120 protein-coding genes (2 of these 120 cut by a window edge) are annotated in these 114,857 nt (G+C 40.9%); 43 read left to right on the top strand and 77 right to left on the bottom strand.

Annotated elements, in window-relative coordinates; translation table 11 throughout:
• The 4 genes in view from DX873_RS00845 to DX873_RS00830 are tightly spaced (at most 24 nt apart) and all read right to left on the bottom strand, a layout consistent with a single transcriptional unit that may run on beyond the window.
• Nucleotides 1–1,053: the 5' portion of an APC family permease gene (locus tag DX873_RS00845; RefSeq protein ID WP_116182644.1), read on the bottom strand. The gene continues 318 nt to the left of window position 1, outside the view; 1,053 of the gene's 1,371 nt are visible here — the first part of the coding sequence; its start codon is at nt 1,051–1,053; the stop codon falls past the left edge of the window.
• A 24-nt stretch (nt 1,054–1,077) separates the two neighbouring features.
• Entirely contained in the window at nt 1,078–1,953 is an 876-nt protein-coding gene (locus tag DX873_RS00840; RefSeq protein ID WP_116182643.1) for an alpha/beta hydrolase family protein, read from the bottom strand.
• Nucleotides 1,940–2,584, bottom strand: a complete 645-nt coding sequence (locus DX873_RS00835; protein ID WP_116182642.1) for a class I SAM-dependent methyltransferase — start codon at nt 2,582–2,584, stop codon at nt 1,940–1,942. The genes DX873_RS00840 and DX873_RS00835 overlap by 14 nt, the downstream gene beginning before the upstream one ends.
• A gap of 8 nt (nt 2,585–2,592) precedes the next feature.
• The gene (locus DX873_RS00830) at nt 2,593–3,504 is read right to left on the bottom strand and encodes an alpha/beta fold hydrolase (protein ID WP_116182641.1); all 912 of its coding nucleotides are present in this window, start codon (nt 3,502–3,504) and stop codon (nt 2,593–2,595) included.
• A gap of 119 nt (nt 3,505–3,623) precedes the next feature.
• Here DX873_RS00830 and DX873_RS00825 point away from each other — a divergent pair, with 119 nt between their 5' ends.
• Complete coding sequence (locus tag DX873_RS00825) at nt 3,624–4,817, top strand: alpha/beta fold hydrolase (protein ID WP_116182640.1); 1,194 nt, start codon at nt 3,624–3,626, stop codon at nt 4,815–4,817.
• A gap of 408 nt (nt 4,818–5,225) precedes the next feature.
• Here the strand turns inward: DX873_RS00825 and DX873_RS00820 are convergent, their stop codons facing one another.
• Entirely contained in the window at nt 5,226–8,252 is a 3,027-nt protein-coding gene (locus tag DX873_RS00820; protein WP_116183762.1) for an aminotransferase class III-fold pyridoxal phosphate-dependent enzyme, read from the bottom strand.
• A gap of 100 nt (nt 8,253–8,352) precedes the next feature.
• Here DX873_RS00820 and DX873_RS00815 point away from each other — a divergent pair, with 100 nt between their 5' ends.
• Entirely contained in the window at nt 8,353–9,714 is a 1,362-nt protein-coding gene (locus tag DX873_RS00815) for an exonuclease domain-containing protein (RefSeq protein WP_116182639.1), read from the top strand.
• A gap of 431 nt (nt 9,715–10,145) precedes the next feature.
• On the opposite strand, the gene aceA is transcribed toward DX873_RS00815, so the two are convergent.
• Together aceA and aceB are read right to left on the bottom strand one after the other, a co-directional pair.
• Nucleotides 10,146–11,423 (bottom strand): isocitrate lyase, encoded by a 1,278-nt coding sequence (gene aceA / locus DX873_RS00805; RefSeq protein WP_417935319.1) that lies wholly within the window; start codon nt 11,421–11,423, stop codon nt 10,146–10,148.
• A gap of 85 nt (nt 11,424–11,508) precedes the next feature.
• Nucleotides 11,509–13,110, bottom strand: coding sequence for a malate synthase A (gene aceB, locus DX873_RS00800; RefSeq protein WP_116182636.1), 1,602 nt, complete (start codon nt 13,108–13,110; stop codon nt 11,509–11,511).
• Nucleotides 13,111–13,236: 126 nt separating this feature from the next.
• Between aceB and DX873_RS00795 the strand changes: the two genes are divergently transcribed.
• Nucleotides 13,237–14,712 (top strand): helix-turn-helix domain-containing protein, encoded by a 1,476-nt coding sequence (locus tag DX873_RS00795; RefSeq protein ID WP_116182635.1) that lies wholly within the window; start codon nt 13,237–13,239, stop codon nt 14,710–14,712.
• Here the strand turns inward: DX873_RS00795 and DX873_RS00790 are convergent.
• The 3 genes from DX873_RS00790 to DX873_RS00780 form a co-directional block, all read right to left on the bottom strand.
• A complete protein-coding gene (locus DX873_RS00790) occupies nt 14,709–15,485 on the bottom strand; it encodes an aldose 1-epimerase (RefSeq protein WP_116182634.1) in 777 nt (258 codons plus the stop codon). The two genes, DX873_RS00795 and DX873_RS00790, sit on opposite strands and share 4 nt — an antisense overlap.
• 106 nt (nt 15,486–15,591) lie before the next feature.
• Complete coding sequence (locus DX873_RS00785; protein WP_116182633.1) at nt 15,592–16,572, bottom strand: PLP-dependent cysteine synthase family protein; 981 nt, start codon at nt 16,570–16,572, stop codon at nt 15,592–15,594.
• 79 nt (nt 16,573–16,651) lie between these two features.
• A complete protein-coding gene (locus DX873_RS00780; protein ID WP_116182632.1) occupies nt 16,652–17,893 on the bottom strand; it encodes an ABC transporter permease in 1,242 nt (413 codons plus the stop codon).
• 3 nt (nt 17,894–17,896) lie between these two features.
• On the opposite strand from DX873_RS00780, the gene DX873_RS00775 reads away from it, so the two are divergent.
• On the top strand, nt 17,897–19,120 hold the full coding sequence (locus DX873_RS00775) for an exo-beta-N-acetylmuramidase NamZ family protein (RefSeq protein ID WP_116182631.1): 1,224 nt from the start codon (nt 17,897–17,899) through the stop codon (nt 19,118–19,120).
• On the opposite strand, the gene DX873_RS00770 is transcribed toward DX873_RS00775, so the two are convergent.
• Nucleotides 19,111–19,947 (bottom strand): sterol desaturase family protein, encoded by an 837-nt coding sequence (locus tag DX873_RS00770; RefSeq protein WP_116182630.1) that lies wholly within the window; start codon nt 19,945–19,947, stop codon nt 19,111–19,113. The two genes, DX873_RS00775 and DX873_RS00770, sit on opposite strands and share 10 nt — an antisense overlap.
• A gap of 21 nt (nt 19,948–19,968) precedes the next feature.
• Nucleotides 19,969–20,463: a YkgJ family cysteine cluster protein gene (locus DX873_RS00765; RefSeq protein WP_116182629.1), complete on the bottom strand. Its 495-nt coding sequence runs from the start codon at nt 20,461–20,463 to the stop codon at nt 19,969–19,971.
• A gap of 83 nt (nt 20,464–20,546) precedes the next feature.
• Between DX873_RS00765 and DX873_RS00760 the strand changes: the two genes are divergently transcribed.
• Both DX873_RS00760 and DX873_RS00755 read left to right on the top strand, forming a co-directional pair.
• A complete protein-coding gene (locus tag DX873_RS00760) occupies nt 20,547–21,254 on the top strand; it encodes a class I SAM-dependent methyltransferase (protein WP_116182628.1) in 708 nt (235 codons plus the stop codon).
• Nucleotides 21,255–21,298: 44 nt separating this feature from the next.
• Nucleotides 21,299–22,120 carry a hypothetical protein gene (locus DX873_RS00755; protein ID WP_116182627.1) on the top strand — a complete coding sequence of 274 codons (822 nt, stop codon included), beginning with the start codon at nt 21,299–21,301 and terminating at the stop codon, nt 22,118–22,120.
• Between the two features lie 3 nt (nt 22,121–22,123).
• On the opposite strand, the gene DX873_RS00750 is transcribed toward DX873_RS00755, so the two are convergent.
• Nucleotides 22,124–22,756, bottom strand: a complete 633-nt coding sequence (locus tag DX873_RS00750) for a 7-carboxy-7-deazaguanine synthase QueE (RefSeq protein WP_116182626.1) — start codon at nt 22,754–22,756, stop codon at nt 22,124–22,126.
• A 36-nt stretch (nt 22,757–22,792) separates the two neighbouring features.
• Nucleotides 22,793–23,245 (bottom strand): Rid family detoxifying hydrolase, encoded by a 453-nt coding sequence (locus tag DX873_RS00745; protein ID WP_232520825.1) that lies wholly within the window; start codon nt 23,243–23,245, stop codon nt 22,793–22,795.
• Between the two features lie 56 nt (nt 23,246–23,301).
• On the opposite strand from DX873_RS00745, the gene DX873_RS00740 reads away from it, so the two are divergent.
• Both DX873_RS00740 and DX873_RS00735 read left to right on the top strand, forming a co-directional pair.
• Nucleotides 23,302–24,813: a helicase HerA-like domain-containing protein gene (locus DX873_RS00740; RefSeq protein ID WP_116182625.1), complete on the top strand. Its 1,512-nt coding sequence runs from the start codon at nt 23,302–23,304 to the stop codon at nt 24,811–24,813.
• Between the two features lie 4 nt (nt 24,814–24,817).
• Nucleotides 24,818–25,366 (top strand): hypothetical protein, encoded by a 549-nt coding sequence (locus DX873_RS00735; protein ID WP_116182624.1) that lies wholly within the window; start codon nt 24,818–24,820, stop codon nt 25,364–25,366.
• Between the two features lie 4 nt (nt 25,367–25,370).
• Here DX873_RS00735 and DX873_RS00730 read toward each other — a convergent pair whose 3' ends face one another.
• Entirely contained in the window at nt 25,371–25,793 is a 423-nt protein-coding gene (locus tag DX873_RS00730; RefSeq protein WP_116182623.1) for a winged helix-turn-helix transcriptional regulator, read from the bottom strand.
• A gap of 97 nt (nt 25,794–25,890) precedes the next feature.
• On the opposite strand from DX873_RS00730, the gene DX873_RS00725 reads away from it, so the two are divergent.
• On the top strand, nt 25,891–26,730 hold the full coding sequence (locus DX873_RS00725) for an alpha/beta hydrolase (RefSeq protein ID WP_116182622.1): 840 nt from the start codon (nt 25,891–25,893) through the stop codon (nt 26,728–26,730).
• 34 nt (nt 26,731–26,764) lie between these two features.
• A complete protein-coding gene (locus DX873_RS00720; protein ID WP_116182621.1) occupies nt 26,765–27,187 on the top strand; it encodes a VOC family protein in 423 nt (140 codons plus the stop codon).
• A gap of 3 nt (nt 27,188–27,190) precedes the next feature.
• Here DX873_RS00720 and DX873_RS00715 read toward each other — a convergent pair whose 3' ends face one another.
• Nucleotides 27,191–27,817: a DUF2306 domain-containing protein gene (locus DX873_RS00715; RefSeq protein ID WP_116182620.1), complete on the bottom strand. Its 627-nt coding sequence runs from the start codon at nt 27,815–27,817 to the stop codon at nt 27,191–27,193.
• Nucleotides 27,818–27,936: 119 nt separating this feature from the next.
• On the opposite strand from DX873_RS00715, the gene DX873_RS18785 reads away from it, so the two are divergent.
• On the top strand, nt 27,937–28,083 hold the full coding sequence (locus tag DX873_RS18785) for a hypothetical protein (protein ID WP_181899409.1): 147 nt from the start codon (nt 27,937–27,939) through the stop codon (nt 28,081–28,083).
• Nucleotides 28,084–28,093: 10 nt separating this feature from the next.
• Here DX873_RS18785 and folD read toward each other — a convergent pair whose 3' ends face one another.
• The 3 genes from folD to DX873_RS00700 all read right to left on the bottom strand — a co-directional run bounded on the left by folD (nt 28,094) and on the right by DX873_RS00700 (nt 32,195).
• A complete protein-coding gene (gene folD / locus DX873_RS00710) occupies nt 28,094–28,972 on the bottom strand; it encodes a bifunctional methylenetetrahydrofolate dehydrogenase/methenyltetrahydrofolate cyclohydrolase FolD (RefSeq protein ID WP_116182619.1) in 879 nt (292 codons plus the stop codon).
• 31 nt (nt 28,973–29,003) lie between these two features.
• Nucleotides 29,004–30,332 (bottom strand): signal recognition particle protein, encoded by a 1,329-nt coding sequence (gene ffh, locus DX873_RS00705; RefSeq protein ID WP_116182618.1) that lies wholly within the window; start codon nt 30,330–30,332, stop codon nt 29,004–29,006.
• 102 nt (nt 30,333–30,434) lie between these two features.
• Complete coding sequence (locus DX873_RS00700; protein ID WP_116182617.1) at nt 30,435–32,195, bottom strand: hypothetical protein; 1,761 nt, start codon at nt 32,193–32,195, stop codon at nt 30,435–30,437.
• Nucleotides 32,196–32,309: 114 nt separating this feature from the next.
• Here DX873_RS00700 and DX873_RS00695 point away from each other — a divergent pair, with 114 nt between their 5' ends.
• The 3 genes from DX873_RS00695 to DX873_RS00685 all read left to right on the top strand — a co-directional run bounded on the left by DX873_RS00695 (nt 32,310) and on the right by DX873_RS00685 (nt 36,411).
• Nucleotides 32,310–32,807: an RNA polymerase sigma factor gene (locus DX873_RS00695; RefSeq protein WP_116182616.1), complete on the top strand. Its 498-nt coding sequence runs from the start codon at nt 32,310–32,312 to the stop codon at nt 32,805–32,807.
• A 144-nt stretch (nt 32,808–32,951) separates the two neighbouring features.
• Nucleotides 32,952–33,866: a FecR family protein gene (locus DX873_RS00690; RefSeq protein ID WP_116182615.1), complete on the top strand. Its 915-nt coding sequence runs from the start codon at nt 32,952–32,954 to the stop codon at nt 33,864–33,866.
• Nucleotides 33,844–36,411 (top strand): TonB-dependent receptor, encoded by a 2,568-nt coding sequence (locus DX873_RS00685; protein WP_116182614.1) that lies wholly within the window; start codon nt 33,844–33,846, stop codon nt 36,409–36,411. Before DX873_RS00690 ends, DX873_RS00685 begins: the two co-directional genes overlap by 23 nt.
• Here DX873_RS00685 and DX873_RS00680 read toward each other — a convergent pair.
• Both DX873_RS00680 and argS read right to left on the bottom strand, forming a co-directional pair.
• Nucleotides 36,395–37,153 carry a PI-PLC domain-containing protein gene (locus tag DX873_RS00680; RefSeq protein WP_181899408.1) on the bottom strand — a complete coding sequence of 253 codons (759 nt, stop codon included), beginning with the start codon at nt 37,151–37,153 and terminating at the stop codon, nt 36,395–36,397. The two genes, DX873_RS00685 and DX873_RS00680, sit on opposite strands and share 17 nt — an antisense overlap.
• 83 nt (nt 37,154–37,236) lie before the next feature.
• On the bottom strand, nt 37,237–39,015 hold the full coding sequence (gene argS / locus DX873_RS00675) for an arginine--tRNA ligase (RefSeq protein ID WP_116182612.1): 1,779 nt from the start codon (nt 39,013–39,015) through the stop codon (nt 37,237–37,239).
• A gap of 104 nt (nt 39,016–39,119) precedes the next feature.
• Between argS and DX873_RS00670 the strand changes: the two genes are divergently transcribed.
• The 7 genes from DX873_RS00670 (at nt 39,120) to DX873_RS00635 (ending at nt 45,798) form a co-directional block, all read left to right on the top strand.
• The gene (locus DX873_RS00670; protein ID WP_116182611.1) at nt 39,120–39,545 is read left to right on the top strand and encodes a hypothetical protein; all 426 of its coding nucleotides are present in this window, start codon (nt 39,120–39,122) and stop codon (nt 39,543–39,545) included.
• The gene (locus tag DX873_RS00665) at nt 39,542–40,060 is read left to right on the top strand and encodes a DUF1648 domain-containing protein (RefSeq protein ID WP_116182610.1); all 519 of its coding nucleotides are present in this window, start codon (nt 39,542–39,544) and stop codon (nt 40,058–40,060) included. Before DX873_RS00670 ends, DX873_RS00665 begins: the two co-directional genes overlap by 4 nt.
• Nucleotides 40,057–41,481 carry an SDR family oxidoreductase gene (locus tag DX873_RS00660; RefSeq protein WP_116182609.1) on the top strand — a complete coding sequence of 475 codons (1,425 nt, stop codon included), beginning with the start codon at nt 40,057–40,059 and terminating at the stop codon, nt 41,479–41,481. Before DX873_RS00665 ends, DX873_RS00660 begins: the two co-directional genes overlap by 4 nt.
• A gap of 394 nt (nt 41,482–41,875) precedes the next feature.
• The gene (locus tag DX873_RS00650) at nt 41,876–43,378 is read left to right on the top strand and encodes a carboxypeptidase-like regulatory domain-containing protein (RefSeq protein WP_232520824.1); all 1,503 of its coding nucleotides are present in this window, start codon (nt 41,876–41,878) and stop codon (nt 43,376–43,378) included.
• Nucleotides 43,379–43,480: 102 nt separating this feature from the next.
• Nucleotides 43,481–43,753, top strand: a complete 273-nt coding sequence (locus tag DX873_RS00645; protein ID WP_232520823.1) for a hypothetical protein — start codon at nt 43,481–43,483, stop codon at nt 43,751–43,753.
• A 524-nt stretch (nt 43,754–44,277) separates the two neighbouring features.
• A complete protein-coding gene (locus DX873_RS18750; RefSeq protein ID WP_147296580.1) occupies nt 44,278–44,505 on the top strand; it encodes a hypothetical protein in 228 nt (75 codons plus the stop codon).
• A gap of 54 nt (nt 44,506–44,559) precedes the next feature.
• Entirely contained in the window at nt 44,560–45,798 is a 1,239-nt protein-coding gene (locus DX873_RS00635) for a Kelch repeat-containing protein (RefSeq protein WP_116182605.1), read from the top strand.
• Between the two features lie 53 nt (nt 45,799–45,851).
• Here DX873_RS00635 and ctlX read toward each other — a convergent pair whose 3' ends face one another.
• The 38 genes from ctlX to rpsL all read right to left on the bottom strand — a co-directional run bounded on the left by ctlX (nt 45,852) and on the right by rpsL (nt 70,762).
• Nucleotides 45,852–46,757: a citrulline utilization hydrolase CtlX gene (gene ctlX / locus DX873_RS00630; RefSeq protein ID WP_116182604.1), complete on the bottom strand. Its 906-nt coding sequence runs from the start codon at nt 46,755–46,757 to the stop codon at nt 45,852–45,854.
• An 83-nt stretch (nt 46,758–46,840) separates the two neighbouring features.
• On the bottom strand, nt 46,841–47,755 hold the full coding sequence (locus DX873_RS00625; protein WP_116182603.1) for a dimethylarginine dimethylaminohydrolase family protein: 915 nt from the start codon (nt 47,753–47,755) through the stop codon (nt 46,841–46,843).
• Nucleotides 47,756–47,942: 187 nt separating this feature from the next.
• Complete coding sequence (locus tag DX873_RS00620; RefSeq protein WP_116182602.1) at nt 47,943–49,229, bottom strand: citrate synthase; 1,287 nt, start codon at nt 49,227–49,229, stop codon at nt 47,943–47,945.
• A gap of 124 nt (nt 49,230–49,353) precedes the next feature.
• Entirely contained in the window at nt 49,354–50,898 is a 1,545-nt protein-coding gene (locus tag DX873_RS00615; protein WP_116182601.1) for a glycogen synthase, read from the bottom strand.
• Nucleotides 50,899–51,020: 122 nt separating this feature from the next.
• Nucleotides 51,021–52,310 (bottom strand): phosphopyruvate hydratase, encoded by a 1,290-nt coding sequence (gene eno, locus DX873_RS00610; RefSeq protein ID WP_116182600.1) that lies wholly within the window; start codon nt 52,308–52,310, stop codon nt 51,021–51,023.
• A gap of 117 nt (nt 52,311–52,427) precedes the next feature.
• Nucleotides 52,428–53,540 carry a glutamine-hydrolyzing carbamoyl-phosphate synthase small subunit gene (carA, locus tag DX873_RS00605; RefSeq protein ID WP_116182599.1) on the bottom strand — a complete coding sequence of 371 codons (1,113 nt, stop codon included), beginning with the start codon at nt 53,538–53,540 and terminating at the stop codon, nt 52,428–52,430.
• Between the two features lie 94 nt (nt 53,541–53,634).
• Entirely contained in the window at nt 53,635–54,135 is a 501-nt protein-coding gene (gene rplQ, locus DX873_RS00600) for a 50S ribosomal protein L17 (RefSeq protein WP_116182598.1), read from the bottom strand.
• Between the two features lie 59 nt (nt 54,136–54,194).
• Nucleotides 54,195–55,187 carry a DNA-directed RNA polymerase subunit alpha gene (locus tag DX873_RS00595; RefSeq protein ID WP_116182597.1) on the bottom strand — a complete coding sequence of 331 codons (993 nt, stop codon included), beginning with the start codon at nt 55,185–55,187 and terminating at the stop codon, nt 54,195–54,197.
• Between the two features lie 20 nt (nt 55,188–55,207).
• A complete protein-coding gene (gene rpsD / locus DX873_RS00590; RefSeq protein ID WP_116182596.1) occupies nt 55,208–55,813 on the bottom strand; it encodes a 30S ribosomal protein S4 in 606 nt (201 codons plus the stop codon).
• A gap of 103 nt (nt 55,814–55,916) precedes the next feature.
• Nucleotides 55,917–56,309 (bottom strand): 30S ribosomal protein S11, encoded by a 393-nt coding sequence (rpsK, locus tag DX873_RS00585; RefSeq protein ID WP_116182595.1) that lies wholly within the window; start codon nt 56,307–56,309, stop codon nt 55,917–55,919.
• A 105-nt stretch (nt 56,310–56,414) separates the two neighbouring features.
• Nucleotides 56,415–56,789 (bottom strand): 30S ribosomal protein S13, encoded by a 375-nt coding sequence (rpsM, locus tag DX873_RS00580; RefSeq protein WP_116182594.1) that lies wholly within the window; start codon nt 56,787–56,789, stop codon nt 56,415–56,417.
• Nucleotides 56,790–56,791: 2 nt separating this feature from the next.
• Nucleotides 56,792–56,908 (bottom strand): type B 50S ribosomal protein L36, encoded by a 117-nt coding sequence (ykgO, locus tag DX873_RS00575; protein ID WP_013621733.1) that lies wholly within the window; start codon nt 56,906–56,908, stop codon nt 56,792–56,794.
• Between the two features lie 3 nt (nt 56,909–56,911).
• Nucleotides 56,912–57,127, bottom strand: a complete 216-nt coding sequence (gene infA, locus DX873_RS00570; protein WP_014031991.1) for a translation initiation factor IF-1 — start codon at nt 57,125–57,127, stop codon at nt 56,912–56,914.
• A gap of 3 nt (nt 57,128–57,130) precedes the next feature.
• Entirely contained in the window at nt 57,131–58,474 is a 1,344-nt protein-coding gene (gene secY / locus DX873_RS00565; protein WP_116182593.1) for a preprotein translocase subunit SecY, read from the bottom strand.
• A gap of 11 nt (nt 58,475–58,485) precedes the next feature.
• The gene (rplO, locus tag DX873_RS00560) at nt 58,486–58,938 is read right to left on the bottom strand and encodes a 50S ribosomal protein L15 (RefSeq protein WP_116182592.1); all 453 of its coding nucleotides are present in this window, start codon (nt 58,936–58,938) and stop codon (nt 58,486–58,488) included.
• 15 nt (nt 58,939–58,953) lie between these two features.
• The gene (gene rpmD, locus DX873_RS00555; RefSeq protein WP_116182591.1) at nt 58,954–59,133 is read right to left on the bottom strand and encodes a 50S ribosomal protein L30; all 180 of its coding nucleotides are present in this window, start codon (nt 59,131–59,133) and stop codon (nt 58,954–58,956) included.
• Between the two features lie 12 nt (nt 59,134–59,145).
• A complete protein-coding gene (gene rpsE / locus DX873_RS00550) occupies nt 59,146–59,670 on the bottom strand; it encodes a 30S ribosomal protein S5 (protein ID WP_116182590.1) in 525 nt (174 codons plus the stop codon).
• A 6-nt stretch (nt 59,671–59,676) separates the two neighbouring features.
• The gene (rplR, locus tag DX873_RS00545) at nt 59,677–60,030 is read right to left on the bottom strand and encodes a 50S ribosomal protein L18 (RefSeq protein WP_116182589.1); all 354 of its coding nucleotides are present in this window, start codon (nt 60,028–60,030) and stop codon (nt 59,677–59,679) included.
• Nucleotides 60,031–60,041: 11 nt separating this feature from the next.
• Nucleotides 60,042–60,584 (bottom strand): 50S ribosomal protein L6, encoded by a 543-nt coding sequence (gene rplF, locus DX873_RS00540; RefSeq protein ID WP_116182588.1) that lies wholly within the window; start codon nt 60,582–60,584, stop codon nt 60,042–60,044.
• Between the two features lie 19 nt (nt 60,585–60,603).
• Nucleotides 60,604–61,002, bottom strand: a complete 399-nt coding sequence (gene rpsH, locus DX873_RS00535) for a 30S ribosomal protein S8 (protein ID WP_116182587.1) — start codon at nt 61,000–61,002, stop codon at nt 60,604–60,606.
• 17 nt (nt 61,003–61,019) lie between these two features.
• A complete protein-coding gene (gene rpsN, locus DX873_RS00530; RefSeq protein ID WP_116182586.1) occupies nt 61,020–61,289 on the bottom strand; it encodes a 30S ribosomal protein S14 in 270 nt (89 codons plus the stop codon).
• Between the two features lies 1 nt (nt 61,290).
• Entirely contained in the window at nt 61,291–61,842 is a 552-nt protein-coding gene (rplE, locus tag DX873_RS00525) for a 50S ribosomal protein L5 (RefSeq protein ID WP_116182585.1), read from the bottom strand.
• Nucleotides 61,843–61,844: 2 nt separating this feature from the next.
• Nucleotides 61,845–62,156 (bottom strand): 50S ribosomal protein L24, encoded by a 312-nt coding sequence (rplX, locus tag DX873_RS00520; protein ID WP_116182584.1) that lies wholly within the window; start codon nt 62,154–62,156, stop codon nt 61,845–61,847.
• Nucleotides 62,157–62,173: 17 nt separating this feature from the next.
• Nucleotides 62,174–62,542: a 50S ribosomal protein L14 gene (gene rplN, locus DX873_RS00515; RefSeq protein ID WP_036379836.1), complete on the bottom strand. Its 369-nt coding sequence runs from the start codon at nt 62,540–62,542 to the stop codon at nt 62,174–62,176.
• A 2-nt stretch (nt 62,543–62,544) separates the two neighbouring features.
• Complete coding sequence (gene rpsQ / locus DX873_RS00510) at nt 62,545–62,802, bottom strand: 30S ribosomal protein S17 (protein ID WP_014032003.1); 258 nt, start codon at nt 62,800–62,802, stop codon at nt 62,545–62,547.
• A 13-nt stretch (nt 62,803–62,815) separates the two neighbouring features.
• The gene (gene rpmC / locus DX873_RS00505; RefSeq protein WP_116182583.1) at nt 62,816–63,007 is read right to left on the bottom strand and encodes a 50S ribosomal protein L29; all 192 of its coding nucleotides are present in this window, start codon (nt 63,005–63,007) and stop codon (nt 62,816–62,818) included.
• An 18-nt stretch (nt 63,008–63,025) separates the two neighbouring features.
• Entirely contained in the window at nt 63,026–63,445 is a 420-nt protein-coding gene (gene rplP / locus DX873_RS00500) for a 50S ribosomal protein L16 (protein WP_116182582.1), read from the bottom strand.
• A 21-nt stretch (nt 63,446–63,466) separates the two neighbouring features.
• Nucleotides 63,467–64,183, bottom strand: a complete 717-nt coding sequence (gene rpsC, locus DX873_RS00495; RefSeq protein WP_116182581.1) for a 30S ribosomal protein S3 — start codon at nt 64,181–64,183, stop codon at nt 63,467–63,469.
• 8 nt (nt 64,184–64,191) lie between these two features.
• Nucleotides 64,192–64,599 carry a 50S ribosomal protein L22 gene (gene rplV / locus DX873_RS00490; RefSeq protein ID WP_116182580.1) on the bottom strand — a complete coding sequence of 136 codons (408 nt, stop codon included), beginning with the start codon at nt 64,597–64,599 and terminating at the stop codon, nt 64,192–64,194.
• Between the two features lie 7 nt (nt 64,600–64,606).
• The gene (gene rpsS, locus DX873_RS00485) at nt 64,607–64,885 is read right to left on the bottom strand and encodes a 30S ribosomal protein S19 (protein WP_116182579.1); all 279 of its coding nucleotides are present in this window, start codon (nt 64,883–64,885) and stop codon (nt 64,607–64,609) included.
• A 12-nt stretch (nt 64,886–64,897) separates the two neighbouring features.
• Nucleotides 64,898–65,722 (bottom strand): 50S ribosomal protein L2, encoded by an 825-nt coding sequence (gene rplB / locus DX873_RS00480; RefSeq protein ID WP_116182578.1) that lies wholly within the window; start codon nt 65,720–65,722, stop codon nt 64,898–64,900.
• A gap of 9 nt (nt 65,723–65,731) precedes the next feature.
• Nucleotides 65,732–66,022 (bottom strand): 50S ribosomal protein L23, encoded by a 291-nt coding sequence (gene rplW / locus DX873_RS00475; protein WP_116182577.1) that lies wholly within the window; start codon nt 66,020–66,022, stop codon nt 65,732–65,734.
• Between the two features lie 7 nt (nt 66,023–66,029).
• On the bottom strand, nt 66,030–66,659 hold the full coding sequence (gene rplD, locus DX873_RS00470) for a 50S ribosomal protein L4 (RefSeq protein ID WP_116182576.1): 630 nt from the start codon (nt 66,657–66,659) through the stop codon (nt 66,030–66,032).
• A complete protein-coding gene (gene rplC, locus DX873_RS00465; protein ID WP_116182575.1) occupies nt 66,659–67,276 on the bottom strand; it encodes a 50S ribosomal protein L3 in 618 nt (205 codons plus the stop codon). Before rplC ends, rplD begins: the two co-directional genes overlap by 1 nt.
• 163 nt (nt 67,277–67,439) lie before the next feature.
• Complete coding sequence (rpsJ, locus tag DX873_RS00460) at nt 67,440–67,745, bottom strand: 30S ribosomal protein S10 (RefSeq protein WP_007094989.1); 306 nt, start codon at nt 67,743–67,745, stop codon at nt 67,440–67,442.
• A gap of 10 nt (nt 67,746–67,755) precedes the next feature.
• Nucleotides 67,756–69,882, bottom strand: a complete 2,127-nt coding sequence (fusA, locus tag DX873_RS00455) for an elongation factor G (protein ID WP_116182574.1) — start codon at nt 69,880–69,882, stop codon at nt 67,756–67,758.
• A gap of 8 nt (nt 69,883–69,890) precedes the next feature.
• Nucleotides 69,891–70,367 carry a 30S ribosomal protein S7 gene (gene rpsG, locus DX873_RS00450; RefSeq protein WP_116182573.1) on the bottom strand — a complete coding sequence of 159 codons (477 nt, stop codon included), beginning with the start codon at nt 70,365–70,367 and terminating at the stop codon, nt 69,891–69,893.
• 20 nt (nt 70,368–70,387) lie between these two features.
• Nucleotides 70,388–70,762, bottom strand: coding sequence for a 30S ribosomal protein S12 (gene rpsL, locus DX873_RS00445; protein ID WP_031445118.1), 375 nt, complete (start codon nt 70,760–70,762; stop codon nt 70,388–70,390).
• A 500-nt stretch (nt 70,763–71,262) separates the two neighbouring features.
• Between rpsL and DX873_RS00440 the strand changes: the two genes are divergently transcribed.
• The 6 genes from DX873_RS00440 to rlmB all read left to right on the top strand — a co-directional run bounded on the left by DX873_RS00440 (nt 71,263) and on the right by rlmB (nt 83,267).
• On the top strand, nt 71,263–74,523 hold the full coding sequence (locus tag DX873_RS00440) for a SusC/RagA family TonB-linked outer membrane protein (protein WP_116182572.1): 3,261 nt from the start codon (nt 71,263–71,265) through the stop codon (nt 74,521–74,523).
• Between the two features lie 22 nt (nt 74,524–74,545).
• Nucleotides 74,546–76,264: a SusD/RagB family nutrient-binding outer membrane lipoprotein gene (locus DX873_RS00435; RefSeq protein ID WP_116182571.1), complete on the top strand. Its 1,719-nt coding sequence runs from the start codon at nt 74,546–74,548 to the stop codon at nt 76,262–76,264.
• 32 nt (nt 76,265–76,296) lie between these two features.
• The gene (locus tag DX873_RS00430; RefSeq protein WP_116182570.1) at nt 76,297–77,586 is read left to right on the top strand and encodes a hypothetical protein; all 1,290 of its coding nucleotides are present in this window, start codon (nt 76,297–76,299) and stop codon (nt 77,584–77,586) included.
• A 150-nt stretch (nt 77,587–77,736) separates the two neighbouring features.
• On the top strand, nt 77,737–79,098 hold the full coding sequence (locus DX873_RS00425) for an aryl-sulfate sulfotransferase (RefSeq protein ID WP_116182569.1): 1,362 nt from the start codon (nt 77,737–77,739) through the stop codon (nt 79,096–79,098).
• A gap of 62 nt (nt 79,099–79,160) precedes the next feature.
• Entirely contained in the window at nt 79,161–82,499 is a 3,339-nt protein-coding gene (locus DX873_RS00420) for a VCBS repeat-containing protein (RefSeq protein WP_116182568.1), read from the top strand.
• A gap of 36 nt (nt 82,500–82,535) precedes the next feature.
• On the top strand, nt 82,536–83,267 hold the full coding sequence (gene rlmB / locus DX873_RS00415; RefSeq protein ID WP_116182567.1) for a 23S rRNA (guanosine(2251)-2'-O)-methyltransferase RlmB: 732 nt from the start codon (nt 82,536–82,538) through the stop codon (nt 83,265–83,267).
• Between the two features lie 3 nt (nt 83,268–83,270).
• Here rlmB and DX873_RS00410 read toward each other — a convergent pair whose 3' ends face one another.
• The gene (locus DX873_RS00410) at nt 83,271–84,002 is read right to left on the bottom strand and encodes a rhomboid family intramembrane serine protease (RefSeq protein ID WP_116182566.1); all 732 of its coding nucleotides are present in this window, start codon (nt 84,000–84,002) and stop codon (nt 83,271–83,273) included.
• A 122-nt stretch (nt 84,003–84,124) separates the two neighbouring features.
• On the opposite strand from DX873_RS00410, the gene DX873_RS00405 reads away from it, so the two are divergent.
• Nucleotides 84,125–85,402 (top strand): replication-associated recombination protein A, encoded by a 1,278-nt coding sequence (locus DX873_RS00405; RefSeq protein WP_116182565.1) that lies wholly within the window; start codon nt 84,125–84,127, stop codon nt 85,400–85,402.
• Here DX873_RS00405 and DX873_RS00400 read toward each other — a convergent pair.
• The 7 genes from DX873_RS00400 to DX873_RS18780 all read right to left on the bottom strand — a co-directional run bounded on the left by DX873_RS00400 (nt 85,399) and on the right by DX873_RS18780 (nt 91,516).
• Nucleotides 85,399–86,277, bottom strand: coding sequence for a hypothetical protein (locus tag DX873_RS00400; RefSeq protein ID WP_147296579.1), 879 nt, complete (start codon nt 86,275–86,277; stop codon nt 85,399–85,401). The two genes, DX873_RS00405 and DX873_RS00400, sit on opposite strands and share 4 nt — an antisense overlap.
• 13 nt (nt 86,278–86,290) lie before the next feature.
• The gene (locus DX873_RS00395) at nt 86,291–87,745 is read right to left on the bottom strand and encodes a DUF5723 family protein (protein ID WP_116182563.1); all 1,455 of its coding nucleotides are present in this window, start codon (nt 87,743–87,745) and stop codon (nt 86,291–86,293) included.
• Nucleotides 87,742–88,293, bottom strand: coding sequence for a hypothetical protein (locus DX873_RS00390; RefSeq protein WP_116182562.1), 552 nt, complete (start codon nt 88,291–88,293; stop codon nt 87,742–87,744). Before DX873_RS00390 ends, DX873_RS00395 begins: the two co-directional genes overlap by 4 nt.
• 60 nt (nt 88,294–88,353) lie before the next feature.
• Nucleotides 88,354–89,043 (bottom strand): YjjG family noncanonical pyrimidine nucleotidase, encoded by a 690-nt coding sequence (locus DX873_RS00385; protein ID WP_116182561.1) that lies wholly within the window; start codon nt 89,041–89,043, stop codon nt 88,354–88,356.
• Nucleotides 89,036–90,331 (bottom strand): polysaccharide deacetylase family protein, encoded by a 1,296-nt coding sequence (locus DX873_RS00380; RefSeq protein WP_116182560.1) that lies wholly within the window; start codon nt 90,329–90,331, stop codon nt 89,036–89,038. Before DX873_RS00380 ends, DX873_RS00385 begins: the two co-directional genes overlap by 8 nt.
• A 13-nt stretch (nt 90,332–90,344) precedes the next feature.
• Nucleotides 90,345–91,043: a RadC family protein gene (radC, locus tag DX873_RS00375; RefSeq protein WP_116182559.1), complete on the bottom strand. Its 699-nt coding sequence runs from the start codon at nt 91,041–91,043 to the stop codon at nt 90,345–90,347.
• Nucleotides 91,044–91,369: 326 nt separating this feature from the next.
• Nucleotides 91,370–91,516, bottom strand: coding sequence for a hypothetical protein (locus DX873_RS18780; protein ID WP_181899407.1), 147 nt, complete (start codon nt 91,514–91,516; stop codon nt 91,370–91,372).
• 239 nt (nt 91,517–91,755) lie between these two features.
• Between DX873_RS18780 and DX873_RS00370 the strand changes: the two genes are divergently transcribed.
• On the top strand, nt 91,756–92,160 hold the full coding sequence (locus tag DX873_RS00370; protein ID WP_181899406.1) for a DoxX family protein: 405 nt from the start codon (nt 91,756–91,758) through the stop codon (nt 92,158–92,160).
• Nucleotides 92,161–92,211: 51 nt separating this feature from the next.
• Here DX873_RS00370 and DX873_RS00365 read toward each other — a convergent pair whose 3' ends face one another.
• Nucleotides 92,212–93,564 (bottom strand): UDP-N-acetylmuramate--L-alanine ligase, encoded by a 1,353-nt coding sequence (locus DX873_RS00365; RefSeq protein ID WP_116182557.1) that lies wholly within the window; start codon nt 93,562–93,564, stop codon nt 92,212–92,214.
• Nucleotides 93,565–93,793: 229 nt separating this feature from the next.
• Between DX873_RS00365 and DX873_RS00360 the strand changes: the two genes are divergently transcribed.
• The 4 genes from DX873_RS00360 to DX873_RS00345 all read left to right on the top strand — a co-directional run bounded on the left by DX873_RS00360 (nt 93,794) and on the right by DX873_RS00345 (nt 95,848).
• Nucleotides 93,794–94,276 carry a cupin domain-containing protein gene (locus DX873_RS00360; protein WP_116182556.1) on the top strand — a complete coding sequence of 161 codons (483 nt, stop codon included), beginning with the start codon at nt 93,794–93,796 and terminating at the stop codon, nt 94,274–94,276.
• 9 nt (nt 94,277–94,285) lie between these two features.
• On the top strand, nt 94,286–94,597 hold the full coding sequence (locus DX873_RS00355; protein WP_116182555.1) for a cupin domain-containing protein: 312 nt from the start codon (nt 94,286–94,288) through the stop codon (nt 94,595–94,597).
• Nucleotides 94,598–94,599: 2 nt separating this feature from the next.
• Nucleotides 94,600–95,385: an SDR family oxidoreductase gene (locus DX873_RS00350; protein ID WP_116182554.1), complete on the top strand. Its 786-nt coding sequence runs from the start codon at nt 94,600–94,602 to the stop codon at nt 95,383–95,385.
• An 88-nt stretch (nt 95,386–95,473) separates the two neighbouring features.
• Entirely contained in the window at nt 95,474–95,848 is a 375-nt protein-coding gene (locus tag DX873_RS00345) for a DoxX family membrane protein (RefSeq protein WP_116182553.1), read from the top strand.
• 50 nt (nt 95,849–95,898) lie between these two features.
• Here DX873_RS00345 and DX873_RS00340 read toward each other — a convergent pair whose 3' ends face one another.
• The 7 genes from DX873_RS00340 to DX873_RS00310 form a co-directional block, all read right to left on the bottom strand.
• Nucleotides 95,899–96,624: a LytR/AlgR family response regulator transcription factor gene (locus tag DX873_RS00340; protein ID WP_116182552.1), complete on the bottom strand. Its 726-nt coding sequence runs from the start codon at nt 96,622–96,624 to the stop codon at nt 95,899–95,901.
• The gene (locus DX873_RS00335; protein WP_116182551.1) at nt 96,621–97,679 is read right to left on the bottom strand and encodes a sensor histidine kinase; all 1,059 of its coding nucleotides are present in this window, start codon (nt 97,677–97,679) and stop codon (nt 96,621–96,623) included. Before DX873_RS00335 ends, DX873_RS00340 begins: the two co-directional genes overlap by 4 nt.
• Nucleotides 97,680–97,735: 56 nt before the next feature.
• Entirely contained in the window at nt 97,736–97,969 is a 234-nt protein-coding gene (locus tag DX873_RS00330; protein ID WP_116182550.1) for a hypothetical protein, read from the bottom strand.
• A 254-nt stretch (nt 97,970–98,223) separates the two neighbouring features.
• Entirely contained in the window at nt 98,224–100,248 is a 2,025-nt protein-coding gene (locus DX873_RS00325) for a S9 family peptidase (RefSeq protein ID WP_116182549.1), read from the bottom strand.
• Between the two features lie 165 nt (nt 100,249–100,413).
• On the bottom strand, nt 100,414–100,932 hold the full coding sequence (locus tag DX873_RS00320; protein ID WP_116182548.1) for a DUF4136 domain-containing protein: 519 nt from the start codon (nt 100,930–100,932) through the stop codon (nt 100,414–100,416).
• Nucleotides 100,933–100,994: 62 nt separating this feature from the next.
• A complete protein-coding gene (obgE, locus tag DX873_RS00315) occupies nt 100,995–101,996 on the bottom strand; it encodes a GTPase ObgE (protein WP_116182547.1) in 1,002 nt (333 codons plus the stop codon).
• A 34-nt stretch (nt 101,997–102,030) separates the two neighbouring features.
• Complete coding sequence (locus tag DX873_RS00310) at nt 102,031–103,140, bottom strand: adenylate kinase (RefSeq protein WP_116183759.1); 1,110 nt, start codon at nt 103,138–103,140, stop codon at nt 102,031–102,033.
• Nucleotides 103,141–103,257: 117 nt separating this feature from the next.
• Between DX873_RS00310 and DX873_RS00305 the strand changes: the two genes are divergently transcribed.
• The 4 genes from DX873_RS00305 to DX873_RS00290 are packed head-to-tail and all read left to right on the top strand — an operon-like array spanning nt 103,258 to nt 107,352.
• Complete coding sequence (locus DX873_RS00305; protein ID WP_116182546.1) at nt 103,258–104,412, top strand: 5-(carboxyamino)imidazole ribonucleotide synthase; 1,155 nt, start codon at nt 103,258–103,260, stop codon at nt 104,410–104,412.
• A 5-nt stretch (nt 104,413–104,417) separates the two neighbouring features.
• On the top strand, nt 104,418–104,906 hold the full coding sequence (purE, locus tag DX873_RS00300) for a 5-(carboxyamino)imidazole ribonucleotide mutase (RefSeq protein ID WP_116182545.1): 489 nt from the start codon (nt 104,418–104,420) through the stop codon (nt 104,904–104,906).
• Between the two features lie 15 nt (nt 104,907–104,921).
• Nucleotides 104,922–105,329, top strand: coding sequence for a hypothetical protein (locus DX873_RS00295; protein WP_116182544.1), 408 nt, complete (start codon nt 104,922–104,924; stop codon nt 105,327–105,329).
• Nucleotides 105,322–107,352: a M3 family metallopeptidase gene (locus DX873_RS00290; protein ID WP_116182543.1), complete on the top strand. Its 2,031-nt coding sequence runs from the start codon at nt 105,322–105,324 to the stop codon at nt 107,350–107,352. Before DX873_RS00295 ends, DX873_RS00290 begins: the two co-directional genes overlap by 8 nt.
• Here DX873_RS00290 and DX873_RS00285 read toward each other — a convergent pair.
• Nucleotides 107,349–107,711, bottom strand: coding sequence for a hypothetical protein (locus tag DX873_RS00285; protein ID WP_116182542.1), 363 nt, complete (start codon nt 107,709–107,711; stop codon nt 107,349–107,351). The two genes, DX873_RS00290 and DX873_RS00285, sit on opposite strands and share 4 nt — an antisense overlap.
• A gap of 263 nt (nt 107,712–107,974) precedes the next feature.
• On the opposite strand from DX873_RS00285, the gene DX873_RS00280 reads away from it, so the two are divergent.
• Complete coding sequence (locus DX873_RS00280) at nt 107,975–108,529, top strand: sigma-70 family RNA polymerase sigma factor (protein WP_116182541.1); 555 nt, start codon at nt 107,975–107,977, stop codon at nt 108,527–108,529.
• A gap of 2 nt (nt 108,530–108,531) precedes the next feature.
• Nucleotides 108,532–108,762: a hypothetical protein gene (locus DX873_RS00275; protein ID WP_116182540.1), complete on the top strand. Its 231-nt coding sequence runs from the start codon at nt 108,532–108,534 to the stop codon at nt 108,760–108,762.
• Here the strand turns inward: DX873_RS00275 and DX873_RS00270 are convergent.
• Complete coding sequence (locus DX873_RS00270) at nt 108,759–109,580, bottom strand: UbiA prenyltransferase family protein (RefSeq protein WP_116182539.1); 822 nt, start codon at nt 109,578–109,580, stop codon at nt 108,759–108,761. The genes DX873_RS00275 and DX873_RS00270 overlap by 4 nt on opposite strands.
• Before the next feature lie 125 nt (nt 109,581–109,705).
• Between DX873_RS00270 and gcvP the strand changes: the two genes are divergently transcribed.
• The 4 genes from gcvP to DX873_RS00250 form a co-directional block, all read left to right on the top strand.
• Nucleotides 109,706–112,558: an aminomethyl-transferring glycine dehydrogenase gene (gcvP, locus tag DX873_RS00265; RefSeq protein WP_116182538.1), complete on the top strand. Its 2,853-nt coding sequence runs from the start codon at nt 109,706–109,708 to the stop codon at nt 112,556–112,558.
• Nucleotides 112,559–112,722: 164 nt separating this feature from the next.
• Entirely contained in the window at nt 112,723–113,781 is a 1,059-nt protein-coding gene (locus tag DX873_RS00260; RefSeq protein WP_116182537.1) for a 3-oxoacyl-ACP synthase III family protein, read from the top strand.
• On the top strand, nt 113,782–114,300 hold the full coding sequence (locus DX873_RS00255) for a class I SAM-dependent methyltransferase (RefSeq protein ID WP_116182536.1): 519 nt from the start codon (nt 113,782–113,784) through the stop codon (nt 114,298–114,300).
• Nucleotides 114,301–114,303: 3 nt separating this feature from the next.
• A protein-coding gene (locus DX873_RS00250) for a glycosyltransferase family 2 protein (RefSeq protein ID WP_116182535.1) crosses the window boundary here: on the top strand, nt 114,304–114,857 show its 5' portion. It continues 292 nt past the right edge of the window; 554 of the gene's 846 nt are visible here — the first part of the coding sequence; its start codon is at nt 114,304–114,306; the stop codon falls past the right edge of the window.

Genomic DNA, 114,857 nt, shown 5'->3' with positions numbered 1-114,857 from the left:
ATACAGGGCAAGTGAAATTAAAATCGCATTGATCGGGGTATGACTTCTTGGATTGATTCTTTTAATGAAAATGGGAAGTTTTCCATGGAAATTACCATCCCTGATTATACCAAACAACAATCTTGGCATAGCCGAAAAAACAACAATCAATGAACTTATGGTTGCCAAGACTGAGCCTAAGGCCATGACCCATAAACCTGTATTGCCCATCATCTGATATCCCACAGCCAATTGAGGACAATCTCCTGCACATCCAAGATCAGATTGTACAATGGCCAACCAATCGGTTTTGGGTAATGTACCAATAACTCCCATTCCCATGATCAAGGAAGTTGACAAGATGACCAAAAGGGCCATCAGTATTCCTTTAAATATCATTGTTTTGGGGTTTTTGACCTCTTCAGCGAATGAGGCACAGAATTCAATTCCCACAAAGGTCCATATTCCCAAGGCCAATCCTTTAGTGAGAATCCCATTGTCGCCCCATAGCAAAATTGGAGTATCGGCCAGGTTGTGCACATCCCATTGCCCAGAAAAAAAGCCCTTCAGCCCAAAATACCATCTTATGGCCAACATTACAATCAATATTGCACCGGCCACTTTAGCAGATGTTCTTACATTGAAGATATTGGGAATTACCCCCAATAGAAAAAGAAAAAGGACATAGCACATATCTGGTATTTCCAGACCTACAAGTTTTTTGAGTGCAAAGGCACCGGCATTGGCCTCGGCAGAAATACCAAAACTCACACCCATATAAAATGTAAGTCCCAGAAATAGACCCATGTAGGTTCCCTTTTTGCCTTTTATTATTTCTTTTGAATAATTGAAAAGTGTTCCCGCTTTTGGATATTTGGATGCCAAATTGCTTAAGCTATAGCCCAAAGCCAAATGAATCAAAAAGCCTATCAATAATGAAAGTGCAAATCCCAGTCCCAGTTCCACAAATCCAGTGAAATCTGTTACCATGCTGCTGGCGGCTACTACTACTGCAATTCCTGCAATAGCTATGTCTTTTGAATTCAATGTTTTTAGAAGTTTATTATCCGTCATTTTCTTTATGTAATGGGTTACTCTTTAGTTTTGTTGCTTTTTTATAAACCATGCATCAATTTTGGGCCATAGGAAAGCGTATTCCTGCTTGAAAAAATTGAAATGACCGATTGAGGCTTTATCTAATCTTTTTGGGTTGATGTGCTCATGCTCTTTACACGAACTACCATAAGATTCGAATAGATGCTCCACAGATTTTAATGGCGCCAACATTCGGTCATCGGAAAAGCTTAAAAACTTGGTGGGCACATCAATAGCAGTATACTTGGACAATGCTTGGGGAACTTTACTTAAAATTCCGTTTTGACTTTTCCCCCAATTGGCCCAATCTTTTGCTATAAATTGGTCCAAGCTGTACTTGCCCCCATAGGCCAGAGCAGGAACGTAACCAAACAGTCCACAGCAAAGTGGAACAATCAAATTCCAGAACAGACCCACCTTAAGTTTTGAAAGACCTTCCCAATTTTGTTGGCTCACATTTTGGGACGCTACAAAAAATGCGCGACTGATCTTATTGCTTCTAGCCGCCAACGGGAATAATTGGCCTGCAATGCTGTGCCCAAGGAAAAAGTATTCTTGCCCGCTAAACTCCTTTAGTGCAAATCCAATTATCGTGTCAATATCCTTGATGCCCCAATCTTTTAGTCTAACCGGACCATAGTCATCATAGTTGTTTTTGCCTACCATTCCGTAATAATCAAAAGTGATTGTGCTGTAACCCAATTGGGCAAAGTATTGTGCAATTTTTCCATAAAACCTTCGGGAAACGCCCATAGCTGGAGCTATCAGTACTGCTTTTGAGCTTTTTGGGCTTCTCCATAGAGTATAATCAATGGTTCTTCCTTCAAAATGGATATTCCCGTTCTCACTTGTGCAACCCTCAGTTTTATTTGATTGCATATCCAGAAATTTGGGTGGTAATGGGCACAAAAGGGCTGTAGAACATGAAATTTTCAATATTGACCTCTGAAAAATTGGACTGCCGAAGAGTTTCCCCAATATTTTTATGGGTATGGCACCCTTCAAAAAACCAAAACCAAGGTCTAAACACCAGTTTTTGAAGTTTTAGGAGTAGACTGCCTTTCCTTGCTCCAACATGTTCAACAAAGATGAACCTACCTCCCGGTTTTAGAATTCGCTCAATTTCTTGTAAAGCCTTATTCTCATCTGGTATTGTACACAAAGTCAAGGAACTGACAACGGCATCCACACTGTTACTATCAATTTGCATCGCTTCAGCAGAATTGGGCAAAATTTGAATGTTCACCTGATTTCTTTTTGCCTTTTTATGCAATCTGCTGTGCATATATTTATTGGGTTCTATAGCGATCAAATGGGTTCCCTTAGGCAAATACCTCATATTGGCACCTGACCCCGAGCCAATTTCAACAACGGTTTTGGGAAGCTTCCTAAATAGATTTCGTTTGCGTTTTCCATATAACAAATGCATATACCCATCCAATATGGCCAATAGCCAAGAATTTATTCTTCCTCTAACAGGGTTTCCTTCCATTACTTTTTTTGTACACATGATTAGTTCTATTGTAAAGACTTTATGAATGTTTTTATCTCCCTGCCACACGCCAAAGGAGCCTCCTCCATCGGCACATGGCCAGTATTTTCAATTATTTTCAACTGTGACTTGGCAAGAAGCTCTTTGAACCTTCGGGCTTGTTTTAAAGGGTATAGCAGGTCATATCTTCCCCAGAGAATCAGAGTGGGGACATTTATTTTGAGCAACTTATTGATGTCCGGTAGCTTCCGGGCAAGTACAATGTCAACAAATGCCTTTCTATTTCCTTCCCGTAAGGTCAATGATTGATATCGCTCAACCAGCTCGGAATCTATTTTGGATGGTTGATGATACACTTCCTTTATTCCTTTTTTCACCATCCATTTTGACATGGTGTTTTTTAGAATCCATCTTCCCATACTGGTTTTTACCAGTTTGAACCTAGTGGGCACCGTCTTCATTTTTAACCCCGCAGAATTAATCAATACCATGCTCGATATACGCTGTGGGTTCTGTGCCGCAAAGTTCCAGGCCAACATGCCACCCCAAGAATTTCCAACAATTGTAAAACTGGGTAGTCCCAAATGGTCAGCAAAGCTGTTGATGAAATCCATGTACATCTCAAGGGAATAATCTTGTTTGGGATTTGGACCCGTCAAACCAAAACCGATAAGGTCCACTCGGACAATTCTAAAGTCTGATTTAAGCATCTTGGTAAGTCCATCCCAGGTATGCAATGAGGATGATGAGCCATGCAGCAATACTATGGGTTCTCCTTTTCCCTCATCCTTATAGTGAATCTGAACCCCATTCCATAGAAAGAATTTTGAATCTTCATCAGAAAATGGACCGGTTAGCTTTTCCAAAGGAATGTCTCGTTGTATTTGACCTCCTATTGCAAATACCATTAAAAGAAATACAATGGTCACATAAATCATTCTCAGTGCTTTTGAACAAAAGTATGGGCGTCAAATAGGCATTTGCATCTGCATTGGGGATTCAATTCTATTAGAAAAGGATTTTTTAGGCCTTGAAACAATGTTTACATTTACCCACTATGCCGCCGGAAACAAAATATACCCGTTCTGGAGATATCAACTTGGCCTACCAAGTAGTAGGGCAAAAGGGAGAATATTTGGTTTTTATTCCCGGGTGGGTCTCCAATATTGAGGAGTGTTGGAACATTCCCCAATTGGCCGCTTGGCTCAAATATTTGGCTTCGTTTAGCAAGCTGGTATTGTTTGATAAACGAGGTACCGGACTATCTGATACCGTGAATGAAAATGCATTGCCAAATTTGAAGCAAAGAGCTGATGATCTTCGGATAATCTTGTCGGCTATCGGTGTTAGCACTGCAAATTTTCTTGGGCTTTCTGAAGGCGGGCCACTTGCGGTACATTTAGCGGCCAACTATCCCAATATGGTCAGCAAGCTTATTCTGGTTGGAAGCTTTTCCAAATGGATAAAGTCCGAAGATTATCCGTTTGGACATTCGGAAGAACAACACCAGAGAATCAAACAGCATATTTTTGAACATTGGGGAGAACCTGTAGGTCTTAATTTGATGGCACCAAGTGTAGCAAATGATCAAAGGGCGCAAAACCAGTGGGCCAGTTTTCTTAGAAGAAGCGCCAGCCCAAAGACCGCCAAAATGTTCTATGAAATGAATATAGGTATTGATGTACGGGAGAATTTGGAGAAAGTGACTTGTCCAACATTGTTATTGCACCGAAAACAGGACAGCCTCATTGAATATGGCCATAGCAAATTTATGCATGAGCAAATTCCCAATTCTCAATTTTTATTGTCCGAGGGAAGCGACCATTTACCATGGTTTGGGATACAGCGAAACGAACTTATGGCCATCCAAACATTTTTAACTGATGGAAAAGCGGTAACTGATTCCAAATTGGATAGTTTGAACATAGAGGATATTTTTAAGCTTTATGAAATCAAGGACCACATCCAAAATAACTTTCAGGAGGACATCTCAATAAAAGACCTCTGTAAAGAATTTGGAATAAACGATTACAAAGTAAAATTGGGATTTAAAGCGCTATTTCAGACTCCGGTAATCGGTTTTTTGACCACTGTACGTCTTGAGAAAGCCTGTGAGCTTCTTATGGACCCCAAAGAAACCGTGGCATCCATAGCCGAAAAAGTAGGCTACACCCATGCCAATAACTTCTCTGTTGCTTTTAAGCGCCAACACCAAATGACCCCAATGGAATACAGGAACAAAATGTTGTAAACCTTTCTTCTAGTTATAGATGACAGCATTTTTTTGGCATTTGCGGTGAACTTTGATTGTAGACCACACTCCTGTAGCTTAGGAAATTGTTCGTTGGCCAAAAAAAGGTTAATCCGCCGCCATTTTCCGATAAAAAAACTGGTTAAAGTGCTTCATTTTTCGACTAAAATCCAACCCATTACCGTTTAACCCTCCTTTTTTGCATTTATCGATTGCTTATGGCACCATCAAGAGGTATTCAAATCTTTGTTATAAAATATTACCCCATGAAAACCATAGTGAACAATCTCAAAAAAGAATTTTCTGTACCTGCTAATCTGAACGCAGCCATATGTTGTTTGGTGCTTTCCATTTGCATTTTTTTCATAATGGGTGTCATAAACCGACAAGTTTTATTGTAAGTAAGATTTAAGCTATCATAAAATCTTCAGCAAAAACTTTTTTTAGGTAAAAAATCAGTTCTTCGGCATTTTCGATAGAAAAGACAAGTGGTGGTTTAATTTTTATGACATTATGGTCCGGGCCATCAGTGCTCATCAAAATTCCATGATCCTTCATACGGTTGATCAAATAGTCAGCTTTATCACCAAGTGGCTTCAAATTGGCATCCACCAATTCAAAACCTAAAAAGAGGCCTTGTCCCCTAACATCACCAAGTATTGGAAATTCGGGACTTAGCTTTTTCAGTTCTTCCTTAAGGAAGGTTCCTACGGTATGCGCATTTTCCTGTAGTTTTTCCCTTTTTATGGTTCGAAGCACCTCAGTTCCTATGGCGCAAGACACCGGATTGCCGCCAAAGGTGTTGAAATACTCCATGCCATTGTCAAATTTTTCCGCTACCTCCAACGTGCAGGCCACAGCCGCCAATGGATGTCCATTGCCCAAAGGTTTACCTATGGTAATAATATCAGGGGTTGCATTGTGCAGTTGGAAACCCCAGAAAGTTCTGCCCATGCGGCCACAGCCTACCTGAACCTCATCAGAAATACAAAGCCCTCCAGCTTTTCTGACATGTTCATAGGCCAAACGCAGAAACTCATCAGGTAATTCAACCTGACCTCCACAACTAATGATAGGTTCTATGATAAATGCGGCCATTCCTCTGCCCTTCGCATGTATAGCTTCAATTTGATTCTGGACTTCCTTGGCATATAGTTTACCAGTGTCTTTTCCTCTATATTTTCCACGGAAAGCATCGGGCAATGGAAAAATATGGGTATGCTCAGGTGCACCTGAACCTCCTTTTCCATCAAACTTATAAGAGCTAATGTCTACACACATATTGGAATTTCCGTGGTACCCCACTTCAGAAGCGATAATGTCCTTCTCTCCGGTTACTGCTTTAACCATCCGAATGGCCAGTTCGTTTGCTTCGCTTCCAGAGTTCACAAAATGAAGAACAGATAGTTCTGGTGGAAGGGTTTCAAGCAGTTCTTCGGTCAAAGCATTGATATTTTCGTGTAAATAGCGGGAATTGGTATTGAGCAAGGCCATTTGTTGCTGTCCCACCTTGACCACAGCATGGTTTTCATGTCCAACATGGGCCACATTGTTAACCGTATCCAAGTATTTTCGCCCGTGTTGGTCTATTAAATATTGACCAGAGCCCCTCACCATTTTAATTGGTCTTTTATATTGAAGGGATAGACTTTTCCCTAGATGTTTTTTTCTAAAATCGATTACAGATTTGTCATCAGCTCTTTTTGGTGGCTTAAGGTTTTCTATTTTGAAAAGGTGATTGGGGTCTGGGCATAAATCTTTCCAAACAGCTAGCTGATTAGGATAGGCCACCCCGGGAAAATCGTTTTTATAGCCAAGCATCGAGAACATAATTTGGAAATGAAGATGGGGTGCCCAGTTTCCGTTCTCAGGAAAATTCCCTAAAACACCGATACGCCCTCCCTTTTTAATTAGGTCTCCAATTTTATGTTGAGTAGCACTTTCAGGCAACAAATGTCCGTAGAGGGTATAAAACTCTAGCTGGTTAAAACTATGTTTTAAAATTACCAAGCCACCGTATTCTTTGTCCCCTTCATCATTCGTTGCAGTTACGACCTCACCATCGAACAAGGCGTGCACCGGAGTATCGCTAGGCAACCAGAAATCGACCCCAAGATGTACAGTTCTACTTTCTCTACCGCTATTTCCAGCTTTATCATAAGCGGATGATGTGTAAAGCGCCCTAGGTTCTAGATAACCACCTGCAATGACTTTATCGGGATGTTCTTTTTGAAGTCTTTCAAATTTGAACTGGAGCAATTCCAAATCATTGAATTCTTCTTGGTGTCCAACCCAAAGACTGGAAACACTGAGATCAACCTGGAACACATTGTTACCGGGCGCTGTTGGAAACAGAGATTCAAGCGAAAAGCTATTTTGTTGCGCCCATTCATCAAATTTTTCTTTTTGAGGATGGGCAGTTAAGCCACAAGCTTGACGAAAACAATAATGTGCAAAATCTGGGTCGATTTTAAACCATTTTCTTAGCACTTCCCAGGCTGGTTTTTCGCTTACCAACAAATAGGTGTTGTCTGGTTCCTTTATTTTGTTCAACGCAGATTTGGTCACCGAAATGGCCAATCGCATGGCAATGGCTACATACAAATGTTCTAAATCTTCTTGCGTTAAAGGAAAGGTAGCATGGTATCCTTTTACAATGGGCAAAGCCGCATCCAAAGCTTCATTATGGTTCATGATGGCATAGGCACATGCAATGGCCACGTCATTGATAACCTGGGTATGTATCGCATCACCATAATCAATAAAGGCTTTTACCTTTGTATTAACCAAGTCACCCGTGACAATGATATTGTTATCATTGGCATCATTATGAACAATCGATTTTTGAAGTTTTGAATAAGAATGCTGGTAATTCTCAAACAACTCTATAAAATAGGAGAGTATTTCCTTTTCTTCCTTATTAAATAAATCAAGATGTTGTTTGGTCCAAAGGGCCTTAGCCACATCCCATTCAAAGTCTCTATGTGCCAACGGATGGTCAAATGCCTGTAGGGCGGTTGTTAATAGTCCACATTGCTTCCCAAGAGTAAAACGCAGTTCATCCATTTGGGGGTTTACCTTGCTCCATAACCGTCCCGAAATCCAGCTGAGCAACCTAACTTTTCTGATGTTTCCCTGGTCATCCGTGTATTCGGAAATGGTTTTTCCATTTTTATCCTTAACAACTCTGGGGGAAATTAATTCCCCACCTTTTTTTTCAACATATTGCAACAATTGTTGCTGATAATCCAGATAGTCCGTGTCCTCATCTACTCGGGAAATTTTAAGGATATAACCATCGCCATTTGTTGTTTTTATCTTAAAGTTAAAGTCGATTTCACCCGGCAATGAAGAAGCACTTCCTTCAATATTAAATAATTGTAGTAGAATACTTTCTGCTTGTTCTGGGCTAACTTTTAATATCTGGTACTCCATGGGCAAAAGCATGTTTCTTGATTGCACATTATTTTAAGTAAAACCAAAATTTGTCATCTTTTCACAATATCCCTAATTTCAAGGTCCATTTTTTTTCGATTTGTACACTATCATCGACATAGAGACCACAGGAAACGGCATAAAGGGGAACAAGATTACCGAAATTGCCATTTATAAGCATGATGGTCAGGAGATTATCGAGGAGTACAATACCTTGGTCAATCCGCAATGTCCAATTCCATATTTTATAACAGGACTTACGGGCATTGACGATCAAATGGTACAGGATGCCCCGACCTTTACGGAAATTGCAGAGGATATTTTGTCCATCACAGATGGATGCATTTTTGTGGCACATGCAGTGAACTTTGATTACGGAGTGATCAAGGAAGAGTTTAGACAAATTGGTGTGGATTTTATTCGAAAAAAGCTCTGCACTGTTCGGTTATCTCGAAAATTGATTCCAGGACTTCACTCCTATAGCTTGGGAAAATTGTGTTCTTCTGTGGGAATTCCGTTAAAGGATAGACACCGAGCTGGAGGTGATGCCCATGCTACAACAATTTTGTTTCAAAAGTTGTTAAATACGCCTGACTCAGAACCTGTATTTCAGAAATTTTTGAATGCACGGAGTCAAGAGGCCACCCTACCCCCACATTTACCTAAGTCCGTTTTTGATGCCATTCCACCAAAACCTGGTATTTATTATTTTAAAAACCAAAAAGGGGAGATTATATATGTCGGCAAGGCCATCAATCTTAAAAAAAGGGTGCTGGGTCATTTTTATGACAAAAGCTCAAAGGAAATACAGTTGTGCCAGGAAACGGCTGATATTGATTTTACGCTATCCGGAAGTGAACTTGTGGCGTTGTTAATGGAATCAGCAGAAATCAAAAAACATTTTCCTTTATACAATAGGGCACAAAAACGAACAATAAGGCAATACGCCATCTTTCAGTACGAAGACCGAAACGGAATTGTACATCTGGCCTATAATACCCTAAAGGGTATCCCCAATCCCATTAAAGTATTTTACAATCAAACCGATTGCAGGGCCTATCTAGAAGAAATGTGCAAAAATTTTGCGCTATGCCCCAAGTATTGTCACTTGCAACAGACCCATGGAGCTTGTTCCCATCATGAAATCAAATCCTGTGAAGGAATCTGTACATCTTCTGAACCAGTGGATGTATACAACCAAAAGGTTTGGGATGCCATCAATCATATGAAAAGTCTGGAGTCTGAAATTCGGGTTATCAAGGAAAAAGGAAGGGACTCCAATGAAAGTGCGGTTGTTCTTATCGAAGAAGGGGTATATAAAGGCTATGGATTCATAGACCAAGAGATTGAGGTTTCCACACTGGAAGATATTGAAGCTCATCTCATTCCCCAAAAAAACACCTTGGAAACAGAACGGATCATTCAGTCCATGATGCCTAAGGTAGAGTCCTTTTTACTGTAATTACATCACTTTATTTTATTGTACATCCTTACAATGAAAATGAACCATATAATAAAGATAACGGCCACAATAAGGGAATAAATCAAAATAAAATCCATTATTCCTTGTGTTTAAAGTAATTCATAAAGCCCAATATGGTGGGCGCCCATAACGCTATAAAAATTGCTTCCAATTTTTTCCCGTTGAGAAACATCATCTCGGAAACAATGATTATGGATAGTACAACCAGAATCATGATGAAATTCATGATCCCAATTTTCTCAATAAAACGCTTAAACATTTACTAGTATTCTAAAAACCACTCAGTCTAAGTTAAAAGTTAATAGGGTGAATCCTGTAACGTTTTTTAAGATTTTTTTAACTTTTTTGTGATATAAAAAACAAATGCCCCAAAAATGGGGCATTTACCAACCAACTGTCGAGAATAAACATCAAAATTGAGATGTCTCCGTACTTCCTTTCATAGCAACTGTACTAGCTGTTCCCGAGGTTACTATATTCTGGACGCTATCAAAATATGTGGTTCCAACAAAACCTTGGTGTTTAACCGCTTTGAATCCAGATTCCTGTAAGGCAAATTCTCTTTGCTGAAGTTCAGAATAACCTGCCATTCCGCGCTCTTTGTAAGATTTGCTCAGTTCAAACATACTTGTGTTCAAGGCATGGAACCCCGCAAGGGTGATAAACTGGAACTTATAGCCCATGGCAGCAAGTTCCTCCCTAAAGGTCTCCATTTCTTCTATGCTCAGTTTTGCCGCCCAATTGAATGATGGCGAACAGTTATAAGCCAACATTTTATTAGGGAATTTGGCATGGATTCCTTCTGCGAATTTCCTAGCTTGCTCCAAATCAGGGGTAGAGGTCTCCAACCATAGCAAATCTGCAAAGGGAGCATAGCTCAATCCGCGGTCTATTCCTTGTTCCAATCCGTTTTTTACATAGAAAAAGCCTTCTGGTGAGCGTTCCCCAGTAATGAATTTATGATCTCGCTCATCAATATCACTGGTCAAAAGGTTGGCCGCATCAGCGTCCGTTCTGGCGATAATGACGGTGGGTACGCCCATGACATCTGCTGCCAATCTAGCCGCGATAAGTTTGTTGATGGCCTCCTGTGTAGGTACCAATACTTTACCACCCAGGTGTCCGCATTTTTTGGCAGAGCTCAACTGATCCTCAAAGTGTACGCCTGCTGCCCCACTTTCAATCATGGATTTCATAAGCTCGAAAGCATTCAAGTTACCTCCAAATCCGGCCTCAGCATCGGCTACAATGGGAACCAGGTAGTCCTTTTTGTTAGCTGCTTTGTTCACAACCTGTATTTGATCGGCTCTCAGCAGGGCATTATTGATTCTTTTAACCACCATGGGTACACTGTTGGCAGGATATAGTGATTGATCGGGGTACATCTCTCCGGCCAAATTTGCATCTGCTGCCACTTGCCATCCACTTAAATAAATAGCTTCCAGACCAGCCTCTACCTCTTGGATGGCTTGATTGCCCGTTAAGGCACCCAAACCGGCAACAAAATCCTGCTCGTTAAGTTTTTTCCAAAGCTTTTCGGCCCCTATTTTGGCAATGGTGTAATCTATATCATAGGATCCCCTAAGTGTGATTACCTCCTCTGCCGTATATGGCCTTTCTACGCCTTTCCATCTTGGATTTACCGTCCAATCTGTCAGCAACGCTTGAATCTTTTGCTTTTTTTCCATAATTTTAAATTTCGAATTTGAATTAAGATCCCATGTAATGTTCGCCCATTCATGGGATTTTGTTTTTGTGCTATAATTGAATAGTCTATGCTATTTCCTGATAGGCTTTTAAGGTCAGGAATTCTTCAAACTCCCTTGCCCTTACCAAATGATCAAATAATTCAAAGGCTTGTTCAAATTTGGTGTTGACCAAATTGGCCTCCCCGACCAAATGGGTTATTTTTTCCACTTCTTCATTAAATATTTGGGTATACAATTCGTCAGTAAACTTCCTGCCATCGTCCAACTGGACCCTAAATTTTCTCCACTGCCATATTTGTGTGCGAGAAATCTCCGCCGTAGCAGCATCTTCCATCAAATTATATAGGGCCACACAGCCATTTCCCTTGAGCCAGGATTCCAAATACAAAATCCCCACATTTATGTTCTTTCTTATACCCGTTTCCGTAATGGACCCGTTTGGACTGGCAATCAAATCGGCTTCAGATATTTCACCATGTCTTCCAGTTACATAAATTTGATTGGCCTCTGGCATATGTTTGTCAAACTCCTCCATGGCAATCTTGACAAGACCAGGGTGTGCAACCCAGGTGCCGTCATGGCCATTCTTCACTTCCCGCTCTTTATCAAGTCTAACTTTTTCCAAAGCTGCTTCGTTGGCAGCTGGATTGTCCTTTATTGGGATTTGTGCCGCCATACCTCCCATGGCATGGATATGACGTTTATGGCACCTCTCTATGACCAACTTGGAATATGCATCCATGAAGTGAACCGTCATAGTGACTTGATCTCTATCTGGCAATATGAATTCTGGATGATTCCTAAATTTTTTGATGTATGAAAAAATATAGTCCCAACGTCCACAGTTTAAGCCTACGATATGATTTTTGAGTTCATAGATGATTTCGTCCAGTTGAAAACTGGCGGTAATGGTTTCGATCAAAACCGTAGCCTTGAAAGTTCCTACGGGAACGTTTAAATATTCCTCAGCAAAAGAGAACACCTCATCCCACCATCTCGCCTCTAAATAGTGCTCCAATTTGGGGAGATAAAAGTAAGGTGCCGAACCTCGAGCCATCAAGGTCCTGGTATTGTGGTATACATAAAGTGCAAAATCAAACAGACTGCCCGAAGCTTCCTCTCCATTGATCAAAACATGGCGTTCATTTAAATGAAGTCCCCGTGGCCTTACCAATAACACAGCCACTTCATTCTTTAAACTGTATGATTTGTCTTTTTTACTATCATAAAAAGAAATGGTTCTTGCATTTGCATCGATGAGGTTTTGTTGCCCTTGAAGGCAGTTATCCCATGTTGGTGAATTACTGTCCTCAAAATCGGCCATAAAAGTTTTCGCTCCTGAATTCAATGCATTGATTACCATCTTTCGTTCTACCGGACCGGTAATTTCCACTCTTCTATCCTGAAGATCCAGTGGAATATGTTTGACCGTCCAATCTGCCATTCTGGTCTGGGCAGTTTCTGGTGGGAATTGTGGCAGAACACCTTCATCAAATCGCATTTGTTGCTGAATACGTTCCTGTAACAACTGTAATCGCTCCCTATCAAACTTTTTGTGCAGTTCAACCAAAAATTCCAAAGCACCATCCGTCAATAATTCCGGATAGTAGTTGGTCACTGTTTTCGAGAATTGTAAATCTGTTGGTGTGATCAATGTATTTTCCATGACTAACTGATTTGTGCAAACAATGATAGATCAAACTTTTTGAAAAAACAAGCGAACGTTCGCTAATTTGATTATGTACGCTATTTTTATTGAATTCGCAAAATATCCTATCTTTGGTTGCGAAAAATGGAAGAAGAATACATCAAATTGATTTTTGGGCTGAAGCTGAAGCAGGTACGAAGCAAAAAAAAGCTGTCCCTGTTCGGGCTTTCCAAGCTTACCGGGCTATCAAAATCATACCTGAACGAAATTGAAAAGGGGAAAAAGTATCCAAAAACGGATAAGATTGCACTCCTTGCAGACAAGCTAGAGGTCCCCTATGACAATCTGGTCTCATTAAAACTGGACAAGAACTTGGCTCCTGTTGGTGAGTTGTTGCAATCCAACATCTTAAAGGAACTCCCCCTCAACTTGTTCGGAATCAAGGAAAGTGACCTCATTGATATTGTAGCCAACGCCCCTACCAAGGTGAACGCCTTTATCAGCACCATAATTGAAATAGCCAAACACTATGATTTTGGCAAAGAGAGCTTTTACCTTGCAGCGCTACGATCCTATCAGGAGGCCAACCAAAACTTCTTTCCTGATCTAGAGACCGAGGTTTTGAATTTTGCCAAAGCATACCAGATAAATCTGAATAAATCGGTTTCTTCCGTAGAGCTGGAAGAGATTTTGATTGAGGAGTATGGCTACACCATAAACAATGAAGACCTTATTACCTATAGGGAATTAGACAACCTACGTTCCATCTTTGTGCCCAAAACCAAGACCCTTTTAGTGGCTGATCATGTGGACGAAGCGCAACGCACTTTCATCTATGCAAAGGAAATTGCCTACAACTACCTTTCCATTTCAGAGCGACTCTACACCTTTACCTGGATCAAGTTTGAAAATTTTGATCAAGTATTCAACAATCTTTCTGCCTCGTACTTTGCTGGCGCCTTGGTGATTCCACGAGAACTTCTTAAAGGCTATTTGGACCGCTTCTTGGCCAAACCAAAATTTGACAAGACTTTTTTGGCCAGGATGACCAAGCGTTTCAATGCTTCTCCAGAATCTCTTTACCAAAGGCTTACCAACATTCTTCCGGCCGATTACCAGCTAGAAAATCTGTTTTTTCTTCGGTTTGCGCATCAAAAAGGATCACAGCGTTTTGATATTACCAAGGAACTTCATCTTACCCATCAACACTCTCCTCACGGTAACGAGACCAACGAAAAGTATTGTAGGAGATGGGCCTCCATTCGGGTATTGCAAGAAATAGAGCGCTCTGGAGGAGAACATCATATGGAAATCCAAATATCGCATTACCCCAATGATGATCTATCGTATTTGATATTTGCCTCTGCCACTAAGGATCCCTTCAAAAAAGATGTCTATCGAAGCGTTGGAATCGGACTGCTCATCAACAATCAGCTACGAAAAAAAGTACAGTTCCTAAACGATCCAAGCATAAAAACCTATGATGTTGGCGTAACCTGCCAGCGTTGCCCTATAAAAGATTGTGCGGAACGTATGGCACCTGCTGCCATTCTAAGTCAAGATGAAAAAAATAGAAAAACCGCTCATGCGGTCGAAGAATTGAAGCAAAAGTTCAGCTAAATCTTAGCGGTGAGCGTAACCTCAAAATTTGCTTCATCTTCTAAAAGCTGAAACCCTTCATGCAGGTTTTGTTGTTCTACCGAGTAAGGATAAAATGAAATGGGTTCAATACAAACCATATTTCTAACCTCTGTCCAACACATGAAATGTCCGAATCCCTCGGTATCAATTTGGATTTCTTTTTTATCTTTTAAAACAATGGAAGTGCAATCGGCAACCTGAAGTGCCCTACTTCCAACTGCCAAAACCTCATCTAGGGAAAAATCCTTGTCATCCGTTATGATTCTGGAGTCATTGGTATGAATCTTAAATGCTGGATGGTACCCTAACATGAAGGGCATATCCCGCTCACCAGTTATCTTGAAACTGATGGTCAAGCGATTATCTTTAAGTTCAAATGACTTCTGAAAGATGAATGAGTAAGGCCATGTCAACCATTGCTTATCTGATTTTTCAGGAAACTTGGAATTCTTGATCGAAGTTCCTGCCTTGTACTCCTTTTGAAATTGCGCTGTGCTTTCAGTACTTTCTAGCAACACATACTCCAGTTCACGTAACAACCCATGCTGATCTTGAATTGCCTCTCCATTTGGAACATTGACCCTGAAACCCGCTTGGTCTACCGGACCTATGATCGGAAACATTTCTGTATCGGAGCTTCGCCAACCTGGACTCCCTTTTTGATGGATATATTCATGTCCCTCTACGACAAAACTGACCAATTCCCCTTGGTCTATCCCTACTTTTGAGTTTCCGCTTTTAAGTTCAACCATGATTTTGTGTTGATAGTTTACTTGTCAAAACGCCCTTCTGTTACTTTTTCGACGAATTCAACAATCTTTTAAATTCCGGAAAGTTTAATCCTGAATTTATCAATTTTTAGTCGATAAATCCTTTCTCCCGCATCCAATCGTCGTTAAACATTTTACCTACATATCTACTTCCATGATCATGGAAGAGCACCACTACCACATCATCTTTTGTGAAATGTTCTTTGAGTTGCAAGAGTCCTTTAATGGCAGCTCCCGCAGAATTGCCCAAAAACATTCCTTCTTCCTTGGCGAGACGTTGGGTATAAACAGCGGCATCTTTATCAGTGACCTTGGTAAATCCGTCAATGACCTTGAAATTTACATTTTCGGGAAGTATATCCTCGCCTATACCCTCAGTGATATAGGGATAGATTTCATTTTCGTCAAAAACTCCTGTTTCATGGTATTTTTTGAACACGGAGCCATAGGTGTCAATACCCCATACTTTAATATTTGGGTTTTGTTCTTTTAGGTAACTACCAACTCCCGAGATAGTTCCGCCTGTTCCAACTCCAACTACAAAATGGGTGACCTTACCGTCAGTTTGTTTCCAAATCTCTGGGCCAGTTGTCAAATAATGGGCCTTGGTATTGCTGGGGTTATCATATTGGTTAACATACCACGAATTGGGAATCTCCGTAGATAGTCTTTTTGCTGTTGAGTAATAACTCCTTGGGTCGTCTGGGGCCACATCGGTTGGACATACGTACACCTCACTGCCCATTGCTTTCAAAATGTCCACTTTTTCCTTTGACTGTTTATCACTTATCACGCAGACCATTCGATAACCCTTTACTACTGCAGCAAGGGCCAATCCCATACCCGTGTTTCCTGATGTTCCTTCTATAATTGTACCTCCAGGTTTAAGCAGTCCCGAGGCCTCAGCATCCTCAACCATTTGCAGTGCCATTCTATCCTTTACGGAGTTTCCTGGATTAAACGTCTCGTACTTGGCCAACACCAAACAAGGTAATTCAGCAGTTAGTTTATTGATTTTGACCAAAGGGGTATTTCCTATAGTCCCCAAAATATTTTTTGCGTACTCCATAATGGTGGCAAAGATAATTTTTTGATTCAGGTGAGTATGTCAACAAAAGATAAAATTCCTTTCATCCTTTTCAACATTGTTATTCAAACCTGATGGCTTTTACAGGTGTTATTTTGGTGATAATGTGTGAAGGCAGCAAAAGCATTAAAAGACAGAGCGCCATTACCCCCAAGTTGAGCAAGACTACGGTTGGAACATCAATATAAACCGGGATGTAGTCAATATAATATTCCTCAGGATTGGGAAACTTAAAAATCCTAAATTGGTTTTGAAGGTATAACAGCCCCAGCCCCAACACATTCCCCCAAAGCAGGCCAACTCCAATCAAATAGGTGGCATTGTACAAAAAGACCTTCCGAATGCTCCAGTTTGCCGAACCAAGGGCTTTTAATACACCTATCATTTGAGTTCTTTCCAAAATCAGGACCAACAGGGCCGTGATCATGTTGATTCCCCCAACAATAATCATTATACCAATGATGAGTGCTATATTGAAATCGAACAGCCCGATCCATTCAAAAATTCTATAGTATTTGGTTTTTATATTTTGGGTGTCCAAGCTTGATATGGTCTTGCCATAAATTTCATTGCTCTTTTCCTCCAATTGGTCAAAATTCTCCAGAAAGACCTCAAAGTTTCCTATTTGGTTTTGGTCCCATTTATTCATCCGCTGAATATGACGGATGTCGACAAAAACATAGGTAGCATCAAATTCCTCAAAACCGCTATCGTAAATGCCTACGATTTTGAATTTTCTATTGTTGGGCACTTTCGAGGCATCGCCATCTTTCAGAAAAAACGAGAAAAAAGAATCATCGACCTTTAATTGCAACCGATTAGCCATCATTTTGGAAATCAGTACTTCTTCATTAAGCTTTCCAGAATAATCAGGCAACCTCCCTTCCAAAATGTATTCACTAAAGACGGACCAGTCATAATCTTTGCCCACTCCTTTGGCCAGCATCCCCTCAAATGTATCCTCTGTGCGGATAATACCACCCTTGGTGGCCACGGCCTGTACATGCGCCACACCCTCTACATCACTGAATTCCGGATAAAAATCCTGATTAAGATCAATGGGGGAAACCGAAACTTCTGAGTTGTTGTTATCGTAGTTGGAAATTTGAATATGGCCGTTGAAAGCAGCAACTTTTTCCCTTATTTTTCTTTTTAGACCCACTCCTGTGGCCAGGGCAATGAGCATCATGACCACACCAATGGCGATTGCTGCAATGGCAATTTTTATTATAGGAGCGGAAATACTAATTTTATGTTCCTTCCCTGTTATCAGGCGTTTGGCAATAAACAATTCTAAATTCAACGAATGCCCATTTTATCTATTTTCAAAAGTACAGTTTTATTGTTGGTTTTGTTTTTTTCATCCTGTAAGGGACAACAAAAAAAACAGGAACACAAACTCCAACATAGTGAAAACAACGTGGCCAAAATTGAGGTGGCCGCCAACAATACCGAAGCCTACCTTCCTTTGCTCCTAAACAAAAAGGTTGGTGTGGTTGCCAACCAGACCAGTGTTATTTTTTATGAAAATGGACATACACATTTAATAGATTCCCTGTTATCCCTGGAAGTAACCATTAAAAAGGTTTTTGCTCCGGAACATGGGTTTAGGGGCAAAGCAGATGCGGGAGAACATGTAAAAGATGGGATGGATGCGCAAACAGGCTTGCCCATTACATCCCTTTATGGAAAAAACAGGAAACCCTCTCAAGAACAATTGGATGGCTTGGATATTGTGGTATTTGACATTCAAGATGTTGGGGTCAGGTTCTATACTTACATTGCCACATTGCAATTGGTAATGGAAGCCTGTGCTGAAAAAGGAATTCCTATTGTAGTGCTAGATCGCCCTAACCCCAACGGACACTATATAGACGGACCAACCATGCTAAAAGAACACGTCAGTTTTTTAGGCATGAATCCGATTCCGTTGGTTTACGGGATGACTATTGGGGAATACGCCAAAATGCTCAATGGAGAAAAATGGTTAGAAGGAAGAAAGGAAGTTGATTTAAAAGTGATTCCCCTGAAAAATTACACCCATCAATCCGAATATCATCTACCCATACGACCATCCCCTAACCTGCCCAATGATGCTTCCATTACCCTGTACCCCAGTTTAGGCCTTTTTGAAGGAACCAATGTCAATGCTGGGCGGGGTACGGAATTTCAGTTTCAGCGCTACGGAGCTTCTTTTATGGACAGCACAAAATATGACTTTCAATATATTCCCGAACCTAATTTTGGCTCCAAATACCCGAAAGAAGAAGGTAAAACATGTTTTGGCAATGACTTATCCCAAACCCAACGAATGCAAGAAGTTTCCTTGAAATGGGTGATTGATGCTTACCAAAACTCCGTGGACAAATCGAAATTCTTTATCACAAGTGGCTTTACCAAACATGCCGGCACACCATTATTACAGAAACAGATAGAAGCTGGTCTTTCAGAACAAGAGATAAAGGCTACCTGGCAAGAAGAGCTGGAAACCTTTAGGAAGATCAGAGAAAAGTATTTAATCTACGATTGACCGTCAGTAGTAGGCCTTCTATATTTATGAAATGGTTGCTTTAGCAGACCTTTGATACTGCTGTTTTCCTTTTCATCAGGAAAGGTATCCACCCCATAAACAATTTTCTCCCGGTCCATAATCATATAGGTACCAAAAATCCGGTCCCAAATGGCAAAAATGTTACCATAATTGGAATCTGTGTATGGCAATTTATAATGATGGTGGATTTTATGCATATCTGGGCTTACAATCAAAAAACTGATGGCCATATCCACCTTTTTGGGCAATTTGATATTGGCATGGTTAAATTGTGAAAGCACAACAGAAAGACTCTGGTAGAGCATTATAATCCCGATTGGAGCTCCGACGATAAAAACCCCTATCAATGTAAAGGAATACCGAATCAGACTTTCCAGAGGATGGTGCCTATTGGCTGTAGTGGTGTCCACATTATGATCAGAATGGTGGACCAAATGGACCATCCACAACGGTTTTACCTTATGTTCCACCCAATGTGCCATATAAGCTCCTATTAAATCCAAAAGCAATAAGCCAAGCAACACATAAAGCCACAAAGGCATCTCTGGCAACCAATTGATGATTCCAAATTTGTTGGCCACCGCCCAATCCGATGTCTTCAGCAGTAAAAATGCCAAAGGAAAGTTGACAAGAATAGTGGTTAGAGTAAAGAAAAAGTTGGGAACTGAGTGCCTCCATTTTTTATATGGAACATTAAAAAGAGGAACTATTCCCTCCAAAATCCAAAAAAAAGTAATTCCTCCAACCAAGATTAGGCTTCTGTGCCATGAAGGAATGGTCTCAAAATATGCAATAATCTCTTCCATGTGCCTAAAGATATAAAAACCTTACAGTTTGATTTTCGCCTTCATCGCCTCAACAATATTATACGCCGCCGGGCAAATACTGACATTTTTCAACGTCAGGTTGCTGATTTGATGAAATTTCTTTCTGTCTGTATGTGGAAACTCTCGACAAGCTTTGGGGCGGACTTCATAAATAGAGCAGTAGTTATCCGCTCCCAAAAAAGTACAGGGCACCGTTTGTAGCACGTAATCATTATCCTCATCAATTCTTAAGAATTGATCAATGAATTGGGATGGTTTCAGTCTAAAATGCTTGGCAATTCGTTCAATGTCCGAGTTGGTAAATAGCGGGCCTGTGGTTTTACAGCAATTTGCACAATCAAGACAGTCTGTGCGTTCAAACTCTTCTTGATGCAGCTCTTGCATCACATAATCCAAATTCTTGGGAGGGCGCTTTTTGAGTTTGTTGAAGAACTTTTTGTTCTCTGCATGTTTTTCTTTTGCCTTCTGCGGCAATTGTTGCAATTCAGCTTCCATAGGAAACAAACATAAAAAAGAGATCTCAATTAAACCCTACTCTACAAATTAAGTCACACCTTTGTACCAAACAAACCCATATTATGGCTGATGTTTTGGGCAAGGCCCTTTTGGAGTACCATCAAGGAAAATACTCAGAGGATATTAAAACCTATTCTTCTTTGGACGAGGAGGACAGTATTCCACTACCCTACTTGTTCAGAAGTTTTGAAGAAATGCCAGCATTAGAGCAAAAAGCCTTGCAGATGGCCAAGGGAAAAGTCCTTGATGTTGGATGCGGAGCCGGCAGCCACTCTTTGCTTCTTCAAGAAAAGGGATTTCAAATCACCGCCTTAGATCAATCGGACGGAGCTGCCACAGTCTGCAGGGAACGAGGAGTAAAATCTGTGGAAAATTGTTCCATACTTGACTACGACAAGGACAAATTTGACACCATACTTTTACTCATGAACGGAATTGGGCTAGCTGGAACTTTAAAAAATCTAGGGGCTTTCTTAAAACATCTATCCACCCTATTAAACCCAAATGGGCAAATTTTACTCGACTCCAGTGATATCATCTATATGTTTGAGCAGGATGAAGACGGAGGATACTGGATTCCAAATAATGGCCAATACTATGGAGAAGTCATGTTTACCATGGAATATAAAGGACAAAAAGGAAGTCCATTTCCTTGGTTGTATGTTGATTACAATACTTTACAAAACGCTTGTTTGGCAAATAATCTGGACTGTGAACTGATATTAATGGGTGAACACTACGACTATTTGGCTAAACTTACCGTTAAATAATAATAGAATCCATGGCGAAGCGTTTTATTTAAAATTGAGTTGTTATGAAAAAGAAAAATAATCTTCTGCTTTTGTTTCTGACCATCCTTCTTTTAGGGTGTTCTTCGGACAACGGAGGGTCCTCACCGAACGGAGGTGTTGACAAATCAGCAAATCTTCTTGCAACAGGAGCGTCGGCCAACGACATCCTTGCCAATAACAATTTTGATGACTTACTGATTGAGATTGCCTACGTAGCCGGTTTTAGGCCAACTACCGAAACAGTCAGTAACTTTGAAAACTTCCTTAGGGAACGCACTTTTAAGCAGGACATCAACTTCATATACCAAGAACTTCCCTCACCAAACGAGGAGACCTTGACGCTCAATGAAATTGCAGATTTAGAAACTGACAACAGAACTGCATACAATGATGGCAGGACCTTGGCCATTTATATCTATTTTGCTGATGCTCCTTCAGATGAAGATGATGAAAGTCAAGGCGCTGTGACCCTTGGAGCTGTTTACCGCAATACCTCCATGATTATTTACGAAGAAACCATAAGAAATCTGCTTGGAAACAGTACCCTCATTAGTTTAGCGGATGTTGAAACTGCTACATTGAATCACGAATTTGGACATTTGTTTGGATTGGTGAACCTAGGCACCGATCCTGTTAACGACCACGAGGAAACTGAACTTAATGAAAACGACCAGGAGGTTGGCAATAATCACTGTAACGTTCAAGGTTGTCTTATGCGGTCAGAGCTTCAATTTGGTGGTTCCATGATGAAAATGATGGAACGCAGTGCTTCAAAAGGGGCTCCTGCAGTTCCAGAACTGGACGCAGAATGCATTTTAGACCTTCAGAACAACGGAGGCAGATAAACCTTAGGGAATATTCAAATATTTATGAGTTTGAAGGGATACCTTCCATTTTGGATTTTGCATGACATAATCCACTATTAAAGGTATTACCTTGTCCCGAACACTCCATTCGGGCTGCAAATAAAGCACACAGTTTTCATTTACCTGAGCGGCTTGCTCTTCGGCAAAAACAAGATCGTGTCTGTTATAAACAATGACTTTGAGTTCATCAGCAACTTCATAGACCTCACTTACCGGAAGCTTTGTTTTCTTGGGTGAAAGACAGACCCAATCCCATGTGCCGGTCAAAGGATAGGCCCCGGAAGTTTCAATATGGGTTTTTAGTTTGTTGGCCTTTAGGCCACTGGTCAAAGGTTCCATGTTCCACATTAAAGGTTCACCTCCTGTGACCACAATGGTATCGGAATATTTTGCTGCATTGGAAACAATATTTTCAATAGAAGTGGGCGGATGTTTTTCGGCATCCCAACTTTCTTTGACATCACACCAATGGCAACCAACATCACAACCTCCAACACGAATAAAATAAGCAGCTGTCCCTTTATGGAAACCTTCTCCTTGAATCGTATAAAACTCTTCCATCAAAGGAAGCATCAAGCCTCTGTTTACTAAATCCAGCTCTTTTTCTTCAACCATTGTGCAAAGATACGTCTCCTTGCACTAAATAAGCAATCAGCGTATGGCCATAACCTCTATTTCCACTTTGGCATTTCGGGCAAGACCTTTAGCGGCGAAGGTAGTCCGCGCAGGTTTTTTGGTAAAATACTTGGAATACACTTCGTTGAAAGCAGCAAAATCCTCCATGGTGCTCAAAATAACGGTACACTTCACCACATTGTCCAGTTTCATACCATGATGGGCCAAAACCGCCTCAATGTTCTTGATGACCTGCTCGGTTTCTGGCTTAATGCCTCCCTCGACCATGGTACGGGTTGAATGGTCCATCCCAATCTGTCCTGCCAAAAAGAATAGATTTCCAGCTTGGACGGCATCACTAAAAGGAGCACTTTGTTTTTTCACTTCGTGGGATTCATGAAAAATAAGCTCTGTTTCTTCTTGGGCATAGCCAAACGCAGAAACTCCAAACAGTGAAATGAACAAAAAAACATATTGCATAGCTTTCATAAGTGTGTTTTTAGATTTGCCTAAAATTACCCTATTTTTATCGGAAATTGAACGCCATGGACCGCAAAGAAAAATTCTTTGAACATATTGAGAAGGGGTACACCACAAAAGGAGACTTTATAACCGTTGGCGCTGGTATGCTGAATGGTGAAGCTGTGACCAATGCCTTAGTGAAGATACCGCTAAAAACACTCAATCGCCATGGGCTTATTGCCGGAGCGACCGGTACCGGTAAGACCAAGACCTTGCAGGTGCTTGCTGAAAACCTTTCAGAAAAAGGAATTCCAGTATTGCTGATGGACCTCAAAGGCGATTTGAGCGGAATTGCGCAACCCAGTCCAGGTCACCCAAAAATTGACGAAAGACACGAAAAAATAGGCCTCCCCTTTGAAGCAAAAGGATTTCCCGTAGAAATTCTATCCCTGTCGGAACAAAATGGAGTAAGACTAAGGGCCACGGTCTCTGAATTTGGACCAGTGCTACTCTCCCGTATTCTGGACCTAACGGTTACCCAAGAAGGGATAGTTGCCGTAGTGTTCAAATATTGTGACGACAATAAGCTTCCTTTACTTGACCTGAAGGATTTTAAGAAAGTATTGCAATATGCAACCGGAGAAGGCAAAAAGGAGTTTCAGGAATCCTACGGAAGAATATCCACGAGTTCTACAGGAACCATTCTAAGAAAGATCATAGAACTGGAACAACAAGGTGCCGATCTGTTCTTTGGCGAAAAATCCTTTGAAGTTGATGACCTGGTAAGAATAGATGATGAGGGACGGGGCTATATCAATATTGTTAGGCTGACCGACATTCAGGATAGACCTAAACTGTTTTCTACTTTTATGTTGAGCCTCCTGGCGGAAATCTATGGAACTTTTCCTGAGCAAGGAGATAGTGATAGGCCCGAATTGGTTTTCTTCATTGATGAGGCGCATTTAATTTTTGATAATGCCTCCAAAGCGCTTCTGGATCAAATCGAAAGTATTGTAAAGTTGATTCGTTCTAAAGGAATTGGACTGTATTTTGTTACCCAAAACCCGACAGATGTCCCAGATGACGTCCTGGCCCAACTTGGACTTAAGGTCCAACATGCACTGCGGGCCTTCACGGCCAAGGATAGGAAGGCTATTAAACTAACTGCGGAAAACTATCCCATTTCGGAATTCTATGAAACCAAAGAAATCCTTACCTCGTTGGGAATTGGGGAAGCTTTGATCTCTGCCTTGGATGAGAAGGGAAGACCCACTCCATTGGCGGCCACTTTGTTGAGAGCTCCCATGAGCCGCATGGATGTCCTCACAGACACCGAGCTAAAAGAGGCCATTGGCAAGTCAAAGCTTGTAAAAAAATACAATGAAGAGATTGATCGTGAGAGTGCTTACGAAATCTTGAACGAGAAAATTGAAAAAGCCGAAAAAGAGGCTGAAAAAGAAAAAGAGAAGAAAACAACCTCAAGAAGGAGAACCTCCACACGAAGAAGTACCCGAATGAACCCAGTGGTAAAAGTGCTGACCAGTGCCACTTTTATAAGGGGAGTTTTAGGGGTTTTGAAAAAAGTGATTCGATAAATTCATGAAAAAAACATTCCTTATTCTTGTCCTAGCCTGCTCCATTTCCTGGTTACAATCCTGTGAAAAGGACACAACATTTCTAATTACAGAAAGTAGCGTAGGACCTTTATTAAAAACTAGCTCCGTATCAGAATTGGAATCTATTTTTGTCCAGGACTCCATTGTTAAGGACACGGGTGCCATAACTATTGGAGAAATCTCCAAAAAAGTCAAAGTTTTTGAAAAAGGCGGAAAACACTTAATGACCCTCACCACAAATTCCGATAGTATCCCAACGGTTGAAAACATCAGGATTTTTGATGCTCGGTACAGTACATCAAAAGGAATTGGGCTCAGTAGTACATTTCAAGATATTCAGCAGAGCTACTCCATTAAAAAGATTGTGACCACCTTGAACAGTGTGGTGATTTTTCCGAAGTCAAGTAACCTTTATTTCACCATTGATAAAGAAGAACTGCCCTCGAATTTGCGGTATACCACTTCCAATATTGAAGCGGTTCAGATACCCGGTACGGCCAAAATAAAATACTTAATGGTTGGTTGGGAATAAGAAATTAAATCAACCCATATTTTTCACGGTTGGCCAAAACCTTGGGACTATTGGTCTGCATCCATTCCGTAAGTTCCAATAACTTTTCCACATAAGTCTGTCCAAAATCTGTAAGCCTATATTCTACCCGAATAGGAACTTCGGGGTATGCCTTACGGCTGATATACCCATCAGCCTCAAGTACTTTTAATCTTTGGCTCAACACTTTATTGGAAATGCCATAAACATACTTTTTGAGCTTGTTGAAACGCAACACCGGAAAGTACCCCAACCATAGAATAATAAGAATACTCCATTGATCGGAGGCTACGGACATTACATCTCGGACGGGACAAAGTTCAGGAGGATGCTTAAAATCAATATGCCCAAACATTTTTTCCAATTTTTTTGCATTCCTAACATTCTGATTTTCAGCTACAGTTTCCATTTTTATACTTGGTTTGAGGTAGGTGACTTCTTTTTTGTTTGAAAATGAATCTTTAATTTTAGTTTCAATTAAAGAGTAAGTTACAAAAAGTAACCAAATGAAAAAACTACTCATCAAGATACTTCCGTTGGCCTATGGCCAGTTTTTTAACCTCTACACCCTGTTTTCCCCAAAAAAAGCGGCTCATAAGGCCTTTAACCTGTTCTGCACGGTTAGAAAAGGACGGATTTTGCCACAACAGGCCGGTTATCTTGAAAAAGCAAAGCATAGTGTTGAGTATATTGACAACCATCAATTACAATCCTATCACTGGAAGGGCAACAACGGAACTGTGCTATTGGTGCATGGTTGGGAGAGCAATACGTTCCGTTGGAGAAACCTCATTAAAAAATTGGTTGATGCAGACTTCAATGTAGTTGCTTTTGATGCTCCTGCCCATGGTCATTCAACAGGAAAACTCCTTTATGTACCCTTGTATGAAGAAGCTGTTAACCACATGGTAAAAAAATACAGTCCCAAATATCTGGTTGGGCATTCTGTGGGGGGTATGACCCTAATGTACCATGAATACAAAAATCCAAACCCCGAAGTGGAAAAAATGGTCATTATCGGTGCACCTTCTGAATTTCATGAAATCATGGAGCACTATCAAGACCTGTTACGTTTCAACAATAGGGTAATGAAAGCTTTGGATGACTATATCTTGAATAGGTTCGGATTCCGCATTCGCGAATTTTCCACATCAAAATTTGCAAAGTCCAATTCACGAAAGGGATTGCTCTTTCATGACAGATTGGATGCAATTGCTCCTTACCATGCCTCTGAAAAAGTCAATAAAAACTGGAAGGACAGCCAACTGGTCAGCACCCAGGGGTTGGGTCATTCCATGCATCAAGATGAGGTGAACGAGCAAATCATTGCCTTTTTGGAAGCTTAGCGAAGAATTTCCTAATTTTCGATAAAATTCCATCATGCAAAATATTACCCCTTTTCATGTGGCCATTCCTGTCCACAATCTGGATGACTGTAGAGTCTTTTATAGGGATATTCTAGGTTGTGAAGAAGGCCGTAGCAGCGACCATTGGGTCGATTTCAATTTGTTTGGCCATCAATTGGTAATCCATTACAAACCAAAGTCAGATGAGGAGCTTCATACCAATCCCGTAGATGGCAAAAACGTACCTGTACCCCATTATGGCGTTGTACTGCCCTGGGATCAATTTGAATCCTTTTCCAAAAAACTCCAAGAGAAGGGGATAAACTTCATCATTGAACCCTACATCCGTTTTAAAGGTGAAGTTGGGGAGCAAACCACCATGTTTTTCTTAGATCCGGCAGGAAATGCCCTGGAGTTTAAGGCCTTCAAAGATATGGGGCAATTGTTTGCCAAATAGGAATCAGCCTATAGTAAAACCCTTTTTTCTGACCCAAAAATGGGCAAAAACAAGGTTTGGAACCCAGCATAACCATGCCACGATCCTGTATGCTGTTAAAAACTCACCAATGGCCAATGTCAACAGCGGCAACCAAATACGAAGCATAACCGCTGCAAAGCAAGCTGCGTAACTATAAATCATCATACCTTGATGCAAGGAAAGGTCCTTGTTTTTTATTGCTGCATAAGCCCTAATGGTGGTATACAGCCATACTATTCCCAAGAGAATAAATCCTAGCGAAGCTATTGTTCCTCCCGTGGCAAAAAAACCAATATATACTCCACATATTCCACTGATTAACACAGAGACCGTATATATTTTGCCCAAATTACGGTGCAGATTGAGATTTTTTGCCCTGATTCTCTTACTAAACTGCGACCAACCCGTTAGCAAAGCCAATCCCCCAAAAGCAATATGCCCGTAAAAACCTAGCCGCCAAACTGTATTTGAAAGAAGTTCTGCTGTCTTACTGGTTAAAAGACCAAATTCACTGGAAACAAAAAGATACGCGAGTGGATAAAGCCCTATACTAATGGCTAAAAATGCAAATACTATCCATACCACTTTGTTGGTAACTCTTCCAGGCATAAGTAATGATTTTCAGAGAAGTAAGTTATCGAATATTTGGTGTACAATGCAAGAATAAGAATCTTAAATCGTTATGAAATGTACAATATTGGCATTACTGCCTCCCAAATCGCAGCGTCATGAAAAGTATCCTACTAGTTATTACCGTACTCTTTTCTTCTATGGCCCTATCTGGTTGTACCAATGATGAAGAGGAAACCGATTTTGATTTTCTTACTCCGGAAGATGAGCAACAAATTACCTCAGAGGTAGGAAAGAAAAGCTAAGTGCCATTAATTATTTGAGGTGCCTTTCCCTGGCCAGTAAGGTATTTTTTAGCAACATAGCTATGGTCATGGGACCCACACCTCCAGGAACGGGAGTAATGTAAGATGCTTTTTTACTTACATTTTCAAAGTCTACGTCACCGGTTATGTAGTATCCTTTTTCGCGGGATTGGTCTGGTACTCTGGTAATGCCCACATCAATGACCACAACCCCATCTTTGACCATATCTTCTTTCAAAAATTTTGGAACCCCAAGAGCAGAAACAATGATATCCGCATTTTTTGTGAACGATTCAATGTTTTTTGTCCTACTATGAGTCAAGGTGACCGTGGCATTGGCAGCCTTTCCTTTTTGACTCATCAAAATGCTAATAGGTCTTCCAACAATATGGCTTCTGCCTATTACCACGGTATGTTTTCCTTCGGTGTCCACATCATAACGCTTCAACAGTTCCATGATGCCAAAAGGGGTTGCTGGAATGAAAGATTCCATATCCAAGGCCATTTTTCCAAAATTGGCAGGATGAAATCCATCTACATCTTTATTGGGGTCAATTGACAATAATATCTTCTGTTCATCAATATGTTTGGGAAGTGGCAACTGCACAATATAGCCATCTATATCTGAATCGGTATTGAGTGTTTCTACATGTTTCAACAGTTCTTCCTCTGTTGTTTCCTCTGGAAGATGAATAAGAGTAGATTCAAATCCAATCTTTTTACAGGAACGAACCTTACTTCCCACATAGGTCAGGCTAGCTCCATCATTTCCAACCAAAACAGCTGCCAAATGAGGAACTTTTTCGCCTCGATCCTTCATTTGGGCCACTTCAACGGTAATTTCTTCTTTTATTTGGTTCGATATCTTTCTTCCATCCAGAATCTCCATAGGTTGGTCTTGTTGGTCTATTGGTTAAGGGTTATCTCATGTTCTGCATCATCTGCATCATCTTTTTGCCACCACCGCCTTGCATCATCTTCATCATTTTGCTCATTTGCTGAAACTGTTTCAACAACTGGTTGACTTCTTGAATGGATGTACCACTGCCCGCAGCTATGCGTTTTTTGCGGCTCGCATTCAATTTTGATGGATTGGAACGTTCGTCCGGGGTCATGGAGTGGATTATGGCCTCAATATGTTTAAAGGCATCATCATCTATATCCAGACCTTTTAGAGCTTTCCCTGCACCAGGAATCATGCCCATAAGATCCTTCATGTTCCCCATCTTCTTGATTTGCTGTATTTGAGTCAGGAAATCATCAAATCCAAATCGGTTTTTGGCAATCTTTTTCTGGATTTTTCGCGCCTGCTCCTCATCAAATTGCTCTTGGGCGCGCTCCACCAAGGAGACAACATCTCCCATTCCCAAAATCCTATCTGCCATTCTGGAGGGGTAGAAAACGTCTATGGCTTCCATTTTTTCCCCTGTTCCGATGAACTTGATGGGCTTGTCCACCACGGACTTGATGGAGATGGCCGCACCACCACGCGTATCACCATCCAATTTGGTGAGGATAACCCCATCAAAATTTAAAATATCATTGAAGGCCTTGGCAGTATTGACAGCATCTTGTCCCGTCATGGAATCTACCACGAAAAGGGTCTCATTAGGCGTTATTGCCTTATGGATATTGGCAATCTCCGTCATCATTTGTTCATCTACCGCCAAACGACCTGCGGTATCTATAATGACCACATTAGCACCAATTTCCTTGGCATGTTTTACCCCTGCCTTGGCAATGGCCACGGGATCATTGTTCTCCCTATCGGAATAGACCTCTGCCCCTATCTGCTCCCCTACTATGTGCAATTGGTCAATGGCCGCAGGACGGTATACATCACACGCCACTAAAAGGGGCTTTTTACTTTTTTTGCTTTGGAGGTAGTTGGCAAGCTTTCCCGAAAAAGTGGTTTTACCAGAACCTTGTAGCCCGGACATTAAAATGACAGATGGATTTCCCGAAAGGTCAATCTCCTCTGCATCTCCACCCATTAACTGGGTAAGCTCATCCTTTACAATCTTGACCATGAGTTGGCCCGGCTGCAATGTGGTGAGTACGTTCTCGCCCAGCGCCTTTTCTTTTACCTTATTGGTAAACTCTTTGGCTATCTTAAAGTTGACATCCGCATCTAGTAACGCCCTCCTTACTTCCTTAAGGGTTTCGGCTACGTTTATCTCTGTTATCTGTCCATGGCCCTTTAGGACATGGAGTGCTTTATCCAGCTTATCACTTAGGTTATCGAACATGGTTCTCCCTTCATTTTAAAAGAAGACAAATTTAATAATAATAAAAGGAAAAGGACGGCTTTGGGGAGAGCCGTCCTTTTCATAAAAAAATTGGGGAAAACTTTATGGTTTTTCGAAGACCAAGATTTCAAGAGATCCGTCATCGCTCTCGTCCCTCAACTCAATTCTTGAAGCTGAGACCTCAACGATTTTCCAATCCTCGGTCAATTCTCCAAAGATGTCTTCACTGTCAAAGTTTAGATAGAACTTAAGACCTTCGTCCGAGTCCCTCAATATTCTCCAAAGACCTGCGATGATTGGGTCATCGTTCACAGACACCTCAACTTGGTGCATTGTGGAGAAGTTAAAGTCCATATTGTTAAACTCATCGGTCATATCTACTTCACCTTCTTGGTATAGGGCCACGTTCCATGGTCCACCCATCATAATATTTCTGATTTCCGGCACATCTCCATCGTTGGCACTATCATCACAAACTCTCAATAGAATAAGCTCATAATCTATTTCTTCTACTTCAAATTTCAACCTATTATCATCCAAATGTCTAAGCGGCCATTCAAAGCTTACTCCAGGTTCATCGCCCATGGTTATCATCAAGGATAACACCATATTATCGTTCATTCCTATCTCCCAAGTACCTTCAGAAGTAATGATTCCGTTACTTAGGGTAACTACACCTTCTGGCAAGAACTTGAACTCATATCCTATAAGTCTTTCAATCTCTTCTCCTTGGTTCTTCACTTTTTTGATGATCCACTCACACTCTTTAAGAATTTCTCTCAACGTATTTGGGTCAACTTCATCATCATCTTCGCAAAGTTGCTTAAGGATTATTTTGTTACCGTTTTCAGCATATAGTTTTATGGTATGGTCACCAATTTCATAAACCAGCCACTCTAGGTTAAAGTCAACCAAGGTATCAAACTCCAAGGTCAATAGCGGACCATGATCAGTAAAACTAGAGCTCCATGTTCCGTTAAGGATATTTCCTTCCCTGTCCTTGACGGTAACTCCCCCATCTTCGGAAAAGACCATTATATATTCCAAATACTGGTCAGTGTTGTTAACATTGTCACGAACAACTTCACGAACTTCCCATGGGCATTCGGTCAAACAAAAATCAAATCTTTCTTCATCAAAGTCATCGTCGTTGTAGTCATCGTCATCATCTTCATCACACTCATCTTTTGCACCTTCAAGGGCCATGGCCAATTCGGCATTGCTGTTTACAACAACTTCTGTACCGTCATACTTTTTCAAGGTCAACGGGAAATCCAAGCTGATAAGGTCATCGTCTTCCAATTCATCAAAGAATTTTCTCAACTGCTCATCGCTTTCAATTTTTACCTCACCTGTTTGTTGCTCGTTGATATCAAACGTGTAAACTGTGATAGGGTATACAAAATCGATACATTCTATATCGTCATCATCTCCTCCTTCAAGGCAATCTTCGGCCATTTCTAGTAACTGCTCTTTGTTCTCAATTACAATTTCTGTGAAATCGGCCAGAGTGATGGTGATTGGAAAAAGGATATCAAGGATATCTTCATCGTCATCCAACTCATCAAAAATATCTTCTATGGTGTCTAGATCTTCTCTAGAATCTATGGTGATTTCAATTCCATTGACTTCAACCGTATAAGGGAACTGAACTGCAAAACAGCTCGCTCCATCAACGATATTATCATAAGAACCATCATTGGAAGATGTTTTTTCAATCAATGCAGCCGTAGAAGAATTAGCTTTAATAGTTTCTTGGTCGTTACTGCCGTTGATTTCTTCAAACTCTGATTGGCATGCGGTAAAATTCAATGCCAAAGTAACCAAGCTGACGTACAACAGGCTATTCAATAACTTTTTCATAACGAATTTGGATTATGGGGTTAAAATTCATTCTTAAAACAACTCTCTTAAAGAAAACCCTACTTTATCTTAATTTTTTTTAAAATATCTTTGAAATAGAACAATCCAGCCCACATGAACAATGTCTGTGAAGATCAAATCTTCAGTTCCATCTTTAAGGCCAATTCCAAAACGATATTCAACTATATATATTATAAGTTTGGTAATGAGGAAAAAGCCCATGATGCCGTTCAGGAAGCTTTTGTAAAACTTTGGGAGAATTGCGCCAAGGTTACCCCTGAAAAGGCAAAGTCTTATGTATATACTGTGGCCAACAATCTATACCTTAATGTAATCAAGGCCGAAAAGGTCAGATTAAAATATGCCAAAGGGGCCAATGACCGTACCAATGAGTCCCCCGAGTTCTTGATGGAAGAAAAAGAATATCAGGAAAAATTAGACCGAGCACTAAATGCATTGCCTGAAAACCAAAGAACCACTTTTTTGTTGAACAGGATAGATGGAAAAAAATATGCGGAAATTGCAGAAATGGAAGGAGTAAGTGTAAAGGCCATAGAAAAGCGAATGCATTTGGCCCTAAAATCTTTAAGGGAGCAAATTGATGGGATATGATATTCAATGAACAATTGACAATTATCAAGAGGAAATATCAAACGGGAAACGACCTACAACTATTTATTGATAACTGAAAACTGTTAATTGAAAAGTAGGGTTTTATTTAGATTGATTGTTATAAAGTTGTAAAGCATAGAAATCATGCAAGAAAATTACTTGGCAAAATGGCTTAGCGGAGAACTTTCAGAAGCTGAACTTGCGGAATTTAAAAAGTCCGACGAATATGCTTCATACCAAAAGCTAAAGGAGGTTTCAGGTACGTTGAAGGCTCCTGAGTTTAATGTGGACAGTGCCCTTCAAACCCTGAAGGAAGACCACATTGGCAAAGCTCCCAAGGTTATTACCCTTAACCCTTTCAAGAAGTTTTTGAGGGTAGCTGCTGTTATTGCCGTATTGCTTGCTGGTTCTTATTTCTATGTAAGCACTCTCGACGAATCGGTAATCACAGGATTTGCAGAACACTCAGAAGTAACACTACCGGATAATTCCGAGATTTTCCTTAACGCTGGCACAAAGGTATCCTTCAGTAAAAAGGACTGGGATACAAAACGTAATGTTTCCTTAGAAGGTGAGGCTTTCTTTAAAGTGGCCAAAGGAAAAAAGTTCACAGTATCTACAGACCATGGAACAGTTACCGTTTTAGGGACCCAATTCAATGTGGAGAACAGAGAAGGATTCTTTGAAGTGACTTGTTACGAAGGTCTGGTCAGTGTAACCCACAACAACACGGAGACCAAACTTCCTGCGGGCAGTTCATTTGTGGTCGTAAATGGTAAAATCGCCAATTCTACAAAGCTCAGCACTGCACAGCCTACCTGGATGAACAACGAAAGTAGCTTTGAGAGCATTCCTCTGGGTTATGTGCTTTCAGAATTGGAAAGACAATACAACATTAACGTAAAAACCGAAAATGTAAACACAGATTTACTTTTTACAGGTACTTTTAGCAACACAGACCTAAATATGGCGTTAAAAAGTATAAGCACCCCATCTAAAATTCGTTATAAAAAAGAGGGTGATAATGTGCTTTTCTATGCTGGAAACGCTACGCAATAGCTTTATAGGTCTTTCTTCAGTATTTCTGTTGCTAGTTTTCTGTCCCGTTCTGGCTCAGGAAGAACAGAAATCGGCTACGCCTTTGGTTTCCTACATCAAGGACTTAGAGAACACGTTCAATATTAAATTTTCATACCTCAATGAAGATTTGGAGGATATTTCCGTGAACGTACCAAATAATTTGGTAAACCTTGATGATATCCTCAATTACATAGAGACCCAATTCCAATTAGAAACGGAAAAACTCAACGATCGCTACTATGCAATCACCAAAAGTACTCTTATAACCTTATGTGGGAGTGTACTTGATAATTTTGCAGAAAACACGGTTTCGGGAGCAACAATAGAGGTCTTGGGCTCCAACGTAGCGCAGATAACTGAATCCAATGGTTCGTTTAGACTTACTGATGTTCCAAGAGATGCCTCTTTAAAAATTAGATATTTGGGCTATCTGACCAAATATATCAACGTTGAAGATTTGCTCAAACAAGGTGGATGTCCTAAAATTCTTTTGGCGCAACACTATGAACAATTGAACGAGGTAATCGTTTACCAATTCCTTACAACAGGCATCATCAAGGAAACAGATGCCAGTATCACTTTGAACACTGCCGATTTCGGTATTCTTCCAGGACTCATTGAACCCGATATCCTACAAACGGTACAAGCTCTTCCGGGTATTAAAAGTATTGATGAAACCGTGTCTGACATCAATGTGCGAGGAGGTACCAATGACCAAAACCTTATTCTTTGGAATGGCATAAAAATGTATCAATCTGGTCATTTCTTTGGATTGATATCTGCCTTCAATCCTTATTTAACGGATAAAGTAACTGTAATTAAAAACGGTACTCCCCCAGCTTTTGGTGATGGTGTTAGCAGTGTAATCCAAATGGAGACCAACAATGAAATCCCCGATTATTTCTCTGGCGGGGCCGGTCTTAATTTGATAAGTGGTGATCTCTACGGTCAAATCCCCATTACCCATAAAATTGGATTTCAGTTTTCAGCAAGGCGTTCATCTACCGATTTTTTGAACACCCCAACCTACAACCAGTTTTTTGACCGGGCCTTTCAGGATAGTGAAGTCACCAATCAAAATAATGTTTCTGTTGACGATGATATCGACCGAGAGGAAAATTTCTTCTTTTACGATTTTACCGGAAAACTACTTTACGACATCAATGATTTCCACAAGTTGAGGTTGAACTTTATTACTATAGCGAACAGTCTTGATTATGTTGAGACCAATACAGAGACCCTTGAAACCACTAATAGTATTTTAGATCAGACCAATCTTTCAGTTGGGGGACAGTTACAGAGCCAATGGACAGATAGGCTTTCCACACATCTAAACGTGTACTATTCCCGATACAATTTGGATGCCCAAAGTATTTTTAGCAATCAAGTGCAGCAGTTGGACCAAAAGAACATTGTGGATGAAAGAGCGGTGAAATTGCACTCTCAGTATGAACTTTCTGAGCAATTGGAATGGGCCAACGGATTCCAATACATTGAAACTGGTATTGTAAACAGGGCCTTTGTAACCCTACCTAGTTTTGATACCAATACCAAAGGGGTAATCCGAATTCACGCCCCATACTCCGGAATCAATTTTCATTCCCAGGAAAACAAATTCATTGCCATGGCTGGCGCACGCGTCAATTTTGTGGAAAACCTGAATACCTTTTCAGAATTATTGGTTGAACCTCGTATAAACCTCAATTTTAAATTGGCCAATTACCTTAGGATGGAGTTTTTAGGGGAATTCAAAAGTCAGACCACCAATCAGGTCATAGACTTGGAACAGAACTTCCTGGGCATAGAGAAACGCCGTTGGACCTTATCCGATGACAATAACCTTCCTATTACCAAGAGTAAACAAGGCTCCGTCGGTTTCAACTATGAAAAGAACAACTTTTACTTAGGGCTAGAAGGTTTTTATAAAAATGTGGACGGAATAAGTACTCGTACCCAAGGTTTTCAAAACCAAAATCAGTTCAATGGAGAAATTGGCAGCTATGATGTAAAGGGATTGGAGTTTTTAATCAATAAAAGAGGAGACAACTACAGTACTTGGTTGAGCTACACTTACAATAAGAATGATTACAATTTTGATTCCATAGTACCCAACAGTTTTCCCAATAATCTGGATATTAGACATACCATCACCTTTGCCGGAACCTATAATTATAAGAATCTAAAACTGAGTTTGGGAATCAATTACCGCACGGGAAAACCCTTTACAGAGCCATTGGATGGCGACGAAGGCTTGGATACTTCGGTCTTTCCCACAAGGATAAACTACAAATCTCCCAACAGCAGTCGATTGGATGATTATTTCCGTGCGGATGCCTCTGCCATTTACAAATTCAATCTCAGTCGCGGTGTAAAAGCCAATGCCGGAATTTCTTTGATCAACATGACCAACAGAAAGAACAGCTTAAACAAATACTACCGCGTTAACGAAGATGACGAAATTGAAACCGTGGAGAGTATTTCTCTTGGCCTTACCCCTAATGTAAGCTTTAGGGTGAGTTTTTAGTTTTTATAAAAGAGTTGGCAGCTAACGGATCGTCCGTACCAATAAAGTCAATCCCCAAATCAATTAAAGTTTTCCAAGAACCTTCTGTGTCAGGGGTTCCCCAAAAACGGATTGGCTTGCCAAACTTTTTGGCAGAATCGATAAACTCTTTAACCTTTTCCAGATTTTTTGGTTCACCCTCCCCGTTCCAATTAGAGAGTTTTTTGAAATTGATGCTGATCATGGCAACCTTGTCCCATTTGTCCTGTGGCATCGTTAAAATATTCTGACAATCAAATTGGATATGTTCTGGGTAGTTGTCATAATCTACCTCCTTTGGTCGATTGCCCGAAATGACGATGGAAACGCCGGTTTGGTTGTAGGGTTTTAAATAGCGGAGATATTGATCCAGAAGCATCACAATGGCATCCAGTGTTTTATAGGCATCAGTTTTGACGTCCAACATTAACTGAAACTCCAATTGTTCCTCTCCGTAAAGCTGTTTGGCCCTTTGTAAGGGTAAAAGATACATGGGCTCCAAAGTTTGGCCAAGTGCTATACTCTTCTCTTCATGCGCCACAAACAATTCCCCATCCTTTAGGATGATATCTGCCTCAATGGATTTGGCACCCGAGGTAAATGCATCCCAAAAAGGTATCCGCTGATGGTAATCGTTATGGGAGTGGATTTTTATCTCTTCTTGGGCTTTAATCGATAAAAACCCTACAAAACACATTATAAAAACTAGTTTAACCTTGGTCATTTGCCGCATATTTTATCAACGTTCCACAACAAAATTATCGCTAAAAACTGGAACTAGGCCTAAGACCAATAAATCTCACAAACCTACATTCGTTCAGGTACCTCAATCCCCAAAAGCTTGAATGCGGATTGAATGACTTCCCCAACCTTTTTGGACAATTGCACCCTGAAAAGCTTCTTCTGGGCATCGGGTTCGCCCAAAATGGATACCTGTTGATAAAACGAGTTGAATTCCTTCACCAAATCATAAGTATAATTGGCAATAAGGGCCGGGCTGTAGTTTTCCGCAGCTAATTGAACCGTTTCCGGGAAAAGCTGGATGAGTTTTAACAGCTCTTTTTCCTTCTCATGGAGGCCAAATGCAGCATCAAGTGCAGCAGAGACATCAAAATCCGCTTTGCGAAGTATGGATTGAATCCTTGCATAGGTATACTGGATAAATGGACCTGTATTTCCTTGAAAATCAACGGACTCCTCCGGATTGAACAAAATCCGCTTTTTGGGATCCACTTTTAAAATATAATATTTTAAGGCACCAAGCCCAATAGTTCGGTACAGCTGTTGTTTCTCCTCTTCAGAATAGCCATCCAACTTACCAAGTTCCCTAGAAATCTCTTCAGCGGTATTTTCCATGCTTTTGATCAAATCGTCGGCATCCACCACAGTTCCTTCCCTACTCTTCATCTTTCCACTGGGCAAATCCACCATTCCATAGCTCAAATGATACAACTGTTCCGCCCATGTATATCCCAATTTTTTCAAAATCAAGAACAACACCCTAAAATGGTAATCCTGCTCATTCCCCACCGTATAGACCATCCCATTAATGTCTGGGAAATCCGTCACCCGTTGAATGGCAGTACCTATATCCTGGGTCATGTAAACTGCTGTTCCGTCAGCACGGAGTACAATCTTCTCGTCCAGGCCTTCATCCGTTAGATCGATCCAAACACTTCCGTCTTCTTTTTTAAAGAAGACTCCCTTATCCAAGCCATCCTTTACCACATCTCGACCGAGCAGATAGGTATCACTTTCGTAGTAGAGCGTATCAAAATCGACCCCCAAATTTTTATAGGTGATATCAAAGCCCTCGTACACCCAACCGTTCATCATTTTCCATAAAGCTACGGTCTCTGCATGGCCCGCTTCCCACTTTCGGAGCATTTCTTGGGCTTCCAATAAAATTGGCGCTTCTTTTTCAGCCTGGTCCTTTGGCACTCCACCAGCCACAAATTCAGCAATTTGCTCTTTGTAGGCCTTATCAAAAGCCACATAATACTTCCCAACCAAATGGTCTCCCTTTAATCCGGAAGTTTCTGGAGTTTCTCCCTTTCCAAATTTTTCCCAGGCCAACATACTTTTACAAATATGGATGCCCCGATCATTGATAATTTGGGTCTTGTATACCTTTTTCCCGGAGGCTTTTAAGATTTCCGAAACCGAATACCCCAATAAATTGTTCCGTATATGCCCCAAGTGCAACGGTTTGTTGGTATTGGGTGATGAGTATTCCACCATTACTGCATCATCTGATACCGTTTTGGTATACCCAAAATTGACCTCGTTCCGAATGGTATTGAAAAAGTTGAGATAATAGTCATCGGCAATAACCACATTCAAAAAACCCTTGACCACATTGAACTTGGAAACCTCATCCACATGTTCCTGTAAATAAGTTCCGATTTGCGTCCCTATTTCTACCGGATTCCCCTTTACAAAGCGTAACATGGGAAAAACCACTACGGTGATATCCCCTTCAAAATCTTTTCGGGTGGGCTGGAATTCCACCGTTGGCAAATCAACTTGGTACAGTTCTTTTACGGCTGCAATGACTTTCTCGGTCAATTCGTTCTGCAAACTCATCTATAAAGCGTTTCAGCCCGCAAAACTACGTATTTTTAGCCGTTTGTAACATAATTTCAAGAGCATGGACCAATAGGTAGCCACAATTTTAATTAATTTTAAAGATGCTACTGAATGTCTCCTATTCCGACAAGAACATCACCAAAAAGATTGATGACACGGTTGGCAAACCATTCACGCTTAAAGAACGATGGGAGATGAAAGGCATCGGGTCTCCAAAACTCCATATTACCGACACCTGTATTGAGATACAGAATTTGCTTATTTTGGACAACAACCTCAACACCTGCAACATTGAGATGCGGCCCAAGGGCATTATTATTCGATTTCGTTCCCTATTGGAGACCTATGGCCTGATCATTCCCTATTACAAACTGAACATCTATAAGGGCGATTTTGCCCAGTACACTTTGTACAGAGACCATTATTTCATCAAGGTAAAGTCTGACACCAAAGCCGTGCAGAAGTACTTTAAAAAATTATTGGATTATAAGGCCGACAATACACCCACATCGATTGAAGATTTATGAGTTTGTTCAAGAACCAGCCCAAGATAGAGGTTAAACCCACCGAGAGTGATAAAAAATTGATCAAGGCCGGATGGATTATCGTGGCCATAAACATATTGCTGGTGTTGTACTTTTATTTTGATTTGCCCGAGACTATTCCCACCCATTTTAATTGGAAGGGCGAAGTAGATGGTTATGGGCATAAGTCCACTTTGTGGATCATACCCGTAATCAGTGCTGCACTATATTTTGGAATGGGTTTTATGGTTACCAAAATGAAGCCGTACAATATGAACTATCCCATAAAGGTCACCGAAAAAAACGCTCCAAAACTTTATGCAACCGGCCTTCGGATGTTAGCGGTCATGAACCTGTGTTTTGTTATCGCATTTCTGATTACCACCTTCGTCATCTTGCTTCAAATAAAAGAAATGGTGGATACGGTAGATGTACAATTACTTATCGGTCTATGGGCTTTGAATGGACTTATCCCATTTTATTTTATCTATAAAATGTATACCCTTCGCAATTCATGAAAATCCTCCTTACCGGAGCCAACGGCTATATCGGCATGCGTTTGTTGCCCCAACTTTTGGAATTGGGCCATGAGATTATCTGTGCCGTCCGGGATGAGAAACGCCTATCCGTGGATGCGTTGACCCGCTCCAAAATTGAAGTAGTGGAAGTGGATTTTCTTGAGGATGTGGAAAACACTCAAATTCCCTCCGATATTGATGCAGCCTACTACCTAATCCATTCCATGACCACCTCCATTGGGGATTTTGATGAAAAAGAAGCCTTGGCTGCACAAAACTTCAATTCCCTACTCTCAAAAACCAATGTAAAACAGGTCATTTACCTCAGTGGTATTGTCAATGATAAAAAATTGTCCAAACATCTAAGTTCCCGGAAGAATGTTGAGGACATTCTTTATCAAGGTTCTTTTGATGTTACAGTTTTAAGAGCGGGCATTATTGTGGGTTCAGGAAGCTCTTCTTTTGAAATTATTCGAGATCTATGCGAAAAACTACCCGTAATGATTACTCCAAAATGGGTGTTGACCAGAACCCAACCGATTGCCATAAGAGACGTTATTCATTTTTTGACCAGTGTTTTGGGCAATTCGGCCACCTACGGGCAATCTTTTGATATTGGAGGACCAGATGTGCTTACTTACAAAGGCATGCTCAAGGGATACGCCAAGGTTCGTGGATTTAAAAATTGGATTTTGACCGTTCCCATCATGACCCCAAAACTCTCTTCATATTGGCTCTATTTTGTTACTTCAACCTCCTACAAACTGGCAGTAAACTTAGTGGACAGCATGAAAATGGAAGTGGTGGCCAAGGACAACCGTCTCGAAAAGCTGCTGGGAGTAAAAACCCATTCCTACGAACAGGCCATTGCAATGGCTTTCAAAAAAATAGAACAGAACCTGGTGGTAAGTAGCTGGAAAGATAGTATTGCGAGTGGACAAATCAGAAAAGATCTGGAAAAGTATATTCAAGTGCCCAAATATGGGGTGCTTCAGGATAAACAGTCAATTTCCATTGAAAACGAACAGGCCGTACTTGATAAGATTTGGCGTATTGGGGGCGAATCTGGCTGGTATTACGCCAATTGGCTTTGGAAAATTCGTGGTTTTATGGACAAACTTAATGGAGGCCCTGGTCTACGGCGTGGACGTACCCATCCAGACAAAATTTTTCCGGGGGATGCACTCGACTTCTGGCGGGTACTATTGGCCGATAAAAAAGGAAAACGTCTGCTCCTATTTGCAGAAATGCGCACTCCAGGTGAGGCATGGCTCGAGTTTAAAATTGATGATAAAGGACAATTACATCAAACTGCCACGTTCCGGCCTCGAGGCCTTAGGGGAAGGTTGTACTGGTACAGTGTACTTCCCTTTCATTATTTCATATTTGGAGGAATGATCAAAAAATTGGCAAGAGCATAACTACTCTGAATATCCATAGAAATCTGTGGAACACGATAAACTTGTCATTTCGAAATGAAATGGGAAGCATTGATTGAGAACTCTCTTCTAATCTGTAGATTTCTCACATTCGTTCGAAATGACAAAGCCATTGGGACCAGTTGGAAGAATTCGTGTCAAAACCTTAAAAAGAGGAATTTCCAATAACTTCTTTATTGCATTCACTGACACGGAATCTCAAACTCTTTTGGAGATGCTGAAACAAGTTCAGCATGACGATTCACAAAAAATCGGAACAATGTTTGTTACAAATTCCACTAAAATTCGTCTTAAACACATGCAACCCTTTTAGGGTTGGGTTGTCTTTAGGCTACTACCTCGTAGCAAGCGCACGAGGTATTCAAAAAACGAAACCATGTCCATGATCAGACCATTGATTACTTTTTGTCTCTCCCTTTTTATCACCGTTCCACTTATTGCTCAAACTGTAAGTTCCAAATTGGTGGATGCCAAGACCCAAAAGGGCATTCCCTATGCCACTATCCAATATGGGGAGCACCAAGGGGTTATCTCCAACGAGGAAGGTCTTTTTAGTTTTATTATTGATGAACGCATGACCGCTTTGGATTCCATTTACATCTCTTCCATGGGCTATGCCAAAAAAGGATTCACCTTGGAGCAATTACAGGACAATGTGATACTGCTTAAGCCCAAGGCCATTGAACTCAGTGGGGTATATTTGTTCGATAAAGAACTCACTGTGGACGAAATCATTGAAAAAGTGAAAGAGCGTCTACCCCAGAACATCAACAAAGATGCGGTAAAGCAACGTTTCTTCCTTCGGAAGGCAGAACTTGGCAACATCCACAAGGTAGATTTTGGTTTTGAGAGATCATCCATCAAGGAGCTCAACAAAGAACTCATGGACAGCATAGCCGCTTCCATCCCTAGAAATAACCACCACTATACCGAAAGTTTGGGCGACCTATATCAAAACAATGGTAAATACAAACTGAACATCCTCAAAGCTGCCGATTTGTACGACAAGAGTGAGATTGCCTCCTTCGAGGACTTGGGCTCCCGTATGGAGGCCATTTTCAAGGAAAACATTAAATCAGATTCTTATCTAAAGATCAAATCCGGGATTTTTAGCCAAAAGGTGCAGGTGGACTCTATTTTGTCCGACATGGAAGAAGAACAGGCCGAAACTGTACAAAACGAATTGGAAAAGGATACCATTTCCGGGCTCCTGGACTCCCAACGTTATATTTTCAAAGAACTGCTCAAAGAGCTCTATCATAAAGAGGACAGCAAACTGGACCTTATTGAAAAGACCCGAAAATATCACTTTGAGCTTGTGGGCTATGCCGATATTGCGGACCAGGGCGTGTATGTTATTGACTTTACACCTAGGCGAAGTAGTGCCGATTTTAAGGGTCGCCTCTATATAAATATAGAGGACTTTGCCATAATGCGATTAGATTTTGAAAACGTGAACCGTCTGCGCAACTTTAGGCTGCTGGGCATTACCTACCGCGAAGTGCTCTACAAGGGCACTATGCGTTTTGCCCAACTACTCAACAAAAAGTACGAACTGCAGTTTATGGACTATAGCTTTGGACAATACTTTGCTGTGGACCGTCCCTTAAAGGTGGTGGAAAAGAACAAACATGTAAAGGGCCGCCGTAAGCAGAATGAACTGCTTCTGAACATAGATTTTAGGATGGGCCACACCAACAAATGGGAACTTGTGGTCTTTGAAAACAGCCTGATCCAAGAACCGCAGTTTACCGACTACAAAGAGGACAAAAGCGTACAGGCTACATATATGCCCCGCTATAACCCCGAGTTTTGGCAGGGCCATACCATTATGGAACCCAACCAGGCCATAAGGGAGTTCACGGTTGCGGAGGAGTAAAATCCAGTACAAATGTCAGGTCGAGCGCAGTCGAGACCTATTTGGGCAATGTACTTCACAAGATTTCTCGACTGCGCTCGAAGTGACATATATTCTTCTTTTATGCATCTTGCCATATATGGCATGAAATATCTGGCATTAATAACTTTTCTTGCCCCCAATATGGAAGCAGAAGTTTTAAAGGAATGGATTGAAGATGCTTACGGCTCCCCGGAAGAGTTGGCTCAAATTCTAGAGTTAGGCATTTTTATGTTGTTTTTTTTGGAGGAAGACACCTTCTCCCAAAGGGAGGTACAACAAGTGGCCAGTGCGTTAAGGGATGTTGTGGTTGGGTTGAGGAGCAATAAACAATGTGCTATTGTCATTTCGAAATGAGATGCATAGCATTGATTGAGAAATCTCTTCTAATCTGTAGATTTCCCGCAGCTCTTTCATTTCATTCAAGACTGGGTTATAAATGACAGGAAAAGGTCATTCCGTGCTTGACACGGAATCTCATCCCACCACTTTGAGATGCTAAAACAAGTTCGGTATGACGAGCAAACATTGGAAAGATTTCCCACATTCGTTCGAAATGACAAAAAAGAAGATGGGTCAAAGCTCCTTCATTCCATTCAGGACTGGGTTATAAATGACAGGAAAAGGTCATTCCGTGCTTGACACGGAATCTCATCCCACTACTTTGAGATGCTGAAACAAGTTCGGTATGACGAGCAAACATTGGAAAGATTTCTCACATTCGTTCGAAATGACAAAAAAGAAGATGGGTCAAAGCTCCTTCATTCCATTCAGGACTGGGTTATAAATGACGGTGAATGGACCTCAGCTGTCAGACTGAACGCAGTCGAAATCCTAGCGAAAATACAAATGCCCTTAAGCATTTTTCGACTCCGCTCGAAATGGCAAAGACATTCGGTCCAATTGGTGAAATTCGTGTCAAAGCCCTAAAAAAGAAAGACCCTGAAAGAAGCCTACCTGCCGATAGGCAAGTTCAGCCTGACCCAAAATTGCCTATTACCATACAACAAAACAGCTTTGCAGTCTTTTTACTACATTATATTCTATCCATTGGTTCAAAACCTGCATTCATCAACTCATCTTCCCCGTTCCTAAATCGCTCCCTCTAAGTACCAAAGGGATAGGGTTCCTTTGAACAAAATTTGTTCAAAAACCTTATTATTATGAGAACGCATAACCCTTTTATTTCACTGACCTTAAGTTTTGGCCTTTTATTGGCCGCATGTAGCAAAGCTGATAGCCCTGCACCCGAAGAGGAACCAGAGGTAAATCCCTCAATTTTCAACTTTTCTCCTTTGGAAGGGGTCCAGGGCACCTTGGTCACCCTAAACGGTAAAAATTTTAGTGTCGAGGCTGCAGAAAACACCGTAAAATTCAATGGTACTATGGCAGTGGTGAACACTGCAACGGAAAACCAGTTAAAAGTATTGGTCCCCACCGGGGCTTCCAAAGGTCCCATTAGTGTTACCGTAGCGGGCAAAACAGCCACCTCCACAGAAGACTTTACCATAAAACCTTGGAGGCAGCTCACCAATTTTATCGGAACCAAAAGACAATTGGCCATGGCCCATGCTTATACTGGGAAAATCTATGTAGGACTGGGTAATGGGGATGGAAACGCCACCTTTGATGATATTTTGGAATTTGATCCAGCAACCGACACTTGGAAACAGGAGACCATCTATCCAGGATCGGGACGGTTCGGGGTCTTCAGTTTTATTATCGGGAGTAAATTGTATATAGGTTCTGGAAATTCTGGAGAAGGAACTCTATCCAAAGATTTTTGGAGTTATGACATCAATACAAAAACATGGGCAGAACTTACAGACCTTTCTTTTGAACCCAGACAATTTTCTTCCAGTTTTGTAATTGATGGAAAAGCCTATGTGTATGGTGGTTCCAATGCAGATAGTGTATCCTTTGGGGAATTGTGGCAATTCGACCCCGATACCGATACCTGGTCACCCATGGCCGGTTTTGAGAATGGACGATTTGCAGCAGCTGGTTTCAGCTATAACAACAAAGGGTATGTGGCCCTTGGGGTAAACGATGGTACAAGTTTTAAAGACCTATGGGAGTTTGACCCCTCTCAAGGTGCCGAAGGCATATGGAGCCAAAAAGCGGATTTTCCAGGGCCCTACCTAGTGCATTTCAGCAATTTTATGATCAATGATACTGCTTACATTGGCATCGGTTACAACCTAGAAAGCAATGGCTTTTCAAAAGGGCTATGGAGCTACAGTTTTGCCACTGATTCTTGGGCAGAAAAAACAGCTTTTGAAGGAAGTGGCCGACTCTGGCCTTGGGCCATTGGCCTAAACGGGAAGGCTTATATGGGCCTCGGTAGGCAAGACCAGACCTACTATGCCGATATCTGGGAATATGACCCAGCAAATGATTAAGGATTAGTTCGTTGTAATTTTAGTTGAGTTTGGGGCCGCTTTGCGGCCCTTTTTTATGCTTTCGGTAAAAACACCTCCGCCATCATACAACGTGCAGAACCACCTCCACTGGCCTCAATAGTGTCCAATGGGCTATGGATAATGCCGCAATGCTTTTCTATGGCCGCAATCTGGTCTGGACGTAAACTGTTATAGGCCGCGGAGCTCATCACCATATAACGTTGATCATTGGCCCCCACTACTTGTAACATGTTCCCTGCAAAGTGGTACATCTGCTCTTCGGTAATGTCCAAGACCTCTTTGCCATCCTTTTTAATATGCTCCACCACATTTTTACGCTCCTTTTTGTCGTCAATAGTGTCGAGGCAAATAACCACAAAGTCCTCTGCCATGGCCATCATTACATTGGTATGGTAAATGGGTAATCGCTCTCCGTCCACAGTTTGGTTGGCATGGAAAATAACGGGGAAACAATCAAAATCCTCACAGAACTCAATGAACAGCTCCTCATGGGCACGTTCGGAAAGGGCACAATAGGCTTTTTGATTTACCCTATCCTTTAGGATACTACCTGTTCCCTCCAAAAAAACTCCTTCTTCCTCTGCAGAAGTGTAGTCCATGATGTTGTTGATCACAAAACCTTCCTGCTCCAGGGTATCAAAGATATCCTCCCTGCGCTCTTTTCTTCGGTTTTCGGCAAACATGGGGTATACACAAACTGTTCCGCTATCATGGAAAGAGACCCAGTTGTTGGGAAAAATGGAGTCTGGAGTATCCTGCTCCATATTATCGTCCACCACGATAACATTCACCCCGTGCTCACGGAGTACTTTAACAAATTGGTCAAACTCCTGTTGTGCCTTTAGATTGAGGTCGCCTTTTTTTAGGTGCAAATCCTCTTGAAAGTAATTGTTGACCGCGGTCTGCTCGTTCATCCGAAAGTTCACCGGACGAACCATTAAAATGGTGTTGGTAATCTGTCTTCTCAAGTCTGTTCAATTTTAACTTTCTTGTGGCAGCAAGAAATATGGGGTTTAACTATCTATTCTCTGATCAGGGGCATGGTACTGCACCGTAACAGTCCTTCTTGCTTTGCTATTTCACTATACGGAATTTCCTCTACGGTAAATCCTTGGTCTCTTAGCCAGTTGTTCAATCTGGTAAACTTTTTTTCCGAAACCACTACTTCTGGAGAAATGGAAAAGACATTGCTGAACATTTCGTACATCTCATCTTTGGTGATCTCAAAAACGTTCTCCTTTCCAAAATAATCTACCAACCATTGGTACTCCTCTTCTACCAAAAAGCCGTTTTTGTGCAAAATGGCCTTGTCTTTTCCAACAGGTTGAAAACAACAGTCCAAATGCAGGGCATTCTCCTTGGGGTCTGTATTGGACTTACGGAGTTCAAATGCCTTTACTGTCTTATGCGGGAACATCTCCTTAAGGTACTCCACCGCCTCTTTATTGGTTCGCGCAGTTATGTAATCAGGGTAATCCTCCCCAGTATAGGTGCCCACAAAAATATAGTCGTTCCAGGGCATTACATCTCCGCCTTCAATATGTACTTCTTCCGGTGGCCTAATGATCTTATTGGGGTCGATTTGATCCAATACCTCATGAATGGCCGTAAATTCGCGTTCCCGATCTGGCAAAATATTGGCATGAAACAATTTGTCCTCAATGACAAAAGCAATGTCACGGGCAAAAATCTGGTTGCAATCTTCCAAAATCTCCGGTCTGTACACCTTTATGCCATGTTTTTCAAACACTTTTGAAAAGGCATCCATTTCCTGAACCATATCCTCCTCTTTGGGATAGGTTCCCGCCAAAATGTGTTCCAATGATTTTGGATCGTAAGCTTCCTCTGCGCTGGGAGTTGGTCCACAGCTATGTGCCGTTCCCAGAATCACTGCTTTCAAAGGACTAGTCTCATCGACTATATTCAATTGCATCATACCTTACCAAAATTTGGAGCAAATCTAGTGTTTTACCCACGATTTTCAATGGCCCAAAAAAAAGAAAAAAGACAAAAGTCCATACAATGATTTCCTAAGTCGAAATCGTATTGTAAAACTTGTCTAACTCTGAGGAAATGGAAAAGTTTAAGGCATAAAAAAAGGTGGTTTTTAACCACCTTTTCTGTTATTTTCTCTTTTTCAGTGGGACAAAGGGTCTTTGGTTTTCCCCAATGTAAATCTGTCTTGGTCTTCCAATGGGCTCTTTTTTGAGTCTCATTTCACGCCATTGCGAAATCCAACCTGGCAGTCGCCCCAAGGCAAACATTACCGTGAACATTTCGGTTGGAATGCCCAACGCACGATAAATGATTCCAGAGTAAAAGTCCACATTGGGATACAGTTTTCTATCTACAAAGTATTGATCTTCCAAAGCTTCTTGCTCCAATCCTTTGGCAATATCCAAAATTGGGTCTTCTATCCCCAAGCTTCCCAAAACTTCATCAGCTGATTTTTTGATGATTCTGGCACGTGGATCAAAATTCTTGTACACTCTGTGTCCAAAGCCCATTAATCTGAAAGGGTCCTCTTTATCCTTGGCCTTGGCCATATATTTTTTGGTATCTCCACCATCTTCCTGAATGGCTTCCAACATTTCCAAAACTGCCTGGTTGGCCCCTCCATGCAATGGTCCCCAAAGTGCAGATATCCCTGCAGAAAGAGAAGCAAATAGTCCAGCATGGGATGATCCTACAATACGCACGGTAGATGTAGAACAGTTTTGCTCATGATCCGCATGAAGTATCAGAAGTTTGTCCAAAGCATCTATGACAATCGGGTCCTTTTTGTACTCTTGGTTTGGTTTTTTGAACATCATTTTATGAATGTTCTCCACATATCCGAGGGTGTCATCTCCATAATCCAAGGGAAGTCCCTTTTTCTTGCGCTGAGTCCATGCAACCAATACCGGAAACTTGGCCAAAATGCGAACAATGGAATGGTACATGGCCTCCTCCGAAGAAACATCTACTGAAGTAGGATTAAAGGCCACCAATGCACTGGTCAATGAAGAAAGTACACCCATAGGGTGCGCTGATTTTGGAAATGCATCCAAAATCTTTTTCATCTCTTCATCTACATGTGATTCTTCTTTTATATCGTTATGAAATTTGGATAGTTGCTCGGCATTGGGCAATTCACCAAAAATCAAAAGATAAGCTACCTCCAGAAAATCCGCTTTTTCCGCTAAATCTTCAATGGAGTACCCTCGATACCTCAGAATTCCTTTCTCTCCATCAAGAAAGGTTATGGCACTTTCACAAGAACCCGTGTTCTTGTAACCCGGGTCAATAGTAACCATTCCAGTGGTTCCGCGCAGCGTTTTGATATCAATTGCCAATTCATCTTCAGTACCTTTGATCACCGGGAATTCGTACCGTTCTCCCCCATATTCGAGTGTAGCTTTATACGACATTTTTAGATTTAATAGATTAATAGAAATAGGGTGTTAAAATTACGAAAAAGCATACCCATTAACAATTATCTGGGCCGCATTTGTAAATACATTAACGTAAATTTTGATGGGGTAGCCATCGTTCCTATTTACCTTCTATTTTATAGAGATCCTTGTAGTAATTATCCACCGATTTTTTCCAGGTGAAACGTTTCTTTTTTGCAGCTGTCTGAATCTTTTTCCACTTAGGTTGGTCATTTTGAAAAACATCCAGAGCTTCGTCAAAAACATCCAACATATTCTTGATTTTTTCGTCGTAATTGTCTCCATCAAAACAAAAACCCGTTTTCATGTGCGATACAGTATCTCGCAACCCTCCGGTGTAGTGCACCAGACATGGGTTACCATTACGCATGGACAACATTTGACTTATTCCGCAGGGTTCAAACAGACTTGGCATAAAGTATAGGTCAGATTCCAGGTAAATGGAGTCGATCAAACTCTCTGACTGACCATTGGTAAAAATGAAGTTCTTGTGATCGTAACTCATCTTTCTGAACAACTCTTCGTATTCTGGAGCTCCTGTACCCAAAAGCATGAAAATACCGTCCACTTTTTCCAATTTCTTCAAAATCTCAACAAAGGCTTCGGGAGAACGCTTGAAGAAGTAGAATTTTTGCTCCGTCAGCCTGGCTACACTCGAAACAATAAATTTAGGACGATTACCCACATATTCCATTATCTTCTCTCCCGTGTGGGCCAAAAAGTCCGATTTGTACTTTTTATCTTCCATTTGTAACCATCTGAAGAGCGCCTTTACTGTATTCCTGTAAATTTGGCCCTTCTCCTCCACGTTAATATTCTTGTAGTTACAGCCATTCAGGATTCCAAAAAGTCGACCTTCTTCATTGGCTAGTTGCAGGTCTTTTTCCAGTCCTTCGCCACCAATGAATTCGGGTGGAGAGCTGGGCAACATAACATCTTTCTTATATGAAGGGGAAACCGTGTGTACTGCATCTGCAAACCGAATGCCAACGGCCATAAGATTAATGCAATCCTGGTAACGGTAATCCATCAAAGCCCGATAATCAAAAACGACATTTGGGAACCAATTTCTTACTGAGGAATAATTGTCATCAAAAGGACGAATACCTTGAATGGCCAGATTATGGATGCTATATACAATTCGAATATCCCTCAAGTTGGAATAGTCATCATGGTATTCCCTCAGAAAAAGTAATAAACTGGAATGCCAATCGTGCAAGTGGATGACATCTACGGTTCCAAAAGCTCCTTTTTTTATGGCTTCCGCTACCGCAATACCAAATATGAAATATTTGATCGCATCAGTATAAAAAGGTTCTTCAGGATCATTGTGGTAAATATGTGCTATATCTCCAGCCTCAATCTCTGGATGATGAATTACATAATGTACAATATTGGGAAAGTCCTTTTTGGGCTGTACTTCGTAAAGCTCTGCAGTGTAAGTCTGTCCTCGCAAATCAAAATTAAGATTGGTCTTGAAAAGACCATCATGGTGCAATCTTCCATAGGAAGGTACAACCACGTGCACCTTGTCACCACGTTCCGAAATCTGTCTGGGCACATCCCGGACCACATCCCCCATTCCGCCCGCTTTACAATTGGCCAAGGCATCATTTTCGGCCGCAACAAAAACAAAATTGTTCATTAGGTAAGTTTGTTAGATTCGTTGGTTCGATCCTTTAATTTAGATAAAGTTTATTACTGTGGCAAAAAAAAGCCTTTCCGTATTGGGAAAGGCCTTTTGGTATGCTAAAAAATCATTATCAATTATTTCACTTTGAAGGCTTTTTCCTGAGGATAGTAGGCTGTACTTCCCAATTCTTCTTCTATGCGAAGCAATTGGTTGTACTTGGCCATACGGTCACTCCTAGAAGCGGAGCCCGTTTTTATCTGCCCTGTATTCAGTGCAACAGCCAAATCGGCAATGGTATTATCCTCAGTTTCCCCAGAACGGTGGGACATTACCGAAGTATAACCAGCATTTTTGGCCATGTTCACAGCAGCAATGGTCTCTGTTAAGGTTCCTATCTGGTTAACCTTGATCAAAATGGAATTGGCGATGCCATTTTCGATTCCTCTGGAAAGTCTTTCAACATTGGTCACAAAAAGGTCGTCTCCAACCAACTGGACTTTGTCCCCAACTTTGTCGGTAAGCAACTTCCAGCCTTCCCAATCATTCTCATCCATACCATCTTCTATGGAAATTATTGGATATTTGGCACATAGTTCGGCCAAATATTGGGCTTGTTCTTCAGAGTTTCTAACGGCTCCCTTATCTCCTTCAAACTTGGTGTAATCGTATTTTCCGTCCTCATAGAATTCAGCAGCGGCACAATCCAATGCAATCATTACCTCATCTCCAAATTTGTATCCTGCTTTTTCCACAGCTTTTGCAATGGTGTCCAAAGCATCTTCGGTGCCATCCAGGGTAGGCGCAAAACCGCCTTCATCTCCTACGGCAGTGCTCAATCCTCTGTCATGCAACACCTTTTTAAGGTTGTGGAATATCTCTGTTCCCATCTGCATGGAGTGGCTAAAGTCTTTGGCCTTAACTGGCATGATCATAAATTCCTGGAAGGCTATCGGAGCATCCGAGTGTGATCCCCCGTTAATAATGTTCATCATGGGAACTGGCAATGTATTGGCACTTACCCCGCCTACATAACGGTACAAGGGCATTCCCAATTCATTTGCAGCTGCTTTGGCCACTGCCAAAGAAACTCCCAAGATAGCATTGGCGCCCAGTTTGGACTTGTTGGGAGTACCATCCAAATCCATCATGGTCTGATCAATGTAATTTTGTTCAAAAACCGATGTGCCCACCAGTTCTTCAGCTATTATGGTATTTACATTGTTTACGGCTTTGCCAACGCCTTTACCCATAAACGAATCTGCTCCATCTCGCAGTTCAACAGCCTCATGCTCTCCTGTAGAGGCTCCGGACGGCACTGCTGCCCTTCCTAAAATTCCGTTTTCCGTAACCACGTCAACTTCTACGGTAGGGTTACCCCTTGAATCTAAAATCTGTCTTGCATGGATGTTGATAATAATGCTCATTTTGAACTAAAGTTTATGGTTGAAATTAATTGCGCAAAGATACAAAAGGAGTCATGTTTTGCTTCATGATAAGTCTCATAAAACGCTGATAATAACCTAAAAATAAACTATAACGTTTTAGTTGGATTCCTTCTTTATCGCATCAAAAAAGTCATCAAAAAGATATTCTGCATCATGTGGTCCCGGACTTGCTTCAGGGTGATATTGAACTGAAAAAACATCTTTATCCTTCATCTTGATACCTGCTACAGTATGATCATTCAAATGGGTATGGGTAATCTCCAACTCTGGATGCGCTTCGGCTTCTTCCCTGTTTACCGCAAAACCGTGGTTCTGTGAGGTAATCTCCCCCTTTCCTGTCACTAAATTTAGAATAGGATGATTGATTCCCCTATGTCCATGGTGCATTTTATAGGTGGAAACCCCATTGGCGAGGGCCAACACCTGATGTCCGAGACATATACCGAACAATGGCTTTTCTGAGGCTATCATCTTTTTGGCCGCATCAATGGCATCGGTTAAAGGCTCTGGATCACCAGGACCATTGGATATGAAATATCCATCCGGATTCCAAGCTTTCATCTCCTCAAAAGAAGTATTATACGGAAACACTTTGATGTACGCTCCTCTTTTGGCAAGATTCCTCAAAATATTCTTTTTGATTCCTATATCAAGGGCGGAAATTTTAAAATCCGCTTTCTCATCCCCATAATAGTAAGGTTCTTTGGCAGAAACTTTTGAAGAGAGCTCAAGACCCTCCATACTAGGCACTTGCTTCAACTCTTCTTTCAAAGTGTCAATTTCATCCACTCTAGTGGATATTAAAGCGTTCATTGCTCCATTATCCCGTATGTAGCTGACCAACGCTCTAGTATCCACATCGGAAATGGCAAAGAGGTTGTTTTTGTCCAAGAAATCCAAAAGGCTCATGGTTGAGCTGGGCCTTGAATATTCGTAACTGAAGTTTTTACAAATCAGGCCTGCTATTTTTATAGAATCGGATTCTACTTCCTCGGTATGTGCTCCATAATTTCCAATATGGGCGTTGGTGGTTACCATCAATTGGCCAAAATAGGATGGGTCGGTAAATATCTCTTGATATCCGGTCATTCCCGTATTGAAACATACCTCGCCAACAGCTGTCCCTTCTTTGTTGCCAACAGACTTTCCATAGAAAATGGTTCCATCAGCCAATAATAATAGTGCCTTTTTCCTTTCTTGATACTTCATGCGATTTTTATTATGGTTTCACAAAAAAACATAAAAAAAGGATAAGTTTTCACTTATCCTTTTTCCACTAATACAATAGTTAATAACATTTATTCTATTCTTCAGAATCGTCGGTTTTGGTTTCAGCGACCGGAGCTGCTGCTTCCACTTTTTTACCTCCACCTCTTCTACTTCTTCTGGTAGTTTTCTTCTTGGGCTTACCAGCGTTGTAAACTTCGTTGAAGTCTACCAACTCTATCATGGCCATATCTGCATTGTCCCCAAGACGGTTACCCAGCTTAATGATCCTGGTATACCCTCCTGGTCTGTCACCAACTTTTTCAGCAACGGCTCCAAAAAGTTCGGTAATCGCATGTTTGCTCCTAAGGCTACTGAAAACAATCCTTCTGTTGTGCATACCTTTTTCGGTAGTCTGATTGTTCTCTGTCTTGGACTTGGTGATCAAAGGCTCAATAAACCGCTTTAAGGCCTTTGCCTTGGCTACAGTGGTATTGATTCTCTTGTGCTCAATTAGAGAACATGCCATATTGGCCAACATAGCCTTTCTGTGAGCGGCCGTTCTTCCCAAGTGATTAAATTTCTTTCCGTGTCTCATTTTTCTATTTTATCATCTTGCTTCCAGACCCGTTTTTACGGGGAGCAAAATATGATTAATTAATCTTTGTCCAGTTTATATTTGGAAAGGTCCATACCAAATTGAAGTCCTTTGTTGATAACCAACTCTTCCAATTCAGTCAATGATTTTTTACCAAAGTTTCTGAACTTCATCAAATCGTTCTTGTTGAAGGAAACCAAATCTCCTAAGGTATCCACCTCGGCAGCTTTAAGACAGTTCAATGCCCTAACGGACAAATCCATATCTACCAATTTGGTCTTCAATAGCTGACGCATGTGCAAAGATTCCTCATCGTAAGTTTCAGTCTGTGCAATTTCATCAGCCTCCAACGTAATACGCTCATCAGAGAACAACATAAAGTGGTGAATCAGTACCTTAGCTGCTTCTGTAAGTGCATCTTTTGGGTGAATTGAACCGTCAGTAACGATTTCAAAAACCAATTTTTCATAATCGGTCTTTTGCTCTACCCTAAAGTTTTCAATGCTGTATTTTACATTTTTAACCGGGGTATAAACAGAATCCACAGCGATGCTACCTAGAGGTGCGTTGGATTTTTTGTTTTCCTCTGCTGGAACGTATCCACGTCCTTTTTCAATGATGATCTCCAAATTGATGTTCACTTTGGGATCCATGTTGCAGATGACCAAGTCTGGATTTAGTACTTGGTATCCGGAAATAAACTTTTGGAAATCTCCTGCAGTCAACTGTTCTTTTCCACTCACGGAAACAGAAACAGTTTCGCTCTCAACATCATCAATCTGTCTTTTAAAACGAACCTGCTTTAGGTTCAATATCATTTCTGTAACGTCTTCAACGACGCCAGGAATAACAGAAAACTCATGTTCAACTCCATCTATGCGCACAGAGGTAATAGCAAAGCCTTCCAAAGAGGAAAGCAAAACTCTTCTCAGCGCATTCCCAACTGTTAATCCATAACCAGGTTCCAAAGGGCGAAATTCAAATTTCCCTTCGAAATCTGTTGAATCTATCATTATAACTTTATCGGGCTTCTGAAAATTAAGTAATGCCATAATAGGACTAATGTTGAATTTTATTTAGAGTACAATTCGACGATCAATTGTTCCTTGATATTTTCAGGAATCTGAAGTCTTTCTGGAACAGCTACAAAGGTTCCTTCCTTCTGTTCAGAATTCCAAGTAATCCATTCGTAAACACTGCTATTTGCAGCCAAGGAATCTTCAATTGACTGTACGGATTTGGATTTTTCCCGAACACCAACTACATCCCCAGCTTTAAGGTTATAGGATGGAATATTAACGATTTCACCATTTACAGTAATATGTCTATGGGAAACTAATTGTCTAGCACCTCGTCTTGAAGGAGCAATGCCCATTCTGTAGACTACATTGTCCAAACGGGCCTCACACAATTGAAGTAAAACCTCACCGGTCACTCCTTTACTTCTGTTGGCCTTGTCAAAAAGGTTTCTAAATTGTCTTTCCAATATACCGTAAGTATATTTGGCTTTTTGCTTCTCCATTAACTGGATCGCATATTCAGATTTCTTTCCACGGCGTCTGTTGTTACCATGTTGTCCCGGAGGGTAATTTTTCTTTTCAAACGACTTGTCGTCTCCAAAAATCGCTTCTCCAAATTTTCTGGCGATCTTTGTTTTTGGTCCTGTGTATCTTGCCATCTTCTTTTAGTTTGAAAGTGCGATCATGAATTAAGGCTTATCCTTCGATAATCTAACTGCACTTTCCGTGAAGACCCTAATGGGCCATAGTTATACTTGATTATTAAACTCTTCTTCTTTTGGGTGGTCTACATCCGTTGTGTGGAAGTGGGGTAACATCGATGATCTCAGTAACCTCAATTCCTGAATTGTGAATAGATCGAATTGCAGATTCTCTACCGTTCCCTGGTCCTTTTACATAGACCTTCACTTTTCTCAATCCAGCTTCGTGAGCCACTTTGGCACAATCCTCAGCTGCAATCTGAGCAGCATAAGGAGTGTTCTTTTTAGACCCACGGAATCCCATTTTTCCAGCAGAAGACCAAGAAATTACGTCTCCATTTTTGTTGGTAAGGGATATAATGATGTTGTTGAAAGATGCAACAATATGTGCCTCGCCCGTAGATTCTACGACTACCTTGCGTTTTTTAGCTGTTTTGGTACTTGCCTTTGCCATATTTTTAGTTTCTAGTTGTTAGCTCTTAGTTATTGGAATCCTAGACTTTTACATTTCAAACAGATTCTTCTAACGTCTAAATACTAATGACTACTTAATTAATTATTATTTGGTTGCCTTCTTCTTGTTGGCAACAGTTTTTCTTTTTCCTTTTCTAGTCCTAGAATTGTTTTTGGTACGCTGACCTCTCAACGGCAATCCAGATCTGTGACGAATTCCTCTGTAGCAACCAATATCCATCAATCGCTTGATGTTCAATTGGGTTTCGGAACGAAGCTCACCTTCAATGGTATATTCTGAAACAGCTTCCCTGATCTTTCCAATTTCATCATCGTTCCAGTCAGAAACCTTGGTGTCCTCGCTTACCTGGGCTTTTTTCAAAATCTCTTGTGCCCTACTTTTACCAATTCCGTAAATGTAGGTAAGTGAAATAACGCCACGCTTTTGTTTAGGTATATCAACCCCTGCAATTCTTGCCATAATTACCCTTGTCTTTGTTTAAATCTAGGATTCTTTTTGTTGATTACGTATAATCTGCCTTTTCTGCGAACTATCTTGCACTCGGCACTTCTCTTCTTTATTGATGCTCTTACTTTCATCGCTTAGTATCTGTAAGTAATTCTTGCTTTTGTTAAATCATACGGGCTCATTTCCAGCTTAACCTTATCTCCAGGAAGCAATTTGATGTAGTGCATGCGCATCTTCCCAGAAATATGGGCCGTAACAACATGTCCGTTCTCCAACTCCACCCTGAACATTGCATTTGACAATGCTTCAATAATGGTCCCGTCTTGTTCTATTGCTGGCTGTTTTGCCATAAATTATGCTACTTTTCTATTTTTACCGGTTTTCATCAAACCGTCATAATGCCTGTTCAACAAATATGAATTTACCTGTTGTACAGTATCTATGGCCACCCCTACCATAATCAATAGAGATGTTCCTCCATAAAACAGCGCCCATCCGGCCTGCACGTCCATTAATTTGACCACTACTGCGGGCAACACAGCCAACAGTGCCAAGAAAACAGATCCAGGTAATGTGATCAAAGACATAATCTTGTCTAAAAAATCCCCAGTTTCCTTTCCAGGTCTAATACCGGGAATAAAACCACCACTTCTTTTAAGGTCATCTGCCATTTTGTTGGTAGGCACGGTAATCGCTGTATAGAAGTAGGTGAAAATTATAATCAACACAGCAAATAGGATGTTGTAAGCCAAACCAAAAATATCGGCAAACTGAACTTCCATCCATTGTCCTACGGCTGTATTGTTAAACGTTCTTCCCAAAAGACTTGGAGCGAACATAATTGCTTGTGCAAAAATGATGGGCATAACCCCAGAGGCATTCAACTTTAATGGAATGTACTGTCTGGCCCCCATAACATTCTTTTCGTAACCACCGGAAGCAGTTCTTCTTGCGTACTGCACTGGAATCTGACGTACAGCCATCACCAACAGCACACTGGCCAAGATCACCAAGAACCATACAATCACCTCGATCAACATAAACATGATTCCTCCTGTATTGTTGGTAGTTCTTGAAATGAATTCCTGTACAAATGATTGAGGCATTGTAGCAATAATACCGATCATAATCAACAACGAAATTCCATTTCCTATTCCTTTATCCGTAATTTTCTCACCCAACCACATAGCAAAAACACATCCGGTCACCAAGATAATTACAGCTGGAATTATGAAATCCAGACCTTTACCCAATACAAAGGCACTGTCTGGAACTCCCAGCGCTCCAAGACCGAACAAATATGCAGGTGCTTGGACGATACAGATTCCAATGGTCAACCATCTGGTAATCTGGTTGATGGTCTTTCTTCCACTTTCTCCTTCTTTCTGTAGTTTTTGCAAGTAAGGAATCGCAATTCCCATCAATTGCACCACAATGGAAGCAGAAATGTAAGGCATGATTCCCAATGCAAATACCGATGCATTGGCAAACGCTCCTCCTGTAAAAGCATTAAGAATTCCCAAAATACCTTGTTCGGTATTTGAGGTCAATTGTGCCAATTGGGTAGTATCAATACCAGGAAGAACAATTTGTGCACCAAAACGATATACCAAAAGTAACCCAAGGGTTACTATGATACGTTGTCTTAGTTCTTCAATCTTCCAGATATTTGATATGGTCTCAATAAATTTCTTCATGCTTCTTTATCTTATAAACTTATTGCTTCGCCTCCTGCAGCTTCGATAGCGGCTTTAGCGGAAGCAGTAAATTTATGTACGGATACTTTTAGGCCGGCTTTTAATTCTCCATTGCCCAAAATTTTCACCAAATCATTTTTGTGGGCCAATCTGTTCTCCACCAAGATTTCCAAGGTTACTTCCTTTTTGACAATACCCTTGTCCACCAACTCTTGGAGTTTATTTAGGTTGATGCCCTTGTATTCCTTTCTGTTTATGTTTTTGAAACCGAATTTAGGAACACGTCTCTGCAATGGCATTTGACCACCTTCAAATCCAATTTTCTTGGAATATCCAGATCTGGATTTGGCACCTTTGTGCCCTCGGGTAGCTGTACCACCTTTTCCAGAGCCCTCTCCTCTTCCTACACGTTTTCCTTCTTTATGTACAGCCCCTTCGGCCGGTTTAAGACTATGTAAATCCATGTCCTGCTATATATTTTAAGCTTCCTCGGTGGAAACCAAGTGTTTTACCTTATTTATCATTCCAAGGATACTAGGTGTTGTATCATGCTCAACAACGTGTCCTATTTTACGCAATCCAAGTGCTTCCAAGGTTCTTTTTTGATCCTGTGGTCTCTTGATAGCGCTTTTTACCTGTTTTACCTTAATCTTTGACATAATATCCTCTATTTATCCCTTAAAGACTTTTTCCAAAGAAACACCTCTTTGTTTTGCAACGGCATCAGCACTTCTTAGTTGCAATAGTGCATCAAAAGTAGCTTTTACAACATTGTGCGGGTTGGAAGACCCTTGTGATTTTGACAACACATCGTGTACACCTACTGCTTCCAATACCGCCCTTACAGCTCCACCGGCAATTACCCCGGTACCATGCGATGCAGGCTGAATGTATACTCGTGCTCCACCGTATTTTCCTTTTTGCTCATGAGGAAGTGTACCTTTGTTCAAGGGAATTCTTACCAAATTTTTCTTGGCATCTTCAATGGCCTTTGCAATTGCGGTAGCCACCTCTTTTGATTTCCCCAAACCATGACCAACCACGCCATTTTCATCACCAACAACAACTATTGCCGAAAAACCGAAGGCTCTACCACCTTTTGTTACTTTGGTGACCCTTTGTACGCCAACCAATCTGTCTTTCAACTCCAGTCCACCTGGCTTAACTGTTTCTACGTTCTTGTATTTCTGGTACATAGTTTTTTAGAATTTTAGTCCTGCTTCCCTGGCACCTTCGGCCAATGATTTTACTCTACCATGATAAAGGTTTCCTCCTCTATCAAAAGCCACGGTCTCCACACCAATTTTGAGTGCCTTCTCTGCGATGGCCTTACCCACTGCATTGGCTACTTCACTTTTGGTTCCTTTAGCCTCAACATCCTTGTCTCTTGACGAAGCTGCTGCCAAGGTAACACCGTTGTTATCATCGATCAACTGTGCATATATTTCTTTGTTGCTCCTGAAGACAGACAACCTAGGTTTTGCTTCAGTTCCGAAAGATACTTTTCGTATTCTTCGTCTTATGCGTAATTTTCTTTCAGTCTTAGATAGTCCCATAGTCCTAATTATTAAGCTGATTTACCTGCTTTTCTTCTTAGTTGTTCACCCACAAACTTGATTCCTTTTCCTTTGTAAGGTTCTGGCTTACGGAAAGATCTTATTTTGGCGGCAACCTGACCAACCAATTGCTTATCGTGGGATGTTAGTTTAACAATAGGGTTTTTCCCTTTTTCGGAAATTGTTTCAATTTTCACTTCCGGAGCAATGTTCATAACAATGTTATGCGAGAACCCAAGGGCCAAATCCAACTTCTGTCCTTGATTGCTAGCTCTATAACCTACACCAACAAGTTCCAATTCCTTGGTCCATCCTTTGGATACTCCTTCTACCATATTGGAAATGAGTGCACGGTACAATCCGTGCTTTGCCCTATGCTCTTTGGAATCAGAGGATCTCTCTACCAAAACGCTTCCATCCTCAACCTTTACGGCTACTCCTGAAAAGTCCTGGGAAAGCTCACCCAATTTACCCTTAACGGTCACAACGTTGTTGTTGACCTCTATGGTTACCCCTTCAGGTACTGCAACTGGACTGTTACCTATTCTTGACATTTTTCTTCTCTTTTCTCAATTAATATACGTAGCACAATACTTCACCGCCCACGTTCTCTTGCTTGGCCTGTTTGCTGGTCATTACCCCATGAGAGGTAGACACTATGGCAATACCCAAACCATTCAATACCCTTGGCAATTCACCTGAACCTGCATACTTACGCAGACCTGGCTTACTTACCCTTTGGAGCTTCTTAATGACAGGTTCCTTGGTAAACTTATCGTACTTAAGGGCAATTTTGATGTTTCCTTGCACCTTATCGTCCTCAAATTTATAGCTCAAAATATAGCCCTGATCGAACAATATTTTTGTAATCTGTTTTTTAAGATTGGAAGCGGGAATATCCACTACCCTATGACCTGCCATGTTGGCATTTCTAATCCTGGTCAAATAATCTGAAATTGGATCTGTAAGCATTTCTTTTCTTTATCTATTTACCAACTTGCCTTTTTAACTCCTGGAATTAAGCCTTTGTTGGCCATTTCCCTAAAAGTAACCCTGGATATTCCAAAAGTCCTCATATAACCTCTTGGTCTTCCGGTCAATTTACAACGGTTGCGCATACGTACCGGAGATGCATTTTTAGGAAGCTTTTGCAAAGCTTCATAGTCACCAGCTTCTTTCAAAGCCTTTCTTTTCTCGGCATACTTTGCAACCATCTTTGCCCTTTTTCTCTCACGGGCTTTCATTGATTCCTTGGCCATATTAGTTCTTTTTAAAGGGTACTCCCAATTCGGTTAACAATGATTTTGCTTCTTTATCAGTCTCAGCGGAGGTCACAAAAGTAATATCCATTCCGTTGATTCTGTTGATTTTGTCAATGTTGATTTCTGGAAAGATAATCTGCTCCGTAATTCCAAGGTTATAATTTCCTCTTCCATCAAAACCGGTAGCTTTTACTCCTTGAAAATCACGAACCCTAGGAAGGGCAGAAGTAATCAATCTGTCCAAAAACTCATACATACGCTCACCTCTTAGTGTTACTTTGGCACCAATAGGCATACCTTTTCTCAGCTTAAAGGAGGCAACATCTTTTTTAGATAAAGTAGCTACAGCTTTTTGACCTGTAATATTGGTCAACTCATCCACAGCATGATCTATCAACTTTTTGTCAGATACGGCAGCACCAACTCCGCGGCTAACCACTATCTTCTCCAATTTTGGAACCTGCATCACGTTTTGGTATCCAAACTCATCGGACAGCGCCTTGATCACGCGCTCCCTATATTCTTTCTTTAATCTTGGTATGTAACTCATGACTAAATTACTTCATTGGATTTTTTGGCAAACCTAACTTTCTTTCCATCTCTTACTTCATAACCCACTCGCGTGGCATCACCAGACTTAGGATCAATCAACGAAAGATTGGAAATGTGTATTGGAGCCTCTTTTTGTATTATTCCTCCTTGGGGATTGTTAGCACTTGGCTTTTCGTGTTTGGATACAATATTGACACCCTCAACCAAAGCTTTGTTCTTTTCACGGTCTACCTTGAGTACTTTTCCCTCGCTTCCTTTATGGTCGCCAGTAATTACCCTTACCGTATCCCCTGTTTTAATTTTCAACTTCATCTCTCTGAATATTTCTGTTACAGCACTTCAGGTGCCAATGAAACAATCTTCATGAACTGTCTGTCCCTAAGCTCTCTTGCCACCGGTCCAAAGACACGGGTTCCTCTCATTTCACCAGTAGGGTTCAACAACACACATGCATTATCATCAAAGCGGATGTAAGAACCATCAGGTCTTCTTACTTCCTTCTTTGTTCTAACAACTACTGCTGTTGAAACAGAACCTTTTTTTACAGTACCATTTGGGGTAGCTTCTTTTACAGTGACCACTATTTTGTCACCAAGGGAAGCATACCTTCTTTTTGTTCCTCCAAGCACACGGATGGTCAAAACTTCTTTTGCCCCAGTGTTGTCCGCTACTTTTAATCTTGATTCTTGCTGTACCATAATTATTTAGCTCTTTCTAGGATTTCAACCAACCTCCAACATTTTGTCTTACTCAATGGTCTGGTTTCCATTATTTTAACAGTGTCACCTTCGTTGCAATCATTTTTCTCGTCATGGGCAACATACTTCTTGGTCTTTAAAACGAACTTCCCGTACATAGGGTGTTTTACTCGTTTTACCTCAGAAACCACAATTGATTTCTCCATTTTGTTGCTGGTAACAACGCCTATTCTTTCTTTTCTTAAATTTCTGTTTTCCATAAGGCAGAACCAATTATTGTAATTCCCTTTTAGTTAATTCTGTTGCAAGTCTTGCCACTGTCCTTCTAGTTTTTCTAATCTGCATAGGATTTTCCAAAGGAGTGACGGCATGCGCCATTTTAAAATCGGCATATTGTTTTTTGAAATCGGCCAATTTTTCCTTTAGCTCTTCAATAGAAAGTTCCTTTATCTCTGATTGTTTCATCTTCTTCCTAATTAAGTATTAAGCGGAATAATCCCTAGCTACTACAAATTTTGTTTTAACAGGTAACTTTTGTGCAGCAAGTCTGAGTGCTTCTTTAGCTATATCCATAGGCACACCCGCCACTTCAAACATGATTCTTCCAGGCTTTACAACTGCCACCCAATACTCAGGGGCACCTTTACCTTTACCCATACGAACCTCAAGAGGCTTTTTGGTGATAGGTTTATCTGGAAATATTTTGATCCACAACTGCCCTTGTCTCTTCATGTACCTTGTCGCAGCAATACGTGCAGCCTCAATTTGACGGGCCGTAATGAAGTGGGAATCCAAAGATTTTATACCAAACATGCCATTGGATAGCTGGTGCCCTCTTTGGGAGTTACCTTTCATACGCCCCTTTTGGGCTTTACGAAATTTTGTTCTTTTTGGCTGTAACATCGTTTACCTAACTTTATCTTATTACTTTCTACGGCGTGGTTTCTTTGAACCATCTTGTTTACCGCCCTTTGATTGACCTTTTGACAATCCTACCAATGGAGAAAGCTCTCTTTTTCCATAAACTTCCCCTTTCATGATCCAAACCTTGATTCCCAATCTACCATAGGTAGTGTGGGCTTCATGCAAAGCATAGTCTACATCTGCACGAAAAGTAGACAACGGAATCCTTCCTTCTTTGTAGGATTCTGAACGCGCCATTTCAGCTCCGTTCAAACGTCCAGAAATCTGAATTTTAATACCTTCGGCATTCATACGGATTGCAGCTGCAATTGCCATTTTGATTGCTCTTCGGTAGGAAATTCTGCTCTCTATCTGTCTAGCCACACTTGCAGCCACCAAATTGGCATCAAGTTCTGGTCTTTTAATCTCATGGATATTGATCTGAACCTCCTTATTGGTGATTTTCTTAAGCTCTTCTTTAAGCTTGTCAACCTCCTGACCTCCTTTACCAATGATGATACCAGGTCTTGCCGTGGTAATGGTAATGGTGATCAACTTTAAGGTTCTTTCTATAATTACCCTAGACACACTGGCTTTTGCCAAACGTGCATGGACATATTTTCTGATCTTATCATCCTCAGCCAGCTTATCACCGTAATCGTTTCCGCCATACCAGTTGGATTCCCATCCTCTGATAATTCCTAAGCGATTTCCTATTGGATTGGTCTTCTGTCCCATATATCTTTCTAGCTTTGAGCGTTGTTATTGGATTCCAAGATCATGGTAACATGGTTGGAACGTTTTCTAATTCTATGCGCCCTTCCTTGAGGAGCTGGTCGCAATCTTTTTAGCATGGTACCGCCATCAACACGAATCTCCTTGATATAAAGATCTGCATCTTCAATACTGGCATCCTCGTTTTTAGCTTCCCAGTTGGCAATGGCAGAAAGAAGGAGTTTTTCCAACCTTCTTGAAGCTTCCTTAGGATTGAACCTTAGAATAGCCAAGGCCATTTCAATCTGCTTTCCTCTAACCAAATCCGCCACCAAACGCATCTTTCTTGGAGATGTTGGGCAGTTGTTCAACTTGGCAATAGCAAGCTGCTTTTTCTCTTCTTTTAACCTCTCGGCCATTTGTCTTTTACGAACTCCCATTGCTTACTTACTTTTTACCTTTGTTTTTGGCTCCTGCATGACCTCTAAAAGATCTTGTAGGTGAAAATTCTCCAAGTTTGTGACCTACCATATTCTCAGTAACATAAACAGGGACAAATTGCCTACCGTTGTGTACTGCTATGGTTTGTCCTACAAAATCAGGAGTTATCATTGAGGCTCTTGACCAAGTTTTGATAACTGTCTTTTTACCTGAATCTATATTTGCCTGTACTTTCTTTTCCAGACTATGATGAACGTATGGTCCTTTTTTTAATGAACGTGCCATTTACTGTGTCTTTTATTTCTTTCTACGTTCTATGATATATCTATTGCTGTCCTTTGTCTTAGAACGAGTCCTGAATCCTTTTGCAGGAATACCGTTCTTAGATCTTGGGTGACCTCCGGAAGCCCTTCCTTCACCACCACCCATTGGGTGATCAACTGGGTTCATGGCCACTGGTCTTGTTCTAGGTCTTCTACCCAACCATCTGCTTCTACCAGCTTTTCCAGAAACCAACAATTGGTGATCTGAGTTGGAAACCGCTCCTATCGTAGCCAAACAAGTGGCCAAAATCATTCTGGTCTCCCCGGAAGGAAGCTTAATGGTAACAAACTTTCCGTCCTTTGCCATCAATTGTGCAAACGTCCCAGCACTTCTTGCCATTACAGCTCCTTGTCCCGGTCTTAGCTCTATACAGGAAATAATGGTACCCAAAGGAATATCGCTCAACGGAAGTGCATTACCAATCTCTGGAGCAGATTTAGCTCCTGAAGATATTTTCTGCCCTACCTGCATACCATTTTGGGCAATAACATATCGTTTTTCCCCATCCTTGTACTCAACAAGAGCAATAAATGCAGTTCTATTGGGATCATACTGAATTGAAACCACTGTGGCCTCAACATCCTGCTTATCCCTTTTGAAATCGATGATTCGATACCTTCTTTTATGACCTCCACCTCTATGGCGCATGGTCATTTTTCCTTGACTGTTCCTACCACCTGTCTTTTTTAACGGAGCAAGCAAGCTTTTCTCCGGCTTATCAGTAGTAATCGCGTCAAATCCGTTTACTACTCTAAAACGCTGACCAGGGGTTATCGGTTTTAATTTTCTTACTGACATTTCCTGTCTTTATAGATTACTGTAAAAATCAATAATATCACCTTCGGCCACATCAACAATTGCTTTTTTCATAGCATTTGTCTTACCATGCTGAACTCCAGTCTTGGTATAGCGGCTCTTACGGCTTGGCCCATAGTTCATGGTCCTTACTTTTTCCACAGAAACACCATAAGTTGCCTCAACCGCTTCTTTAATCTCCAATTTGTTGGCCCTTGGGTCAACATAGAAACCGTAGCGATTAAAAAGCTCACTGTCAGCGGTCATCTTTTCCGTAATGATCGGTCTTATCAACACACTCATGATACTTCTATTTCTTTAAGTTTGATTCTATTCCTTCCAACGCACTCTCGGTAAACACTACATTGGTTGCATTTACAATCTTGTAAGTGTTTAATTCTGAGTTAGTTACAACCTCAGAACGCTCCAAATTGCGCGACGACAAATATACATTATTATTTGTATCGCCCAACACGATCAAGGACTTTTTATTTTCTATACCAAGAGATGTCAAGAAAGCAACAAAATCTTTGGTCTTTGGCGCTTCAAAATTGAAATCCTCCACAACGACCAACGCTTTCTCTTTTGACTTGATGCTCAAGGCTGATTTACGGGCCAAACGTTTAACGTTTTTGTTCAATTTTTGGGTGTAATCCTTTGGTCTTGGACCAAAAATTCTACCCCCTCCTCTAAAAACAGGAGATTTGATGCTACCCGCCCTTGCGGTACCAGTTCCTTTTTGCTTTTTGATCTTACGGGTACTACCGGCAATCTCAGCTCTTTCCTTGGATTTGTGGGTACCTTGTCTCTGGTGTGCCAAGTATTGCTTTACATCTAAATAGATGGCATGCTCATTGGGCTCTATACCGAAAACATCGTCAGAAAGGTCTACCTTTCTTCCAGTTTCTTTTCCTTTGATATCTAAAACTGCAACCTTCATTACTTCTCAATTGTTACGTAAGCATTTTTGTGACCTGGAACGCAGCCCTTAACTACAATAAGGTTCTTCTCAGGTACCACTTTCAACACTCTCAAGTTTTGAACTGTTACTCTTTCACCACCCATTCTTCCTGCCATTTTCATTCCTTTGAAAACTCTTGCAGGATATGATGCAGCACCAATGGACCCGGGAGCCCTTAATCTGTTGTGCTGACCGTGGGTCGCTTGTCCAACACCTCCAAAACCGTGTCTTTTAACAACACCTTGAAAGCCTTTTCCTTTTGATGTTCCAATAACATCAACAAATTCTCCTTCTACAAATAGATCAACACCAACAGTGTCTCCCAATTTGTATTCACCTTCAAAATCACGGAATTCAACGACTTTCTTCTTTGGAGAAGCGCCTGCTTTTTTAACATGACCGGCTTCGGCCTTGTTTGCACGCTTTTCTGCCTTGTCATCGAAACCTAGTTGAAGGGCACTGTACCCGTCCACCTCTTCGGTTCTGACTTGGGTAACCACGCATGGTCCAGCTTCAAGAACGGTACATGGAACATTTTTTCCATTCTCGTCAAAGATGCTGGTCATACCGATTTTTCTACCTATTAACCCAGACATATTTAATTAATTATTAATTGTTTACTCTTTTTATTGCTTGCCAATTTTCTGGCAAAAAAATTGGGTCAAGAAAATTTTCTGCTCTGACCCAGATTTTTTCTTTCACCGTTTTTCCCGAACCATCGTTCGAGACATGTCCTCCATCCTAAAGGATGGAACATACTTACACTTTTATCTCAACCTCAACACCACTTGGAAGTTCCAACTTCATAAGGGCATCAATGGTTTTTGATGAGGAGCTATAAATATCCAAAAGTCTCTTGTAAGAACTCAACTGGAACTGCTCCCTTGATTTCTTGTTCACGTGAGGTGAACGCAAAACCGTAAATATTTTTTTGTGCGTTGGCAATGGAATTGGTCCAGTAACCACAGCACCGGTAGTTTTTACCGTTTTCACGATCTTTTCAGCAGATTTGTCCACCAAATTGTGATCGTAAGATTTCAATTTTATTCTAATTTTTTGACTCATCTTGCTGAAATTAAGCGGTTACTCCTTTTGCTGTCTTGATTACTTCTTCCGCTATGTTGGAAGGAGTTTCTGCATAGTGTGAAAATTCCATAGTGGACGTAGCTCTACCTGAAGACAATGTCCTCAAGGAAGTTACATATCCAAACATTTCAGAAAGCGGAACCTCTGCCTTTACAACTTTGGAACCAGCTCTATCATCCATATTGTTTACCTGACCTCTTCTTCGGTTCAAGTCACCAACGATATCACCCATATTTTCTTCCGGAGTAAGTACTTCCAGTTTCATAATAGGCTCCATCAATACAGCTCTTGCAGCTCTTGCAGCTTCCTTGTATCCAAGTTTTGCAGCAAGCTCAAACGAAAGAGAATCAGAATCCACAGGGTGGAAAGATCCATCCTTAAGAGTAATTTTCATACTATCCATCTCAAACCCGGCCAAAGGACCATTCTTCATAGCTTCTTTGAAACCTTTTTCAACAGATGGAATATATTCTTTAGGAATGTTACCTCCTTTAATCTCATTTACAAACTCAAGACCAGCTTTACCTTCTTCGGCAGGTTCCATAACAAATACGATGTCGGCAAACTTACCACGACCACCGGTTTGTTTCTTGTAAACCTCTCTATGGTTGGCAACAGCTGTCAAGGCTTCTTTGTACTCCACTTGAGGTTGACCTTGGTTTACTTCAACCTTGAACTCACGTCGTAGACGATCTACAATAATGTCCAAGTGAAGCTCACCCATACCTGAAATAATAGTTTGACCTGAAGCTTCATCAGTTTTCACCTGGAAGGTTGGATCTTCTTCGGCCAATTTAGCCAAAGACATACCCAATTTATCCACATCAGCCTTAGTTTTTGGCTCAACAGCAATACCAATTACCGGGTCAGGGAAATCCATACTTTCAAGTACAATCGGGTGTTTTTCATCAGACATAGTATCACCAGTCTTGATATCTTTAAACCCAACAGCAGCACCAATATCTCCAGCCTCTATGTACTCAATTGCATTTTGCTTATTGGAGTGCATTTGATAGATACGAGAAATACGCTCTTTCTTACCTGAACGGTTGTTCAAAATGTAAGACCCAGCATCCAAACGACCAGAATAAGCTCTAAAGAATGCCAAACGACCTACGAAAGGATCGGTAGCAATCTTAAATGCCAAAGCAGAAAAGGGCTCTTTTGGGTCTGGCTTTCTAGTAATTTCGCCTCCTGTATCAGGATTTGTTCCTACGATATCATCCTTATCCAATGGAGAAGGCAAGTAACGACAAACAGCATCCAACAAGAATTGAACTCCTTTATTTTTGAAGGAAGACCCACAAACCATTGGTATGATGGCCCTGTCCATAACAGCAGCTCTCAAGGCAGCATGAACTTCTTCTTCAGTAATGGAATCCTCGTCCTCAAAGAACTTCTCCATCAACTCCTCATCATATTCTGCTACAGCTTCTATCAAAGCAGCTCTGTATTCTTTTACTTCATCTTGCATTTCCGCAGGAATGTCGATAACATCGAAGGTAGAACCAAAGTTCTCATCGTGCCAAACGATAGCCCTGTTCTTGGCAAGATCAACAATACCTTTAAAATCAGCTTCCTCACCAATTGGCAAAACAATCGGCACTGCATTGGATCCCAACATTTCACGAACCTGCTTGCACACGTTCAAGAAGTTAGAACCTTGACGGTCCATTTTGTTCACGAATCCGATTCGAGGTACTTTATAGTTATCGGCCAATCTCCAGTTAGTTTCAGATTGAGGCTCAACACCATCAACCGCACTGAACAAGAAGACCAATCCATCCAAAACACGCAATGAACGATTTACCTCAACGGTAAAATCAACGTGTCCGGGAGTATCAATGATATTAAAGTGGTATCCTTTTGCATCGGCAGTAGGCTTTCCATTCTCCGTAGGAAACTGCCAAGTACATGTTGTAGCAGCAGAGGTAATGGTAATACCACGCTCTTGCTCTTGCTCCATCCAGTCCATGGTAGCTGCCCCATCGTGCACCTCACCTATTTTATGACTTACACCTGTATAAAAAAGAATACGCTCAGTAGTAGTGGTCTTTCCAGCATCAATATGCGCTGCAATACCTATATTCCTTGTATATTTTAAATCTCTTGACATTGTATTGACTAGAATCTAAAGTGTGAGAATGCTTTATTGGCCTCGGCCATTTTGTGTGTATCTACTCTTTTCTTGACTGCCGCCCCTTCTTCCTTGGCTGCTGCTAAAATTTCAGCGGCCAATTTTTGAGCCATGGATTTTTCATTACGCTTTCTTGCATAACTAATCAACCACTTCATAGCAGTGGATATCTTCCTGTCTGGACGAATTTGCATCGGAATCTGGAATGTAGCCCCACCTACCCTTCTACTGCGAACCTCCACATGGGGCATAACATTGGAAAGTGCATCTTTCCATAGCTCCAAAGCGGTTTTTTCTTCGTCGTTATTTTTCTCGTCCACAATATCTATTGCGTCGTAGAAAATCTTAAATGCAACTGATTTTTTGCCATCCCACATCATCATGTTCACAAAACGCGTAACAAGCTGATCGTTAAACTTAGGATCTGGCAACAACGGTCTTTTCTTTGCCTGCTTTTTTCTCATTGCTTCTTCTTAAAAGTTGATTACTTTTTGGGACGCTTGGCACCATATTTTGACCTACGCTGCGTTCTTCCTGCAACTCCTGCAGTATCTAACGCACCACGGACAATGTGATATCGCACACCAGGCAAATCCTTTACTCTTCCACCTCTAACCAATACTATCGAGTGCTCCTGAAGGTTGTGCCCCTCTCCTGGGATATACGCATTGACCTCTTTACCATTGGTCAACCTAACCCTTGCAACTTTTCGCATTGCTGAGTTTGGTTTCTTTGGCGTGGTGGTATAAACCCGCGTACAAACCCCTCTTCTTTGAGGACACGAATCCAAAGCAGCCGATTTACTCTTCTTGGTAATTGTGACTCTTCCTTTTCGTACTAATTGTGAAATTGTTGGCATTAAATTTCCTTTAAAAACTAAATAACCCTCTTTTTGAGGGCTGCAAATGTAGTGATATTTAGGAATAATTCAAATCCTTGAAGATTAAATTTATTTTAATCGAAAAAAAAATCTATGCCCCGCATGAATTCAAAATCTTCTCTTCCATAAAACAACAACCAAAAAAGTAGTATATATAATTAAGGTATAAATCCGAAAACATCATTTAGCGAGATTTTCTTTTGGATTAATTCCACAAACCTCCATCATATTACGCCATACGACTCCCGGAGAAACAATTCAATAGTGCTGATATTTTAAACCGAATATTTTTTTCCAATGCATGAAAATTGCAAACAGAATAATTCCAGAGCACTCAAATTGATGAGTTGATAATCATTGCTAATCATTTTGCAGTTATCGCATTTACGGGGGGTTCTCTTAAAATTTTAGTAAAATTAGTTTGGATTATTAACATGAAATTATGATTTTAGCGGCTAGCTAATTCAAATAATTTTAAAATGAGAACAAAACTTAATGGATTGTTAACGCTATTATTGGCGTTTGTTGTGCATATATCCTTTGCACAAGACAAGACGATTACAGGTACTGTTACGGATGCTGACGGTCTTCCGTTACCTGGGGTCAACATTGTCGTAGAAGGGACCACCAATGGTACCCAAACAGATTTTGATGGAAACTACGCCATCAATGCAAGTCAAGGCCAAACACTACTTTTTACTTACATAGGTCAAAAAGATGCTAGAAGGGCTGTTGGCGCCGGGAATGTGATCAACCTTCAAATGGAGGAAGACACCCAGGCTCTTGAAGAAGTTGTGGTTACCGCCCTTGGTATTAAAAGGGAGAAACAAGCATTAGGTTATGCGGTGACCGAAGTTGGAGAAGAGGATTTGGAGTCTCGTCCAGAAGGTGATGTTGCCCGTGTGCTTCAAGGTAAAGCGGCTGGTGTACAGATTACCAACCAGAGTGGTCTTTCTGGGTCAGGAACAAATGTAATCATCCGTGGTCTTTCTACTTTTAGTGGTAGTAACCAGGCCCTTTTTATTGTGGATGGTGTACCTTTTAGTTCTGACACAAACTCTCAAGGTAGGCAAGGTGACCGTCAAGACTTTGTAAATGGTAACAATGGTTCAAGCCGTTTCTTGGATCTTGATCCAAACAGTATAGAAAGCGTGAACGTTCTTAGAGGTTTGGCTGCTGCCACACTCTATGGTTCTCAAGGTCGTAACGGGGTTATCCTTATTACTACCAAAGGTGGTTCTGCTGGAGCTTCTGGACCAAAAAAGACAGAGATTACAGTAAACTCATCACTTTTCTTCAATGAAATTGCTTCGCTTCCTGATTACCAGGATGAGTATGGTAATGGATTTGACCAATCTTTTGGATGGTTCTTCAGTAACTGGGGACCAAGTTTTGACAGAGAAGGACCTTCAGGATGGGGTAACCAGAATGCCATTAATGGTACTCTTTCTGGAACACCAGGATTCCTAAGACACCCTTATTCAACTTCTACAAGTGCCATTCAAGCTGCATTTCCTGAGTTCCAGGGTGCTTTGTATGAGTGGAGACCTTACGATAGTGTTGGAAGGTTCTTTAAAACAGGTACTGTTGCCAATACTTCCATTAACGTAAGAGGAGCTTCTGATGACGGGAAAATTGGATACAACCTTAACTATGGACACTTAAAGGACAACGGATTTACACCTAACAACTCAGTTACTCGTAACACACTTTCTGTAGGTGGTAGAGCAATTTTGTCCAACAAGTTTACCGTTAGTGGTACGTTGAACTATGCAAGAACCAAGTTTACTTCTCCTCCTGTGGCATTGAGCCAAGGTAACGGAGCAACTGGTACAGGTTCTTCTGTTTTTGGACACCTTTGGTTTACTCCAAGGAGTATCGATGTTCAAGGACTTCCTTTCGAAGACCCAATTACCGGTGGTAGTGTTTACTATCGTCAGAACAACTCTATCCAGCACCCACTATGGACTGTGGCTAACGCTGAATCAAACCAAGAAACCAATAGGGTTTTTGGACAAGCGTCTATTCAGTATGACCTATCGGATAATCTTAACTTGATATACCGTGCTGGTATTGATATCTACAGTGAGAACAACACTAACTTCCAAAATAAAGGAGGTATTGGTACAGGAGCTAGAACTGTAAGCGGTATTTACGAAACTTGGAACAACACCAATACAATTTGGGATCACAACTTGGTCTTGAACGGTGATTTTGATCTAACAGAAAAAATCGGAAGTACCTTTAACGTTGGTGCTACCTCAAGAAGAAATGTATTTGATCAAAATGGTGTTGCAAGTGATGGTCAGCAAGTTTTTGGTGTGCTAAGACACTTCAATTTCTTGAACCAGAACGAAATCCAAACATTTGTTGAAAACAACATTGTTGGGGTTTATGGTCAGGCAGATTTTGATTATGACAATTTAGTATATGTTACATTGGCAGGTAGGAACGATTGGGTATCCAATTTCTCTAAAGACAATAGGTCTCAGTTCTACCCTAGTGCCAGTGTATCCTTCATTCCAACCGCTGCTTTTGACGGTTTGAAATCTGAGAACATTCTTAACTACTTGAAAGTTCGTGGTGGTATTGGTGTTTCTGCAAACTTTGATGCAGGTACAAGTAACTATCCTGTTGCCAGTACTCTTTTCTTGGACACTCAAGATGCCCAAGATGGAACAGGGTCTAACGTAGTTACAAATACTACAGGTGTTCGTTTAGGAAACGAGAACCTTCAACCTGAAACATTGGAAGAAATCGAACTTGGTATCGAGTCAAGATGGTGGAATAACAGAATTACTTTTGACGCTTCTATTTACCAGCGTAAAACAAATGACCTGATTCTAGACAGACCTCTTGATCCTGCAACTGGTTTCACAGTTACTGCAACAAACATTGGTGAGATAGAATCTGAAGGTGTTGAAGCTGATCTTGGAGTTGAGTGGTTCAGAGCTAGTGAAGAAGGCGGATTCAGCTGGAGAACCAATGTGAACTTCACAGCTTACGAGACTACGGTAACTGACCTAGGTCTTGATACCGATCAAGTTATTTACTCAGGTTTCTCTAACCTAGGAAACGCGGCAATTGAAGATGAGCCTCTTGGAGTTTTCTTCGGTAGCCGTATTTTGAGAGATGACAATGGAGATTTTGTTGTAGGTGCTGATGGTAACTACGTTCAAGATCCTACAGATGGTATAATCGGAGATCCAAACCCTGACTGGGTAGCTAACATTAGCAACTCTATTTCCTACAAGAACTTCTCTTTAGGATTCCAGTGGAACTATACTCAGGGAGGTGATGTTTATTCATCTACTGTTTCAACCCTTCTTGGTAGAGGTTTGATTACCGAAACTATTGACAGGGAGGACACTTACATTCTTCCAGGTGTTGATGCTAGCGGTAATCCTAACAATCTTCAGATTAACAACTCTACTTTTTGGTTCAGTAACATACTGTTCGGTCCAAGTGAGTTGCAAGTATATGATGCTACTACGCTAAGATTGCAAGAAGCTTCTTTGAGCTATTCCTTGCCAAGTAAGTTCTTGGACAAGACACCATTTGGTGCTTTGACTTTTACTGTTTCTGGTCAAAACCTTTGGTTCAGAGCTTTCAACACGCCTAAAGGAGCCAACTTTGACCCCAACACTGCGGGACTTGGGGTAACCAACGGACAAGGATTTGATTTCATCAATGGTCCTAGCTCAAGAAGATATGGGTTGAGTGTAAAAGCAACATTCTAAGACTAAAAAAACTATGAGAATAATGAGAAATATTAATAAGTATATAGCAACAGCGGTTCTTGGAACCATGTTAGCAATGGTTTCCTGTGAGACTACCGAATTGGACCTCACACAAAACCCAAATGCACTTACCCCAGACCAAGCTAGTGCAGATTTCTTCTTGAGCTCTATTCAAGAAGATTTCATTAGGCAGTTTGAGGGTGATGCCGATTTTGACGCAAATGATAACTGGCAATCTGGTGGTAATACCACTGGTGACGGTTTCTTTGAAATTGGAATGGAACTATCACGTGTCGTGAATATGAGTGGTAGAAACTATGTTAGTGCCTACCAAGGTTCGGACATGGATGATGAATGGATTAATGCCTACCGTGGTATTTTAGCGGATTTAAGAAAAATGAATCCATTAGCGGAAGAAGCAGGCCTTACCCACCATATTGGAATAGGTCAGTTTATCGAGGCTTTCTTAATGGTTTCCATGGTAGATTTCTTTGGAGATGTACCTTACACAGAAGCCATTACTGCAGAAGGAGAGGCCAACTTTAACCCAGCTGTGGATTCTGGGGCGAGCATTTATGACGCTAGTTTGGCTCTTTTGGACCAAGCCATCGCCAATTTTAATAGCACAGCAGCAGCAGAGCCAACAATAGACTACTATTATGCTGGCGACTATGAAATGTGGGTAAAAGCTGCCAATACTTTGAAGATGAAAATCTACATGCAGCGTAGATTAGTTGATAGCAGTGCTTTGGCTAGCTTCAATTCTATTCTTGCAAGTGGAAACTATATTTCAGATACTTCTGAGGATATGATTTGGTCTTGGTCTTCAGGTAGTGCTTCACAACCTGATACAAGACACCCTAGATATGGAATCAACTATACGGACACTGGTGGTGGTGATTATCAATCCAACTGGTTAATGAACCTAATGGACACGTCAGAAGATCCAAGGATTAGATACTATTTCTATCGTCAGAGTCCAGGTGTTCCTGGAGCACCCGGAGTTGATCCAAACGAAGAGACTTTGAACTGTTCTTTGGAAACTCCTCCTCAGCACTACATAGATGGAGGATTTACATTCTGCTGGTTGGACAATGGATACTGGGGTCGTGATCATGGTGACGCAGACGGTATTCCACCAGATGGACTGTTAAGAGCTGCTTACGGGGTATATCCTGTTGGAGGACAGTTTGATGATGACAGCTTTGGTGAAATCGCTCTTGGCTCAGGATCAGGCGGTAACGGTATTAGCAACCTTTTGACTTCCTTTGGTGTTGATTTTATGATTGCTGAAGCTGCGATGGCCAGCGGAGATGTTCCTGGTGCTAGAGCTGCTCTTTTGACCGCAGTTGAAAAATCCATTACAAAAGTTCAGGATTTCTCTGCAAGCCGTTTTGCAGGTGCAGATGCTTCTTTTGCCCCAACAGCAGGAGATGTAACTAGCTTTGTTAATGCAGTAGGTGTTGCTTTTGATGATGCTGACACTAGTGGAAAATGGGACATTTTGGGAGAGCAGTATTTTGTTGCTCACTTTGGTAATGGTGTAGAGACATACAACTTCTATAGAAGAACCAATTTCCCTACTACGTTGCAACCTAACTTGGAGCCGAACCCAGATGTGTTTATTCAATCCATGTATTACCCTACAAATGCTGTGAACAACAACTCTAATATCTCTCAAAAAGCAAATCAGCAACAAGCTGTTTTCTGGGATGACAATGGAGTACCACCAGCTAACTAAAAAAAATTGTAATGAACATAAATTTAGAATTCATGAAAAATTTAAAAATCTATATACTGCTCGCTCTAGGGGTCTTTATCGCCTCGTGTAGCGAAGACGATAAGGTCACCGTTGGTGTGCAGGAGAACTTTACGGCAGGAGCTATTTTAAGGACCTTGGCGTCCTCAGGTGCTCTTGACATGTTCAACACTGCCAGTGAGCTTACATGGACAATCCAAGAACAAGACGCTGAAGGAGGCGATTTGGTCGATAGAGTTGAAATCACTGTTAGTTTTGTGGACAACAATGGTAACGGAAATTCTGTTTCTGGTTCTGCGTTGGCTACAATAACTGAATTTGGACAAACAGATGGTCTTCCAAGTTTCGACTACAGTATTACTCTTAACGATGCTCTTTCCGCTACAGGCGTTGCCTTGATAGACGTACTACCTGGAGATCAGTTTGTAGTAGATATGACGTTGTTCTTGACTGACGGTCGTTCTTTTGATAATTCCAGTACAACCGGTAACGTTAGTGGTGGTTCTTTCTTTAGCTCTCCTTACCAATATACCTTTACTGTTGATGATGGTATTGCTTTTGGAATAGCAGACGTTAATGCAAATGAGATTTCACTTACTAATCCTAATGAGGACTATTCAGTTACATTGTCTGTAGGAGACTCTCTACTTGTAGATGCAGGTCTTGTAGAAACTATCAATGTATATCGTCGCTTTATCGACAGAAGTATTGAAGACGATGGAATTGATCGTTCAGAAGATGAGGCCATTTTCAGAACTTTCACCCTCGCGGATGACTTTACTGTTGATGCAGAAGGAATTGCTTCTTTGGACTTTGTAGTTACCTTGGACGATTTGTACGGACCTGACCTATCATTTGATCTTCTTGGGTTGAACGATGGTTTCAATTTAAGATATGAAGCTATTACATCCGATGGAAGAGTTGTTACTACATCTGAAAGCGGAACAGAGTATTTTGATACTGTGGTTGTAACAGAGTGTATCCAATTGAATGCCGATGCTCCTTATGCTGGAGAGTACACTATCGAAATGTCAGATGACTATGGAGACGGCTGGAACGGTGCACGTCTAGATGTTCAAATTGATGGTGGTGATGTAGAAAGTTTCTTGGTTGAGACAGGAGACAGTGCTGAAGGAACATTTACAATTCCTGAAGGTGCTACCACTTTGACAATAACCTTTATTTCCGGAGATTGGGATGGTGAGATTTCTTATAAGATTATCGATCCTAACGGAAATACCGCTGCTTCAGTAGCACTTGGTGATGCAGCAGCAGGTGAGATTGAGCTTCTTGTTTGCGAATAGAGCAAGACTTAATTTTATGATTAAATACAAAAGGGGTGCCATGGGCACCCCTTTCTTTACCCTATAATCTGATTTTCAAGCTCTTCCTAATTTCGTTCTGGCCTGACATATAACCACCAAATTTTGGTTAAATTTGATTTAAAAGATTCTATGAAAACTACATATTACCATGCACTAGTTGCTATAGCGCTTTCTTTATTTATCTTTTCATGTACCGGTGATGAGCCTGAGCCTCTACCTCAAGACAATGAGAATCCCACCTCGGAAACCCCTACCGATGACACCCCATCTGACGATACACCTACGGATGATGATACACCTCCCACGGTTCCTCCAGAAACAGCTGGCACCGTTGAAGTGTTGAACAGTGACTTGCTATACGATGGCTATGTCCTTATAAATGATGCAGGTAACGATCGCGTTTACCTAATGGATAAAAAATCCGCTATTTTACATGAATGGGACCTGCCCACGGGTATAGGTAACGATGTGGAGCTTTTGCCAGATGGACGCTTAGTGGGCATTATGAAAGCAGAAGATCCCAAAATTGAATATGGAGGTCAAGGAGGTAAGCTACAATTTGTAAGCCCTGATAGTACCGTAGAATGGAATTTTGATTATTCTACCGAAGAATATATAACCCATCATGATGTGGAATTGCTGCCTAACGGAAATGTAATCACCATTGTCTGGGAAAAGAAGACAATGGCCGAAGCAGAATTGGCCGGTTCCAGTTTGGGAATAGATGTTTTCCCAGAGGCCATCATTGAAATCGATTCTACTACAGATGAAATTGTATGGGAATGGCATGCCTGGGACCACTTGGTTCAAGAACATGACAATACCAAAGAAAATTTTGGAACCATTGCCGATAATCCCCAGCTCATTAACCTTAATTATGTTCTGGATAAAGAGGGAGATATTATGCACGCCAATGGTATTGAATATGATGAAATCAACGACCTTATTTACCTAAGTGTTAATTTTTATCACGAAGTATGGGTCATTGACCATAGTACGACTGTAGAGGAGGCTGCCTCCCACAGCGGCGGAAATCTGGGTAAAGGAGGAGATTTAATTTACCGATTCGGAAACCCAACTGCATATAACAATCCTATCGGAGAAAGACTTTTTAGAAACAATCACCATCCACTTCTTTTAGATGGGGTTGATTTGGGTAAAATTTCAATCTTCACTAATGGTAACGGTGCGACCCCTGAGCAGTCCACAGTATATGAATTTCTGCTTCCCAGTCCATTAGCTTTGTCTCCAAATACCGACAATGAACCCGAAATCGCATGGAGCTTCACCAATCCCGATCTCTATTCCCCGAAAGTATCTGGCTCAGTAAGACTGCCAAATGGCAATAGACTCATTACAGAAGGAGATTTTGGAGTTTGGGAAGTAACTGAAAGTGGAGAAGTAGTTTGGAAATTCTGGTCACAGGGATTCTTTTGGAGGGCGTACCACTATGCCAAAGATGACCCGGCCGTTATGGCTTTAGGCCTTTGATTTGTTACAACTGTCCAGAAAACTTATCTTCGGGGCCATGGTCTTAAAAATGAAAGAACTCTATGAGCAATTTTTTTCGGATACCGCTTCTTTTATTGTTGGTTACCGGTTGTGTCTCTAATGAAAAGGATAAAGAACAGTCCCAAACAAGCAAGGACACGACTCAAAAAAAAGCGATATTTACCAAAATAGAAAGCGGCAACAGCGGCATTACCTTTGCAAACAATATAGAACATGATGTAGCTACAATGCACAATTTGTTCGATTATGACTATTTCTATAATGGTGCCGGTGTTGGAGTTGAAGATTTGAACAATGATGGTCTTCTCGATATTTTCTTCTGTGGCAACCAGGTTTCCAACCAAATCTATTTCAACAAAGGAGGATTAACGTTTGATAATGTAACTGAAACTTCGGGAATTAACCAAGGGAAAAACTGGTCCAACGGGGTCACATTTGTTGACATAAATAATGATGGCTGGATGGACATCTATGTTTCCCAAGGAGGGCCGAACACTAGAGATTTGCGAAAAAATTTGCTGTTTATCAACCAACAAGACGGAACCTTTCAGGAAAAAGCGGAAGAATACGGCCTTGCTGACATGGGCATCAGTACACAGTCCGTTTTCTTTGATTTTGACAAGGATGGAGATTTGGACTGTTTGGTGATGAACGAGAATGAACTGTACGGTATGGACCCCATAACGTTCAGCAGGTATGTAAACGCCGATAAGGAAACCACACATTTTAACTCCTCTCACCTATATCGAAATGATAAAGGAAAATTCGTGGATGTCACCAAAGCTGCCGGAATGGAGAAACCAATCTATGGCCTTGGACTTTCCGTTGCCGATATAAATGAAGATGGATGGATGGATGTGTACATGGCCAGTGATTACTACCTTCCGGATGTACTCTACATCAATAACCATGATGGTACTTTTACAGATCAGATAAAATCATCCACCAATCAAATTTCTTTCTACGGAATGGGAATGGACATTGCGGATTTGGATAATGACAACCTACAGGACATTTTTGTTCTGGACATGGCCGCTAATGACCACGTACGCTCCAAGACCCTAATGGCCTCGATGAACACCAGACGTTTTGACTATCTGGTAAATAAGGCCGGGTTCCACCACCAATACATGTACAACTCATTGCAGAAGAACATTGGAGATGCCAAATTCAATAATATCTCGCAGCTTTCGGGAGTGGCCAATACCGATTGGAGCTGGTCTGTACTCATGAACGATTTTGACCTTGATGGGCAAAAGGAAATCCACGTGACCAATGGATATCGTCGTTATGCGTTGGATAATGACCTACAACGTCAAGTATTTGAAGCAAAGCAAAAGTATAGGGGCCAAGTACCTTTGGAGGTAAAGAAGCAGCTATATGAGTCTATGCCCTCTGAAAAGCTTCCCAATATCCTATATAAAAAAACCTCTGAGCTCAAATTCAAAAATGTTGCTTCAGATTGGGGCATGAGTGATTTCTCTTTCAGCAATGGAGCTGCCTCCGGTGATTTTGATAATGATGGGGATTTGGATATTGTCATCAACAATATGGATGATGAAGCTTTTCTATACCAAAATCTATCCATAGAAAATAAGCTGGGCAATTATTTAAAAGTCATTGCAGAAGGCGACATGTCAGAAGAATTTGCCAAGGTGGAGATTGATATAGCCGGCAATTCCCAAATGGTCGAAATAAAGAGAATCAGGGGGTACAGATCTGCACAAGAAAACAAAGCTTTTTTTGGAGTGGGCAACCACCAGACAGTAGACACAGTGACCATCTATTGGAAATCTGGAAAAATGGAACAAAAGTTCAATGTGCCTTCCAATACAACGCTCACATTTAAAGAAACGGAGGCCACCAACTTATCAAAATCAAGCCTAGCGAATGATTCGTATTTCGCATCCTCCAATCAAAGAGAGATAGGTTTGACTTTCGTTCACAAGGAGAATGCTTTTGATGACTTTGAAAAGGAGATACTCCTCCCCTACAAACAATCCACCATAGGACCATTTATTACTAAAGGGGACATTAATAATGACGGTTTAGAAGATATTCACGTTGGAGGTGCTTCTGGACAACCGGGACAGGTTTTTGTACAATCCAATAAAGGATTTGTAAAGGTAAACTCCCCTGCCCTAGCTGCAGATGCACAGCATGAGGACATGGAATCTATTTTCTTTGATTTTGATGGAGACCAAGATTTGGACCTATATGTGGTAAGCGGTGGAAATGAGTTTGCTGAAAACTCCTCATACCATACAGACAGGATATACCTTAATGATGGCAAAGGGCAGTTTTCAAAGCATAATAGCAGTATCCTAAGTTCCTATCCCAAAAATGGAAAATCGGTAACTGTTATTGATTATGATAAAGATGGGGATAAAGATATTCTGGTAGGAAACAGAGTGGTTCCGCAGAAATACCCCAACCATCAAGAGTCCACCCTATATGAAAATATGGAGGGCAAACTTGTTGATGTTACCCAAAAAGTCGCCCCTGAATTATTGAATTTTGGCATCATAAACGATATACAGACCACGGATATCAACAATGACGGTTGGGAGGATTTCATTGTTGTCGGTGAGTGGACAGGTATCGGTGTTTTCATGAACAAGCAAGGATTTTTCGAAAGAATTGGAAAGGACAACAGCACCTTACAGGAAAAAGGATGGTGGTTTTCCATTCATGAAACGGACATAAACAATGACGGACTGAAAGATTATATTGTTGGAAACATTGGACTAAATATCAAATTCAAGGCCTCCAAAGAAAAGCCCTTTAAAATCTTTGCCACGGATTTTGATGATAATGGCACCAACGATATTGTCCTGAGCAAAAAATACAATGGCACCTATGTTCCAGTACGGGGAAGGGAATGTTCCTCTCAACAAATGCCTTTTATAAAGGAGAAATTTGAAACCTATTCAGAATTTGCCAACGCTTCCCTTGTTGATATTTATGGCGAAAAACTTGACAACTCCTACGAGAACAGTGTCACCGAATTTCAATCCATTTTATTGATCAATAAGGGTGAAATGAATTTTGAAAAGAAAATCCTTCCAATTGAGAGTCAAACATTTCCGTTATTGGATTGTGTCTTTTTGGATGTTGACCAAGATGGTTTTGAAGATGTAGTTACCGCAGGAAATATTTACGAAACCGAAGTGGAAACCCCAAGACTGGATGCCATGTCGGGAGTCATTTTGTTATCTAATGGAAAAGATGGGTACAAAAGTGTTCCCCAACAAGATTCAGGTCTGTTCTTGAATGGAAATGTAAAAAGTCTCGAGTTGATTTCAAATTCAAGTGATGGACAATATCTGATCAATACGGTCAACGATGGCCCACTTGGAATTCACAGAATTTCCTCTTGAGCCTAACCTCCAAAAACAACTGAGCAAATAATCGTCATGAGCGGACAAATCTATGGAATACGGGCAATATTGGAAGCAATTGAAGCAGAACAGCCCATCAACAAAATCTTTCTCCAAAAAGGCTTAAAAGGCGACTTGTTCAGGGAACTAGAGGTTACCCTCAAAAAAAAGAGAATAAGCTGCTCGTATGTTCCCATTGAAAAGCTGAACAGACTGACCAGAAATAACCACCAAGGTGCGGTTGCCCAGATTTCCCCTGTGCAGTTCCATAATTTTGAATCACTGGTGGAAAATGTGGTACAAAATGAAGAGAAACCCTTCTTTTTGTTACTGGACCAAGTTTCTGATGTTAGAAATTTTGGGGCCATCATCAGAACAGCTGAATGCTGTGGTGTACATGGTATTATTGTACCCAAAACAGGAGCGGCGCCCATTACCGACGATACTGTAAAAACCTCTGCAGGTGCGGTTTTTAATGTTCCAATAGCCAAGGTGGATCATCTTAAGGACGCTATTTTCTATCTTCAATCCACCAACATTAGCGTAATAGCGGCCACGGAGAAAACCGAGGAAGAAATTTATGACGTAAATATGGCAGGCCCCACTGCTATTGTGATGGGAGCCGAGGACAAAGGTATTTCCCCTTCCGTACTTAAATTGGTAGATGGCAGTGCCAAACTTCCGTTATTGGGTAAAATAGGCTCTCTAAATGTTTCCGTAGCCTGTGGGGTATTCCTCTATGAAGTTGTTCGTCAACGCAGAAAGTAGGTTCTAATCTTTCTTGTCAGATTTGTAATGATATTTGATTCGGACAGTTCTATCCTCTGGCTGCTCCTCAAGGTTACCTTCTATAAAGTTTCCCTCTTCATCAAAGTGTTTTAAAAATGGGTCATCCTCCTCGGTAAAATCCTCTTTTTCCCAATCATACTTTCTCTCTTGGGGAACCTCAACTTTAATGGTCAAGGCCAACAATAGTCCCGACAAAAATCCAGAGAGGTGGCCTTCCCACGAAATACCGTCCTTTATGGGAAAAATATACCAGATCATACTACCATATATAAATACCACCACCAATGATAGGGCCACCAATCGAAAATGCTTTGAAAATATTCCCTTGAAAAAGATGAAACTTGCCAATACATAAATGACCCCACTAGCTCCTATATGATAGGATTGTCTTCCGATCAGCCACGTCATGATGCCTGAAATGAGAATCCCAAGAATAAGAGTCCTTCCTGCAGCTTTGTTATAAAAATAATAGAGAAATCCTGTCAATATGGCCAAGGGAAGCGTATTGTTGTAGAGATGCTCCAACGACCCATGGATAAAAGGTCCAAAGAGAACACCTTTTAGACCTGAAAGTCTTCTTGGGTAAATTCCAAAATCATTAAAGTTAATCCCAAAGCGAACCTCGACCCAAAATACTGTCCATATGGCAAGTACACCTATCAAAGGGGCCAAAAGCACCTTGTTTGAGAACTTATAATGCTCTTTTGTATGCATAGAATCGATTAAATCAATTATCCGACCATTTCCCTCAATTTACACAAATTGTCATGTTGAATGCTTAAATCATGTAAAAAATGGTGAGTAACTGACTACAATTTTATCTTATTTTTATCCCTATGAACGAACCCTTGGCTGAACGGATTCGGCCCAAAACTTTAGAAGATTATATCAGTCAGCAACATCTGGTTGGTAAGGAAGGCGCATTAACGCATCAAATTAAGAGCGGCATAGTTCCATCTCTCATATTTTGGGGGCCTCCAGGTACGGGAAAGACCACTTTGGCCAATATTATAGCCACAGAAAGCAACAGGCCATTTTACACATTGAGTGCCATAAGCAGCGGGGTAAAGGACGTGAGGGAGGTCATAGAAAAGGCCAAGCAGAGTGGCGGGCTCTTTACTTCTAAAAATCCAATCTTGTTTATTGATGAAATACATAGGTTCAGTAAATCACAGCAAGATTCGCTATTAGGGGCAGTGGAGAAAGGTTGGGTCACCCTGATTGGTGCCACAACGGAGAATCCCAGTTTTGAGGTGATTCCCGCCCTTTTATCCAGATGTCAGGTATATGTCCTTAATCCGTTTGACAAGAAAGATCTAGAGGCTCTTTTAAAAAGAGCCTTGGATACGGATCAAGTCCTGAAATCTAAAAAGATAACTCTAAAAGAAACTGAAGCGCTTTTGAGGTTGTCAGGGGGAGATGGGAGAAAACTATTGAACATTTTTGAACTCATTGTCAATTCTGAAAGTGGTGACAATATCACCATAACCAATGAATCTGTTCTTAACAAAGTACAAAAGAACACGGTGCTCTACGACAAAACAGGAGAGCAACACTACGACATCATTTCCGCTTTCATTAAATCTATTAGAGGTAGTGACCCCAATGCAGCGGTATATTGGCTGGCCAGAATGATCGAGGGTGGTGAAGACGTGAAATTTATTGCCAGAAGAATGGTCATTTTGGCCTCTGAGGATATTGGAAATGCCAATCCCACTGCCCTAGTGCTTGCGAACGCTACCTTTAACGCTGTAAATACCATTGGATACCCAGAAGCTAGGATTATCCTAAGTCAATGTGCCACCTATATGGCCAGTTCGCCCAAAAGCAATGCAAGTTATCTTGCCATAAAAGAAGCCCAGTTAAAAGTAAGGGAAACCGGAGACCTATCGGTTCCTTTGGCCATAAGAAATGCACCCACCAAGCTGATGAAAGATTTAGGGTATGGTAAAAACTATGATTATGCCCACGACCACAAGGATAACTTTGTGGATTTTGAGTTTCTTCCGGAGGAAATATCAGGTACCAGTTTCTATCGTCCAGGTAAAAATCCAAGAGAAAATGCCATGAGAGAGTTCCTAAAAAAGAGATGGAAGGATAAGTACGGGTTTTAGAACTTAATATTGAGTTCTTTCTGTTGAGTTTTTCCGTTCTCTGAATATTCCAACAACCATTTGTCACCCTTTTTGTATACCATTCCATTCTTTCCATCATAATCCGCCAAAAAGATATTGTCCACGGATGTTTTCTGGAGTTTCATGATAACCTTTGGGGTACTATCTATCAGCTGGTAACCATTATCTATAGGTTGCGCATAAAGCAGAGAGCCTTGAGGTTCTGAAACGGGTTTCTTCGTTTCAATTTCAGTAGCCATTTCTTCGACTTTATCCACTTTGGTCATAGTGGAAGGTTTGGGAGTTCTATCTTTATAAGTTTGGTTTTCTGGCGTGGCTTCTTGCTCCACAACCTTAGAATCTGGTTTATTTTCGAGTGATTTAATATCATTTTTGAAACTCACTGTAATGGGAGCTTCCTTTTTGTTTTCCACTACCTCTTTTTTTGGTTTGTACGCATAGTCCATACTTTTAAAGGAGGCAAAAGAGTTTTCAATGGCCTCTTTGTACGCAATTCTAAACTCTTTGGACCTACTTCTTCCTTCAATCGTTCTAAAGACTTCGTTATTCTGACAATCTCTAAGGACAATGATTGTTTTGGTGGTAAACAAGGATGAGTTATCCAGAAGATCGGCCGTTAATCCAAGACATCTATTGTTGGCCAAGTCCTCGGGCATAACGTCTTCATAGACAGCATTGAATCCATTAAGGGCAAAGAAATGCTTGACCATTGTACTAGTCTGGTGCCTGTTCTCTATCTTAAAAGCTTCAAACCTTTTAGGCACAACAATGTACTTGTAGTCGTTCAATTGTCCCTTCATGGAACCGTGCAATCCTATTGCAAACGCCAATATGCATACTACTTTGAATCTCATATGGAATGGATAATCAATTATCGTTCCAAGATATAATATTAAATCCGAACTGTAAAGATGCGTAATGACTATCGGCTATATTTTGATAACCCAGAAGATTGTCTCCCATTACATAGAAATTGACCGGCCCAGCCTGAAAATTGAGCCCCAATCCCACGTTTGAAAGTGAATATTTGTCCACGGTATATGTAGTCTTAAAAGAAAATGCTCTTCCAAGTCTCTTTTGATAAAATGCTGTTAAGGCAGGTTGTATACCTCTTGGACGGTATTGCAAAAAGAGTTGCCCACCGACACTGTTCCGGTATAAGTCCGGGTTAGAGGCCTCTTTAACATTTATTCCACAACCGCAATTTTCAATTCTATCCTCAGCTTGGCCAAAATCATAGCGAATGGAACCGTAGGCTTTAATGGGTCTAAGAGAAATGTACCCATTGTCATTTTCTTCGTAGGGAAGGGATGCTTCTATATCGTCCACAAGCTCCTGCCAAAGATCGTTGTCCACATCATTGATGTCCTCAGGCAAAAACACGGTAATACCTTCTGTTATGGCACTACCCTTAAGGGTAAAGTTTCTTACATCTTTTGAATGATAGATAAACCCAACATCCAAAACACTGGCAGTTATGGTGGTCTGAGGGTTTAAATTATAGCTAAAGCCAGCATCGAAACCAACACCTAGATTTCCTCCCAACAGAACTCTTTTTGTAAATAGACTCGTTAAATCTTTTTGAGTTGTTGAGGTATCTTCTTCTAAAATGTCTATTATTTCATCTGCACCAGCGGTTCTAAGTCGCATATTTGCTTCAATACGACTGGTATAGATGTTGTTCTGCCCTTGGGTGGTTATAAAAGATCCTGAATTACCCGTAGACTGAAATTGAAAAATACTTGAGTACAACTTGGCACGCGCCCCAACGGTAAGGGTATTGCTAAGCTTTCTGTTGATTCCAAAATGGAACACATTGACCATTTCTCCCCTTAAACTCAGGTCTCCCAGGTCAAAACTCCTTCCAATATTTGCCCCTCCGTTGCCCTCGAAGGCCAAAATGGCCAAATCTCTAGGCCAATAGACGATGATATCTGTTTCTCCGTACATCCCAAACGAATAATAATCGTCTGGCCTGTTCTTACCCCGGAACCCAACATTGAATCCTTCAATTTGGCTGGTGGTACTAAAATCATCTTTTCTGCTCATTGCATCCAAGACCCTTTCCCTAACCTTAGTGGTAAAATCGATCCCATCATCGGCGAAAAGATCATGAACGGTAACTCCGCTTGTAGCCGCCTGAAAAGACAATCCTGAAATAACGGGGATTCCGGTATGCCATTTTTCCAAGGTCTTTACCCCAGGATTTATCATGAGTGACTGTGGAATCTCATAAAAATCATACAGCAATTGTTTATTCTGGGCACATAGTGAAATAACCCCGAAAAAAGCGGCACCAAAAAACAGTTTGCCCAACCTCATTTTAATCTGAATAAGAATTCCGCCGCTGACCTTAGAATGATTTTAGGCTCTGATTCTGAAGAAGTGCTCGTTGTATCGCTCAGGTTTCCACCGGTAACCCTAAGTGACGATGTGGTGGTTAAAATATCAATGTTTCTTCCCGCCGGACCATAAGCCACTTCCCTAGTAAGAGTGCCAGATGGGGCGGGGTCAACTGTGAACGATTCTGTATCTAATACTGTATCGGCTTCATCTAAAAATTCAATAAACAGTGTTATTCTTTTACTGGTGGTATTTTCAATTTCGTAGCTAAGTGTTCCCTCTAGCAGGCGTTCTGCCACAAATTGTTCATTGAATGGGTCAAAATTGAAGGTCTGCTCATAAAAAACACCAGATACATTCACAGTATTGATGAATTCTTCTGTAGACTCCAGATAGAATAGTCCGGAAGCCAATGTTGGTGTAACGCTCAGGTCATCAAACTGGTCAAAATCCAGTTCTTCAGTACATGATAAAAATATCAATGGAACGAGCAGGAAGAAAAAGGGGCGGAAAAAAATTCCTTTCATAGCAGTAAAAAGCATTTTTTTAGTAAAACAACATAGGGTTGGCCGCACCCTACTATAACTCTACAAAATGCTTTTTATTTCAATAAGATCGTTAATCATTTGACAAACTTGGTGCTCAGATTCCCTATGAGCATTGAAATGCAGTGCTTTCATTCCAACAGAAATTGCCCCCTGTATGTCTGCTTCCAGATTGTCCCCGACCATTAATGCGTTTTCAGGTTCAACCGATGCCTTTTTTAAGGCCATTTCAAAAATCTGGGGATGTGGCTTTTTTACTCCGGCTGTTTCGGAGTTGATTACCTCTACAAAATAATGGTGGATATTGCCTTTTCTAAGTTTCTTCTCTTGTACTTCCTGAAAGCCATTGGTTATGATGTGCAACTTATATTTTGGGGCCAAATAGTCCAACACCTCAACGGTATTGGGTATTAAATGGGTAAACGAGGATAAATGCTGAATGTATTGATGAGCCAGGATATTGATCATTTCATCAGAAACGGTAACCCCAATATGGTCGAAGCTTCTCCGTAACCGTTGATAACGTAATTCTGACTTGCTAACTCTATTCTCTCGATACAGTTTCCAGTATTCCAGATTTATTGGAGCATATACCTCTAAAAAATCGTCCAGAACAACATCCAGACCGTTCTCGTTTAGGATTTTACCAAAGGTAAGTGCTGAATTTTTTTCAAAATCCCACAACGTGTGGTCCAAATCAAAAAAAATGTCGGTTACATTCTTTCTAAACATAGTACCTTCTTAATAGGGATTGGTACAACTCCATCCAGTTCAACTTATGCTTGCCCCCCAAAAGCTCATTGGAAAAAACTATCACCAAACTTCCATTCACCTCTCTCACTAGCCGATAAAGCTTATCCATTTTTTCAAAAACCTCTTCCCTATTCTTACATTCCACAAGCGCATAGTCGTGCATGGCAAAGGGATGTACTTTTAGCGGTTGTCTAGCCTCCATATTGATGTCATAAAAGTAAAAAGGGGTGCAGGTTCCTGCCCGAAATCCTATTTCGTGGGTATAGCCCATGGAAAAATCATCTGTAAACTCAGTTTCTACAAGATTTCTATAGGTAGTTGGCACGCTAACCCTATTATACCGAAGTCTAGAATAATTAATGGGCCTATTGATTAAACTGGATAGTTGCTTTTTCTCTTCTTTTAGAACCGATTTGTCCGTAGAAGAAATGAAGGAAGTACTGAGCGAAACAACACTGTAATCTGCCACCGATTTGATTAGATATCTAAACTTGTTGTTGTTGGGCGAGATGTTCTTGTCATGGGCCGAATGTTTGGCAAATTGAAAGAAAAACATGGTTTTTATGGGAAACTTTTTATGAATCTCGACCAACTCGTCAAAATTGTCATACGGGTCCTTCCTGAAACGCAACAGCACCAAAATTCTATCCCAAAAGCTCCGAAACCTAAATTTGCCGAGATCCAATAGAAATCCACCAAAATTTCTGGCCACACCCCTCATCGCGTAGCAATGTGAAGTGGTCACATTAATAATTGAGGTAAAACTGAACGCCCTATTGGGTTTTTTAATATCGGGGAAACGTTCTGTAAGTAAAGAGAGTAGTTTGTATGCCCATAAGTCAATTACTGGAAGCTCAAGAAATTTGTTTTTATATGCAACGCTATCCTTTACCGGAAACCGACCAACACTATCCTTGACATGTGGGAGATATTCTTCATATCTGCTCAGCAGATAAAAACTGGCAGAAAAAATATCAAAAGGTACCGAGCTTTTTTCACCAGTGGAAAAAAAACAAGGAACTCCTTCCCATTCCGTAACCTTGATCTCAATATCGTTGATTCCTTGTTCAAACAAAAGATCATTGCTACGCAAGAAAAATTCGTTTTGAAGCGGTTGTTTGGAATAGGTCATTTTTGGACCTGAATGTTTGATAAAATCCTCCACTTTGGTAGTAAAGGTGACATCTAGATCCAGGATTTTTTCAAAAATATGTTTTGCCGTATAGGTGAGGCGATTAGTGATCTTATGGGTAAATATCAATAACATAGGGTTGCGTCAATCACAAAATTCCTTGATCTGCAAAACTTAAATAATCGTTTTGGGTCAAGATTAAATGGTCCAAAATTTTAATATCCAAAGCCTCTGTTGCTGTCTTAAGTTTTTCGGTAATCTGTTTATCTGCCGTACTCGGTCTCAATGTTCCAGAAGGATGGTTGTGGGCCAGAATAATGCCCACTGCCCCTAGTTCAAGAGCCTGCTTAAGCACCAGACGCACATCAACCAAAGTCCCTGTAATGCCTCCTTTGCTCAACTGAGACTTATGCATCACTTTATTGGAGTTGTTAAGGTACACGATCCAAAATTCCTCATGTTGCAATTCGCCCATCATTGGATAAAGCAAATCAAAGGCATCTCTGCTACCCTTAATCTTGGTCACCTTCACGGTGTCCTCTCCCCTTCTTCGCCTTCCAACTTCCAGCGCAGCTGCTATAGTAACCGCTTTGGCCTCGCCTATTCCCTTAAACTTCATCAATTGATTCACCGATAGCTTTCCAAGCTCGTTCAAGTTGTGCCCAACGGAAGCCAAAATACGTTTTGACAGTTCAACAGCACTTTCTTTCTTGTTCCCTGAACCTATCAAAATGGCAATCAATTCGGCATCAGATAATACAGGACTTCCCTTGAGCACAAGTTTTTCTCTTGGCCTATCATCATCAGCCCAATTTTTAATGGAAAAGGTAGCAGTTTTTTCTTGCATGGTTTAAATATAGGGGATTAATTCATGTAATTGTCATAAGTAGGTATTCCTTAAAAGGAACCCTTTGTACGAATTAAAAAGTAAATCGATTCTTAAAATATTCGGGAGAAATGGAGGTTGGCTTAATGTTGAAACATTGCCTATCTCCCCTTTTAATTTGCCCTTAGGCAGATACAATTTTACAAAAAAACTGTGTCATATGTCCCGCACAATATGTTTAGATGCTATTTCAACAAAGAGTGGGAAAATAATTCAGCTATTTTGGGGCTATTTATGTAGATGTGCGATTCCAAACACTTCTTAAGAATCTGTAATTCTCAAAGACTTTATACATCATCAACATCTTGGATTTCCTTTTGTTCCACCTTTTTTCTGGAATCATTTACCATTCTATCTTCTTCCAAGACAACATTGGACACCCCCAACATAAAGGCTACCAATAGAACGGAAACCAAACGTTGCGTTTTCTTCATGATTTTTTGAAAAGAAAACCTCATGTACTACCGCTGGCAACTACTGTTCCATGGGTCATATTTATGACAAAAAAGCAGTAAACCATCAACTGGGATTCTCACAAAGCGTCATATAGTGGTTCAAGATGCCATCGGAAGCTATCAATGAACAATTCACCTACAGGTTTTCCCTCCTCGCCGAAGGTCTCCAAACTAACCGCAGTGACCTATTTAACTTAAGGGTACCAAATTTTATCATTATGAGTTCAAACAAATTACTTTATCGTATCTGCTTGGCCTTTTTTAGTCTAGCCATGCTTGGAGCCGTAATCAACTCCATTATCAACTATGAAATTGTTGTGGAAACATTCAAGAATTTAGGTTACCCGCCTCATTTGATTCACCTTTTAGGTGCTGCCCAAGTGCTAGGGGTTATGCTACTGGTGCTAAACAAAGGACAATGGTTTATTGAATGGGTCTATGCCGGCTTCTTTCTGAATCTGAGTCTTGGTTTTATTGCCCATCTTATCTCTGATTATGGCAATGGTGCTTCAGCAGTTTTCTGCTTGATTCCTCTGCTGGTGACCTATATACAATACAAAAGACTGGAAAGCAGTGAGAAAATCCGGGAAGACGAAAAATCTTTTGTCTGGAACAGAGTCTAGAATACAATTATACATTCCAAAGCACCTTTTCAAGACTTTTGAAAAGGTGCTTTAAAATAACTTGGACACTTCATCAAAGTTGAGCCCTCCATAATTCCCAGAGCTCATCAACAGTAAAGTGGTGTCATCAAAATTTTGTCTAAAAAGATAATCCTGAAAATCCTTGGAATTCGTAAAAATCTGAAGGTCCTCCCTATTCAAAGCCAGACCTATCTGTTCTGAAGTCACTTCCTCCAACCCTTTGATCTTAACAGCGTCAGGAGAATAAAAGACAACCGCATCGTCAGCGGCGTCCAAGGCTCCTTTGTACTCCTGCAAAAACTCTGCATTGAGACTGCTATAAGTATGCAACTCTAAACAGGCAAGCAACCTTCTTTCAGGGAACTGCTCTTTAACTGCCCTAGTTGTTGCCATTACTTTGCTGGGAGAATGGGCAAAATCTTTAAATGCCACTTTATTTGAACCTTCGGCAATCTTCTCCATGCGTTTTGAGGCTCCCTTGAAAGATGCTATTGCTTCATAAAAATCAGCTTCATCAACACCCATTTGCTGACATATCCATTTAGCTCCGGCCAAATTGTTGAGGTTGTGTTTGCCAAAAATCTCAATGGGCAATTCTCCCTCCGGGGTTTCCAACAGGGTAGTACCATTTTCTACTTGATAATTTGGTGTGGAATAGGGAAATTTTCTGATCGGGTTCTCCGACGCTTCTACCACTCTTTTTACTTCAAGGTCTTCTTCATTATAGGTAATACTGCCCCCATTAACAATTCCTTCTACAAAAATTTGAAACTGCTCTACATAGTTCTCAAACGTGGGAAATACATTGATATGATCCCATGCTATCCCGCTCAACAGGGCAATATTTGGTTTGTAGAGATGAAATTTGGGCCTGCGATCAATTGGAGAGGACAGATACTCATCCCCTTCCAGAACAATAAAATCATTCTCCTCGGTCAAGTGTACCATTCTATCAAAGCCTTCCAATTGTGCCCCCACCATATAATCCACCTCAATTTCATGATAATGCAATACGTGAAGAATCATGGACGTGATGGTGGTTTTACCGTGACTTCCTCCAATGACCACTCTTGTCTTCATTTTAGATTGCTCATAAAGAAATTCTGGATATGAATATATCTTCAGGCCAAGCTCCTGGGCTTTGAGCAACTCTGGGTTGTCCGATTTGGCATGCATTCCCAAAATCACTGCATCCAACTGCTCATGGATTTTTTCGGGAAACCAACCAAAAGCTTCAGGCAACAGGGATTCTGCTTCAAGACGGCTTTTTGAAGGTTCAAAAATTACATCATCACTCCCGGTAATGAAATATCCCTTATGTTTCAATGCTAGGGCCAGGTTGTGCATGGCACTTCCTCCAATGGCTATAAAATGGATGTTCATCAATACAAATTATATCCCAAAAATAGCCAATGGCACTTCCATAACAAACAAACCAATCCCCTAATTAATTTCTATATTGAAGTAAAATTTCTAACTACAACTTTAATCAGACAGAATCCAAGGAAATAATGCGGGGATACCATGGTAAAGTACCCTATCCAAAAAATGTAACCTTTATAGCATCATTTCACCCGTATTGATTACTTTTCTGTTAGCAAATCATTTAAAAATGAAAAAATTCATATTCATCCTAGTCCTCTCTATATCTACTACGGTATGCGCTCAAAATTCCGAGTATCCTATCAAATCATTCACTGACAAAGGTGCTAAAGCGCCTAATACGCATCATTTAGGAGATGCATGGCTGAATTTTTTGCTTAGTGAAGAAGATGGTCTGGATTATAATATTACCCAAGCAACGTTTAGCCCAAATGCTACGCTGGACTGGCACAAGCATAGTACTCCTCAGGTATTAATTGTAATAGAGGGAATAGGGTATTATCAGGAGAGAGGAAAAGACCCCATCATCATAAGAGAAGGAGATGTCATCAAGTGTGAAAAAGATATTGAGCATTGGCACACCTCATCAATAGAAAATAAGGTATCCTATATAGCCATTTACGGGAACTCTCCAACGATTTGGACGGAAAAACTCAGCAGAGAATACTATAACAGTGTAGCAAAAAAAATTAAGTCAAAAATAAAACTCTAGACAATCTTCATGAACTTAGAAAACATACCCAGCAAAGAAATAATGCCTGGTTACCATGGCAAAATGGTCCACTCCCAAAGTATGACCTGGGTTTTTTGGAATGTGGAAGAGCATGCGGAAGTACCGGAACACCACCATGTACATGAACAGATTATGCATGTTGTTGAAGGTTCTTTTGAATTCACCTTAGGTGGAGAAACCAAAATTTATGGCCCTGGGGATGTGGTAATCATCCCCTCCAACATTCCCCACGGAGGAAAAGCCTTAACTGCTTGTAGATTAATGGATATTTTTAGTCCTGCAAGGGAAGAATACAAATAACGATGAAGATAACTTTAACCGGAAAAAACGCTTTGGTAGGAGGAAGCAGCAAAGGGATAGGAAAGGCTATAGCCTACCAGCTCGCTGAAAGCGGGGCCAATGTAACACTTATGGCAAGGAATGAGGCCAAACTCAAGGAGGTATTGGACACATTGAACACCGACCATGGTCAAAAACACCAATTTTTGGTTGTCGATTTTTCGGATTTTGATGCCTACAAAAAAACCATCGTTTCATTTTTTCAAAGCAATACCATTGATATTTTGATCAACAATACACAAGGGCCTCAAGGCGGTGGAGCTCTTGAAAAGAGCGTAAACGACTACCAGGAGGCTTTTGACCTTCTCTTTAAGTCAGTAGTTTTCACCACCGAACTGGCTCTAAAGCATATGCAACAAAAGAAATGGGGCCGAATTGTTAATGTAGCTTCCATTTCGGTGAAAGAACCGTTGAATTACTTGGCACTGTCCAACTCAATACGGGCTGCTGTGGTAACTTGGGCAAAGAGTCTTGCCTTCGACATTGCCAAAGATGGAATTACCATTAATAATGTGTTGACAGGATATTTTGACACGGACAGAATTACCCAACTCAATGCCAAAAAAGCCGAAAAAATGGGAATTTCTGCGGAAGAAGTCCGTTCCAACATGGAAAATCAAGTTCCCATGAAACGCATTGGAAATCCTGAGGAATATGGATTTTTAGTCGCTTTTCTATCTTCAGATAAGGCTGCCTATATTACGGGTACCAATATCCCTATTGACGGAGGTCTTTTGAAGTCATTGTAGCTAAAAAATCAAAGCGAAATAGGCTTTATTTTTATCATATTTGCAATTTTTGGTTATTTTTATTATCCAATCACTAAAAATAAACCTTATGAATTCAAAAGTTTTTATGGTAGTCCGTATACTGCTGGGATTGTTTGTCCTGATATTCGGATTGAACAAGTTCTTCCATTTCATTCCAATGGGGGAAATGCCTGAAAATGTCATGAGCTACTTTGGTGCGATGTCATCGACACATACCATGACATTGGTTGCCTTAGTTGAAATTGTTGCGGGCCTTGCCCTAATTTTTAACAAATATGGTGCCTTATTGGCCGTAATCTTAATGAGTGTTTCGGTAAACGCCGTACTCTTTCACGCCACCTTGGCTCCAGAAGGTATTGGTCCAGCTTTAGGGCTATTAATTTTGAACATAGCCGCCCTCATTGGGTATAAAGATCGCTATAAAGATATTTTACGCGCCTAAAGAAAAAAGGACCTTCTATCTAAAGAAGGTCCTTTTTATTTCTAGTACAGTTATAGGCTCATTTTATCTTTAAAAATGTAGGACTGTCTCCTAGATACTTCAACTTCTTCGCCATTCTTCATTTTAAGTTTGAGCTTGCCATTAAACCAGGGTACCACATTCTCCACATAATTTGTATTGATTATCTGCTGCCTATTGGCCCTAAAAAAAGATTCCTCCGGGAGTTTTTCCTCCACTTGGTTAAGGGATTTGTACAGTAGGGGTTTTTTATCCTCAAAAAATACGCGGGTATAATTGCCTACAATCTCAAACTGGGAAATTTCACCTATCCGAACCAACCAACATGATTCTCCATCTTTGATGAATATTTGACTGTTCTCAGATAGCTTCTTGGCTTTTGAAGGTTTCTCCTTGTTTCCAGCTAATTGCGCCTTTACCTTGTCCAAAGCCATTGCAAAACGCTTTTCACTTACAGGTTTCAATAGGTAATCCAAGGCATTGTATTCAAAGGATTTTATGGCGTATTCGTCAAAAGCAGTGGTAAAAACAGTTATGGGGACCTCATCCAACATCTCCAAAAGCTCAAAACCATCCTTTTCCGGCATATTGATATCCAAAAACAATAGGTCTGGAGTCTCTTTTTGGATTAAATCATACCCATTGTCCACATTTTCTGCCTCACCTACCAGTTCAAGTTCATCGTACTTTTTTATGAGCTCCTTCAACTCGTTTCGAGCCAGTCTTGAATCCTCCACTATGACAGCCCTTATTTTCATGTCAACGGAATTTTGATTTTGGCCACGACCTCTTTGTCCATTTCCTCGAGCGAGAAGGAAGCACTATCTGCGTAGAGTAATTTCAAGCGCTGCTTTATATTTTTTATACCTAATTGGGTAGAATCTTTTGACATTTTGAGTTTACCGGTATTCCGTACCTCAATTTGCAAACCATCATTAAGTTTGTTGATGCCCAACAATATTCTCCCTCCGGCCTTTAAATTGGAAATTCCATGCTTCACGGCATTCTCAATCAACAATTGAATGATCATGGGCGGAATTTGTACATCCAATGTATCTTTCTCTATGCTCTTCTCAAAATCCAGTCTGTCTTCCAGTTGGATCTTGGAAAGGTCGATATAGTTATCCACCATCTCTAATTCCTCTTTGACCGCGATAGCGTTGATATTGTTCTTGGTGAGAGAATATCTGAGTATTTCAGAAAGTTTGGTGAGCATTTCCCTGGACTTTTCCACATCCTCTAACATTAACCCACGAATATTGTTAAGGCTGTTGAACATAAAATGAGGGTTGATCTGCCCTTTTAATGTATTCAATTGGGCCTGCTTTAAATGGGAATTAAGCTCCAGCCGTTCAATGCGTTCCTTATTTAGTTTAAGAAGTAATTTAATGACCAGATAGGTAACCACCCAGGCGCCAATAAGGAAAAGTGAATTCATGACCTGAATCCAAGGGTTGTCATAGATTTTGAATAAATTCAACTCTGATTCTGTCAAACTTGGACCAAACTTGATGTACAAAAAACCAAATAATAAGTTTAAGGCCCCAAAAAGTGCCGCTGTTACCAAAAATGAAATACCAACTTTAAGAAACTCCTGAAATCCAAATTTGTCAAATTGGATGTTCCTTTTTAGATACCAACGTAAAATCGAAGTGGAAAAAACTCCAATAATTGTTCCCAGAACCACCGAATACACCAAAAATTCAACACTAACTTGTTTTAGTGTGAAAACGGATAGTACGTTAATGAAACCCCAGCCCCCAATCTGGAGTGTCCAAAAAATATAGTTGTTCTTCTTTTTGCTCAGTTCCAATAGTCTTCTCTAGAATTTTTCAAATATACCTTTTACCCAAATGTTGGTTTTTAACTTTATGAGGGTATCCCAGACCCTTTAACATCAGTTCTGGTCTTTTTTCTTTTAAATGGATAACAACACTTTTCCTTACTATCTAAAAAGGCAATCCACATAAAAGAGGTGCTGGTATAGAAAAGTATAAAATAAGTCTTGTATTCCCAACCATTGAATTTACCATAAATGGCTGTTAGTAGACCTAAAATACCCAATATCAAAATGGTTTTCTGTGCAGTATTCAATTTTTTCATAATTAAGGTTTTACTCTTTGATTAAATCAAAATTTCTAGGACTAACGTAATTACTAGTTTTGCTAAAGTGATCATGGCGCTCGGTTTTTTGAATTAAACACAGCTAAAGTACTTAAGTACCTTTCTTTAGAGAAGCAAATTATGGCCAGCGGTAAAATGGAATTGGTGAACGGTATTATACCATGACTTGATTTTTCTTCAAATAAAAAAGGAGCTATAAAAGCTCCTTTTTTATTGAATATCAATTCTCTATCTTAATCCTTTAAGGGTTTTGGAATCTCTTGTTTGTCCAAATGCTTGGCATAGAATCCCATCATGGCCTTGTAAAGTTCTAATCTGTTTTCCTCTTTGCCAAACCCGTGGCCTTCATCATATTTGACCATATAGGGTACATCAAAACCCTTTGCCCTAAGGGCACTTACTATCTGATCGGACTCATCAATATTAACCCTAGGGTCATTGGCTCCTTGGACCACGAACAATGGCTTTTCAATTTTGTCCACATGATATACGGGGGATACTTCTTCCATGATTGTTTTCTCTTCGGCAACATCTTCATCATACCATATTTCTTTGATTATCTTAAGATAAGGTTTCCAATATGGTGGGATTGTCTTCATAAAAGTGAACAAATTGGAAACCCCCACATAATCAACTCCGCATGCATATAGGTCTGGAGTCTTGGTCAAGCCGCGAAGTACCGCATAACCTCCATGACTACCTCCATATATGGCTGCTTTGTCGGCATCTACCCAACCTTGTTCAACAACATACTTTAATCCGTCTTCAACATCATCCATGGCCTTTCTTCCGATTTGTTTAAAACCGGACTCCAAAAACTCTCTTCCATATCCTCCTGAAATCCTGAAATTCACCTGTAGCGTAGCATAACCCCTACTAGCAAACAGTTGTGCTTCGGGATTAAAGCCCCACGAATCCCTGATTCCTTGTGGACCCCCATGAGGGTTTACAATTACAGGGACTTTTTCACCTGCCAATGCAGCTTTTGGAAGTGTGATATAACCATGTAGTGTAATTCCATCTCTGCTGGTAAAGGTAATTGGCCTCATTTCTGACATATCCTCCTCCTTAAGTTGGGGCATGGTATTGTAGAGTTCTTCCAACTCATTTTTGGCAACATTGTACGCGTAGTAAACACCGTATAAACGGTCACTATCCACATAGACCATAAAGAGATTTTCATCTTCTGTTGTGTCCAGAACCCTATATTGTTTGCCGGGAAGCTCTTCTTTCATTTTAGAATCCAATGCTTTGTAAGGGTCGCTAATAGGAACTAGGATATTTTTTTCGCCTTCATAGGAAAAGTAGTCAACCTCATAGTTTCTGGTACGGGAAAGCCCCATACTCTGCACATCGTAGCTATCGTTGACAAAGACCCTTTCAATCATTTTGTCTTCCTTAAGATCATACAACTGAATTTCAGCCTTGTCACTTTCCAAATTGGAGACCACGTAGGCATCATGGGGATACGCTGTTCCGTAATTAAAATTTTGAATGACAAAATTGTCTTTCCAGTTTAGGCTTTTTAGCAACTTATATCCCTCATCACCATCTTCGTAATAGATATCCTGCTCCACACCATCCCTGATTCTGGTGAAGGATTTGAGTTTTCCATCCTTATCGAAATTGTAGCCAAAAATGGGGTTGTTCGGATCATCATTTGAGTAAAGTTGAGTTAATTCACCAGTGATATGATTCACTTTGTAGGGCTCAAAGACTTGAGGATTGTTCTTGTTCATGGAAACAATAAGGTGGTCCTTATCTTCCCGGAGTAGTTCTGTAAACTGTGCCCGAACCCCATCAAAAGGGGTAAGGTCCTTCAGGTCTTTTCCATCTAGGTTCACCGCATAAATATGATAGTTCTCGTTTCCTCCCTTGTCCATGAGGTAGTATAACCTTTGGTTATTTAACCAGCCGTATCCCCTTACCAACTCTTCCTTTTCTTCAATAGCCATTTTGGCTTCACCGGTGGCCAAATTCTTTACATAAATATGTTGTTTTCCATTTTCATCACGTTCGCGATAGGAAAGATATTTTCCGTCAGGGGAAAATCTGAAGGTAAACCCTTTAGGGTTTCCAAAATAATCCTCTACGGTGTACCTGTAATCCCCTTCATCCAATTTGGTAAGGGCGAGTAGTTCTTCATCAGAGCTTACCAAACTTGTATTTCCTGGTAAATCCTGGGCATTTATGGCTATTCCCAAAAAAGACAATAGGAACAGTCCACAAAAATTTTTGATCTTTTGTGTTGTTTTCATAGTGTTTTCATTAGTTTTTGATTGAAATTGACGCTGACTTTCAAAATTAGACTGGTTTTAAAGTCAATTGTTACACATTATAAATCAATTCCTTAGCTCCAGACAAAATCTTTACGGAGATTTGTGAGGAAAAACTAACACTAAGAAGCTATTGAAAAATGTTGTTTATTCCGGAGGAAACTTGGAAAAGACCTTTTTTACGACTGCTCTCAACCTAGACTCCCTAACACTGGGTGAAGCATTGTCCCGATACCCACTTTCGCTAATGGCCTGCCAAAAAAGTGCATCCTTTTGTGAATCAACAAAATCGAACTGTATTTGACGCTGGATTCCTGAACCCCCAATGGGCAAGCCAACAGAAACACCGCCGCCTACATTTCTTCCGGTTCCACCAATTCCTACACCAACAGCGCTGTTGGAGCCGCTCCGATACTGATTACTTAAAATATTGATGTAAAAATCCGGTTCCTCATCCAAACGGTATCCTTTGGATTGCAAGGTGGAATCTAAAATGCGTACCAGACGTTTTTCGTCCAATTGACTCAGTCCTGATTCTATATCAGAAAAATAATTATAGGTAGAATAGTTTGAAAAATCAGTGCCACGGTCATAATCATAATTTACTCTTACGGAGCCGCAAGAGATTAACAGACTAAAGATTGCTATGGCAAAAAGGTATCGCATGGTAGTATTTGGACTACCTTAAATTTAATCAATATTTGGTTTGCTATGACGAATACAGGTGGTTATTCGTTCAACAGCGCCCAAAGTCTATCCTTGAGTTGTTGAACCCCAAAACCGCTTACCGAAGAAATAAAAAGGAAGGGGACATCCTTAAAATCCTCTTCCATTTCGGCCCGCATTTCTTCCATGAGTTCTTCATCCAGCATATCGCTCTTGGAAATGGCCACAAGTCTGTCCTTATCCAAAAGTTCTGGGTTATATCGCCTTAACTCATCAAGTAAAATGGCATATTCTTGGCTAATATCCTTACTATCGGCAGGTATTAAGAAAAGAAGCGTTGCATTGCGTTCTATATGCCTAAGAAAATAATGTCCCAAACCTTTTCCTTCTGCTGCCCCTTCAATTATTCCTGGAATATCGGCCATTACAAAACTCTTAAAATCGCGATGCTGAACGATTCCCAAATTGGGTTTGAGCGTAGTGAACTCATAATCGGCAATTTTGGGCTTTGCCGAGGTCATAACCGACAATAGGGTCGATTTTCCGGCATTGGGAAAACCTACAAGCCCAACGTCTGCCAAAACTTTGAGTTCAAGTGTAATTTGAGTCTCCTGACCAGGGATACCCGGTTGGGCATACCTTGGGGTCTGATTGGTTGGACTTTTGAAATGCCAGTTTCCGCGACCACCTTTTCCTCCCTCCAAAATCACCTTTTCTTCCTGGTCTTCTGTAATCTCAAACAATATCTTATTAGTAGCTGTATCTCTGATTACGGTCCCTAGCGGCACCTCCAAGTATACGTCACCCCCATCGGCACCTGTACTACGGTTTTTGCTCCCGTGTTCCCCGTGCCCGGCCTTAAAGTGTCTTTTGAACTTAAAATGGATAAGGGTCCAAAGATTTTTGTTCCCCTTTACAATGATATGACCGCCGCGACCTCCATCACCCCCATCTGGTCCGCCTTTGGCAATATATTTTTCGCGATGAAGATGCACGGAGCCCTTGCCTCCATTTCCGGAGGCTAAATGCACTTTCACATAATCAACAAAGTTGCCTTCGGTCATTTTTTAACTATTAAAGGTAATTCCGGAAGAGCAATTACTTCAAAGCATCAATTACCTGGCTCAAGCGCTCGGTAATCTCTTTGATTTCTCCAATACCATTCACGGAGTGGAACTTCCCTTGTTTTTCGTAGTAAGCCTTTAAAGGTGCCGTTTTTTGTTTGTACTCGTCAAAGCGGTTACGAATCTTACTTTCATCCTGATCATCTGAACGACCACTTTCTTTGCCACGTTCCAGCAAACGAGCCACTAGAATGTCATCTTCAGCTTCGAGGGCAATGGTTGCGTTGACCTTCATTTCTTTGGATTCCAAGAAATTGTCCAAGGCTTCGGCCTGTGCTTCGGTACGTGGAAAACCGTCAAAAATGAACCCAGCGGCATCTTGATTCTTTTCCACTTCAGCCTTTAGCATATCTATAGTTACCTCATCAGGCACCAAATCCCCTCGATCAATATAGGACTTGGCCAACATACCCAATTCAGTGCCATTTTTGATATTATAGCGGAACACATCTCCAGTGGAGATATGCTTCAGATTGTATTTTTCCTTCAAAACCTCTGCTTGGGTCCCTTTTCCTGCTCCTGGCTTTCCAAAAAGCACTAGATTGATCATATCTTGTTGTTTTAACTGGTATACTTCCCTTAAGTTTCGCCCCAATTCATTATAGTCCAAACCGTAACCTACTATGAAGTTATCGGGAATTTCCAAGCCCACGTAGTCAATGGTATATTCCCCGTTGTAGACCTCAGGCTTGTGAAAAAGAGATGCGATTTTAAATTCTTTTGCGTTGGTCTTGGAAAAAAGGTGAACTAATTTTTTCAAAGTCCTACCGGTGTCGATGACGTCTTCTAAAATAATGACACTCTTACCTTCAATATCATCCGACACATCCAACAAGGTCTCCACAATTCCAGTGGAGGTCAACCCTTGGTAGGAACTCAATCTCACAAATGAAACCTGACATGGATGCTGATAAGCTTTCAAAAAATCTGAAACAAACATGAACGCACCGTTGAGCACGCCAACAAAAAGAGGAACCTCATTTTTGTAGTCCGCAGCGATTTTCTCCGCCATGCGTTCAATGGCAGCCAATATTTCCTCCTCTTTTAAATAAGGCGTGAATACTTTATCGTGAAGTTTTATCAACTTATCTTCCATGCTATCAGGTTGGCAAAGATAACATTTTTGGGGGTGCTTTTTTCTGATATTTTCATCCCTTAAAGGAATTCCCGTATTTTTGCATTCATTCCAATTCGCAGGTCAATGCATTTCTTTTCTTCCAACTTTAAACTCGGTATTTTAGGAGGTGGTCAGCTGGGCAAAATGTTGCTCTATGAAACCCGAAAATGGGACGTTTATACCAAAGTCATGGATGCTTCACCTGAAGCTCCCTGTAAGATTGCCTGCAACGAATTTGTTGAGGGCAGCCTTATGGATTTTGATGCGGTTTATAATTTTGGCAAAGATGTGGATGTCCTCACCATTGAGATTGAAAATGTAAATCTGGATGCGATGGAAAAGCTGGAACAGGAAGGAAAGATTGTGTACCCTCCTACCAAGGCGCTTAGAATCATCCAAAACAAGGCAAACCAAAAACTGTTTTATACCGACAATCAAATCCCTACCGCACCTTTTTCCCGATTTGCCTATACCTCAGAAATTGAAGATAGTCTCAGCAATGGAGGACTTCAACTCCCTTTTGTATGGAAGAGCGCCCAGTTTGGCTATGACGGACAAGGAGTAAAAGTGGTCAGAACAAAGGAAGACCTCAAAGACTTACCCAATGTGGAATGTATTGCGGAGCAAATGGTGGATTTTAAGAACGAACTTGCGGTTATTGTAGCTCGAAGCCCTAATGGTGAAACAAAAACCTATCCTGTAGTGGAGATGGAATTTCACCCCGAGGCCAATCAGGTGGAATACGTAATCTGCCCTGGGAGAATTGAAGATTCCGTTGCAAAAAAAGCTATTGAAGTGGCCCTTAAAGTTTCGAAAAACCTACAGCATGTGGGTCTTCTGGCCGTGGAACTGTTCCAGACACAGGACGACCAAATTTTGGTCAACGAAGTGGCTCCAAGGCCCCATAACAGTGGGCATTATAGCATTGAAGCCAGCTACACCAATCAATTTGAACAACATATAAGGGCCATATTGGGATTACCCCTCGGAAAAACGGAAAGCAAGGTGGCCGGGGTTATGGTAAATCTTGTGGGAAAAGAAGGATATACCGGCGATGTGGTTTACGAAAACATCGATACCATATTGGATATGGAAGGGGTAACTCCACATATCTATGGAAAAAAACAAACCCGTCCATTCCGAAAAATGGGGCATGTGACCATTGTGGATGAAGATATGACAAGGGCAAGACAGATGGCCCAAAAGGTAAAGGAAACCATTAACGTTATAAGTAAATAAAAGATATGAGCAAAGTAGCCGTAATTATGGGAAGCACAAGTGACCTTCCTGTTATGCAAGATGCCGTTGATATTTTACGCGGATTTGACATTGAGGTGGAAATGGACATCGTCTCTGCCCACAGAACCCCGGAAAAACTTTTCGATTTTGGGAAAAACGCTCATAAAAATGGTTTCTCCGTAATCATAGCCGGTGCAGGAGGGGCCGCCCACTTACCGGGGATGGTTGCTTCATTGTCTCCCCTTCCAGTAATCGGGGTTCCTGTAAAGAGCAGCAATTCCATTGATGGTTGGGATTCTGTGCTTTCCATACTCCAGATGCCAGGAGGTGTCCCCGTAGCCACTGTTGCCCTTAATGGTGCCAAAAATGCCGGAATTCTGGCAGCTCAGATTATTGGAAGTGCTGACAAGTGCGTTCTGGACAAAGTTGAATTGTACAAACAAAGTCTTAAAGAAAAAGTAATCAAAGGAGCCGAAGAAATCAAGGGAAAGTGATAACCGCAAAGCTTCATGTTAGGCTACAATGAAATAGGCATATTGTTAGGTCTTTTTGCCGTACTGATCATACTTTTGGCACGAAAAAAAGTACAGAATCCATATGCTAGAAGTATTTGGAGAAGTGCCTTGTTGTGTTTTGCTTTCTATGCCGCGATCCTTATAATAGTTGAAATAAGATGGCACTATTTAAAGCAACATGCCTTGAGTTTTGACCTGGACCAAAATGGTTTTGTGGACCTACATGAATACACGGAAGAAGCCAAAGAGGCCATGAACAGAATTACCATGGATACCGCCAGAGGTTTTGCATTTCTGACCGCAGCCGCGCTGTCCTCAATAATTGCTTTTGCTTTTTTGGTTTCCGATTTGACAGTGACCCATTTACGATTAAAAAAAACGAAGAAAAATACCTATGAATAATCCCCTGCTTGAAGAATTTGACAAAGCACCCTTTTCTAAAATAAAGAACGAACATTTTAAACCCGCTTTCCTTAAGGCCATTGAAAATGCCAAAAAAGAGATAGAGCAGATTGTTGGAAATCCGGAACCGGCAAGTTTTGGCAATACCTTGGAAGCTCTTGATTTCTCTGGCAAGCAGCTGGACCGGATTTCCAGTATTTTTTTCAATCTTAATTCTGCGGAGACTAACGAAGAAATCCAAAAAATAGCCCAGGAAGTCTCTCCACTTCTTTCTGAATTCAACAACGACATCATTTTAAATGAAGGACTTTTTGAAAGGATAAAACTGGTTTACGGGCAAAAAGAAAACCTGAATCTTACTCCCGAACAACAAACCCTGTTGGAGAAAAGCTATAAAAAGTTCAGTAGAAATGGTGCCAATCTTGGAGATAAGGACAAAAAACGCTTACGTGAAATCGATGCCGAACTTGCTCAATTAAAATTGAAGTTTGGAGAAAACGTATTGGCCGAAACCAATAAATATGAACTTCACTTAACCAATGAGGAGGATTTAAATGGCCTGCCTGATGGACCCAAAGAAGCCGCGGCCCAATTGGCAAAATCAAAAAATAAAACAGGATGGCTGATTACCTTGGATTATCCCAGCTATATCCCTTTTATGAAATATGCCAAGAATAGGGCCCTGCGCAAACAGCTCTCCCTGGCTTTTGGTAGTAAAGGCTTTCATAAGGATGATCTTGACAACCAAAACAACATATTAAGAATTGTTTCTCTAAGACAGGAAAGGGCCACCCTTTTAGGTTATGAAACACATGCCCATTTTGTTTTGGAAGAACGAATGGCCGAAACACCAAAGAAAGTCCTCAGTTTCCTGAATGAACTTTTAGAAAAAGCTAAGCCGGCTGCAGAAAGAGAGTTTGCGGAACTTGAAGCGTTTGCCAAAGATTTGGATGGTATTGGTCAATTGCAGAAATGGGACAGTGCCTACTATTCTGAAAAGCTAAAACAAAAATTGTTTAATCTTGATGATGAAAAACTGAAACCATACTTTAAACTGGAAAATGTGATTTCTGGGGTTTTTAAAGTTGCCGAAAAACTATTCGGACTCACCTTTGAAGAGGTTTTTGATATAGACAAATACCATGCTGAAGTGAAGACCTTTGAGGTTTACGATGAGTCTAAAAACCTGGTTTCTCTATTTTATGCCGATTTTCATCCAAGACCGGGAAAAAGAGGTGGCGCCTGGATGACCTCTTACAAAGCACAGTACATTTTGAATGGTCAAAATAGTCGTCCACATGTTTCCAATGTGTGCAATTTCACAAAACCCACACCCACCAAGCCCTCTCTCTTAAGTTTTAACGAGGTGACCACCTTGTTCCATGAATTTGGACACGCCCTCCATGGTATGTTGGCAAACACTACCTATTCAGGTCTTTCCGGGACGTCTGTGTATTGGGATTTTGTTGAATTGCCAAGTCAGATCATGGAAAATTGGTGTTATGAAAAAGAAGCTCTAGAGCTTTTTGCCTTCCATTACAAAACGGGAGAACTTATTCCTATGGATTTGGTTCAAAAGATAAAGGAATCCGCAACTTTCCAAGAAGGTATGGCAACCCTTCGTCAATTAAGCTTTGGTTTTTTGGATATGTCATGGCACGGGTCCGACCCTTCCAACATCAAAGATGTAAAAGCTCAAGAAGTAGGGGCCTTCAAAGACACCAATCTATTCCCTGAAACTCCGGAAACCTGCATGAGCACTTCATTCTCTCATATTTTCCAAGGTGGGTATTCCTCAGGATATTACAGCTACAAATGGGCAGAGGTGTTGGATGCGGACGCCTTTTCTTATTTCAAGGAAAATGGAATCTTCAATAAAGATATTGCAGACAAATTCAAGGAACATGTGCTTTCTAAGGGTGGAACAGAAGACCCCATGGTACTCTACAAACGTTTTAGGGGGGCAGAGCCCAAAATTGAGCCCTTATTGGAGAGAGCGGGATTGTTGAAATTGAAGGATTAGCAACATTCCAATATTGGACCATCCCCACCTCCGCTGGACAATGAGATTACACCAAAGGTGGCTATAATCAGCAATACTCCTAAAGTACTAGCTACAATGGTTTTACCTGTAGCAAACTTTCTAATCCTGCTTTCGGTTATCATTGACTTTTGAATGGTTATCTCTGTTTTATTCTGTTCAACGACTATGGTAGAATCTGTAACCTGCTTGATCAACACTCTTTGCATTTCTCGATTTCCAATTCTTATCTCATATTTTTCACCCTGTACAAAATCATTTCCCAAAGGTTTTAGATTCTTGTAACTGTAGCAACTGCTAAATAGGACCAATAGGGCTGTAAGTGTTGAAAAGTTTTTCATGTTAAGAGGTTGATTTATGGTTTTATCCTGCTGAATACTAGTAATTTACTAAATATTCTGAGCTTTCAGTGATTTTGGATCATTTATTCCCAGCAACTTTCTTCCAAATCAGTTCAGGTTAATCTATGTTGTTTCCATCTGAAAATTGTTAATCTTTGATTAAAGTCCAGGTTCATGAACTTTTCGTGATAATTTTTATCGTCGTTTGTAACAGCTATAGATCATAAACTAAAATCAATTACTTTTGATATTCTTAAACAGATATGGCATTACACGAGCTTCATCCTCAAAATTGGGTAGACCAGTACGCAGATTACCTTTTTAACTATGCAGTGGCACGCGTTAGTGACGCTGAGATTGCCAAAGATTTAGTACAGGAAACCTTCTACGCAGGTCTCAATTCCGCTAAAAATTACAAGGGCGATGCCGCCGAGCGAACCTGGCTCATTGCAATTTTAAAGCGAAAGGTGATTGATCACTACAGAAAAATCAATTCCAAAAAAGGCAAGGCCGAAGTTCGTGTCAGTTATGGTTCGGATTCAGATTCTGAAGGAGATTGGCTGGAAGAACAAGTAGCCGACCCTTTTAGTCAAGATGGCGATAACGCACTTGAAAACGAGGAATTGGGAATGGCCATTCAGGAATGTATCTCCAAATTGCCCAGAAAACAATCGTTGGTATTCAAAATGAAAACCATTCAGGGCATGAGTACCGAGGACATTTGTAATGATTTGGGAATAAATCCGTCCAACCTTTGGGTGATGATTCACCGGGCAAGAACGGCACTCATGGGTTGTTTAAATGAAAATTGGTTTTAGTTATGAAGATTTCATGTGAGGAGGCATCAAATATTTGCAATAGATCACAATACAAGGAAGCGAGCTTTTGGGAGATCCTAAAATTGCGCATGCACATCTTGTATTGCAAAACTTGTGCTAAGTTCACCAAACGCAACCAAGCGTTGACCTCGCTTTGTGATCGGGCAGAATTGAACGTGTTGTCAGAAAGCGAAAAGGACGCTATGAAAAAAGATTTGGAGAAAAGAATCTAGAAGTTACTTGCCATCCGTAGGACTGCCAACCAAATTATCGGAATACCCTCAACCCAAAAAGAAACAAAATACCCACCACGTTTTTTTTGATTGACCAAGAGGACAGAAATCAAAAGAATACCCAAAACCAATCTCGTCCAAATTTCCATAGTGGTAATTTCATCTTTTAAAAAAGTTAGGGTAAAGAATAGCATCGTCAAACCCAAGCCCAGACCTATGGTCTTTTTAACTCCCAATACCTGAGGCAAGGTCCGTAAGTTTTGATCGTCCCATTTCAAATCCCTTATTTCAAAAGGTAACAAGAGTACCAAAACCAAAATAAAACGCTGCGCCATCAGCACCCCAATATCCCAACCAATGGAATAATCAACATCCAAAACTGGAAGCAATACCGTAAACCCCGTCCACACTAAAGCCACAATATAAACTTTGAAACCAGCAAGGTTTCTTAAATTTTTAGCATCAGGTAGTAATGGCACTGCATACAGGGTGGATAACAATCCCAATACTACTACCGCAATCCAAATTGAAGTGTTCAACTGAACAAAAAAATACATGGCAAGCCCAAATGAAAGAAAGCTGAATACCTGAATCCCTTTATGGTACGAATTGGATACAATAATGTATTTGTATGCCTCTACCCCATACTTGATAAAATTGTAGCATACCACAGTACTGAAAAAAACAAAACCCATCAACGAAAGATTCCAGGAAATGTTTAAGAAATAAAAAGTACAGCCCATAAGAGAAATTACTGCCAAAGCAACATGAATGCTGGCATCCAAATAAAAATCAAAAATGAATTTCAACGTCCTCATTGAACAAAATTCTATTGCCTACTACAAAGGTTAATTTTTGGTTAACAACTTTGGTCCAGAGCTTTTCAAAATTGCCTATTTTCGTCGAATTAATCCCTAATTTTGTGCACTTTATTGGATTGAACATGAATACAGAAATGTTTGCCGCCAGACATATAGGCATTACGGAAAAAGATCTTCCCAAAATGTTGGAGACTATTGGGACAGACACCATGGACCAGTTGATTCACGAGACCATTCCCGATGATATTAGACTTAAGAAACCCTTAAACCTTCCCGAAGGGATAAGTGAACATGAGTTTTTAAGTCATGTCCATGAACTATCCAAGAAAAATAAAGTATTCAAAACTTATATTGGGTTGGGTTATCACGAGTCTTTGACCCCTTCAGTAATCAAGCGTAACATACTTGAAAATCCCGGATGGTATACTGCCTATACGCCCTATCAAGCTGAAATAGCGCAGGGAAGATTGGAGGCACTATTAAATTTCCAAACCATGGTCAGTGACCTAACCGGAATGGAAATTGCCAATGCCTCCCTGTTGGATGAGAGTACTGCAGCTGCCGAAGCCATGACCATGCTTTTTGATATAAGATCAAGACAGCAGAAAAAGGAAGGTGCCGTTAAGTTTTTTGTTTCCGAAGAAATACTTCCCCAGACTTTAAGCTTATTACAGACCCGATCTGAACCATTGGGCATTGAACTTGTTGTAGGCAACCATGAAACATTCGATTTTTCAGAAGGATTTTATGGTGCAATGCTGCAATATCCGGGAAAATACGGTCAAGTTCATGACTATGCCAATTTTGTAAAAACAGCCAAAACCCATGAAATCAAGGTGGCGGTTGCTGCCGATATATTGAGTCTTGCACTACTTACTTCTCCTGGTGAATGGGGAGTGGATGTGGTGGTCGGTACTACCCAACGCTTTGGAATACCTTTAGGGTATGGTGGGCCTCACGCTGCTTTTTTTGCCACCAAAAATGACTACAAGAGAAACATTCCCGGAAGAATTATAGGGCTCACCAAGGACACCGACGGTAATCCAGCTTTGCGGATGGCGCTTCAAACTCGGGAACAACATATTAAAAGAGATAAGGCCACTTCTAACATCTGTACAGCTCAGGTATTGTTGGCAGTGATGGCTGGCATGTATGCCGTTTACCATGGCCCTGAAGGACTAAAATACATTGCCAATAAGGTTCATACCCATACCAGAATGCTGACCAAAGGTTTGGAAGGACTCGGTCTGGAACAATTGAACAGTTCGTACTTTGATACAATTCTGGTCCGTGTGAAAAATGTGGAAAAACTTAAGGAAATTGCAGTACAAAACAGCATCAATCTCAACTATGTTGATGCTGACACTGTATCGATATCCTTGAATGAAGCGGTTTCTGAAAGTGATGTCAAAGTTTTGATGTATTGCTTCATGAAATCACTTGACATCAAAAATGATATCTCCTTTGCTGCTGAAATTGATGAAGTGATTTCGGGTCCATCTCAACGCAAAACTCCGTTTTTGGAGCATGAGGTATTCAATTCCTATCACTCCGAAACAGAGTTGATGAGGTATATCAAAAAATTGGAACGCAAAGACTTGGCCCTGAACCATTCCATGATTTCTTTGGGAAGCTGCACCATGAAATTGAATGCCGCTTCGGAAATGTTGCCCTTAAGCTGGTCCAATTGGGGAAACATTCACCCTTTTGTACCTCTAGACCAAGTTGAAGGTTATCAGGACATGCTAAAATCGCTGGAGTCGCAATTAAATGAGATTACTGGGTTTGCAGCCACCTCCCTTCAACCAAATTCGGGAGCTCAAGGAGAATATGCCGGTTTAATGACCATCAGAGCCTATCATGAATCCCGTGGAGAAGGACATCGGAACATTTGTATCATTCCCGCTTCTGCTCACGGTACCAATCCTGCTTCTGCAGTTATGGCAGGCATGAAGGTGGTCGTTACCAAAACCGATGATAACGGAAATATTGATGTTGACGACCTTAAGGAGAAAGTAGAGTTGCATTCCAGCAATTTAGCCGCATTAATGGTCACATATCCTTCAACTCATGGGGTTTTTGAATCATCCATTATCCACATCACCCAATTGATACACGAACATGGAGGACAGGTCTATATGGATGGTGCCAATATGAATGCTCAGGTAGGCCTAACCAATCCGGCAACCATTGGAGCTGATGTATGCCACCTCAACTTGCATAAAACTTTCGCCATACCTCATGGCGGTGGCGGACCAGGAGTAGGCCCTATTTGTGTTGCAGAACAATTAAAGCCTTTTCTACCCACAAATCCAGTTATTGAAACTGGGGGCGAAAAAGCAATTACAGCAATTTCCGCAGCTCCTTGGGGAAGTTCTTTGGTGTGCCTCATATCCTACGGATATATTAAAATGTTGGGAGCCGAAGGACTCACCAACTCGACCAAAGTGGCCATTCTCAATGCAAACTATATCAAGGACCGACTCAAAGGAAGTTTTGATGTACTTTACACCGGGGAACGAGGAAGAGCTGCCCATGAAATGATCGTTGACTGCAGACCTTTTAAAACCAATGGTATTGAAGTGGTAGACATTGCAAAAAGATTGATGGACTATGGTTTTCATGCCCCTACCGTTTCCTTCCCAGTTGCGGGAACTTTGATGATTGAGCCCACAGAAAGTGAAAGCTTAGCTGAATTGGACAGGTTCTGTGATGCAATGATTGCTATCCGAGCAGAAATTGATGAGACCAGTTCAGAAGACTCCAACAACGTATTGAAAAATGCACCGCATACCCTGGAAATGGTCACGAATGATTCATGGAATTTCCCATATTCAAGACAAAAAGCCGCGTTTCCATTGTCCTATGTCGCCGAAAACAAATTTTGGCCCACAGTAAGAAGAACAGATGAAGCGTTTGGGGATCGTAATTTAATATGTACCTGCACCCCAATCGAAGCTTACATGGAAGCATAGTAAAACCAGCATGATTATTGGCCTGAACCCCCTATTTTATCTTGAAACTAGGGGGATTTTGTTTTCTTACCCCTTAGAAAATCACCTTGGACATCATATAGATTGTTATGCGTGCATAACAACAAAGACTTTAGATCATATCTTTCATATATTAAAACCTCCACATGAAAATCGGTATTACAGGCACTGGAAGTTATATTCCCGCCATCGTCACAAAAAATGAAGATTTTTTACAGCATGAATTTTTGGCCACTGATGGTGCTTCCATCGGAAACAACAATGCCGTTATCATTGAAAAGTTCAAATCCATCACGGGTATAGCAGAAAGACGCTATGCAGAATCAGAACTCAAAACCTCTGATCTTGGCTACTTGGCCGCTCAGAGGGCTATAGAGGATGCAGGAATAAACAAAGAGGAACTGGATTATATCATCTTCGCCCATAATTTTGGTGATTTAACACCAGGGAAGATTCAAAGTGATACCTTACCAAGCCTTGCAACACGAGTAAAGCACCTCCTTCAAATTAAAAACCCAAAGTGTGTAGCCTACGATGTTATTTTTGGTTGCCCAGGTTGGATTGAAGGGGTAATTCAGGCCTGTGCTTTCATAAAAAGTGGGATGGCAAAAAAATGTCTGGTAATTGGGGGAGAAACACTTTCCAGAATTGTAGACCCACATGATCGAGACAGTATGATCTATTCTGATGGCGCTGGCGCTTCAATAATTGAAGCCAATGCCAGTTCTGGCGAAATCTTGAGTCATGCTTCTGTTACCTATGCCAATGAGGAGGCCTACTACCTGTTTTTTGACAAAACCTATAACAATGAAGGCTGCCCGGACACCCGGTACATCAAAATGCATGGTAGAAAAATTTATGAATTCGCCTGTACACATGTGCCTCAGGCCATGGCAGACTGTCTGGATGAAAGTGGAGTAAGTATTGATGAAGTAAAAAAAATATTCATCCATCAGGCCAATGAAAAAATGGATGAGGCCATCCTTAAAAGGTTCTACAGACTTTATAAAAAGGATGTTCCCGAAGACATTATGCCCATGAGCATACACAAGCTGGGGAATAGCTCGGTGGCGACCATACCCACCCTATATGATTTGGTCCTTCAGGGAGAACTTCCGCAACATCAAGTTAAAAAGGGAGATGTTGTTATCTTTGCAAGCGTTGGTGCAGGAATGAACATCAACGCCATTGTATATAGATGCTAGATGTACGAAAACAACTTTCCGAATAAACGCTACAAACACACTTTGGCGTTTTTACAAAAACATATCTCTACTTCCGAATCCATTTTGGATCTAGGAGTTGAAAATCCATTTTCCGATATCATGAAGTCTAAGGGCTATGAGGTTAATAATACCTCAGGGGAAGATTTGGACGTGGATTTTACCACTGTAACTCAATCTGACGCCCAAGTTGTGACCGCATTCGAAATTTTCGAACACCTTGTAGCTCCCTTTAATGTACTTAAAGAAATCAAGGCTCAAAAGTTAGTGGCCAGTATTCCCCTTCGACTTTGGTTTGCCTCTGCTTATAAAAGTAAGAATGACCCTTGGGACAGACACTACCATGAATTTGAGGATTGGCAATTTGACTGGCTTCTGGAAAAAGCTGGATGGACCATCAAAGACTCAGCTAAATGGAGCAATCCCACAAAAAAAATAGGAATTAGACCTCTATTTCGATATTTTACGCCAAGATATTATATTGTGTATGCAGAGCGATAGTCCATGCAGATCACTATTATAATTCCCGCACACAATGAAGCTACTTTTTTAAAGAAGTGTCTCGACTCATTTGTTGCGCAGACCCACACTCCAGACGAAGTCATCATTGTAGATGACAATTCTAGCGATGATACCTTTGCCATTGCCAACGAATACACCAAAAAATTTGAATGGATCAAAACCGTTCAGCGAAAATCAACAGATGAACACATTCCGGGTAAAAAGGTAGTGGATACCTTCAACTTCGGGTTGACCTATGCTTCTTCTTTTGATCTCATAGGAAAATTTGATGCGGACATCATTCTTCCCTCCAACTATTTTGAAACCGTATTGAAGCAATTTCAAGCCAATTGGAAACTGGGTATGTGCTCCGGACTTCTCTATATTAAAAAGGGGGATAAACGGGTCTATGAAAGCATTGCGGACAAATCCCATATTCGTGGTCCCATCAAGTTGTACCACAAGGCTTGCTTTAACAAAATTGGCGGATTGCGACCTGGTGTCGGTTGGGATACCGTAGATGTGCTTCTGGCGCAGTATCACGATTTTGAGACAAC

The sequence above is a fragment of the Flagellimonas nanhaiensis genome (assembly GCF_003382275.1).
Classification (GTDB): domain Bacteria; phylum Bacteroidota; class Bacteroidia; order Flavobacteriales; family Flavobacteriaceae; genus Flagellimonas; species Flagellimonas nanhaiensis.
Note: the sequence above shows the minus strand (reverse complement) of the source record. Positions and strands in the feature narration are given on the sequence as shown.

What these genes read in the sequence shown, in the direction of transcription:
- DX873_RS00740 (WP_116182625.1), top strand. Translation starts at nt 23,302, where the DNA reads ATGGACCGCAAAGAAAAATTCTTTGAACATATTGAGAAGGGGTACACC.
- rpsN (WP_116182586.1), bottom strand. Translation starts at nt 61,289, where the DNA reads ATGGCCAAGGAATCAATGAAAGCCCGTGAGAGAAAAAGGGCAAAGATG.
- DX873_RS00695 (WP_116182616.1), top strand. Translation starts at nt 32,310, where the DNA reads ATGAACAATGTCTGTGAAGATCAAATCTTCAGTTCCATCTTTAAGGCC.
- eno (WP_116182600.1), bottom strand. Translation starts at nt 52,310, where the DNA reads ATGAGCATTATTATCAACATCCATGCAAGACAGATTTTAGATTCAAGG.
- rpsS (WP_116182579.1), bottom strand. Translation starts at nt 64,885, where the DNA reads ATGGCACGTTCATTAAAAAAAGGACCATACGTTCATCATAGTCTGGAA.
- rlmB (WP_116182567.1), top strand. Translation starts at nt 82,536, where the DNA reads ATGAGCGGACAAATCTATGGAATACGGGCAATATTGGAAGCAATTGAA.
- rpsQ (WP_014032003.1), bottom strand. Translation starts at nt 62,802, where the DNA reads ATGGAAAACAGAAATTTAAGAAAAGAAAGAATAGGCGTTGTTACCAGC.
- DX873_RS00745 (WP_232520825.1), bottom strand. Translation starts at nt 23,245, where the DNA reads ATGAAAGCTATGCAATATGTTTTTTTGTTCATTTCACTGTTTGGAGTT.
- DX873_RS00720 (WP_116182621.1), top strand. Translation starts at nt 26,765, where the DNA reads ATGCAAAATATTACCCCTTTTCATGTGGCCATTCCTGTCCACAATCTG.
- DX873_RS00340 (WP_116182552.1), bottom strand. Translation starts at nt 96,624, where the DNA reads ATGAAAATAAGGGCTGTCATAGTGGAGGATTCAAGACTGGCTCGAAAC.
- DX873_RS00290 (WP_116182543.1), top strand. Translation starts at nt 105,322, where the DNA reads ATGAATAATCCCCTGCTTGAAGAATTTGACAAAGCACCCTTTTCTAAA.
- DX873_RS00645 (WP_232520823.1), top strand. Translation starts at nt 43,481, where the DNA reads ATGCATCTTGCCATATATGGCATGAAATATCTGGCATTAATAACTTTT.
- purE (WP_116182545.1), top strand. Translation starts at nt 104,418, where the DNA reads ATGAGCAAAGTAGCCGTAATTATGGGAAGCACAAGTGACCTTCCTGTT.
- rpsJ (WP_007094989.1), bottom strand. Translation starts at nt 67,745, where the DNA reads ATGAGTCAAAAAATTAGAATAAAATTGAAATCTTACGATCACAATTTG.
- DX873_RS00365 (WP_116182557.1), bottom strand. Translation starts at nt 93,564, where the DNA reads ATGAACATCCATTTTATAGCCATTGGAGGAAGTGCCATGCACAACCTG.
- DX873_RS00350 (WP_116182554.1), top strand. Translation starts at nt 94,600, where the DNA reads ATGAAGATAACTTTAACCGGAAAAAACGCTTTGGTAGGAGGAAGCAGC.
- DX873_RS00790 (WP_116182634.1), bottom strand. Translation starts at nt 15,485, where the DNA reads ATGGTTGAACTTAAAAGCGGAAACTCAAAAGTAGGGATAGACCAAGGG.
- rplC (WP_116182575.1), bottom strand. Translation starts at nt 67,276, where the DNA reads ATGTCTGGGTTAATAGGTAGAAAAATCGGTATGACCAGCATCTTTGAC.
- rplE (WP_116182585.1), bottom strand. Translation starts at nt 61,842, where the DNA reads ATGAGTTACATACCAAGATTAAAGAAAGAATATAGGGAGCGCGTGATC.
- ffh (WP_116182618.1), bottom strand. Translation starts at nt 30,332, where the DNA reads ATGTTCGATAACCTAAGTGATAAGCTGGATAAAGCACTCCATGTCCTA.
- DX873_RS00825 (WP_116182640.1), top strand. Translation starts at nt 3,624, where the DNA reads ATGCCGCCGGAAACAAAATATACCCGTTCTGGAGATATCAACTTGGCC.
- DX873_RS00260 (WP_116182537.1), top strand. Translation starts at nt 112,723, where the DNA reads ATGAAAATCGGTATTACAGGCACTGGAAGTTATATTCCCGCCATCGTC.
- DX873_RS00435 (WP_116182571.1), top strand. Translation starts at nt 74,546, where the DNA reads ATGAGAAATATTAATAAGTATATAGCAACAGCGGTTCTTGGAACCATG.
- DX873_RS00785 (WP_116182633.1), bottom strand. Translation starts at nt 16,572, where the DNA reads ATGGAGTACGCAAAAAATATTTTGGGGACTATAGGAAATACCCCTTTG.
- gcvP (WP_116182538.1), top strand. Translation starts at nt 109,706, where the DNA reads ATGAATACAGAAATGTTTGCCGCCAGACATATAGGCATTACGGAAAAA.
- DX873_RS00750 (WP_116182626.1), bottom strand. Translation starts at nt 22,756, where the DNA reads ATGGTTGAAGAAAAAGAGCTGGATTTAGTAAACAGAGGCTTGATGCTT.
- DX873_RS00760 (WP_116182628.1), top strand. Translation starts at nt 20,547, where the DNA reads ATGGCTGATGTTTTGGGCAAGGCCCTTTTGGAGTACCATCAAGGAAAA.
- DX873_RS00285 (WP_116182542.1), bottom strand. Translation starts at nt 107,711, where the DNA reads ATGAAAAACTTTTCAACACTTACAGCCCTATTGGTCCTATTTAGCAGT.
- ykgO (WP_013621733.1), bottom strand. Translation starts at nt 56,908, where the DNA reads ATGAAAGTAAGAGCATCAATAAAGAAGAGAAGTGCCGAGTGCAAGATA.
- fusA (WP_116182574.1), bottom strand. Translation starts at nt 69,882, where the DNA reads ATGTCAAGAGATTTAAAATATACAAGGAATATAGGTATTGCAGCGCAT.
- rplP (WP_116182582.1), bottom strand. Translation starts at nt 63,445, where the DNA reads ATGTTACAGCCAAAAAGAACAAAATTTCGTAAAGCCCAAAAGGGGCGT.
- rpsC (WP_116182581.1), bottom strand. Translation starts at nt 64,183, where the DNA reads ATGGGACAGAAGACCAATCCAATAGGAAATCGCTTAGGAATTATCAGA.
- DX873_RS00765 (WP_116182629.1), bottom strand. Translation starts at nt 20,463, where the DNA reads ATGGAAGCTGAATTGCAACAATTGCCGCAGAAGGCAAAAGAAAAACAT.
- rplN (WP_036379836.1), bottom strand. Translation starts at nt 62,542, where the DNA reads ATGGTACAGCAAGAATCAAGATTAAAAGTAGCGGACAACACTGGGGCA.
- DX873_RS18785 (WP_181899409.1), top strand. Translation starts at nt 27,937, where the DNA reads ATGAAAAGTATCCTACTAGTTATTACCGTACTCTTTTCTTCTATGGCC.
- argS (WP_116182612.1), bottom strand. Translation starts at nt 39,015, where the DNA reads ATGAGTTTGCAGAACGAATTGACCGAGAAAGTCATTGCAGCCGTAAAA.
- DX873_RS00405 (WP_116182565.1), top strand. Translation starts at nt 84,125, where the DNA reads ATGAACGAACCCTTGGCTGAACGGATTCGGCCCAAAACTTTAGAAGAT.
- DX873_RS00420 (WP_116182568.1), top strand. Translation starts at nt 79,161, where the DNA reads ATGAGCAATTTTTTTCGGATACCGCTTCTTTTATTGTTGGTTACCGGT.
- DX873_RS00360 (WP_116182556.1), top strand. Translation starts at nt 93,794, where the DNA reads ATGAAAAAATTCATATTCATCCTAGTCCTCTCTATATCTACTACGGTA.
- DX873_RS00275 (WP_116182540.1), top strand. Translation starts at nt 108,532, where the DNA reads ATGAAGATTTCATGTGAGGAGGCATCAAATATTTGCAATAGATCACAA.
- radC (WP_116182559.1), bottom strand. Translation starts at nt 91,043, where the DNA reads ATGCAAGAAAAAACTGCTACCTTTTCCATTAAAAATTGGGCTGATGAT.
- DX873_RS00755 (WP_116182627.1), top strand. Translation starts at nt 21,299, where the DNA reads ATGAAAAAGAAAAATAATCTTCTGCTTTTGTTTCTGACCATCCTTCTT.
- carA (WP_116182599.1), bottom strand. Translation starts at nt 53,540, where the DNA reads ATGAAGTATCAAGAAAGGAAAAAGGCACTATTATTATTGGCTGATGGA.
- rplD (WP_116182576.1), bottom strand. Translation starts at nt 66,659, where the DNA reads ATGAAGGTTGCAGTTTTAGATATCAAAGGAAAAGAAACTGGAAGAAAG.
- DX873_RS00680 (WP_181899408.1), bottom strand. Translation starts at nt 37,153, where the DNA reads ATGACCAAGGTTAAACTAGTTTTTATAATGTGTTTTGTAGGGTTTTTA.
- rplW (WP_116182577.1), bottom strand. Translation starts at nt 66,022, where the DNA reads ATGAGTGTGTTGATAAGACCGATCATTACGGAAAAGATGACCGCTGAC.
- secY (WP_116182593.1), bottom strand. Translation starts at nt 58,474, where the DNA reads ATGAAGAAATTTATTGAGACCATATCAAATATCTGGAAGATTGAAGAA.
- DX873_RS00685 (WP_116182614.1), top strand. Translation starts at nt 33,844, where the DNA reads ATGCTGGAAACGCTACGCAATAGCTTTATAGGTCTTTCTTCAGTATTT.
- aceA (WP_417935319.1), bottom strand. Translation starts at nt 11,423, where the DNA reads ATGGAAAAAAAGCAAAAGATTCAAGCGTTGCTGACAGATTGGACGGTA.
- rplB (WP_116182578.1), bottom strand. Translation starts at nt 65,722, where the DNA reads ATGTCAGTAAGAAAATTAAAACCGATAACCCCTGGTCAGCGTTTTAGA.
- DX873_RS00635 (WP_116182605.1), top strand. Translation starts at nt 44,560, where the DNA reads ATGAGAACGCATAACCCTTTTATTTCACTGACCTTAAGTTTTGGCCTT.
- DX873_RS00595 (WP_116182597.1), bottom strand. Translation starts at nt 55,187, where the DNA reads ATGGCATTACTTAATTTTCAGAAGCCCGATAAAGTTATAATGATAGAT.
- DX873_RS00390 (WP_116182562.1), bottom strand. Translation starts at nt 88,293, where the DNA reads ATGAAAGGAATTTTTTTCCGCCCCTTTTTCTTCCTGCTCGTTCCATTG.
- DX873_RS00355 (WP_116182555.1), top strand. Translation starts at nt 94,286, where the DNA reads ATGAACTTAGAAAACATACCCAGCAAAGAAATAATGCCTGGTTACCAT.
- DX873_RS00715 (WP_116182620.1), bottom strand. Translation starts at nt 27,817, where the DNA reads ATGCCTGGAAGAGTTACCAACAAAGTGGTATGGATAGTATTTGCATTT.
- rplX (WP_116182584.1), bottom strand. Translation starts at nt 62,156, where the DNA reads ATGAAGTTGAAAATTAAAACAGGGGATACGGTAAGGGTAATTACTGGC.
- rpsE (WP_116182590.1), bottom strand. Translation starts at nt 59,670, where the DNA reads ATGTACCAGAAATACAAGAACGTAGAAACAGTTAAGCCAGGTGGACTG.
- DX873_RS00280 (WP_116182541.1), top strand. Translation starts at nt 107,975, where the DNA reads ATGGCATTACACGAGCTTCATCCTCAAAATTGGGTAGACCAGTACGCA.
- DX873_RS00650 (WP_232520824.1), top strand. Translation starts at nt 41,876, where the DNA reads ATGTCCATGATCAGACCATTGATTACTTTTTGTCTCTCCCTTTTTATC.
- rplR (WP_116182589.1), bottom strand. Translation starts at nt 60,030, where the DNA reads ATGGGACTATCTAAGACTGAAAGAAAATTACGCATAAGACGAAGAATA.
- DX873_RS00665 (WP_116182610.1), top strand. Translation starts at nt 39,542, where the DNA reads ATGAGTTTGTTCAAGAACCAGCCCAAGATAGAGGTTAAACCCACCGAG.
- infA (WP_014031991.1), bottom strand. Translation starts at nt 57,127, where the DNA reads ATGGCAAAACAGCCAGCAATAGAACAAGACGGGACCATTATTGAAGCA.
- DX873_RS00320 (WP_116182548.1), bottom strand. Translation starts at nt 100,932, where the DNA reads ATGCGATACCTTTTTGCCATAGCAATCTTTAGTCTGTTAATCTCTTGC.
- DX873_RS00305 (WP_116182546.1), top strand. Translation starts at nt 103,258, where the DNA reads ATGCATTTCTTTTCTTCCAACTTTAAACTCGGTATTTTAGGAGGTGGT.
- DX873_RS00660 (WP_116182609.1), top strand. Translation starts at nt 40,057, where the DNA reads ATGAAAATCCTCCTTACCGGAGCCAACGGCTATATCGGCATGCGTTTG.
- DX873_RS00670 (WP_116182611.1), top strand. Translation starts at nt 39,120, where the DNA reads ATGCTACTGAATGTCTCCTATTCCGACAAGAACATCACCAAAAAGATT.
- folD (WP_116182619.1), bottom strand. Translation starts at nt 28,972, where the DNA reads ATGGAGATTCTGGATGGAAGAAAGATATCGAACCAAATAAAAGAAGAA.
- rplO (WP_116182592.1), bottom strand. Translation starts at nt 58,938, where the DNA reads ATGGATTTACATAGTCTTAAACCGGCCGAAGGGGCTGTACATAAAGAA.
- aceB (WP_116182636.1), bottom strand. Translation starts at nt 13,110, where the DNA reads ATGGAAAATACATTGATCACACCAACAGATTTACAATTCTCGAAAACA.
- DX873_RS00430 (WP_116182570.1), top strand. Translation starts at nt 76,297, where the DNA reads ATGAAAAATTTAAAAATCTATATACTGCTCGCTCTAGGGGTCTTTATC.
- DX873_RS00840 (WP_116182643.1), bottom strand. Translation starts at nt 1,953, where the DNA reads ATGCAATCAAATAAAACTGAGGGTTGCACAAGTGAGAACGGGAATATC.
- DX873_RS00330 (WP_116182550.1), bottom strand. Translation starts at nt 97,969, where the DNA reads ATGAAAAAATTGAATACTGCACAGAAAACCATTTTGATATTGGGTATT.
- DX873_RS00795 (WP_116182635.1), top strand. Translation starts at nt 13,237, where the DNA reads ATGGAAGAAGAATACATCAAATTGATTTTTGGGCTGAAGCTGAAGCAG.
- rpsH (WP_116182587.1), bottom strand. Translation starts at nt 61,002, where the DNA reads ATGCTTACAGATCCAATTTCAGATTATTTGACCAGGATTAGAAATGCC.
- DX873_RS00440 (WP_116182572.1), top strand. Translation starts at nt 71,263, where the DNA reads ATGAGAACAAAACTTAATGGATTGTTAACGCTATTATTGGCGTTTGTT.
- rpsL (WP_031445118.1), bottom strand. Translation starts at nt 70,762, where the DNA reads ATGCCAACAATTTCACAATTAGTACGAAAAGGAAGAGTCACAATTACC.
- rpsK (WP_116182595.1), bottom strand. Translation starts at nt 56,309, where the DNA reads ATGGCAAAGGCAAGTACCAAAACAGCTAAAAAACGCAAGGTAGTCGTA.
- DX873_RS00775 (WP_116182631.1), top strand. Translation starts at nt 17,897, where the DNA reads ATGCCCATTTTATCTATTTTCAAAAGTACAGTTTTATTGTTGGTTTTG.
- rpsG (WP_116182573.1), bottom strand. Translation starts at nt 70,367, where the DNA reads ATGAGAAAAAAGCAGGCAAAGAAAAGACCGTTGTTGCCAGATCCTAAG.
- DX873_RS00400 (WP_147296579.1), bottom strand. Translation starts at nt 86,277, where the DNA reads ATGAGATTCAAAGTAGTATGCATATTGGCGTTTGCAATAGGATTGCAC.
- DX873_RS00345 (WP_116182553.1), top strand. Translation starts at nt 95,474, where the DNA reads ATGAATTCAAAAGTTTTTATGGTAGTCCGTATACTGCTGGGATTGTTT.
- DX873_RS00410 (WP_116182566.1), bottom strand. Translation starts at nt 84,002, where the DNA reads ATGCATACAAAAGAGCATTATAAGTTCTCAAACAAGGTGCTTTTGGCC.
- DX873_RS00625 (WP_116182603.1), bottom strand. Translation starts at nt 47,755, where the DNA reads ATGATGCAATTGAATATAGTCGATGAGACTAGTCCTTTGAAAGCAGTG.
- DX873_RS00395 (WP_116182563.1), bottom strand. Translation starts at nt 87,745, where the DNA reads ATGAGGTTGGGCAAACTGTTTTTTGGTGCCGCTTTTTTCGGGGTTATT.
- ctlX (WP_116182604.1), bottom strand. Translation starts at nt 46,757, where the DNA reads ATGGTTCGTCCGGTGAACTTTCGGATGAACGAGCAGACCGCGGTCAAC.
- DX873_RS18780 (WP_181899407.1), bottom strand. Translation starts at nt 91,516, where the DNA reads ATGAAGAAAACGCAACGTTTGGTTTCCGTTCTATTGGTAGCCTTTATG.
- DX873_RS00620 (WP_116182602.1), bottom strand. Translation starts at nt 49,229, where the DNA reads ATGTCGTATAAAGCTACACTCGAATATGGGGGAGAACGGTACGAATTC.
- rpmC (WP_116182583.1), bottom strand. Translation starts at nt 63,007, where the DNA reads ATGAAACAATCAGAGATAAAGGAACTTTCTATTGAAGAGCTAAAGGAA.
- rplQ (WP_116182598.1), bottom strand. Translation starts at nt 54,135, where the DNA reads ATGAGACACGGAAAGAAATTTAATCACTTGGGAAGAACGGCCGCTCAC.
- DX873_RS00385 (WP_116182561.1), bottom strand. Translation starts at nt 89,043, where the DNA reads ATGTTTAGAAAGAATGTAACCGACATTTTTTTTGATTTGGACCACACG.
- DX873_RS00295 (WP_116182544.1), top strand. Translation starts at nt 104,922, where the DNA reads ATGTTAGGCTACAATGAAATAGGCATATTGTTAGGTCTTTTTGCCGTA.
- DX873_RS00380 (WP_116182560.1), bottom strand. Translation starts at nt 90,331, where the DNA reads ATGTTATTGATATTTACCCATAAGATCACTAATCGCCTCACCTATACG.
- DX873_RS00770 (WP_116182630.1), bottom strand. Translation starts at nt 19,947, where the DNA reads ATGGAAGAGATTATTGCATATTTTGAGACCATTCCTTCATGGCACAGA.
- DX873_RS00735 (WP_116182624.1), top strand. Translation starts at nt 24,818, where the DNA reads ATGAAAAAAACATTCCTTATTCTTGTCCTAGCCTGCTCCATTTCCTGG.
- DX873_RS00730 (WP_116182623.1), bottom strand. Translation starts at nt 25,793, where the DNA reads ATGGAAACTGTAGCTGAAAATCAGAATGTTAGGAATGCAAAAAAATTG.
- DX873_RS00425 (WP_116182569.1), top strand. Translation starts at nt 77,737, where the DNA reads ATGAAAACTACATATTACCATGCACTAGTTGCTATAGCGCTTTCTTTA.
- rpsD (WP_116182596.1), bottom strand. Translation starts at nt 55,813, where the DNA reads ATGGCAAGATACACAGGACCAAAAACAAAGATCGCCAGAAAATTTGGA.
- DX873_RS00270 (WP_116182539.1), bottom strand. Translation starts at nt 109,580, where the DNA reads ATGAGGACGTTGAAATTCATTTTTGATTTTTATTTGGATGCCAGCATT.
- DX873_RS00615 (WP_116182601.1), bottom strand. Translation starts at nt 50,898, where the DNA reads ATGAACAATTTTGTTTTTGTTGCGGCCGAAAATGATGCCTTGGCCAAT.
- DX873_RS18750 (WP_147296580.1), top strand. Translation starts at nt 44,278, where the DNA reads ATGGCAAAGACATTCGGTCCAATTGGTGAAATTCGTGTCAAAGCCCTA.
- DX873_RS00690 (WP_116182615.1), top strand. Translation starts at nt 32,952, where the DNA reads ATGCAAGAAAATTACTTGGCAAAATGGCTTAGCGGAGAACTTTCAGAA.
- DX873_RS00700 (WP_116182617.1), bottom strand. Translation starts at nt 32,195, where the DNA reads ATGAAAAAGTTATTGAATAGCCTGTTGTACGTCAGCTTGGTTACTTTG.
- rplV (WP_116182580.1), bottom strand. Translation starts at nt 64,599, where the DNA reads ATGGGAGTTCGTAAAAGACAAATGGCCGAGAGGTTAAAAGAAGAGAAA.
- DX873_RS00725 (WP_116182622.1), top strand. Translation starts at nt 25,891, where the DNA reads ATGAAAAAACTACTCATCAAGATACTTCCGTTGGCCTATGGCCAGTTT.
- rpmD (WP_116182591.1), bottom strand. Translation starts at nt 59,133, where the DNA reads ATGTCAAAGATTAAGGTAAAACAGGTAAAAAGCGCTATCAAGAGACCA.
- DX873_RS00835 (WP_116182642.1), bottom strand. Translation starts at nt 2,584, where the DNA reads ATGTGTACAAAAAAAGTAATGGAAGGAAACCCTGTTAGAGGAAGAATA.
- DX873_RS00370 (WP_181899406.1), top strand. Translation starts at nt 91,756, where the DNA reads ATGAGTTCAAACAAATTACTTTATCGTATCTGCTTGGCCTTTTTTAGT.
- obgE (WP_116182547.1), bottom strand. Translation starts at nt 101,996, where the DNA reads ATGACCGAAGGCAACTTTGTTGATTATGTGAAAGTGCATTTAGCCTCC.
- DX873_RS00255 (WP_116182536.1), top strand. Translation starts at nt 113,782, where the DNA reads ATGTACGAAAACAACTTTCCGAATAAACGCTACAAACACACTTTGGCG.
- DX873_RS00325 (WP_116182549.1), bottom strand. Translation starts at nt 100,248, where the DNA reads ATGAAAACAACACAAAAGATCAAAAATTTTTGTGGACTGTTCCTATTG.
- DX873_RS00820 (WP_116183762.1), bottom strand. Translation starts at nt 8,252, where the DNA reads ATGGAGTACCAGATATTAAAAGTTAGCCCAGAACAAGCAGAAAGTATT.
- rplF (WP_116182588.1), bottom strand. Translation starts at nt 60,584, where the DNA reads ATGTCAAGAATAGGTAACAGTCCAGTTGCAGTACCTGAAGGGGTAACC.
- rpsM (WP_116182594.1), bottom strand. Translation starts at nt 56,789, where the DNA reads ATGGCAAGAATTGCAGGGGTTGATATACCTAAACAAAAGCGTGGCGTT.
- DX873_RS00830 (WP_116182641.1), bottom strand. Translation starts at nt 3,504, where the DNA reads ATGATTTATGTGACCATTGTATTTCTTTTAATGGTATTTGCAATAGGA.